Genomic DNA, 113,343 nt, shown 5'->3' with positions numbered 1-113,343 from the left:
CCCGCTCGCTCTGACCTCTCCGCATCGAGCTTCAGCCCGCTCGATGCGGCTCCCAGAGTGCGTCTCCGACTGGTGCTGCCGCAGGATCTTGACGGAGGATTCCACAGGGTGCGTGTCTCACGGAGTGACAACGCCAGCGAAGAAGCGCGGACGTCAGCGGGCCATCGGCGCAGCTGAACAGCGCACCAGCTCAAAGCCGGACGCCCACCCAAGTCACTTCGGGACGAAGAGGTCCTCACGCAGGGTCTCACCGCCACACGTCCGCCGACGCGGCTTGCCCTGGTTGACGCCATGGCAGCGTGGCAGACGCGTGCGTGATTCGGTCGGCTCGCCTGCCGTCGTGGCAGGCTGTCGTCGGCTGAGGTACGAGCACCGACGGAACCCCGGAGTCGGTCAGTTCGAAGGTGTGAAGCCGGCGGACTGGTCGAGGTGGAACGCGGAGCCCGGAGCCGTCGGAGTCCAACCCTCACGCAGAGCAAGCCGGACAGCCGCAGCAACACCGGACGGCAGTACAGGCTCAGCCTCTCGATCGAACCAGTTGCTCGCATGCGGCTGGTCCGTGGTGACCACGAGCGTCATGCCCGGGGTGTCCGCATGCTCGACCGCGAACGTGCCCGGCGACCAGGCCATGCCCTGAAAATACGTCGGTCTGCCTCGCAGCCGCCAGCGGTAGGCCATGCCGTCGACAACGATCCGTCGTGATCCCTTGCGGACCAGTGCCATGGCATCTCCCTCTGACAGCGAGGATGCTAGCGAGCCCCGCCCCGCCGTCCGACTCGTTTTCCGTCTCATCCAGCACGGCTGGAAAGCGTGTCGTGCTCGGCAGGGGGGTCGGTCACTCCGGCTGTGCGGTGGCGGCTCGTAGTTCGGTCTGGCGGCGGCGTGTGTATGCCGGTAGGTCGTTCTTGATGGTCATGACCTCCTCCACCGGTATCCGGACCGGTGCGCAGTGCTGGGCGTCGCACGAGCGTGGGAAGGTGCCGTCGATCAGGGAGATGCCGCTCAGGACGACCCAGCCGTCGTCGTCGATTTCGGTGCACAGGACCGGGTGGAAGGAACAGTCCTCGTAGATGTCTCCCACGCGGATGCCCGCGGGGTTGCGGGGGTCGGTGGCGTCGTTCATGCGGTCCAACATGCCATGCGCGCTGTTCAGTCGTGGTGGGTGATGTCCGTCCAGTGCCAGGAGCGTAAGGACGGGTCCCTGAAGATGTGGTCCAGGGTGTGGGTCAGGTCGGGGGCCGGGGTCGTTCCGGCGGGGGGAGCCAGGCGGACGGTGAAGTGGTCGTCGCCGAGATCCGGTTCGTAGTGCCAGTCCTCCGGGAGCAGGGCCAGGAACCGTACCGCCGCCGGTGCGGGGGCGCCGGCGCTCGCGGTGGGGCGGGGGGCGATCAGGACCACGTGGTCGCCCCTCATGACGGGCGGTGGGGGGTCGGAAGGAACGGCAGGCCCCTGCCCGTGCCGAGGACCTCGTCCAGGGCGAGCAGGACGCCCGCCGTGCCGGTGGCGAGGTCCGTCGACAGGCGCAGTGTCTGGTCGCCGAGGAAGGCGGGGTGGCCGCCGTGCGGGACGGCGTGCCAGCCGAACGCCGCCAGGTGGCGGGGCAGGGTCGGCTCCGGGTGCGTGTGCAGGTGGCGCAGGGCCAGGGTGGCTCCCGCGCGGCCCTGGAACAGGCCCGCCTGGGCCTGGTAGAGCGAGGCCAGCGAGGTGCGGAGGAGGGTGAGGGAGCCGGTCAGGTCCGGTGCGGGGGAGGTCAGGTGCGGGAGCAGGTCGCTGAGGACCATCGCCGTTCCCGCCCCGCCCACCGCCAGGTACGGCATCCGGCCGATGCCCGGCCCGTTCGCCAGCTCGGTGAGGTCGTGGCGCAGCCCCTCCACCGCCACGTGCAGCGGTTTCGGGTCGCCCGTCCTCTCGTACAGCCGCAGCAGGAACAGGGCCGCGCCCGTCGCGCCGTGGAGCAGGCCCGGGCGGGGGCGGGCCGCGTAGCCGCCCGGGGTGCGGTCCGCGACCAGGTCCGCCAGGCGTTCGGCCGCGTCGAGGTGGCCGAAGTGGAGCAGGGAGAGGCCGATGCCGGGGAGGCCGGCGAAGAGGGAGCCGTCGACGTCGTCCAGCGGCAGGGCGAGGGCCCGGTCCAGGACTTCGCGCGCCTCGGCGGTCCGGCCCAGGGCGTCGAGGGCGTACGCGATGCCGTGCAGGCCGTCGTAGAAGCCGGGGCGGGGGTCGGTCCAGCGGCGTACGCGCTCGGTCAGCCAGTCCACGTGCGCCGACGGGATCTCCGTGCCCGCGCCGGCGAGTGCCCACAGGACACCGGCGGCGCCGTGGGCGAGCGCGAGGCCGCCGCCCGGGGCGGTGAACTGGGCGATGTCGCCGGGGAAGAGCCGGTCGTCGCGGTCCGGGGTCGCGGTGGCCAGGATTCCGGCCGCGAGCGTGTCGCGCAGGGAGGGCCAGTCGGTGGGGGTGAGGTTCTCGGTCCCGGGCCAGACCGGGGCCGTCGCCGCCGCTTCTTCGCCGGCGGGGGGCTCGCCGCCTGCGGCGGCCCCGGTGCCCATGGCGGCCCCGGTGCCCATGGCGGGCTCCGCGGCCGTCAGATCCGCTTCCACCCGCTCCGCGAAGTCCGCCGGTACCGGGAAGTTCTCCGTCACCAGGGTGATCAGTTGCCGTGTCTTGTCCGGGCCCCAGCCCAGCACCACCGTCAGCGGCAGGAACACCGCCAGGCGCAGGCAGCCGAGGGCGTACCGGTCGACCGCCGGGCCCGTGCAGCCCGCCGGGGCGCGGAAGCCGGGCGCACCGATCGCCTGGGAGGCCGCGGCCTCGACCGGGGTCGCCGTCTCCAGGTCGATGAAGGCGACCGAGTCGTCCGGGCGGACCATGACGTTGTTGGGGTGCAGGTCGCCGAAGACCACACCCCGGGCATGCAGGTCCCGCACGCCCGCGTCGATCCGGTCGAGGACGGACAGGGCCCAGGAGGTGTACGCCGCGAACGACTCGGGGGAGCTGTCGGCGTCCGGGTTCAGCAGCGGGTTGGCCTCGTGGATGCGGGCGTGCAGCGAGGACCCGGGCACGAACTCCCGGGCCAGGAAGTAGTGTTCGCGGCCCTTGCGGTAGTCGATCAGCGGCGGTACGCAGTCCAGGCCCGCCAGCCGCTCCAGCGCCCAGCGCTCCCGCTCCAGCCGGGCCACCGCGTCCTCGCCCTCCTCGTCGAGGCCGGCCAGCGGGCGGGCCTCCTTGAGGAGCACCGTGGCGTCGCCTCCGGCACCCTGGCGCAGGTCGCGGGCCTCGTAGACGCCGCCTCCGTTGGAGAAGTGCAGCGCCCTGACCGCGCGGAACGGGAAGTCGCCCATCGTGCTCGCGTTACGGGCCGCGAGGGACTCGGCGAGGCAGTCCGGAAGGGTGACCCACGCGGGGGGACGGAAGCCGGGGCCGCGTACGTCGGGGACGAGACGGCCCTCGGGGTCCTCGATGCAGTGCACCGGATCGCCCTTCGCGTCGCGGCCGAGCCGGGCGACGAACCCGCCGTAGCGCACGTAGAGCGGGCCGGAGCGCCAGCGCAGGTCGCTGAGGATGTACGGGCCGGGCTCGCCGCCGATCTCGTCGTCCAGTGCGACGAGCACCCGCTCCAACTGCGCCTCGTCCAGCGGGTAGAGGGTGATGAACTTGCCGCTCGCGCCGCGGTCGCCGTACTTGCTGTTGCGCCGGTTCAGGACCTCGGCGCTGCGGATGTACTTGAAGGTGAGCCTCTCGCGCACGCAGTAGGCGCGTACGGCGTCGAGGACGCGGTCGGCGTTGTCCTGGGTCGCCGAGACGTGGATCTTCCAGCCCTGGCCGGGGAGTTCGGTGTCCGGCGGGGTCAGCACCACCCAGTCGCCGTTGACGGTCCGGGTCCAGCCGGCGGGCGGTTCCGCCACGGCGTCGGCGGGCTCGGTGGCCGTGGCGGCGACGGCCGGGTCCTCGTAGAACGCGGTGCCCGCCTGGCAGTAGGTCACGTACCGGAGATCCATGGTGGTCGGTCTCCCTCTCCCTCTTCGACTCGCTGCTCGGATTCGTCTCGGCTGCTCGAATGCGTCTCGGCTGCTCGAACGGCCGGCTTCCCGGCCGGCGGTCACCAGCGCCAGGCCGGTGCGACGTACTTGGTGTAGAGCCACTCCCAGCCCGGCCGGCTGCCGGCGTCCAGCTGGGCCGCGCCCGAGCGGTCGGCGGGGGTCCGGTCCCGCCCGTCGCGGATCTCCAGCGGAAGGCCGAGTGCCGGGGTCGGCAGGGCCTCGCTGCGGACCGGGATCAGCGCCGACAGCGGGGCCATGGCGTCCGTGCCGTCGGCCCCGTCGACGGCGACCGTCGCGGTGCCGGTCTGCGCGCGGGTCGCGATGCCCGCGCGGTAGAGGCGTACCGGGGCGCCGGAGGTGATCAGCGCGCGGTCGGTGGACAGGGGCAGGAGCAGCGTGATGCGGCCGTCCTCGGCCGTCGTGTAGCCGCCGTTGACGGTGTACGGGACCTGGACCAGCTGCCCGAGGACGGCGACGGCGGCCGCGGCGAGGGTGAGCACCGCGCCGAGGCGCAGGGGGCGGCCGCCCGCCGTGCGGGCCTCGCGGGCGAAGCGGCGTACGCCGCGCGCCAGGTGGTGCAGGAAGTAGCCGATGCCGCACAGGACGAGGAGCGCGCCCAGGGCGCCGAGGCGCTGGAGGCTGTCCGACCAGAGGGTGATCGCGCCCGCCACGATGTAGAGCGGGAACGTCATGCAGAGCAGGCCGAACGGGACCGCCCAGCGCACACCGGGCAGTTCGCGGCGGTAGCCGGTGCCGCCGGCCAGCAGACGGGCCAGCCACCGGCGGGCGTCGGTCATCGCCCGGTCGCGCAGGTGCGGGATGTCGAGGTGGCTCATCAGCGCGATGTAGCCGTCCAGCTTCACGAACGGCAGGAGGTTAAGGACACCGGAGAGATAGGTGACGACGGCGTACACGAGGATCCCGTCGCGCGCCGCCGAGTCCCCCAGGAAGAGGGTGGCGAGGGCGGCGGCCCCGGCGATGACGGTCTGGGTGGCGATGCCGGCGAGGGCAACCCCCACCCGCTGCTCCTTGCGGGGCAGCCGCCAGCCGTCGGACACGTCGCAGAAGAAGGCCGGCGACATGTAGAAGAGCATCATGCCCATCCGGGTCGGCCGTCCGCCGTGGTACGTGAGGACCGCGCCGTGGCCGATCTCGTGGACGGCGGTGGTGGCGAGCACCGCGCCGATCACGCACAGGTAGAGCAGGGGCTCGAAGGGCCGCCCCAGCGCGCTCTGGAGACCGTCCGCCCGGAACGCGAGGGCGAGCAGTCCGCCGATCGCGACGGCCGAGGCGGCCACGGCGGCCCCGCGGTGTGCGGCGGCCGCCACCAGCGGGGCGAGGCGGGCCAGCATCCGGTCCGGCTTGAGAAGGGTGAACTGCAGGGTGAGCGGCGGGACGAACCGGAACCAGGACCCGCGGTTCTTCTTCGGTACGCCGTCGTCCAGCACCTTCGCCCCGGCGAGCGTCCGTACGGCCGAGCCGACGTCGGCCCGGGTCCAGGGCGCGCCCAGGGCCTCGGCCAGGTCGTCGTGGCCGCGTACGCCGTCGACGGCCCGGACCAGGCGGGCCAGGTCCTCCTGGAGGCGGAAGTACTGGTGGCTGCCGCGCTGCACCACCCAGGGCGCGCCCGGCTCGGCCGGCTCGTGGACCACCACGTCGGGGGCGAGGCGGGGACGGGCCAGCCGCTCGGGGGCCAGTAGTACGGCACCGGCGGGTGAGCTGGACATGCCTGGTTCTCTCCTCGGGACGGCGGGACGGCGGGGTGGTGGACGGCGGGGTGGGGCGCGGGACGGCATGCCGCAGGGCGACGTCGCGGTGGTGTCTGACGCGACGTCGGACGGCGGGCGAAGGTGTGGTCAGGTGGGAGTGGGGGTGGGGGTGCAGGCCGTCGGGGGCCGACGGCCGGCGGGTCGTCAGACGACGTCGCGGGAGGTGAACAGCTTCCGGGCGAGCAGCGCGGCGACGGTCAGCCAGCCCGTGATCACCAGCAGCGCGAGCGGCGTGGACAGCAGGTCGGGCTTCTGGTCCCGGTAGACGGAGCTCTGGGCGATCGTCATCAGGTACTTGCCGACCTCCGGCACCAGCCGCTGGAGCGCCGGGTCGACGACCAGGGTCAGCGCGACGACGGTCACGACGGCACCCACCTGGTGCCTCACGATCCAGCCGACGAGCGCGCCCCAGGGAGCGGCGAGCGTGTTGACGGCGAAGACGCCCAGCATGATCAGCCGGGTCTCGCCGTGCCACGCGGGCCCGGTCCCGTTCGCCGCGAGCGTCCCCCAGGCGGAGGCGAGCGACAGCCCGGCGGTGAGCAGCGCGGCGAGGGCGCCCACGGCGGTGGCGGTCAGCACCTTGGCGGCGAGCAGGCGGGTACGGCCGCCGCTCATCAGGACGGAGCGGCCGATGGCACCCGAGGTGTATTCGCGGGACACGAAGACCGCGCCGAAGAGGGAGGTGAAGAGCGACATCATGAACCAGGAGCGGACGATGTCGTCGGTCACGGCGGCCCGGTCCAGGGCGCCCTTCTCGATGGCCGCGGCCCCCTCGGAGGCGTACCCGAGCGAACCGAGGACGGACATCAGGACGCCGCACCCGGCCAGGATCAGCCAGCCGCGGCCGGTCCACGCCTTGGTCCATTCGCCGGCGAGCAGGTTACGCATGGTTCTGTCCTCCTCCGACAGCGGATGAGACGGCCGAGGTGGCCGAGGGGACCGAAGGGGCCTGCGGGGCCGTCGCCGGGTCCACCAGGGCGAAGAACCGGTCCTCCAGGCGTTCCCCCTCGCCCGGGCCGACCAGTTCGTCGAGCGGACCGGCGTACCGCAGCGAGCTCTGGATGATCACCACGTCGTCCACGGTCTGCTCCACCTCGGCGAGCAGATGGCTGGAGACCAGGACGGTCCGGCCCTCGTCGGCCAGACCGCGCAGCAGGCCGCGCAGCCAGCGGATGCCGTCCGGGTCGAGGCCGTTGGCGGGCTCGTCCAGGACGAGGAGTTCGGGGTCGGGGAGCAGGGCCGTGGCCAGCGCGAGGCGCTGCTTCATGCCGGTCGAGTAGCCCTTGACCGGGCGGGAGGCCGTGGTGCCGTCGGCCAGGCCGACCAGGTCGAGGACCTCCTCGACGCGCCGCCCGGGCAGGCCCAGGGTCCGGGCCCAGATGGTGAGTTCGCGCCGGGCGCTCGCTCCGGGCAGGGGCCCCACGGCGTCCATGCTGACGCCCACCCGGCGGGCGGCGTGGGGCAGTTCGGCGTACGGACGGCCGAAGACGGTCGCCTCGCCGGAGGTCGGCCGGCACAGGCCGAGGAGCATCCGCAGCGAGGTGGTCTTGCCGGCTCCGTTGCGGCCGAGAAGGCCGACGATCCGGCCGGGCCGCACCTCGAACGTCAGGTCGTCGACCGCCGTGACCTCGCCGAAGCGCTTGGTCAGGCCGCGCAGGGCGACGACGGGGGCGCCGGCGGTGCTCGACGCGTTCGCGGTGCTCAACGGCGTTCCTTACGGAGGTTGGCGCCGATCCGGACCAGGCAGCTCAGCATGACGGCACCGAGGCCGGCCATGACGAAGATCTCCAGGCCGCCCGTCAGTTGCGTGGTGGCGACCGCCATGCCGAGCGGGATGAGAGCGCAGGCGAAGGCGAGGTTCTTGTTCTCGGCCGCTGCCTTGTCTCGGCTGTTGGCCATGCTGGACTCCTTGGTCGGACGGGGTGGGTCTGGGGTGGGGGGAGGGGACGGGAAGCGAAGCGCGGATTCCGCGGTGGCGGCCCGGGGCCCTGTGCGGGCCCGGGACGCCGCCGCGGAAATCCGTATGCGGTTCGCTACCGCTGCCGGCCGATCGGCCGGATCAGGCGAGGTGCCGGATCAGGTGGCGATGACCGCGCTGGCGACGGTGCTGATCACGACACCGGTCTTGAAGCCGCTCCAGAAGCCCGGGGCCTCCATGGCCTCCAGCTCCTGCATGCCCAGCTCCAGCGACGCGTCGAAGCCGGTGGGCTCCTGCGTGACGTTGTCCTTCATATCTGTTTCCCTCCCGTTGAGTTGATACTGGATCAGGTCGAGTGGCAGTCGAGCGTGGCCCGAATGCCGTCGAGTGAATGTCGGGTGATCTCGGGTGATCTCGGGTGATCTCGAGTGGATCAGGTGATGATCGAGACCGCGACGCCCGTCGAGACACCGACGGCCGACACGACCGTCGCGCCGACGACGACGCCACCGGCGGTCCACCAGCCCGGGGCCTCCATCGCCTCGAGCTCCTGCATGCCGAGCTCCAGGGCGGAGGTGAAGTTGTCGTGTCCGAAGTTCTCCTGCATGGGAACTCCCCCTTTTCTCATGGGTGTCGAGAGCTGTGGCTCTCTTGTTCGCCCGCTCCCGGGACCGGGAGCGGAAGTCTCAGACGCGCGCGGTGAGCGCGCCGGGCACGGTCTGCGCGGTGGTCGCGCTCCGTGTGGTGGCCGGGCCGAGCGCCGCGTCCAGCAGGCGGCGTACGTCCTCCGCCCGGAGCCCGCCGAGCATCGGCAGCCCGGCGCCCCAGGCCCGTACCGTCCGCTCGGCCAGGGCCTCGATCCGTCCCGGGCCGTCGGCGGTGAGCCGCCGGCCCACCCGCCAGTCGTCCATCAGGGCGGCGATCCCGTCGGCCGGGTCCTCCGGCAGGGCCCGTGCCCGGTCCGGCGGCGCGGCGTCGCGCAGTCCGGCCCACATCCGGCGCAGCCGGGGCGCGGAGCCCAGCCGGGGCTCCCCGTCGAGCACGGCCCGCCACAGGTGCGGCAGCAGCGCGGCGACGGCGGTCATCTTCCGTACACCGAGGGCCGACGACATCTCGTTGGCGATGAGCCAGCCCTTGACCGCGTACGGGTCGCGGCCCTGGTGCAGCCATTCGCCGTGCGTGAGCCCGCTGAGCTTCGCGATGTCGAGGCGGAGCGCGTCGCCGGGCTCCTCCTCCCGCGCCGCCTCGTAGCCCAGCTGGACGAGCCGCCGGGCGACCGTCTCGGTGAGCCGGTCCTCGGTGCGGTGGTCCTCCCGGTGGTCACCGGCGTACGGACTGACCGCCCGGAACAGCGCCTCCAGGACGCCCTCCACGACCAGTTCGCGGGGCAGCGTGGCGGTGGCCGACGGGTCGAGCAGGGCCGCCTCCGGCCGCAGCACGCCGCCGAGGATCAGCCGCTTGCCCTGCGGGTACGCCATGCAGGCGACCGCGCTCAGCTCGCTGCCGGTGCCGAGGGTGGTGGGTACGGCGAGCAGCGGGACGGTCCGGGTGACCTCGCCCGGCAGGCCCATCAGGCCGCCGCGCTGGGGCACCGTGAGGCGGGTGTACGCGACCGGGTTGGCCCGCAGCAGAGCCGCGATCTTCGCCAGGTCGAGCACCGATCCGCCGCCGACGGCGACCACCAGTCCGACACCGGCCGACTCGTCGGCCAGTCCTTCGGCGAGGGCGGCGGCCGTGGCGAGATCACCGGGGCCGGCGGTCAGGGCGGTCTGTGCCGTCCGCCAGTGGGCGCGGCCGAGGCGGTCGCGTACCAGGGCCGTGATCCCCGCCGTCGCGACAGCGGTGTCCACGAGGAGGGCGGCCGTGCGGCCCGCCCCGTCGGGGAGCCATGCCGTGAGGGCGTCGGGACCGATCAGCGCCCGGGTCGGTCCGCCGCGGCCGTGGCTCATACCGCCGCCTCCGCCGGTATCGGCCCGCGGGTGAAGAGGGCGAGTCCGGCGCGGATGCGGTCCATCAGCTCGGTCAGTTCGGCGTCGGTGCAGGTCAGTGCGGGGAAGAGCTGGATGCCGTGCACGCCGGGGTGCACGAGGGCGCCCGCCGTACGGATCGCGGCGACCAGCTCGGGCACGCGGGCCTGCGGCAGCGGTTCCCCGTCCGGGGTGGTCAGCCGCAGCGACCGGAAACAGCCCACGCCGGTGGTGCCCGTCACCCAGGGGTGCTCGTCGACCAGCCGGGACAGCTCCGTGTCCAGCCGTTCGCCGAGGGCCCGGCCGAGGGCGACCGCGTCCAGCCGGCGCATCTCGGCGATCGTGGCCAGGACGGCGGCGCAGGTGACGGGCGTGCCGGCCTGCGTCTCGCCGTGGGTCAGCATGGCGCCCGCCGCGTCGAAGGCGTCCGCGACCGTGTGCGCGGCGACGACGGCGGCGGCCGCGCTCGTCCCGTTGGTGAGCCCCTTGGAGGTCACCAGCAGGTCGGGCCGGGCGGACCAGCGCTGGGAGGCGAAGAAGTCCCCGGTCCGGCCGAAGCCGGTGGCCACTTCGTCGGCGACCAGCAGGAAGCCGTACTCCTCGCGCAGCCGCAGCAGTTCGTCGACGTACTCCTCCGTGAGCGGCACCGCCCCCGAGCCGAGCACCGGCTCGACGACGACGGCCGCGACCATCGCGCCCTGACGTTCCATCAGGGCGCGGATGCCGACCGGGTCGTTGGGGTCGACATGGCGGATGAGGCGCTGGTCGACGCCGTACACCTGCTGGCCGAGGTCCTCGCCGGTCAGCGCGAAACTGCCGTACGTCAGACCGTGGTAGCTGCCGCGCAGCCCGACCACGAGTTTGCGGCGGTCCTCGCCGCGCAGGGCGTGGTAGTGGCGGGCGAGCTTCATGACGAGGTCGTTGGCGGCGCCGCCGGAGGTCGAGAAGAGGACCCGGCCGTAGGTGTCGGTGCCGCACAGCTCGACGAGGGCGGCGGCAGCGGCCCGGGCGTAGGTGTTCTCGTAGCGGAAGACGCTCAGGTAGGAGGCGTCGCGCAGTGCGTCGGCGGCGGCCCGGGCGATGGCCTCGTTGCCGTAGCCGAGGTTGGTGTTCCACAACCCGCTGGAGGCGTCGAGGAGTTCGCTGCCGTCGGCGTACCGGACCCGTACCCCGTGCGCGGAGACCGCGCAGAGCGCGTCCGAGCCGTGCAGGGCCGGGGCCAGCAGGGACGGCCACAGCGCGTTCTTCGTGGTGCCGGGACTCATGGGGTGACCTCCGTTTCGAGCAGTACGTCGTGGTGGCGGGAGCCGACGGCCGGCAGCGGGTGCCGGGCGCGGACGGTGAATCCGGCGGCGCCCAGCTCGGCTTCGAGGAGAGCGGCGGGCAGGACGCCGACGCTGGTCGTGGTGACCTGGACGGGGCTGTCGTCGTCCGGGATCCGGGCGGGGAAGACGGTGACCGTGCGGGCGCTGTCGCCGACCGCCCAGTGCTCGTACATCCGGTAGGCGCGGCCGCCTTCGGCCTCCACCACCAGCTCGGCCTCGGCGGGTTCGCCGGAGTCCGTGTCCATGCCGACGGTCGACAGCAGGAACCGTCCGCCGGGCGCCAGGTGCCGGCGCACGGCCCGGTAGAGACCGGTCCGGCCGCGCTCGTCGAGGAGCGAGACGGAGGTGGTGCCGAGGACGATCACCGGGAAGGTGCGGTGCAGCGCGAAGTCGCTCATGTCGGCCTCGACGACCGTGCAGCGCTCGCGCAGGGCGGCGGGCGCGGCGGCCAGCCGGTCCTCCAGGAGCCGCAGCATGTACGGCGAGAGGTCGAGGGCGGTGACCCGGCGGCCCAGCGCGAGCAGCGGCATGGTCAGCCGCCCGGAGCCGGCCGCGAGGTCGAGGACGTCGCCGGGCAGGGTCCGTACGAGACCGGTCAGTTCGCGTACCTCGTGGGTGCTGCGGCCGGCCACGTCGTGGTAGACCTGCGCGCCCGCTTCGGCGTAGAGGTCGCCGGTGACCGCGCGGGAGCCGAGCCGGGCGAGCAGTTCCCCGGCCCTTCCGGGGACGGCCGCGGGTGCGGACGGGGATGGTGATGTCACGGTGGTCGCAGCGGTGGTGCTGGTCATGGTGGTGGTGCTGGTCATGGTGGTGGTGCTGGTCATGGTGGTGGTCACGCTCCGGCCCGGGCGAGGAACCGCTCGATGCGGACGGTGTGGTCAGGGTCGGCGTACTCCGCCGCCGCTTCGGCCGAACCGCAGGCCAGCAGCGCCTCGACCGGCGTGGCCGCCGCCCGTTCCACGCTGAAGGTGCGGCCGGGGGCAGGGGCGTGCACGAACACGTCCTGGTCGGTCCAGAGCAGGAGCGGCGCGTCCGCGTCCCTCAGGTCGGCGTCGGCCCCGGCGGCCAGCGTCTCGGTGATCCGCCCGCCGAAGCCGGAGACCCGGATGTCGCCGTCCACGCCCCGGGCCCGCAGGGAGCGGATCGCGCCGAGGGCGGCCAGGTAGCGCCCGAGCCAGGGCCGGGCGGCCAGGGCGGTCTCCCGCAGGCCGGGGTCCACGACCGCGCCCAGGCACACCCCGCAGGTCGTGCCCGTGCCGCCGTTGAGCCGCTGCCACTGCGCGTCGAGGAGGTCGGGGCCGTCGCCCGCCGTGCCGAGACGGGTCCCGCCCGGCGCGGTGGAGACCGCGCCGTCCGCGTCGACGTACAGCCGGTGCCGGGGTCCGGCGGCCGGGGTGCGGCCGGCGCCGAGGCCCGGGAGGTCGGCGAGCTGGATGGCGGGGTGGGTGAGGAAGTCGGGGAAGGTGCCGTCGAGCAGGGCCCGGTCGGCGTCGGCGAGGAAGACGTCGAAGTCCGTGTCGTCGGCGATCCGGACGAGCGTCGGTCCGGCGACGGACATGTACTCGCTGATGCCGTAGCCCTGGATCTGGAGGTAGAAGCCCGCGCCCGGGGAGAACTCCCCGCCGGCGCCGGCCAGCGACCCCTCGTACCCGACGACGCGGTGGCCGTCCGCCGCCGGCTCCTCGCCGGGCGCACCCGGCACGAGGACCAGCGTGTCCGCTCCGACGACTCCGGAACGCAGCACCGCGGCGAGATGGTCCCGGTTCTCCAGCACGACGGTTTTCGCGCCGTCGTACGTGAATTCGGGCGCACTTTCTGCGGCGGTGCCGGACTCACCGGTCCCCCAGTGAATGAGCCGCTCTTTCAGATCAGCCATTGTTTCGTCTTCCCCCACGGTCAGGCGGCCAGGGCGGCCAGAATTCGCTTCGTTTCGTCCAGGGCCGCTTGTGGGCCGTACAGATTGCAGACGCCGGTCAGATTCAGGACGACCTCGTCCACTCCCGCGTCCCGGAACGCGCCCAGTTTCGCGACGAGTTCGTCCGGGTCCCCGCTGAGGAACGCGCCGCCGTCGACGAGCGCCTTGGCGTTCGCCGCCGGATCGTCTCCGGCGACATCCGTGCCGGACCGGCGCAGCATGTCGATGTAGTGGGCGCCCTGGAGATGCGCGGCGTTGCTCGCGAGTGCCAGTTCGGCGGGTTCGCGGTCGGGCCGGGCGAGGGTGAGCGGCACGATGGCGGTGAGCCTCGGGGTTCCGCGCCCGTTGTCTCCCGCGCCCTCGCGCATCGCCGGGAGGACGGTGTCCCGCAGGTAGTGCGCCGGAGTCAGCCAGGTCACGGCCACGTCGGCGACCTCACCCGCGAGCCGCGCCATGCCGGGCCGCAGCACCCCGAGCCCGATCTCCACGTTCGGCGCCGGGTAGCGCGGCATCTCGGCCCGGCAGCTGAAGTACTCGCCCCGGACATCGACGCCGTCCCCCGCCAGCAGGCCGCGGACGATCGAGAGGTACTCGCGCGCCGCCGTGAGCGGACTGCGGTACGGCTCGCCCAGCAGCGACCGCTGCAACGGCCGGCCGCCGGGCCCGAATCCGGCGGTCACCGGCTGCCCGGTGGCCATCGCCAGCGAGCGGGCCTGGAGAGCGGCCTCGTAGGGGTGGCGGAGCGGCATGAGCGTGACGCCGAGTCCGGTCGGTACGCGGAACCCCGCTCCCGCCGCCGCGACGAAGCCCTGGTGCGGTTCGATCATCACGGACTGCCCCTGCCAGAGGCGGCTCGCGTTGCTCCAGTGCACCAGTCCGGCGTACGGAAGGATCTGCTCCGGCCGACGCGGAAGAAAAGGCAGGAGTACGGAATAAGAAGTCATGCCCGTGTCCCCCGTTTCTCGTCTCTCGTCGCCATTTCGTCGATGCCGCTCGACATCGGGTGTGCAGCTTTTCTTTTTCATCTGCTGCTCTGTTTTTGCTTCTGCTTCTGCTTCTTCTTCTGCTGCTTCTGTCGGCGTTCGTTCGTTCCGACACAGAGAACAATGCCAAACCGGAGCACCCCATCGGGCAGTTCAGTAGCGCTACTTGCTGCCAGTGACCGTGCAGCTTGTTGCAGGTACTCTCATCGGTGATCAAACGGAGGCACCATGGGGGAATTGTCCGTACTCGGACTCACCGATACGGAAGAGGGCATCTACCGGCACTTTCTGCGGAACCCCGGCACGACGGCCGAGGACATCCAGTTGCTGCTGCACGTCCCGTTGGACGAGATCGCGGGAGCACTGGAGCGTCTGACCGAACTCGGCCTGCTGCACGGCGCGGAAGGCACCGGAACCGGAGCGGACGGCGGGCCCGAGGTGATCTCCGCCGCCGATCCCGAGACCGCCGTGGACCGGCTCACCGACCTGCGGCTGCGCGAACTCCACCAGCAGCTCCAGCAGGTCACCCAGTCCCGGCACCTGATAGCCGGCCTGCGCGCCGAGCAGAGTGTGAAGGAGCGGCCCGACTCCGGGCCGATCGAGCGCCTGGAGGATCTCGGCCAGATCCGGGGGCGGATCGACGACCTGGCGTTCTTCGCCCGCGAGGAGATCCTTTCGGTCGAGCCGTACACCGAGCTGACCCCGGCGAACATCGCGCACGCCCGGCCGCTCGACACCCGCTGTCTGCGGCGCGGGGTACGGATACGCAACGTCGTCCTGCGCGAGGCCCTGGACCACGCGCCGACCGTCGGCTACCTGCGCGACCTCACCTCGCTCGGGGCCCAGATCCGGGTCGCGGACACCATCGCCGAACGGCTCCTGGTCTACGACCGCCGCACGGCGCTCGTCCCGGTCGACCCCGCCGACACCCGGCGCGGCGCCCTGCTCGCCCGGGAGGCGGGGCTGGTCGCGAACATCCTGGCGCTGTTCGAGAAGATCTGGGACCAGGCCACCGATCTCACCGTGCTCATCGACGCGGGGGCGGGCGCGGAGGACGGCGGGCTCACGGAGATGGAGCAGCAGGTCCTGGAAGCGATGTGCCACGTCGGCAAGGACGAGTCGGGGGCGCGCTCGCTGGGTGTGTCGGTACGGACGTACCGCCGCCATGTCGCCGACGTCCTGCGCATCCTGGGCGCAAGCAGCAGGGCGCACGCGGCGCTCCTCGCGCGGGAGCGCGGCTGGGTGTGAGGCCCGGGGCCGCCGGGGGAGGCCGCCGGACGGAAGCAGCGGAAAAGGGGGTGCCCCCGGCGACTGATCGCCGGGGGCACCCCCTGTCCGCTGCCATGCTGTCGCGCTGTCGCGCTGCCGTACTTCTGTACTCGCGCGGTACGGCCGGCCGTACGGTTACTGCTTCGGCTTCTCGACCTGCCAGCCGTTGACGGGCTTGTCGGTGCCGGCGCCCGGCTCGCCGCAGAGCGGCAGCCGGATGGGCAGCGGGGTCGCGCACACCCGCTCGACGATCGGATCGACGACGGGTCCGAACACGTTCGCCCTCTGCACCTGCGTCAGAATCCGTACCTGGGTCTGCGCCTGGGCCTGAGCGGGCGCCTGCGCCTGCGCCGAGCCCTGTCCCCCCACCACGGCGAGCGCGAGCGCCGCACCCGCCACCACCGCCGCCTTCTTGAACCCGGCGAACCCGGCGAGACCGCCGGCCCCGGTGAACTCGGCGAACCCGGTGCATCCCTTGAACCCCACGACGTACCCCCGTTTGTTGTCCCCCGCGCGTTCCGGGCCGGTCGTGCCCCCGCGGTGACTCCCACTCTGCCAACGGAAAACCGCAGGCAGGACGGCGATTCGTGTCAGCTTGCTGCACGCGTTCGCTCAGCTTCATGCCACGACCGGTCAGCGGGCCGGGGGCCGGTCCCAGAAGTCGGGCACGGGCGGGGGCGGCTGGGCCGTGGTGAGGCGGCGGTAGGCGGCGCGGGCCTGGAGGAGGCGGGCGAGGGCGGTGCCGGTGAGGGCCGCGGTGAGCAGACAGACCAGCCAGAAGGTGTCGCGCGGGTTCGTCCAGGTCAGAACGCCTGCGGGCGGGATGGCGAACCCGTTGAGGAACAGCCAGCACAGGGCGGCGGTGCCGGGGGCCGCCGTGAAGCGGGCGTATCCGCCGAGGAGCGCGGAGAGCAGCGACAGCCCGGCCAGGGCCAGGCCGGGCTGGTCCGTGCCGACCAGCGCGTTCAGGAGCGCCACCAGCGCCATCGCGCCCGCGAAGGCCGTGGCCCACACGAGCGGGGTCGCCACGGGCTGGGGGACGGGACGGGGGCCGGTCCCCAGGGACACCCACTGAATCACGGGCACGCTCCGGAGGTCCTGGTGGCGCGTGCTCCGGCAGCGCCCAGAATCCCCACGGCCCCGAAGTCTCTGAAGCCCCCGGAGGCGATGGGTATCCCCTCGGCGTAGGGCGGGAGCAGGCCCGCGCCGTGTGTCGTGGGGCCGCCGGCGATCGGTCCGGCGGTCACCGGGGCGCCATACGCGCGGGGCCGGCGGGCGGCCGCCGCGGGGGTTGTGGGGGCACCCGTGACGATCATGGCGGGGGTTCCTTTCGGTCAGCCCCCGAAGCCGCGCCGGGGGCGGTCCGGGGTTGAAGGGGGATTGTTCCACCGGGGAGCCGGCCCCGGAGTCGGCCGCCGGTTTTCCGGGTCTCGTTAGGGTGGCACCGACGGTTGTCCGATGACATATCCGAATCAGACAGGGGGCCGGCCGTGGGTGCTCCGCGACTCAGCAGTACGCCGTTGCCGGGGATCGGGGTCCGCTACGACCTCACGACCAGGGAGCGGCGGCGGATCTCGGTGGTCGCCCACAGGGACGGGGCCCGGACGCTGAGCGCGTACCGGCAGGACGATCCGGACGCGTGCGCGCTGTCGCTGCGGCTGTCGCCGGGGGAGGCGACCGCCCTCGTCGACGCGCTGATGCCGGACCACCACAGCCCCAGCCTGCTGTCCACCACGGAGCTGGGGCTGGTCGCGGAACGGATCGAGGTGGCCTCGACGTCCCACTGGAACGGGCGCGTGCTGGGCGACACCCGGATGCGGACCGAGACGGGCGCGTCCGTCGTGGCCGTCCTGCGCCGGGCCGAGGCGATCCCGTCGCCGGCACCGGACTTCCGGCTGGCCGGCGGGGACACGCTCATCGTGATCGGCACCCGCGAGGGCGTGGAGACGGCCGCCACCATCCTCGGGCGGGAGTGACCCTCCGGCAGGCCCCTACGGCCCTGGGCTAGTCGTTCTTCCCTGCCCCCTCGGCCTCCCCTTCCCCAACGCCACCCCCACCCCCATCCCTATTCCCTTCTCCCTCGCCGAAGCTGGCGAAGTACGCGGCCGCCATGTCCTCATCGGCGTGGCCCTGGGCCGCGGCGCGGGTGAGGCGGGCGGCGCCGGCGGCGGCGATGTCGAGGCGTACGCCGTGTCGCCGGCCGGCCTCGACGATCAGACGGGCGTCCTTCGCGGCGGTCGAGACGGCGAAGGAGGCCGGGGAGAGGCGGTCGTCGAGGATGAGCGCGGACTTGGCGTGCAGATAGCCCATGTCGAGCGGGCCGCCCTCGATGATCTCGAAGAAGGACCGCGGGTCGACGCCGAGGGCCTGGGACAGGGCCAGCACCTCCCCGGCCGCGTTGGTCGCGGCGAGCACCCAGCTGTTGGCCACCAGCTTCAGCCGGGTCGCGGTGCCCGCCGCACCGTCCTCGCCGGTCCAGACGGTACGGGCGCCCACGGCGTCGAAGACGGGGGTCACCGCCGCCCGCCCCTCGACCGGCCCCGCGGCCAGCACCGTCAGCTGCCCCGCCTCCGCGGGCTGCCGGGTGCCGAGGACCGGGGCGTCGTAGAAGACCAGCCCCAGCTCACCGGCGAGCGCGGCCAGTTCGGCGACGCCCTCCACCCCGGCGGTCGTGGACTGGACCCAGGCGGTTCCGGGGCTCAGCGCGGGCGCCGCCTCGCGCATCACGGCCAGGGCGGCGGGCCCGTCGTACAGGATCGTGAGGACCACGTCGGCCCCGCGCACGGCCTCGGCCGGGCTGTCGACGACCCGCGCTCCGTCGGCGGTGAGCGGCTCGGCCTTCTCCCGGGTGCGGTTCCACGCCCGTACGGTGTGCCCCGCACGGAGGAGGCTGCGGGCCATCGCGGCGCCCATGATGCCGGTACCCAGGACGCTTACGGTGAGCTTGTCGGTCATGACGTCAACTTCCTGCCGCGTACAGTGCGTTGGCAGTTTCGCAGTCCGGGGCGGCGCCGGGAGCGGTACGACACCGGCCGCGAACCCACTTGGCGGTCGCGTTCGTCGCGTGGCTCGGCGGCCGTCCGATCAGGACACTTTCCCGGCCGCACCGCATGCACGGGCGCCCCCGGGGGAAGACCGGGCCTACGACCTGCGTCGAAGGGCGAGCGAGCGATGAGCACCGACACGACCACGTCCTCCGGGGGACCGGAGGACACCCTCGACGTGCGCCCCGCCTCCGGGCACATCGGCGCCGACATCCACGGCGTGGACCTCGCCGGCCCGCTCGACGACACCACCGTCGCCGGGATCCGGGCCGCGCTGCTGCGCTGGAAGGTGGTGTTCTTCCGGGGGCAGCGGCTGGACCACGCCGGCCAGATCGCGTTCGCGCACCGACTCGGCGAACCGGTCAGGCTGCGCGCGAGGGGCTCGGTGTCACCGGCCGCGTACCCCGAGATCGAGACGACGGCCGACCGTCAGGAGCTGGGCCGCAAGCACGGGATGGACCAGGCCGAGTGGCTGGAGCGCCGCCGCCACTCCACCCTCCGCGGCTGGCACGCCGACCACACCGCCCGCATCGACCCGCCCGCCCTGACCCTGCTCCGCGCCGAGCGCGTACCCCCGTACGGCGGCGACACCACCTGGGCCAACCTCGCCACCGCCTACGCGGGACTGTCGGAGCCGGTGCGCCGGTTCGCCGACGGGCTGCGCGCCGAACACCGGCTGGGCGTCGGCTATCTCGCCCGCTCGGGCCCCGACCCGTACCTCCGCCACCTCCAGGACCACCAGGTCGCGTCCGTCCACCCGGTCGTCCGCGTCCACCCCGAGACCGGCGAACGGATCCTGTACGTCAACCCGTACTACGTCGAGCACATCGTCGACGTCAGCCGGGCCGAGAGCCGGCTCCTCCTGGAGATGTTCGTCGAGCAGATCACGCGTCCCGAGTACACGGTCCGCTTCCGCTGGGAGCCCGGTTCCGTGGCCCTCTGGGACAACCGGGCCACCGTCCATCTGGCCCCGAGCGATGCCGCCCACCTGGACTTCCCGCGCATCATGCACCGCGTGATGATCGCCGGGGACCGGCCCGTCGGCGTCGACGGCACGCCCTCGAAGTCGCTCTGCGGCGGGCCGCTGCACGAGCGGAGCGAGTAGCGGCCCCGGCGAAGGCGGGCACCGGCGACCCGAAGCGGGTGGCCGGGTCGTCGATTGCGGGTAACCGGCACCCCATGGGTGACGTACTCGTCGGGACCTGCTCGTGGACGGACCGGGCGCTGCTGGCCAGCGGCTGGTACCCGCGCGGACACCGCGACGCCGGGCCCCGACTCCGTTACTACGCCGAGCGGTTCCCGGTCGTCGAGGTGGACTCCAGCTACTACGCGCTGCCCAGCCGCCGCAACAGCCTCCTGTGGGCCGAGCGGACACCCCCCGCATTCCGCTTCGACGTCAAGGCGTTCTCCCTCCTCACCGGCCACCCCACCCGCCCGGCGGCCCTCCCCGAGGACCTCCGGGAGTTGTTCGGGCCGGAGCCGCGCCGGGGCACAGCCGCCCTGCGGGACCGGGTGTGGGAGCGGTTCGCCGACGCCGTCGAGCCGTTGCGGGCGGCCGGGCGGCTGGGCGCGGTGCTGTTCCAGTTCCCGCCGTGGTTCGCGCCGGGGCGGCGGGCGCAGGAGCTGCTGGAGGAGTGCGCGGGGCGTACGGCCGGCCGGCCCGTCTCGGTCGAGTTCCGGCACCCCGCGTGGTGGCGGGGCGACCGGGCCGGCCGCACGGCGGAGTCGCTGTCCCGGCTCGGTCTGGTCGCCGTGGGAGTCGACATGGCCCAGGGCCTGGACACCTCCCAGCCGCCGCTCGTCCCCGTCACCTCGCCCGAGCTGGCCGTCGTACGGTTCCACGGCCGCAGCCCCGCCTGGGGCACCGGCAGCAAGGAGGACCGGTTCCGGTACACCTACTCCGCGGCCGAACTCGCCGCCTGGGCACCCCGGTTGCGGTCCGCGGCCGCACAGGTCGACGAGCTGCACGTCCTGTTCAACAACTGCTGCGCCGACGCGGCCGTACGCGCGGCGGAGACGATGCGGCGGATACTCGACACCGGATGAGCCCCGCGTCAAGAGGCATCGCGGGCGTTCGAGAGAAATCGGATGCAGCCGCGTGGTGGGGCTGCGAGCATGCGTCGCTGTGGAGATCAACGATCTAGAGGATCCAGAGGTCCGACGCGCGGTCGCCGCGGACGCTGCCGCGGTGGCTGATGTGTGGCTGCGTTCCTTCGCCGCGGCGCTCCCGGGTGTGCGCCGGGCGCACACGGACGACGAGGTACGGGCCTGGTTCCGCGAGGTGGTCGTGCCCGGCGAGGAGACGTGGGTGGCCACGGCCGACGGGTCGGTGGTCGGCATGATGGTGCTGGACGACGAAGACCTGGATCAGCTCTATCTCGATCCCGCCTGGCAGGGCCGGGGCATCGGCGGCCGCCTCGTGAACCTGGCGAAGCAGCGCCGCCCGGCCGGGTTGGCGCTGTGGACGTTCCAGGTCAACGAGCCGGCTCGGCGCTTCTACGAGCGGCACGGCTTCGTCGCCGCCGAGACCACCGACGGGCACCGCAACGAGGAACGCGAGCCGGATGTCCGGTACGTGTGGCGCCCTGCGGAGCGATAGAGGCGTTGCCCTCGGTGGTCGAGGCGGCCGAGGTGGTCGAGGTGGTCGCGCTAGCTCACCCGGACCGACTTCTCCACGGTGACCTGGTCGATCTCCGTCGTACGGACCGTGAGCCTCATCGTCCACTTGCCCGGCAGGGGGAGCTGCAGCTCGTCGGTGACCCAGTAGCCGCCCCGGTCGGTGATCTTCGCGTCGATCGGGCCGATCTTCTGGGCCTTGAGGGTGAAGGTGAGCCGTAGTTCGGGGACGGTGGCGATACCGCCGTCGGGGCCGAAGACGACGGCCTGCACGGAGTTCTTGCCGACGCGCCCCGGGCCGAGGTCGATCTGGACCTTGCCGTGCCCGTTCGGGGTGCCGACGTCGAAGGGGATCGTCGTCGAGGAGGCCGTGACCCCGCCGGCCGCCTCGTTCGCGCTCTCCTGCGCGATCTCCGCCGCCGCCCGGCCCGGGAGGGTGCCCGTCAGCACGGTCGTGATCACCAGCACCACGACCGCGACGGTGAACTCCGCGAGCACGGACTGCCGAAGACGCCGGCGCGGCGCGTCCTCCGCCGGGGATTCCTCGGCCGACGGGCCTGCGCGGTCGAGGGAGGGTGTGCCGACGTCGGCTCCGCCCGTGGGCACATCGGCGTCACCGTCCGGAACCTCGCCGCCGTCCGAAACCGCGTCACCGTCCGGAACCTCGCCGCTGGAGCCGCCGGCCACTCCGACGCGCTCGGACACACGCGTCGCCACCGCCACGGCCGCCCGCTCGGTGACCTGGGCCCGCTCGTCGGCGTTCACCGGCTCGGGAACCTCCGCCGGAGCCTCCCCCAGCCGCCCCGTCCAGCGTCGTGAGAACGCCGCCGCCACCAGCAGGAGCAGCACGGCCACCAGCTTGGCGACCAGGACCTCCCCGTACGCCGTGGAAGTGAGGGCCGACCAGGAGCCCAGGCCGCGCCAGGACTGGTAGACGCCGGTGACGACGAGGACGACCACCGAGGCGAAGGCGAGCCTGGAGAAACGATTGACCACAGCGGCCGACAGTGTCTCGGGCGCCCGGTACAGCACCGTGAGCAGCGCGGTGAGCCCGCCCAGCCAGACGGCCATGGCGAGCAGGTGCAGCACCGAGGAGGTCATCGCGACCGGCACCTGGATACCGGCGGAGGCGTGCTCGGCGGCCGCCCAGGTCCCGGCGAGTCCCACGGACAGCAGCGCACCTCCGGCCAGCGCGCCCCTGCCCCAGACGTTCCCCTGCCGGCGTACGCGCACGAGCAGAAGGGCCCCCGCCGCGAGCAGCGCCAGCCGGGCCAGCAGGGCGAGTCCCGGCCGGCTCACCAGGGTCTCGCGCAGCACGGAGAGGTCGAGGGCGGCCCCGACCCCGGTACCCCGCTCGTACGGCCCGCGGAGCAGCAGCAGGACCGCCGAGGCGAGCAGCAGGGCCAGCCAGCCGGCCGGAAGCAGCCTGCGCAGCGCCTCGCTCGGGCCCCCGAGCACGACCGCGAGGAAGAAGGCCACGCCGATGAGCAGGGCGAGGGCGCCGTACGCGAAGTAGCGGGTGATGTCGTAGAGGGAGGAGGTGAGCGGGTCCTCGGTGAGGTCGGCGGGGAGGACCGCGGTGGTCGCGGAGGGCTCGCCGACCGAGAAGAGCAGGGCACCCGAGATGGGGTGGCTGTCGGCCGAGACCACCCGCCACGCGATCGTGTACGTGCCGTCGTCGAGGCCGGTGGGCAGGGTGACGCTCGCCGTGTCCGACCGGCCGCCCGCGCGCCCCGGCTTGCCCGTGTCGACCGCCCGGTTCTCCGGGTCGACGACGCGGATGGAGTCCTGCAGCAGGCTCACGGACTCGGTGAAGCGGAGGGTGATGTCCTTGGGGGCGACGTCGAGGACGCTGCCGTCGGCGGGATCGCTCCCCTTGAGGGCGGCATGCGCGGACGCGTTGCCCGCGCCCGCGAGGAGGAACAGGATCAGCGCGGTGCCCAGCAGCACGAGGCGTCGCACCCCGCCGCCCGGGCGGCCTCTTCGTTCCACGGACCGGGCTGTGCGCCTGCCGCTCCTGCCGACCCCGTCCTCGACGGGGTCGCTGTACCTGCGTCGGTCCACGTAGTGCTCCGGATCCACGGTCGCCGGCTGTCGGACTCCTCGAACAGGTACGGACGCCACGAACGCCGCGTTCAACGCGATCCGCACCGGCCCGGCCCGTCCCCGGGCCGCCGGCCGCCCTCAACCTACGCCCGCCCCAGCTCCCCGATCTCGGCGGCCCGGTCCGGGTACAGCAGCGCCAGCTCCGCCGTGTCGCCGTGCTCGTACCCCTCGAAGGTGAAGCCCGGCGCCATGGTGCACCCGAACAACGTCCAGCCGTCGCCGCCCCCGCCCCCGCCCCCGTCGCCGTCGCCGTCGCCGCCCCCGCCCCCGTCGCCGTCGCCGTCGCCGTCGCCGTCGAGGACCCTCGCCCCCATCCAGGTCCCCGCGGGCACGACGTACTGCACGTGCTGCCCGTCGAGCACCCGCGGCCCGAGGACGACGACCCGGGAGGAGCCGTCCGGGGCGAGGAGCAGCATCCGGAGCGGGTCGCCGAGGTGGTAGTGCCAGATCTCGTCGCCGGGCAGCCGGTGCAGCGCGGAGTAGTCGCCGGGTTCGGTGGTGAGCAGGGCGACGATCGCGGTTCCCTCCGGCCGCCCGTCGTCCCGCTCGGGCCCCGCCCACGTCTGCCGGAAACGGCCGCCCTCACGGGGGATGGGCTGCAACGCGTAGTGCGCGATGAGGTCTTCGGGAGTCATCCGACCGAGGCTACGCCGCCGGGCCTCCCTACCGGCCTCACCCGGCCACCTCTGCCTTCTCCTGTCCACCTCGGCCTTCTCGCTGCCTTCCCTCGGCCTTCTCTCGGCCTTCTCGCTGCCTTCCCTCGGCCCTCCCTCGGCCGAGAACACACCGCTCGGAGCGCCCCCTCGCGCCTACCGGCCGAACACGCTCTCCCTCCGCAGGAACGCCAGCCGGGCCCGCTTCTCGGGCAGATACACCTCCGGCAGATCGACCTCCGGCAGGACGACGACCGGCCCGCGCTCGAACCCCTGCCGGGCGAACCGCGCGATCGCCCGCTCGTTCCGCTCGTCCGGATCGACGACGACCCGTGGCCGGTCCAGCCCGACCAGCACGTACGACGCGAAGACCGCCAGCACCGAGGACGACCACCCCGGCCGCCCTCCGCCGTCCCCGGCGGGCGCCAGCAGCACATGGACGCCGATGTCCCCGGGCTCGACCTCGTAGCACTCGCCGACCCGGTCGGCCTCCGGCTCGTACGTCTGCAGCAGCCCGACCGGCTCGCCGTCGTGCACGGCGAGGTAGGCGTGGTGTGTGTCGAACGCCTCCAACCCCTCGTACACCTCCCGGACCTGCTGCTCCGTGAGCCCGTTCATGCCCCAGAACTCGGCCCTCGGCTCACTCACCCAGCCATGGACCACCCCGGCATCGGCCTTCGCGTCCAGCGGCAGGAGCCGCACGGTCCCGAAGCCGTCGACCACCTGTTCGTGCACGGCCACCCGGTCGCCGTACGCCTCACCGCTCATCGTGTCTCTCCTCGCTGTCCCGTTTCCTGCCTGGTGTCGTCCGGTGCCGAGCCGTCCCCGTCCTCCCGGATGAGGCGGCCCCAGTCGGTGACGACCGGGACCAGTTCTCCCGTGAGCCACAGCGGGAACTGGTCACGGTGGTGGGCCGACCCGCTCACCCCGGACGCCCCGAACGGCACCACCCAGAGGCTGTCCTCACGCCGGGCCAGGTCCCAGACGTAGCGGGCGGCGGGGCCGCGCGCGCTGAGGTCGGTGATGCCGGGGACGGCGCTGGTGCACAGGACGCAGTCGTGGTCCCCGGCGAGCCCCGGCCCGCCGGGAGCGTCCGGGCCGTCGCTCGGGCCGCCGTCAGGTCCGCCGTCAGGTCCGTCGTCCGGGCCGTCGTCAGGGAGCGCGCGCCAGGGCACGAGCCGGTGGCTGTCGCCCCAGCGCCCGGCCGTCCCGCCCGCGACCTCCTCCAGCGCCTGCCGCACCACCGCGTCCCGGTCGATCCCGTACAACTCCTCCGACCTGAGCAGATGTTCGAGCGCGAACCCGATCCTGACGGTGAGCGACAGCCACGGCCGGAAGACCTCGGGGTACGCCGGCGGTACCGCCAGCGCCGCGAACGCGGGCTCCGCCGCGAGCCGCCGTACGACCGCTCCGCGCAACGCCGCGTACGCCGCCGCGTCGACGCTGTCGGCCTCCATCCGCCGGTCCCAGCGCAGGAGCCGGTCACGGAGCGCGGCCGCTGCCGGGGAGAGCCCCACGGCGGTGTTCCCCGTGGCCGGCGAGCCGTGGGCGGCCCCGTCGAGGGCGGCCAGACGGTCCACCAGGGGCCCGGCGGAGGACAGATGGGTGTCCATGTGGAGCGCGGGCATCTCCGCGGCGGACCACACCCGCTTCCGGTCCAGCAGCGCGCGGATGCGGTCGGCTCGGTGCGGCGGCGCGAACTCCACGCCCAACGGGGTCGCCGGCCCCCGCTGGTTGGCCATCACCGCCACGCCGTCCTCGACCGTGCCGTACGGCATCTCGTGCCACCCCCGCCACTCGTGCCCCGGCTCCCAGGCCGCGACCAGGCGAGTCCGGTTGTCCCGGCCCCGCAGCGGCACCCGCCCCGCCACCCGGTGCAGCACCCCGCCCCGCGTGTCCGCCGCCAGCACGACGTTCACCGGCTCGGCCCACGCGTCGAACGCCCGGTCCACATCGGCGACCACCCGCGCCCGGAGAAGGGGCAGCAGCGCGCTCAGCCCTAGGTCCCCGGTGACCCGCGGCGGACAGCGCAGAGCGAGGGGACCGACCGTGTCGAGGGCACCGGAATCCGGGCCGCCGGCGACGACCGGCCCCCGGGCGGTCTCGATCACCTCCACCTCCACGGGCTCCCCGCCCGCGACCTCGACGACCTCCACGTGCCGGTGCGCGGGCCGCCACACCCCGTCGGGATCGAGAGCCTCCACGCCACCCTCGCCGCCGCCTTCGTTCCCGCCTTCGTTCCCGCCCTCGTCCCCGCTCCCGTTCGCGCGCCGGAGCCGCTCCCGGTACAGGTCCTGGTAGTCGGCCATGGCGTTGGTGATGGCCCAGGCCACGTCGCCGGTGTGGCCGAAGTGGGCGATGCCGGGCAGGCCGGGGACGGCGAGGCCGACCACGTCGAACTCCGGGCAGGAGAGGTGGATCTGCTGGTAGACGCCGGGTTCCTCGATGAACCGGTGCGGATCCCCGGCGATGACGGCCCGCCCGGTGGCCGTACGGGAGCCGTCGACGAGCCACCCGTTGCTGCCGGAGGTGGCGGGCCCGTCGGTGGCGAAGAGCCCGACGGCATCGGCACCGAGATGCCGTACGGCCTCCTCCCGCCACAGCTTGGCGGGGAACCCGGCGAACAGGATGTGCGTGGCGAGCCACACGCCGAGCGGATGCCAGACGTCCCAGCGCCCGGGCGCGAGCCCGGCGCGCCCGAACTCGGGCGCGCGCCGCCCGCCCTCGGCGAGCCCGTCGTTCACGCCCTCGACGTACGCCCGGACCCAGTCGGCGGTCTCCGGGTCCGTTCTCTCCAGCCGGTCGAAGCATCTTCGGGCCGTGTCGGCGAGCCGGGCCCGTCTCGCGAACAGGTCCCAGCCGAGGGAGCCGGCGCCGAGGAAGGCGGCCGAGGTGCCCTGGACGCGGTGGCGTTCGACCTCCAGCTGCCAGGCACGGTCGAGAGCGGTGACCCGGCCCTGGGCGTGGGCGAGGGCGCGGACGCCGGCGGCGCGGAGATGCGGGATGCCCCAGGCGTCGCGGTACGTCCCGTGGGGCTCGCCGGCCGATTCCTGGGATTCCGGGGATCCCTGGCTCACCACGTTCTCCCGGACATGCTCCTGTCCGCCGCCGTCCCGCATTTTCCTCACCCTCCCGATCCCCCACCCTGTTCGCGTTTAGGTTAGCCTCACCTAATCATCAGTGATCAAAGCGTACGCGAAGGGTGCAGAAGCCATGGGGCAGGGGCACGGTTGGGAGGGGGCGGTCCTCAAGCTGCTCCGCGGGAAGGACTTCGTCCTCACGGTCACCGGTGCGGAACAGGTCACCGAGCACTACCGCCGGGTCCACCTCACCGACGGCGGCATGCTCGCGGCGACCGGGGTCCACCCCACGATGTGGGTACGCCTGTGGTTCGAGGCCGGCGGCAAGCCGCACCAGCGGGCGTACACCCTGGTCGACCCCGACCCGGCCGCCGGCACCTTCAGCCTGGAGTTCGCCCTCCACGACGGCCGTGCCGCCGACTGGGCCCGCACGGCCGAGCCCGGCGACACCGTCGAGGCCACGGTCCAGGGCACCGCCTTCACCGATCCCGACCCCGCCCCCTCCCGCATCCTCGCCATCGGCGACCCGGCCTCCCTCCCGGCCGTCAACTCCCTTCTCCACGCGCTCCCGTCGACCCCGGCGACGATCTGGTTCGAGATGGCGAAGGAGTTCGGGGAGCCCGGCCCCGACGCGGGCGGGCTCCCGGTCCGCCTCGATCCCGGCCGCCACGACTTCCGCCCGGTCCCCCGCGAGGACGCCGGCGCCCGTCTCCTCGCCCAGGTCCGGGCCGAGGCCCCCGCCCTGCTGGCGGACACCCCCGCGCCGTACGTCTGGATCGCCTGCGACACCACGACGACCCGCTCCCTGACGGCGTACTTCCGCAAGGAGCTGGGCGTACCGAAGCAGCGGATCCACGCCCTGGGCTACTGGCGCCCGTAGGGGGAACGGCGCTCTCGTCCGCCCGGGGCCGGGCTGCGGCGGGCCGTCCGGCGCGCGATCATCGGGGCATGAACGTGACCCTGCACCTCGCCCAGGACCCCGAGGCGGACGAGCTCCTCGGGCGCAGTCCGCTCGCCGCGCTGGTCGGCATGCTGCTGGACCAGCAGGTGCCGATGGAGTGGGCGTTCAAGGGCCCGTGGACCATCGCCCGGCGGCTCGACGCGGACGACCTGGACGCTCATGAGATCGCGGCGGCCGACCCGGAGTCGTTCGTCGCGCTGCTGTCGGCCAAACCGGCGGTCCACCGTTACCCCGGCTCCATGGCCAAGCGGATCCAGCAGCTGTGCCAGTACCTCGTCGACCACTACGACGGCGACGCGAGCGCGGTCTGGCGGGACGCGGCGACCGGCGGGGAACTCCTCTCCCGCCTCGAATCCCTCCCCGGCTTCGGCCGGCAGAAGGCCCAGATCTTCCTGGCCCTCCTCGGCAAACAACTCGGCGTCCACCCCGCCGGCTGGCGCGAAGCCGCCGGCTCCTACGGCGAGGCCGACTCCTTCCGCTCCGTGGCCGACATCAAAGGACCCGACTCGCTGGCCAAGGTCCGTGCCCACAAGCAGGAGATGAAGGCGGCGGCCAAGGCGGCGAAGTCGTCCGGCACGTAACCGCACCGGCACCGGGCCGCTCCGTGCACGGCCGGGTCCCCCTCACGCACCCGTCCAGTCGCACGCCCGCGCATCCGTGCGGGCATGCACGTGGGGCGCCCCGCAGGCGCAAGCCCACACACCAGACGCTCCGCAGGCGCCTGCCCGCACGCCGGAGGCCGCACACCCCTGTCGGCACGCTGGCCCCCCGCACGCACCAGGCCACAGTCGCACGCCCGCGCATCCGTGCGGCCATGCACATGGGGCGCCCCGCAGGCGCAAGCCCACACACCAGACGCTCCGCAGGCGCCTGCCCGCACGCCGGAGGCCGCACACCCCTGTCGGCACGCCGGCCCCCCGCACGCACCAGGCCACAGTCGCACGCCCGCGCATCCGTGCGGGCATGCACGTGGGGCGCCCCGCAGGCGCAAGCCCACACACCAGACGCTCCGCAGGCGCCTGCCCGCACTCCCGGCCCCCCACACGCGTACGCCCGGACGCCCTCCCCTGCCCGTACGCCGATCGAGCGGATCCCCCGCCCCACCCGGCGCGCCCGCCCCTCGCCCGGGAATCCCTCCCCCGTGCACCCCACCCTCACGGAAGCCCTCCGTGCCCGAGCGAGGAAGAGAGCCCGGCGCGGAGCCTGGCTGCGGGTGCTCGCCCTGACCGTCGCCCTTCTCCTCCCCACCACCCCGGCCGCCGGCGTCCCCTCGCTCGCGCCCGCCCTGGCGAGCGAACTCCCGGCCGCCGAGCACGACCCCCTCGAAAGCGCCGCCCGCCCCATCTCTCGTCCCGCGCCCCCGCTCCGCCCGGCGCCGGCCGTCCCCGGACGCCACCACGGCCCCCGGCCCGCCCTCGCCTCACCGTCGCCCCACCCCGCGTACGCACCGCACCCCCTGCGCTCCGTTGTCCTGCGCTGCTGAGAGAGCCCCGCTCACTCGCCCACCACCTCAGCACCGCCGAACCAGCCACAGCACAGGACAGGACGGACACCCCCATGCCCGCTGACCCCTACACGGTCCTCCGCGCCCTCCTCCGGGCCGAGGCCCTGCGCAGCACCCCCGAGCCGACCCCCCGACCCCTCGAACGGACCGGCGAGCGGAGGGGAGAGCGGACGGGAGAGCACTCCGCCGCGGACCGTCAGACCCCCGTCACGGACAAGCACCCCTCACACCGCCGGCCCGCCGGCTGACCCCGTCGCACCCCCACCGCGAACGCCCCGGAGCCGCCGGCCCCGGGGCGTTCGCCGTCCCCCGTGCCGGACCCACGCCTTCCGCGAAAGGCCCACGCCGGGCACCGACGACCGCCACCGCCCCCACGGAATCACCGCTTTGCCCCACTTCGCTCACCCTTTTCCGCGCTCACACTCCGCCGCCATGGCTGCGCCCGGAACGTCTCGACCGGTAGGCTTTCCGTGTGATCTTCAAGCGCATCGGAAACGGCCGGCCGTACCCCGACCACGGCCGGGAAAGCACCCGGCAGTGGGCGGACGTCGCACCGCGCCCGGTCCGCCTCGATCAGCTCGTGACGACCAAGGGGCAGCTGGACCTGGAGACCCTCCTCGCCGAGGACTCCACGTTCTACGGCGACCTCTTCGCGCACGTGGTGAAGTGGCAGGGCGATCTGTACCTGGAGGACGGCCTCCACCGCGCCGTCCGCGCGGCCCTCCAGCAACGCCAGGTGCTCCACGCCCGCGTCCTCGAACTGGACTAGCCCGCACCGCCCCCTGCCCTCAGCCCCCTGCCCCTGCCTCCGAACAGGTGGCCGGTTGGCCCTTTCGGGTTGGACTGCAGCGCGGTGAATGATCATCTAGTAGGCATCGCCGTCCAACGGCACTACGCTGCGCCCATGAGCATGCTGACGCCTCCCGGCATGGGCGGCCAGTACCGGATCACGGGGGACAAGTACCCGAAGCTGCGCCGGCCCAGGAGGCGTCGCAGGCTGGTCCTCGCGGTCGTCGCGTCCGTGACCGCCCTGGGCCTCGCCGGCTGGGGAACCCTGCAGCTCATCGACGTCTTCACCGGCGACGGGGACCAGGCCGCCGCGGCCGGCCCCAAGGCCGACTGCGCGTCCCGGGTGAGCCCGTCCCCGAAGAAGAGCGGGCCGGCCGGGAAGCCGGCGGCACCCTCTAAGGGCTATCCCGCACCCGGCAGGATCACCGTCAACGTCCTCAACGCCACGCCCCGTGCCGGTCTCGCCAAGGAGACCGCCGCCGCCCTGAAGAAGCGCGGCTTCCGCATCGGAAACGTGGGCAACGCGACCGAGGAGTACGACAAGAAGGTCAAGGGGACCGCGATACTGCTCGGCGCGAAGGCCGCCGAGAGCGCGGCGCTCCCCGTACTCAACACCCAGCTCGGCGGCGCGCAGCTGAAGACCGACGCCCGGAAGAAGGCCACCGAGGTGGACCTCGTCATCGGTACCGGCTTCAAGGCCCTCAGCAAGCAGAAGGACGCCGACAAGGCCCTGGCCGATCTGACCAGGCCCGAGCCGACGCCCTCCGCCGCGAAACCCTGCTGACGTACGAGTCCGAGGAGCTACTCGGCGGCGCCGTAGAGGCGGTCGCCCGCGTCTCCCAGGCCCGGCACGATGTAGCCGTGCTCGTTCAGGCGCTCGTCGACGGCGGCGGTCACGACCGTGACCGGTGAGCCGGCCAGCTCCCGCTCCATGACCTCGACACCCTCGGGGGCGGCGAGGAGCACCACGGCGGTCACGTCGTCGGCGCCGCGCGCGATGAGCTCGCGGATCGCGGCGACCAGGGTGCCGCCGGTGGCGAGCATGGGGTCGAGGACGTACACCTGACGCCCGGAGAGGTCCTCCGGCATGCGGGTGGCGTACGTGGACGCCTCGAGCGTCTCCTCGTTGCGGATCATGCCCAGGAAACCCACCTCGGCGGTCGGCAGCAGCCGGACCATGCCGTCGAGCATGCCGAGGCCCGCCCGGAGGATGGGCACGACGAGCGGGCGCGGGTGGGAGAGCTTGACGCCCGTGGTCGAGGCGACCGGCGTCGTGATGTCGACCAGCTCGGTGCGCACGTCCCGCGTGGCCTCGTAGGCGAGCAGGGTGACCAGTTCGTCGGCGAGGCGACGGAAGGTCGGGGAGTCGGTGCGCCGGTCGCGCAGCGTGGTGAGCTTGTGGGCGACCAGAGGGTGGTCGACGACGTGGAGACGCATGTCCACAACAGTAACCGGGGCAACACCTCCGAGCGCCCCCTCACCCTCCACCACCCACCGCTCCCTCCGATGGCATCAAACCCGCCATCGGAGGGAAAGTGGGATGAACGGAGCGGCGACGGAACGACCGACGCCTGACGGTGGTGAGCCCATGCCAGACCCGAACAACGTTTCCCCACGTCCGCCGGGGCGGACGACCCGCGGCGCGACCGGTACCGCCGACGGAGCGGAACGACAGAGCCGTCGAGCGCCCCGGACATCCGCCGGGACGGCCGAGCGCGGGACGCGGCGGGGAGCACCGCCTCGATCGCCCGCCGGAACGGCGCGCAGGGCCGGTGCGCCGGCGCGAGCGGACGACCGGGCGGAACGCACCGGCGGCGGACCGGCGCGAAGCGCCGGGCGGACGAGACCCCCGACGGCCGGGACGGCGCGCGGAACCGGAGGCGCGGCGCGGGTGACCGAGGACGAAGCCGTGGACAGGACCGTGGACGAAGCCGTGGACGGAACCGTGGAAGGGGTGCGGGTGGCGGTGCGACGGGCCGAAGAGGTGGCAGGCATGGCTGACGGGGCGGCGCAGGCAAGCGGGCGGGAGAACGAGGCCGCGCGCCGACGGCGGCGGGCGCAGTTCCTGCGGGAGCTGACCGAGGCCCGGGAGCTGCGCGACCGGGTCCAGCCGCGCCGCGCCAAGGCCGCCCGGCTCCGCCACGCCATGCGCATGCGCACCTTCCGCTGGTGACCTGACACCGACCCTCCCGCGCCTCTCCCCGCCCGTCCCTCTCCCCCTCGTCCCCTCTCCGTGAGGGCCATGTGCCGGGTTCATGGGGTATGTGGGGGCGTTCACGGGGTGGCCGCGCATATGCTGCCGGGAACTCCGCGTACGATCCGCTGGTGGCGGCAGCAGGTGCGCAGGTGAACGGCGGACCCACCGGCGATCAAAAGAGCCGGACACAGGGAGCCGAAGACGTCCCCTGAGCGCTCTGTTTCTGCCACGATTCCGAGTGGGTGGGGCTCGGACCGCAAGCCTCCCCACCCACAGCCTCCGCCGGGGGGACCCCCAACCGGCACACCTATGACAGTGGGAGAGTCACGGTGTACTTCGCCGCACTGCTCGCGCGCACCGAAGACGGGTGGGAAGCGAGCGACACAGAGCTCGACGATGTGGAAACCCTGTCGGATCTGGCCGACCTGGCCCGTGAAGCCTCGCCCGGCGACGACACGGTGCTGGTGCTCATCGAGCAGGAGGACGCCTGGTTCGGCGTCGTCCGCATCGATGGCGAGGACGACCCTCGTATCTACGTGTCGGACGCCGCCGCCGCTGCCCGCAGCAGCTACGGCGAGATCCTGCTCACCGACGAACTGCTCGGAAGGGAGCCCGGCGACGACGCCGCCGACCTGGAGTCCCTCGACCTCGACGGCACCGAGGACGGCGAGTCCGACGACGACGATGACGACACGTCCGCCGAGGCCGTGCCGCACAGCCCCGTCGGCGACACCGAGATCCTCGACGACCTGGGGGTGGGCGAGAAGGAGCTGCGCGCCCTCGACGCCGACGACGCCCTCGGTTCGATCGCCGAGGCCCTCGGGGCGTCGGAGGTCCTGGAGACGGTCCGCTGAGTCCCTCGGCTGAGGTCCCCCGGTGACCGACGCGACCGACGCGCCGGCACCGGGCGGACCCGATCCCGTACGTGATCCCTGGCGGGCCGCGATGCGACTCGCCCTGGCCGAGGCCGGGAGGGCCGCCGAGGGCGGTGACGTCCCCGTGGGCGCGGTCGTCCTGTCCCCGGACGGCACGACCGTGCTGGCCACCGGGCACAACGAGCGCGAGGCCACCGGCGACCCCACCGCCCACGCCGAGGTACTGGCCCTGCGCCGGGCGGCCGCCGCACTGCGGGCCACCGGGGCTCGCGGCTCCTCCGCCGAGGAAGGCGGGCGGCGGACGGGCGAGTGGCGGCTGACCGACTGCACGCTGGTCGTGACCCTGGAACCCTGCACGATGTGCGCGGGCGCCCTCGTGCAGTCCCGGATCGACCGGGTCGTCTACGGCGCCCGCGACGAGAAGGCCGGCGCCACCGGCTCCCTCTGGGACGTCGTCCGCGACCGGCGCCTCAACCACCGTCCCGAGGTCGTCGAAGGCGTCCTCGCCGACGACTGCGCCAGGCTCCTCACGGAGTTCTTCCGCACCCGCTGAGCCCCCGGCGATACCAATTTCAAAGCACGCCCCACCTTGCTGTAAGGTCTCCCTCGGTAGCGTGTCCGAGCGGCCGAAGGAGCTCGCCTCGAAAGCGAGTGTGGCGCAAGTCACCGAGGGTTCAAATCCCTCCGCTACCGCTGTAGAAGGGCCCGGTCCATTGGACCGGGCCCTTCGTGCTGAAGCAGCACCCCGGAGGGTCGGCAGCGTGCGCGGACCGCTAAAGGCCGAGGTCCGGCGTCTCTCCTGCGAACGGATGATCGGGTTACACTCGCCGCCGACAAAGAGGGACCGACAGGGCCCATGGGGCGCAAGAGGCGGGGGAGGCCGCGGTGGCGGTGCAGGGGAAGAAGATCGCGCTGTACGTGCTCGTGGTCTTCGTGCTCTACGTGATCATCACGGACCCGGCCAAGGCCGCCGACTACGTCCAGATAGGGTTCGAGGGCGTCTCCAACGCCGCCCAGTCCATCGGCGACTTCTTCACCTGGCTCGCCGACGGGGCCCAGTAGCCTCCGGCCCCGCACCCCGCCCCGTACGACCTTCTCGGAGCACCCATGATCCGCCACCTGGTCCTCTTCAAGCTCAACGAGGGTGTCGAGCGCGACGACCCGCGGGTCGTGCGAGGCGAGAGCGCCTTCCGCGCCCTGGACGGCACCATCGCGGAGATCCGCTCCTGGGAACTGGGGTGGAACCTCAGCGACCGCCCCATCGCCTACGACTTCGCGATCAACTCCGCGTTCGACGACCTGGACGGCCTGCGCGCCTACGCCGAACACCCGGACCACCAGGCGGGCGTGGCGCTGTGGCGCGAGTTCGCCACCTGGGTCGTCGCCGACTACGAGTTCTGAGCCGCAGCGACCCGCAGCAGCCTCAGCCGTCACAGTCGTAGCGGCCGCGGCAGTCGTCCGTACGCCCCGGCCCTTCCGCCCCGCACTCGAACAGTGCGGGGTTTTTTACACCCACTTGCTCCTCTCGCTCTCCAGTCTTGTTCAACACGGCGCTATGCGGTGCTTGATCACAGTGCACATGTCTTGTGATGCTATGACCGCTTTTGACGGTTGAGTTGATGGATGAAGAGGTGGCGTTGACCGTGTCGGCCAGTACTGCGCCTCCCCAGGAAGAAGTCCCGGCTCCCGAGCCGACGTCGGCCCAGGTCACCGCCCAGGCCACCGCGCCCGCCCCGGAGAAGCGCCGCGGCGCCGACACCCGGGCCCTCACCCAGGTGCTGTTCGGCGAGCTGAAGCATCTGGCGCCGGGCACCCCGGAGCACAACCGCGTGCGGGGGGCGCTCATCGAGGCGAACCTCCCGCTCGTGCGCTACGCGGCCGCCCGCTTCCGCTCCCGCAACGAGCCCATGGAGGACGTCGTCCAGGTCGGGACCATCGGGCTGATCAACGCCATCGACCGGTTCGACCCGGACCGCGGCGTGCAGTTCCCGACCTTCGCGATGCCGACCGTCATCGGGGAGATCAAGCGGTACTTCCGCGACAACGTCCGCACGGTCCACGTCCCCCGCCGGCTGCACGAGTTGTGGGTCCAGGTGAACAGCGCGACCGAGGACCTCACCACCGCGTTCGGGCGCACCCCCTCCACCGCCGAGATCGCCGAACGGCTGCGCATCACCGAGGAGGAGGTCCTGTCCTGCATCGAGGCGGGCCGCTCCTACCACGCGACCTCGCTGGAGGCCGCCCAGGAGGGCGACGGAATGCCGGGACTGCTCGACCGCCTCGGCTACGAGGACCCGGAGCTGGACGGGGTCGAACACCGCGACCTCGTACGGCATCTCCTCGTCCAGCTGCCCGAGCGCGAGCAGCGGATCCTGCTGCTGCGCTACTACAGCAATCTGACGCAGTCGCAGATCAGCGCCGAGCTGGGAGTCTCCCAGATGCATGTGTCCCGGCTGCTGGCCCGGAGCTTCGCACGGCTGCGCTCGGCCAACCGGATCGAGGCGTAGGCGCTCCGCTTCGACGCCGGGCGCCTGAGCGTCCGGCGGGCACCCGGGTGCCCGGGTGCCCGCCGGGTGCGTGCGGGTCGACGGAGAGGGCGCCGCCCGGTGAGCGAACCGGGCGGGCGGGCCGGGTGACCGTCGGTAACCAGAAAGCCTCCATGGATTCCCGGATGGACCGTGGGGCACGCGGGGCGCACGAGGGCAGGCGGGGCGCACAGAATCGGCCAGCGATGCGCGTGCGCAGGCCATGGGCGTGACCGAATGCGCTGTCGAAGGATCACCGGAGAGAGCGAATCGCTCATCGCGTCTCCTTCTGCCCGAACTGCTCTGAAATCCCGTCAGACCGCCCTTTTCCAGGGCTTATTCACCCTCTCCATGTCGACATGTCACTACATCGCGTTGCCGACGTGTGACATTCTCTCCCCAGCGCGTTTGCCGTGGCCTCGCCGCCGGTATTCAGGTGGAGGCTGCGTTCCTTACGACGGAGCGTCCGCCGCGACCGTCCGCGACCCAAAGGGGGTGGCATGTCCGCAGACCAGGGCAGCTCGAAGGTGCTCACGCTCGACAAGAGCGAAACCGCGCCCGACGCTATCCAGGCCCCTCAGGACCTTCAGGCGCTTGAGGACCTTCCCGGTCCCCAGGCTCCGCCGGTGACTGACCTTCCGGCCGTGTCGGCCTCGGCGAACATCGACACCCGCACCCTGTCCCGCTCCCTGTTCCTGCGGCTGGCCGCACTGGACGAGAACAGCCCCGAGCGTGCCTATGTCCGGGACACCCTCATCGAGCTCAACCTCCCGCTGGTGCGTTACGCCGCCGCCCGTTTCCGGTCGCGCAACGAGCCGATGGAGGACATCGTCCAGGTCGGCACAATCGGCCTGATCAAGGCGATCGACCGCTTCGACTGCGAACGGGGCGTGGAGTTCCCGACGTTCGCGATGCCGACGGTCGTGGGCGAGATCAAGCGGTTCTTCCGCGACACCTCGTGGTCGGTGCGGGTTCCGCGCCGGCTGCAGGAGCTGCGCCTGGCCCTCACCAAGGCCAGCGACGAGCTGTCGCAGAAGCTCGACCGCTCCCCGACGGTCACCGAACTCGCCGCCGTACTGGGCGTGTCGGAGGAGGACGTCGTCGACGGCCTCGCGGTCGGCAACGCCTACACGGCGTCGTCACTGGACTCGCCGGCCCCCGAGGACGACGGCGGCGAGGGCTCCCTCGCGGACCGTCTCGGCTACGAGGACACGGCGCTGGAGGGCGTGGAGTACCGCGAGTCCCTCAAGCCGCTGCTGGCCAAGCTGCCGCCGCGCGAGCGCCGGATCATCATGCTCCGGTTCTTCGCGAACATGACGCAGTCCCAGATCGGCGAGGAGGTCGGCATCTCCCAGATGCACGTCTCCCGCCTCCTCACCCGGACCCTGGCCCAGCTCCGCGAGGGCCTGATCTCCGACTGAGCCGGCGTCAGCCACGCGTTGACACGTGACCCGCCGGGGGGCCGATTGCAGCATGGCACCCCGGCGGTAGGCGTGTGCGCGGGACGTGTGCGGGTGCGGGTGCGTTGTCGGGTGCGGGTGAGTGGGGCTTCTCGCACAGTTCCCCGCGCCCCTCACAGCATCAGGCCCCTGCGGGCCTGAAAAGCCAACGGTCCTGCGGGCCTGAAAAGCAGCGGGCGCAGCCCGGCTTTTCAGGGGCGCGGGGAACTGCGCGAGCAACCACGACGCACCCGGGCCCGCCCGATCACAGGCGGCGGCACATGAGTAGGCGCGCCCCGCACCCCGGGGGGCTACAGCGCCAGCCACACCACCGCGGCGACCACGGCCACCGCCGCGAGAACACCGACGATCACACCGACCCGCGGCCCGGCGGAGCCCCTCGCGGCGGGCTGACGGCCCCCCGAAGGCGTCTCGTCGACGAAGGCGCGGAACATCTGCGTGCTCCCCGCGGGGTCGTAGTTGCCCTGGGTGTGGGGGTTCTGGTTGTCGGCCATGGCCCGAGACCTTAGCGAATCCCGGAGGACGCCCCCAAGCGGGGTCGTCCGCCACCCGACCGCGCACTGTTCTCCTTTGCCAAGACTTGGGCCGCACGGACCTCATTTCATTTGCCTGCAGCAACCATCCAGTCTTATGGTTGCCCTAAGCAACAAACACGGGAGGGACTCCATGGCCGGGCAGGCGCACTACGAGGAGCTGGTCCGCCAGCTCAGTGCCATCGGGGCCGTGAAGCGGGAGCTCACCAGGATGCTGCCGCACGAGTGCCCCGGCGGATCGGCGGGCGTCCTGACCCTGCTCGGCCGGCACGGCGAGATGCGGATGAGCAGGCTCGCCGAGCTGCTCTCGGTGGACATGTCGGTGACCAGCCGCCATGTCGCCCACGTCGCCGAGCGGGGGTGGATCGAACGCCTCCCCGACCCGGTGGACAGGCGCTCACGCATCCTGCGCCTGACCCCCGCGGGCCGGGCCGTGCTCGCGGAGCTGGACCGGCGCAGCACCCGGCTGATGGCCGACCGGCTCAGCGACTGGTCCGACGACGAGATCGTCGAACTCGCCCGGCTGCTGGCCCGGCTCCGCGAGAGCTTCGACGCCACCACGACCCGTACCCCCGCCTGACGGCCGACGCGACGACGCGCGGGCCCCGCCCGGCGGCCCACACCGCGGCCCCACGATCCGTACCCCGTTCCGTACGCCCGTACAGCGGCGTTCCCCCCGACCCGTACACCCGCAAAGACCCGTAGGAAAAGGAAGCCCCATGGCAACGACCACACCAGCCGGTGTGCGGGCTCACGCCAAGCACGGAGGAGGCACCGCCAAGGGTGCTCCCCACAGCGGTGGCGACCACGCCCCGATGACGCACCGGCAGATCATGGAAGCGCTGACCGGACTGCTGCTCGGCATGTTCGTGGCGATCCTGTCGTCGACGATCGTGTCGAACGCGCTGCCGGACATCATCAAGGACCTGGGCGGCGGACAGAGCGCCTACACCTGGGTGGTGACCGCGTCGCTCCTCGCGATGACCGCGTCCACCCCGCTGTGGGGCAAGCTCGCCGACCTGTTCTCCAAGAAGCTGCTGATCCAGCTCGCGCTCGTGATCTTCGTGCTCGGGTCGGCCGCCGCCGGTCTGTCGCAGAACGCCGGGATGCTCATCACCTTCCGGGCGGTCCAGGGCGTCGGCATGGGCGGGCTCTCCGCCCTGGCCCAGATCATCCTCGCGGCGATGATCTCCCCGCGCGAACGCGGCCGGTACAACGGCTACCTCGGCGCCACCTTCGCGACCGCCATGGTCGGCGGCCCGCTGGTCGGCGGTGTCATCACCGACACCAGCTGGCTCGGCTGGCGCTGGTGCTTCTACGTCGGCGTGCCCTTCGCCGTCATCGCCCTGGTCGTGCTGCAGCGGACCCTGCACCTGCCGGTCGTCAAGCGCAAGGTGAAGGTCGACTGGGCCGGCGCGCTCCTCATCACCGCCGCGGTCTGCCTGCTGCTGATCTGGGTCACCTTCGCCGGTGACAAGTACGACTGGGTGTCGTGGCAGACGTACACGATGGTCGGCGGCACGGTGGCGCTGCTCGCGCTGTTCCTGCTGGTCGAGTCGAAGGCGAGCGAGCCGATCATGCCGTTGCGGCTGTTCCGCAACCGGACGATCGCGCTGGCGTCGCTGGCCTCGCTCTTCGTCGGTGTCGCGATGTTCGCGGGCACGATCTTCTTCAGCCAGTACTTCCAGCTGGCCCGCGACAAGTCGCCGACCATGTCCGGCGTCATGACGATTCCGATGATCGCCGGTCTGTTCGTCTCCTCGACCGTCTCCGGCCAGGTCATCACCCGTACCGGCCGCTGGAAGGCCTGGCTGCTCGCCGGCGGTGTGCTGGTGACCTCGGGGCTCGCCCTGCTGGGCACGCTCCGGTACGACACCGCGTACTGGCACGTGGCGATCTTCATGGCGCTGCTCGGGCTCGGCGTCGGCATGATGATGCAGAACCTGGTGCTGTGCACCCAGAACCAGGTGGCCCCCGGCGACCTCGGTGCCGCCAGCTCGGTCGTCACCTTCTTCCGCTCCCTCGGCGGCGCGATCGGCGTCTCGGCGCTGGGTGCGGTCCTGAGCCACCGGATCTCGCACTACGCCCAGGAGGGCCTCGCCAAGCTGGGCGTGTCCGGTTCGGCCACGGGCCACGGCGAGATCCCCGACCTGGACGCCCTGCCCACGCCGATCCGCTCGGTCATCGAGAGCGCCTACGGCCACGGCATCGGCGACGTCTTCCTCTACGCGGCCCCCTTCGCCGTCCTCGCGCTCGTCTTCTCCCTCTTCATCAAGGAGGTCCCGCTGCGGACCACCGGGGCGCTCGCCCAGGCGGCCCAGTCGACCGAGACCCTCCCGGCCGCGACACCGGCCGCGACACCGGCCACGGTGTCCGAGGAGACCACCGCGTCCGCCGACTCCGCCGCGACCGCCGAGCACCGGGCGGCGGTCACGGCTCCGGCTCAGGTGCCGGGCGGCGGCGGGACTCCCGTACGGGGTCACGTCCGCGGGGCCGAGGGCGTGCCCGTGCCGCGGGCCGTCGTCACCCTGATCTCGCTCGGCGGACGGCAGCTCGGCCGTTCGGTCGCGGGGGCCGACGGAATTTACACGGTCGACGCGCCCGCCCCCGGGTCGTACGTCCTGATCGCGGCCGCCGACGGCTTCCAGCCGCAGGCGTCCACGGTGGTCGTGGGCGGCGAGCCGGTCGCGTACGACATCCTGCTCAGCGGCACGAGCGGGCTCAGCGGTGTGGTGCGGGCCGCCGGGGCCGGGTCGGCCGTCCAGGACGCCATGGTCGTGGTGACCGATGTGCGCGGCGACGTGCTGGCCAGTGGAGTCACCGGCGAGCAGGGCGAGTTCGGCTTCGGCGAACTGGTGCCGGGCGGGGTGACCGTCGCGGTGAACGCCGCCGGGTTCCGGCCGCGCGCGCTGCCCGTCGAGGTCGGTGGCACCGGGGTCACCCGGATCGAGATCGACCTGGAGGCCGGGGCACGGCTCCAGGGGGTCGTCCGGGCGCCGGGCGGAGCGCTGGCCGACGCCCGGGTGACCCTCGTCGACGCGGCGGGCAACGTGGTCGGCACGGCCACCACCGGCACGGACGGGGCGTACGCCTTCACCGATCTGGACAGCGGCGAGTACACGGTCATCGCGACCGGCTACCCGCCCGTGGCCACGGCCCTGACGGTCGCCGGACCCGGCGTCGACGGCCACGACATCGAACTCGCCCACCCCGGCGAGTAGTTCAGAAGTCGAACCACCGGCCGGTGGAGCCACCCCGCTCCACCGGCCGGCCGCATCGCTGAGGAGTGGGACGGACATGGAACCGACCGGACCGACCGGACCGACCGGACTGACCGGACTGACCGCGAGGATCCAGACCCGGGACGGCTGGGCCGTGTCGCACGCGGTCGTCACGGTGACCGACATGACCGGTACGCAGGTGCTGCGGGCCGGGGCGGACGCCGAAGGGCGCGTGCACGACCCGACGGCTCTCGCGCCGGGCGCGTACACGGTGATCGTCACGGCGGTCGGCTACAGTCCCGTCGCCGCCGGAGCCCTGGTGACGGCGAGCGGCCGCGCGGAGGTCGGCACGGTCACCCTCGCCCGGCTCGGCGGCGCGGAACTGCCGCCGCCCGGCCCCTGGAGCGTCGACCCCGCCCACTCCTCCGTCGCCGCCCTGGCCCAGCATCTCGGCATCTCCAGCGTCCACGGCCGCTTCACCGACTTCTCGGCCTCGATCGAGATCGCCCCGGCACCGGACGAGGGCACCAAGTCCCGGGTGGAGGCGGTGATCCGGGCCGCCTCGATCGACACCGGGAACGCGACGCGGGACCGGCATCTGCGGTCGCCGGACTTCCTGGACGCCGAACGGTACCCGGAGATCACCTACGTCTCGACGGGCCTGGCCCCGGCCGGCCCGGACCGCTGGACGGTCCACGGCGAGCTGGGCATGCGCGGGGTCGTACGGCCCGTGGACCTGGACCTGACGTACCTGGGCACCGGCGCGGACCCCTGGGGCGGCACCCGCGCCGCCTTCCGCGCCACCACCGAACTCCACCGTGCGGACTTCGCCATGAACTACAACCAGGTGGTGCAGGCGGGGATCGCGGCGATCGGTACGACGCTCAAGGTCGAGCTGGACATCCAGGCCGTGCAGGGCGAGGCCCCTCCGCGGGGATGAGGGACGCGAGTATGAGGGACGGGGGCACTGGGCCGGGCACGTGGGTACGCACGCCAGGGACAGGCTCGTGAGGCGGGCGCGGCCTACGCTGGGCGCCATGGCAAGGAACATCGCGACCAACACCTCGGTCTCCCGCGAAGAGCTGCTCGACTTCGTCCGCCCCCGGCACCGGGCGCTCCTGCTCACCCGGCGGGCCGACGGCAGCCCCCAGGCATCCCCGCTGACCTGCGGCGTCGACGACGCGGGCCGGATCGTGGTCTCCACGTATCCCGAGCGGGCCAAGACGCGCAACGCCAAGCGGGACGAGCGCGTGAGCGTCGTCGTGCTGAGCGACGACTGGGACGGCCCCTGGGTCCAGATCGACGGCACGGCGGAGGTCCTCGACTCGCCGGACTCGGTCGAGCCCCTGGTGGAGTACTTCCGCAACATCTCGGGCGAGCACCCGGACTGGGACGAGTACCGGGAGGCGATGGTCAAGCAGGGCAAGTCGATCATCCGGGTCACCCCGGTGAAGTGGGGGCCGGTGGCCACCGGGGGCTTCCCGGCACGGCTGGCGCAGTAGGGCTGAGGGGCCGGGGCCTGTCGTTCGGATCACGCCGGGGCCCGCGGGCGGGTGGTTCAGCCCCTCGTCGCCATCACCTCGATGCCGGCGACGAGGGTCTCCAGGGCGTAGACGAAGTCCCGTTCGCGCATCTCCTCGACGGTGTCACCGCCGCGGGCCTCCATGAGGTCCGCGGAGTGCCGGATGACCTCGTGCGGGGCGAGGGAGTCGGACACCGCGCTCATGGCCTGGCGGAAGTACTCCTCCTGGGTCACCCCCGCGGCGGCGCAGCGCTGCACGAAGTGGCCCTCGATGGTGCCGAAGCCGTAGACGAACTGGAAGACCGCGGCGATCGCGCCGGCCTGGCCGCGCGGGGGCAGCCCGGTCAGGCCGATCACGCGCTGCACGGCGAGCGAGAAGTCGAGCGAGCGCGGGCCGATGTTGAGGAAGGTACCGGCCAGGGGTGACACCCAGGGGTGGCGGACCAGGACCGCCCGGTACTCCCCGGCCAGCGTGCGCAGTTGGCTCCGCCAGTCCTCGTCGGAGACCTCCGGGGGCAGCCGCATCTCGGCGAACGCCTGGTCGAGCGCCAGTTCCAGCAGTTCGTCCTTGGTGTCCACGTACCAGTAGACCGACATCGCCGTCACGTTCAGCTCGGCGGCCAGCCGGCGCATCGAGAACCCGCCCAGCCCCTCGGCGTCGAGCAGCCGTACGGACGCCGCGGTGATCCGCTCACGGTCCAGCCCCGACGGCTGCCCGCCCCGGCGTGCCCTGGCCGTCCCCTCCAGCCAGACACTGGCCCGCGCGGCACCTTCGGGCCGACCGGCTCCCTTCACCATGACGCACCTTCCAAGACGTTCCTCCAGTGGTGACGATGCTAGGGCCCCAAGGAACGGGGCTGTCGCGATGCGCGGCTCCGCCCCGGGGGCGCGTACGACCACGCCGGGCGCGGCGGCCGCCAGACGACGTGACTCCCCGGGCTATGCGGCGCCCACCGATCCCACCGCCCCCTTCTCCGCCCGGCGCAGCAACCCCGCCGCCACCAGCCCTCCGAGCAGCACGGCCACCGCCCCCACCAGCAGACTCGTCTCCAGCCCGGAGGAGAACGCGGCCATCACCCGGGCCCGTTCCGCGGCCGTGTCGGCCGCCCCGAGCGCGGCCGGCAGCGACACCGCGGCCACCGGGATCAGCGCCACGAAGCGGGAGTTGAGCACCGCCCCCAGTACCGCCACCCCCAGCCCGGTGCCGAACTCCGCCAGCGTGCCGTTGATCCCGGCCCCGACCCCCGCCTTGGCCGGCGGGATCGCGCTCATGATCGCGTGCGCCATCGCGGGGTTGGCCATCGCGCAGCCCACCCCGATCAGCACCAGCCCGAGCAGTGTCCAGGCGTAGCCGCCGGAGGCCGTCGTCGCGATGGAGACCAGTCCGCCGGACATCAGCACCATGCCGAGCAGGATCGACACCGGCATCCCCAGTCGGGCCGTCCACTTCGCGGACAGTCCGGAGAAGTTGAGCACGACGACGACCAGGGCGAGGGGCGCGGTCCGCAGCCCCGCCTCCCACGCGTCGTAGCCGAGCACGAACTGCAGATGCTGGGTGAGGAGGAAGAGCGCGCCGCCCATGCCGAACGTGATCAGGACCGCCCCGGCGACGGCACCCGTGAAGCGCCGGTCGCGGAAGAAGTGCGGGTCGAGCATGGGGAACGGGATGCGGCTCTCCCAGTACGCGAAGGCCGCGAGGACGAGGACGGCCACGGCGGCCGTGGCGAGCACGAGACCCGACGTCCAGCCGTGCTCGGGGCCCGAGATGATCGCGTAGACGAGAGCGGTCATCCCGATCGTCGAGAGCACCGCCCCCAGCAGGTCCGGCCGGTCCCCCAGCGGGTTCTTCGACTCCGGGACCAGGGCGATCACGGCCACCACGCCCAGCGCGGCGACCGGCAGGTTGATCAGGAAGATGGCGCCCCACCAGAAGTGGGCGAGCACGAAGCCGCCGAGGAGGGGTCCGGCGGCGAAGCCGAGGGCGTTGACCGCGGCCCAGACGCCGATCGCCCGGGGCTGCTCCTCCGGGGCGAAGATCTGCATCGCGACGGCGAGGGTCGTGGTGAGCAGCAGCGCGCCGCCGACGCCCATCCCGGCCCGCGCGGCGATCAACTGCCCGGCGGACTGGGCGAGTCCGGCCACCAGCGAACCGATACCGAACAGCACCAGCCCGGTGACCAGCATCTTCTTGCGGCCGTAGCGGTCGGCCATGCTGCCCGCGGTGAGCAGCAGTCCCGACTGCACCAGCGAGTACGCGTTGATCATCCACTGGATGTCCGAGGTGGCCGCGCCCAGTTCCTCGGTGAGGGAGGGGACCGCCACGTTCAGCACGGTGTTGTCCAGCAGCACGGTGAGCTGGGCGAGACAGATGACCCCGAGGATCAGCCAGCGCCGGGGGTGGCCTCGGGTGCCGGAGGCGGGGGCAGGGACGGTGGTGGCGGTCGGCATGCGGTACACCGTAGATCAGCTCTTATACAGCGTACAACGCGGTGTACGACGCACGCGCGCATGCGGCGGGTGGTGCTTGTTGCGGTTGCGCGGGAAGGGGCGGTGGCCCGGGGGTTCGTCCGCGCCCCCGGGCCACCGCCACGCTCACGTCACTTCTGTCTACGCCACCTCTCTACGCCACCTCTCTCCTCCGTCGCTGTCCTCACTTCACCTGCGTCAGGTCGTAGAACGTCGTGCCGTCGACCGTCACCGCCTCGAAGTTCTCCTGGACCCAGGAGCTGATCTGCGAGGAGGTGCCGTCGCCGCCGCCCATGCCGCCGCCGGAGCCGCCGCCGATGAAGTAGTGGATCCTGCCGTCCTCCACGTACTGCTTGAACTCCGCGAGGGTCGGGGACGGGTCGCTGCCGTTGAAGCCGCCGATCGCCATGACCGGGTCGCCGGTGGCGAGCTGGTAACTCGCCGCGTTCTGGGCCCCGATGGCCGCGGCGGCCCAGGTGTAGTCACCCACGTTCTTCTCCAGCAGTTCCTTGGCCTCGTCGCTGACGGAGGCGCCGTTGAGCAGGCCGCCCATGCCGCCACCGCCGCCACCGCCCGCACGGCCGCCGTCGCCGTTCCGGGTCTGGCCGTTGCCCTGGCCCTGCTGCCCGCCGCCGAAGCCGCCGGTCGGGGGTTGGCCCATCTGACCGTTGCCGTTCTGACCGCCTTGCTGGTTCTGGTTGCCCTGCTGGTTCTGGTTGCCCTGCTGGTTCTGGTTGTTCTGGCCCGGCATGCCGCCACCGCCGCCGGGACCGCCGCCCATGCCACCGCCGGGGCCGCCGCCCCGTCCGCCCTGGACGGACGGCCCGGCCGTGACGATCGACCCGGTGTGCCCCTCGCCCAGCGTGGTGAGCGTGTACGCCGTCGGCCCCGCGAGCGCGGTGACGAGGCTCAGCCCCACGACCGCCGACGCCAGCCGCCGGCCGAGCCGGCCCGCGAAGACCAGGCCGAGCGCGGCGGTCAGGCCGCCGACGAGCACGACCCACTTGAGCCAGGGCAGGTAGTCGGGGGAGCGGTTGAGCAGGACGTAACCCCAGGCCGCGGTGGCCGTCATGGCCGCCGCCATCGTGAGCGACGCCCACAGGGCGGTCCGCCGCTCCCAGAGGAGAGCCGCGCCCATACCGGTCAGCGGCGCGATGTAGGGGGCGAGGGCCACGGTGTAGTACTCGTGGAAGATGCCCTGCATGAAGCTGAAGACCACCATGGTGATCAGCAGCGCGCCGCCCCAGAGAAGGAAGGCCGCGCGCGTGGTGTCGGTGCGCTTCAGCTTCCGGGTGGCCCAGATCGCGGCGCAGAACAGGATCAGCGCGGCCGGGATCAGCCAGGAGATCTGGCCGCCGATGGAGGAGCTGAACATCCGGTCCCAGCCGGTCTCGCCCCAGTTGCCGCCACCGCCTCCGCCACCACCGCCGCCGACGCTGCCGGTCTCCTCGCCGTTGAGACGGCCGAGACCGTTGTAGCCGAAGGTGAGTTCGAGGAAGGAGTTGTTCTGCGAGCCACCGACGTACGGGCGGGAGGACGCGGGCCACAGCTCCACGATCGCGACCCACCAGCCGCCGGCGACGACCATCGCGAGCCCGGCGAGCAGCACCTGGCCGATCCGCTTCCTCAGCGGGGCGGGCGCGAGAGCGACGTACACGATCGCCAGCGGCGGCAGGATCAGGAACGCCTGCAGCGTCTTGACCAGGAAGGCGAGGCCGATGGCCACGCCCGCCCAGACCAGCCACTTCGTCCGGGCCTTCTCCAGGGCGCGCTGGGTGCAGTGGACCGCGGCGGCCATCAGCAGGGCGAGGGCCGCGTCCGGGTTGTTGAAGCGGAACATCAGCGCGGCGACCGGCGTGAGCGCGAACACCGCCATGGTGAGGAAGCCGGCCGTGGCGCCGAAGCGGCGGCGTACGGCCGCCCACAGCACTCCGGCGGTGGCGACGGCCATCAGGACCTGCGGGAACAGGATCGCGAAGGAGTTGAGGCCGAACAGCCGCACCGACAGCGCCATCGGCCAGAGCGAGGCCGGGGGCTTGTCGACGGTGATGGCGTTGCCGGAGTCCAGCGAGCCGAAGAAGAACGCCTTCCAGGACTGGCTGCCCGCCTGCACGGCCGCCGAGTAGAAGGAGTTGGCGTAGCCGGAGGCCGTGAGGTTCCAGGTGTAGAGGCCGCCGATCAGCAGCAGCGCGAGCAGGAAACCGGGGCGTGTCCAGCGGTTGTCCTCCGGCCGTCCCCGCCACAGCCGCCGGGCGAAGGGCGGCGCGGGCTCACCGGCCCCGGGGGCCGAGGGCTCACCGGCCCCGGGGGCCGAGGGCTCGGCGGGCGCCTGCGCCGCCACCGGTCCCTGCGGGGCCGTGGCCGAGGGCTCCCCGTCGGCGCCGGGATCCCCCGGCCGGCTCGTGGTCTCGAACTCCGTGGTCATCGTGCGTTCCTCGAATCCTGATCGTGCGGGCGCACCGGCCGCATCGGCATGGTCGGCTCCCCCCAGGTGGGGTCCGCGGCTTCTCCGGCGCGGAACGGGGTGGTGGTGTACGTCGGCCGGAACCGGTCCTGGCGGCCGTACGGCCCCGGCTGTCCCGGCCGTACCGTCGCCGCGGCCGCGGGGACCGGCGGGGAGGTGGGGTGAGGGACGGAGAGGGAGTGCTGTGCGGGACGGTGCGCGGCGACGACGGCCGAACCCTCCGTGGGGGCGCCGTCGCGCCGGTCCGGGAACACCCACGCCCGGAACAGCAGGAACCGCAGCACCGTCGCCGCGAGGTTCGCGGCGACCAGGACCGCCAGCTCCGTGGAGTGCGCGGGGTCGGAGGTGGCCGCGTTCAGCGCGGCGAGCGAGCCGCTGGTGAGGGCCAGTCCGATGCCGAACACCACCAGCCCCTGCGCCTGGTGCCTGATGACCCCGCCGCGGCCGCGGACGCCGAAGGTCAGCCGTCGGTTGGCGGCCGTGTTGGCGACCGCCGAGACCAGCAGGGCCAGCGCGTTGGCGGTCTGCGACCCCGAGAAGGTCCGGAAGCCGCTGTAGAGGAGCAGATAGAAGAGGGTGGAGAGGCCGCCGACGACACAGAAGCCGAGGAGCTGGCGGGCCAGGCCGCGCGGTACGTCCTGGATCTCACGGTCTCGGGGGTCGTCCCCGAAGGGCCGGGCGAGCCGGTCCAGGGCGAGGGACCCGGTGGCCAGCGCCTTCCCGACCCGCCACACCCCCAAGAGATCGTCGGTGGCGGTCCGCACGATGTGGACGGTCGAGTCCGGGTCGTCCACCCAGTCCACCGGCACCTCGTGGATCCTGAGACCGGCCCGCTCCGCGAGCACCAGCATCTCGGTGTCGAAGAACCACCCGGTGTCCTCGATCAGCGGCAGCAGCACCTGGGCGACATCCCGGCGTATCGCCTTGAACCCGCACTGCGCGTCCGAGAAGCGGGCCTGCAGCGAGCCGCGCAGGATCAGGTTGTAGGCCCGGCTGATGAACTCGCGCTTGGTGCCGCGCACCACCCGCGAGGAGCGGGCGAGCCGGGAGCCGATGGCCAGGTCGGAGTGACCGGAGATCAGCGGGGCCACCAGCGGCAGCAGCGCGTTCAGGTCGGTGGACAGATCCACGTCCATGTAGGCGAGGACCGGCGCGTCGGACGCGGACCACACCGTCCGCAGGGCCCTCCCGCGCCCCTTCTGCTCCAGCCGGAAGGACCGGACCTCCGCGAGTTCCGCCTCCAGCCGCCGCGCCACCCGCGGGGTGCCGTCCGTGGAGGCGTTGTCCGCGATCGTGATGCGGAACGCGTAGGGGAACGTGCGCGCGAGGTGCTCGTGCAGTCTGAGCACACACGGCCGGAGGTCCTTCTCCTCGTTGTAGACGGGGATCACTACGTCCAGGACAGGCGTACCGGCGTTTCCGGCCGGGAGGTGCTCCCGCGCCGGCAGGGTGCCGGGAGAAGAGTCGGTTCGCATGACCACCACATTCGCGAGCCGCTCTGTTATGCCCGTGTGCTCACACTGTGGTGCGCCTGTGAGTCCGGCTCCCGGCGTGCGGCACCGGTCAGCAGGTCGTCTCCGTCGGACTCCCCGTCGTAGCGGGCCTCGTCGAGCTGCCAGTTCGCGGCGTCGTCGAGGAGCGGCACGTCCCGGCCGAGGGCCGGCAGATGCACCGTGAACACGGTCCTGCCGGGCACGCTGTCGACGGTCACCGCGCCGCCGTGCGCGTCGGCGACGGCCTGCACGATGGCGAGGCCGAGCCCGGTGGACCCGGAGGCCCGGGACCGCGACGAGTCGCCGCGCGCGAACCGCTCGAACACGTGGGGCAGCAACTCCTCCGGAATGCCCTGTCCGTCGTCCTCGACGTCGACGCACATCCACGGCCCACGCCGCTGCACGCGCGCGGTGACGGTGGTGCCGGGGGGCGTGTGCGTACGGGCGTTCGCCAGCAGGTTGACGAGCACCTGCTGCAACCGCGCGGCGTCCGCCGACACGAGGGCGGGCACGTCCGGCAGGTCGAGCCGCCAGCTGTGGCTCCGTCCGGCGACGCGCGCGTCGCTGACGGTGTCCACGACGAGGGGGATGAGGTCGGTCTGCTCGAACTGCAGCGGCCGGCCGGCGTCGAGCCGTGCGAGCAGCAGCAGATCCTCGACCAGCATGGTCATCCGCCCGGACTCGGACTCGATCCGCCCGAGCGCGTGCCGGGTGTCGGGCCCGATCTCCTCCCGGCCGCGCCGGGTCAGCTCGGCGTAGCCGCGGATCGACGCGAGGGGCGTCCGCAGCTCGTGACTGGCGTCGGCGACGAACTGCCGTACGCGCGTCTCGCTCTCCTGGCGTGAGTGCAGGGCACCGTGGATGTGGTCGAGCATGCGGTTGAGCGCGGCGCCGACCTGGCCGACCTCGGTGTGCGGGTCGGTCTCGGAGGCGGGGACGCGTTCGTTGAGGGTGACCTCGCCGGTGTGCAGCGGCAGTTCGGAGACCCGGGTCGCGGTGGCCGCCACCTTGCGCAGCGGCCGCAGGGCGACCCCGACGAGCACGGACCCGGCGATCCCGGCGGCGACGAGCCCGGCGCCGGTGACGCTGAGTTCGACGGCGATGAGGGTGTTGAGGGTGTTGGTGACGGACTCGGTGGGCAGGCCCACGTAGAACGCGTCACCGTCGCGGTTGGTCTCGTACCGGACCAGGTAGTCGCCCCGGTCCGGGAGGCTCACGCGGTGGGCCCTGCGGTCCGTCGGGACTCCGGCGAGTGCGGCGAGGTCGGCCTTGCTCAACGTGACGGCCGTCATTTCCTGCTGGCCGGTGGTGCTGGAGCTGGCCAGCTTGCCGACGACGCCCTTGACCACGGTCCCGTCCTCCACGACGGCACCGATCGTGTACTGCGGCGAACCGCCCTTCGTGACGAACTGGAGTTTCTCGTCCGTCGTCAGGGTGAGGGTGTCGGAGTCGCCCAGCGCCCCGCCCCGCAGGGAAGCGCCCGGCCCCGGCCCCCGGGGCCCGTCGGTGCGCTTGGCGATGTCCTGGACGTTGGCCGCCAGCTGGTCGTACAGATGCTCACTCAGCGCGAACGTCGTCACCGTCCCGATGACCGAGGCCACCACCGCGATCAACGCCACCGCGGAGACGACGAGCCGCGTACGCAGCGTGCGCGGCTGCCGTCCCCGCCCTCGCCGCAGCCGCAGCCTCGGCCACGACCGCGTACGCGTCCGCCGTCGCCCGCTCACGACACCGCGGGCTTGATCAGATAGCCGGCCCCACGCCGGGTGTGGATCATCGGCTCCCGCCCGGCGTCGATCTTCCGCCGCAGGTACGAGATGTACAGCTCGACCACGTTGGCCTGGCCGCCGAAGTCGTACGACCACACCCGGTCGAGGATCTGCGCCTTGCTGAGCACACGCCGCGGATTCCGCATCAGGAACCGCAGCAGCTCGAACTCGGTGGCGGTGAGGTGGATGTTCGCCCCGGCCCTCGACACCTCGTGGCTGTCCTCGTCGAGCATGAGGTCACCGACCACGAGCACGGAGTCGGAGCGGCGGTCGGCGGCACCGGAGCGGCGGATGAGCCCGCGCAGCCGGGCGACGACCTCTTCCAGGCTGAACGGCTTGGTGACGTAGTCGTCGCCGCCGGCGGTCAGCCCGGCGATCCGGTCCTCGACCGCGTCCTTCGCCGTCAGGAAGAGCACCGGCACATCGGGCAGCTCGCGCCGCAGCCGCCCGAGAACGGTCAGCCCGTCCATGTCGGGCAGCATCATGTCGAGGACGACGGCGTCGGGCCGGAAGTCCCGGGCGGTCTGCAGGGCGCCCGTGCCGTCCCCGGCACTCCGGATCTGCCAGCCCTCGTAGCGCAGGGCCATGGACAGCAGTTCGGTGATCGACAGCTCGTCGTCCACCACAAGCACGCGGACGGGGCTCCCGTCCGGCCTCAGCAGTTCGGTGCGCCCCTGGGGCGAGGTCGTGGTCATGCTGGACACCTTGTCGGTGCCCCCTGAGAACGCCCTTTCCGGAACCTGTGATTTTTCTGAGAAACGCACAGGTACCTCTCAGGCAACCCCTGGGAAGATCCCCGGCCTCTCGGACACCGCCCCCGCCGACCAGCGCTTTCGCGATCGTCCCCACGGCGTTCTCCCGGCCGCCGCACCGCGGGCCCACAGCTCCGCGAGCGCGGGGACGCGCCCCCGCGCCCCCGCCTTGACCCCGCTCCTACGCAAGCGCCGTCATGCTTCGCGCCCCTCCGCGCCGCTGCCCCTGCCTTCGCCCCCGCGCCTGCCCTCGCCCCGGTCGGCCCCTCGCACGAAGCTGTGACTCCGCTCGACCTTGGCGACGTGCAGGGTGTAGTTCTCGTACCACTCGGCCCTCCCCCGTTCCTGCGCCGCCAGGTGCTCGACGTCGGTCCGCCACCGCTCGATGGCTTCGGCGTCCCGGAAGTACCCCACCGTGATCGCCGGCCCGCCGGGCCGCCACGCCTGGTCCATCCCGAGGAACCCGGGCACCCCCTTCACCAGCTCCTCCATCCGCTCGGCGGTCTCCGCGTACCCGCTCTGGTCCCGGGTCCGTGTGGAGGTGAAGACAACCGCGTAGTAGGGGGGTTCATGGGCAGGGACCGGCGCGACGACGGACGGGTCGCGGAGCGCGTCGCCAGGTACGTCGTCGAGTGTGTTCTCGGCCGTGCCGGCAGGTGTGCCGGCCGAGGCGTCGGCAGGTACATCGGCAGGTACGTCGGCAGGTGCTGTCCGCTGATCATCCATGGCCTCACTGTCGGGCCGGGCCACGAGCGACGTCCACTCACTTTCCGAACGGGATCCAAAGGGGATCACACTCTTTGCCCTCACCGCCGCGAGCCGAGCCGCCGCGTTCAGAACAGCCCGTCCTGAACGCCGCCCCCGTCCCTCCCGCTGCCCGACTCCCTCACGGGCACGGTGACGGCGTCACGGGCCTCGTGGCCGCCCGGCGCGGTCAGTTCCCACCCCGTCATGAGCCGGGTGTCGAGGACGACGACGCCCCGGCCGGTGGCCAGATGCAGATCGGGCCCGGCGACGGCGAGCACCCCGCCGCCCACGACCCCGCCCGCGACCAGCTCCCTCACCACACCGTCCGCGGCCGGCAGCCCGTCGAGCCCGAACACCCCGAAGTGATCGACCGCCCGGAACGGCACGGGCTCCAGCGACTCGGGCCACCCCGCGAGCCCCAGCGCGCGCCCGTGCAGCACGGCCAACTCGCGGACGCGCTCCCCGGCGCCCGGCAGACGTGCCCGTACGACCCTCTTCTCGGCGTACGGAATCCGGTCCGGCACCCCGAGCGCGGCCCGCAGCACCTCCTCCGCCCGCCGCGCGGCCATCAGCGGCCCCCGCCCGAGCCATGCGAAGGAGACCGCGCCCTGCTCCAGCAGCCGGGCCGAGCCCCGCTCGACGGCGGTGATCCCGACCTTCACCCTGCCGGGCCCGAACCACGCGAGGTACACGTGATACGGCCGCGGATCATCGGCGATCGTGTCGGCGGCCACGGAATGCGCCCGGTCGAGCCGCGCGCACTCCTCGCACCGGGCCCCGGTACTGCGCCCGGAGACCCCGGCCCGCAGCGGACACGGGTTTCCCCTGGCCCCGACGCACGTCCGCCGCCCCTCGGCCACGACGGCGAAGGCCATCGCCTTCCCTTGCGGCAGGGGACTCACGCGCCCGCCGGTCCACGCCAGCAGCGGCCCGTCCGCGCCCCACCGCAGACCCGTACATCTCCACACGCGTGCCATCCCTCACGACCCTAGAGGGCACCACTGACAGCGCCTCCGCCCGGCCGGGCGGGACGGGGACGGACAGCGTGGTGAGGCAGAACGGCACGGCGGGACGCGCTCCCCACGGAGCGCAACCTGCCGCCGCTTCAGAGCCCGGCCCCGACCCGGGCCCGGCCCTGGTTTCCGTCTGTGTCTCGGACTACAGCTTGCTCATCTTGGTGTACGGGCTGAGGATCCGCTGTCGCGCGGACCCGAAATCGACGAGTGCGGCGATGCCGTCCTCGATGCCGATCACCCGGCCGAGGCCGTACATGTCGTGTGTGACCTGGTCGCCCACCGCGAAGTGCTTGGGCGGCGGGGCGACCGGGGCCTTGAAGGGACTGGTGGGCAAATAGCGCTTCGGTGCACCTGGCTTTGTCATCTCGACCAGTATGCGCCCACGCGTATCCGCCAGTCCGCTCTCTTCCGCCTCCGGCCCCTCTCCCGACACGCTCCACCAGTGGTCTCGTGGTGATCGCCGCCGCACGAACCCGGTGGTCAGGGCCTGGTGGCCAGAACCCGGTGGTCAGAATCACGCGGTCGGAACCCGGCGGTCAGAACTTCAGCACCTCACGGTCGAGCGGATACCGCGCACGGTGCGGGCCGTCGTACGGCGAGGGCGTGATCGGCAGGACGCCGGTCGGCTGCAGACCGAGGTTGTCGTCCCAGATCCGGGGCTCGACCTGCCCGACGACGCGGAACTGCCGGAACGTGAACGGCGGGCTGTCGGTCGGGAAGAACTCGGGGGTGGTCATCACCTGGAAGTGCAGGTGCGGGGTGGTCGAGTTGCCGCTGTTGCCGATCAGCCCGAGGACCTGGCCGGATGTGACCCGGTCGCCCTCCCGGACCCGGAGCGAGCCGGGTGTCAGGTGGGCGTAGAGCAGATAGCGGCCCGGCGCGACCTCCACGGTGACGTGGTTGCCGACCGTGTCCCCGATCGGCGGGATGGGCGGTGTCTCGGGCGGCGTGTTGTCCGGGATTCCGTCCTGGACCTCCACCACGGTGCCGCCGAGCGAGGCCACGACCGGCTGACGGTAGCTCAGGTAACTGGAGAGCCGCGCGGGGTCGCCCTCCCAGGTCTGCCCCTGCCTGCCGACCCGGTACCAGTCGATCGCGAAGCGCTGCGGCACGTAGAAGCGGCCGTTGATCGGAGCGAGGCCGCGCCGGTGGTGGGTGTTGCCGCAGCAGGACTCGCTGGAGTACCAGGTGCCGGGGCGGACCGGCGGTCCCAGGTTCAACGGCGGTCTGTGGGCGGTCCGGGTGAGCTGCACCGTCTCCTCGAAGGCGAAGGTGCCGGAGGGCGCCAGGACGGCACCCTCAAGATGGTGTTCGAGGACCTTGGGCACCCGCTCACCGCGGTCGAGGACCAGGTCGAGCCAGATGATCCACTGCTGGGAGCCCTGGATGACGGTCGGCGTCGGCCCCGGAGGCGCCGGGGTGTACGCGTCGGCACCCGGCAGCGGGTCGCCCACCGGGTTGGCGGCGTCGGCCAGCGCCTGACCGCTCAGCGAGCCGACGACCCGGTGCGTGCGGGCGTCGCGGACCTCGACGCGGTCGAGCCGCAGCGGCGTGCTGCTGGGCAGGGAACTCGTGGTGAGCAGTTCGTACGAGAGGTGCGTCCTGTCGTCCGTGGCGACGAACGGCGCCGGTTCGGTCAGCACCGCCGCCGTCAACGGCGTGAACTGTGCGCCGGGCGCCGCGGTGGCCGCAGCGCTTCCGTGCCCCTGTCCCGTCGAGGCCACCAGCAGGCCGGCCGTGAGCACGGCGGCGGCGAGCCCGCGCAGAAGCGGGCGGCGGCCGGTGCGGTTGCGAGGGTCGCGCTCTGACATCGCGCTCTCTCATTCGTCGGACCCGGGGCCGCGAACGACACCGGCACGCCCCACGCCGAGGCACGGGCCCATGTAATCCGCCGCTGCGCCGCTCCGGGCGGAGGCCGCCGGGGTCAGGCGCCGAACTGCACCCGTCCAGCCGCATCGCCCACCGCGTACGCGCATCCCGGCAGCTTCGTGAGGTCCGCTGCTGCCGCACGTCCGGACAACGCAAGAGGCCCCGGATCTCTCCGGGGCCTCTCACCTGTGTGCACTCGGCAGGATTCGAACCTGCAACCTTCTGATCCGTAGTCAGATGCTCTATCCGTTAAGCTACGAGTGCTTGTTCTGTTTTCTGCCGTTCCTGGTCCTTTCGGCCCGCTCGCGGCGACAGGAAGAACATTACATGACTGCCGTCGCCATGTGAAATCCGTTTCCCCTACCCCTTGCGACCTGGGAAAACGACCTGTTCGGCGGTCTTGGGCCGAGGGCGGGAACGACGAAGCCCCGGTCCGATGGACCGGGGCTTCGTGATCAAGCGCGGAGGCGGAGGGATTTGAACCCTCGATGGGATTGAAGTCCCAAACCGCATTAGCAGTGCGGCGCCATAGACCGGACTAGGCGACGCCTCCAGCACAACCGCCCGCGCGAGCGCGAATGGTGCGTGCAGATGATGACACAGCCTGGTGGGCTGTCACCAATCGCCTCCCACGGTACTAGGCGGAGAGGCCGCAGGGCAAAGCAGTAGGGCACGTCGGGAGTGGTGCGGAGGGCCGGCCGCGACGGGTGGGGACGAGGGGTGGCACCGCACGCAACCGTGGGGCGGGCGTGGCGTTAGTCAGGTCATGTCGCAGAGTCCTCCCGCCGTCGCCCGCCCGCTCCCTCCCACCGCGTCGCCCAGCCGCCCCGCCCGCCCCGCCACACTGGGCCGACTGCTCCTCGGCGCCGCCGCCTCGCTGGCCGCGGCGGCCGCCGGCACCCTCGCGCCGGTGGCGCCGGACGCGTACGCCGCCGAGTCGGTGTCGCGAACGCCGCTGCCCCTGCCCTCGCTCACCGGCGCCCTCGACTCCGCGGACCGGTTGACCGTCACCGTCCGGGAGGCCGGCGGCAGGGCGGACGGAACGTTCGTCCTGCGGTGTCATCCGCAGGGCGGCAGTCACCCGGACGCGAGCGGGGCGTGCGGACGACTCGACCGGCGCACGGTGTGGGGGACGGATCCCTTCGCGCCGGCGGGGTCCCAGGGCATGTGCACGATGCAGTACGGCGGGCCAGCCACCGCCCATGTCACCGGGACCTGGGCCGGACGCCGCGTCGACGCGACGTTCGACCGCAGGAACGGCTGCGAGATCGCCCGCTGGGACGCGCTCGTGCCCGTACTGCCGGACCTCCGCGCCTAGGGAGACGCGAGGAAGACGGAGAAGGAAGAGAGAGGAGAGGGCGGAGAGAAGGGGAGAAGGGGAGAAGGGAATCGGCCACCCGGTGGGCGGGGGCGGCGGGCCGTTCGACAGCCGCGCGCAGCCCGTACATATGTGCCGCCGACAAGGTCCCCCGGCAAAACACACGGTCACGGCATCCCCGTCCGCACAGTCACCGCATCTCCAGATGTTCGGTGTGCGACCTCCCTCTCATCCGGCGTCGCGAGCGCAACCTCTGCCCGTAGACTCCCTCGCGTGACACGTTGCGGGCCGGTTGGCAAGATGGCCACGGGCCCAGCGGTCGGCAAGATGCGGTAACAGGGAGGAAGCGTCTCGTGAGCAGCAGGCCATCCCGAGGCGCTGCTCGCCTCGCAGCCATACTGGACGCGCTGCCCGACGCGTTGGTGCTGGTCAACGCCAATGGGACCGTCGTCAACGCCAACACGATCGCGCTCGAGGCCTTCGAGACCCCCGGGACCGCGTTGGTCGGACGCGGTCTGCTGGACCTGCTCCCCGAGTTCGACTCCCGGCTCATCCCGGGCTCCATGCGGCGCCCCGACACCATGGACCCGACCGGGCGGACCAAGCCGACCCGGATGACCGCCCGCCGGACCGACGGCAGCGAGTTCCCGGTCGAGGTCACATCCGCGAATCTGGAGAACGGCCAGCAGGCGTACGACGGTTACGGCTACACCAACGACGAGCTGCTCATGCTGGTCGTACGGGATCTTTCGGGCACCGTCGACACCGAGGCCGAACTCGCGCGTTCGCAACGGCAGACCGAGATGATCCTGCGGGCCGCGTCCGAGGGCGTGGTCGGGACGGACACGGACGGGCGGATCGTTCTCGTCAATCCGGCCGCCGCGCAGATACTGGGTTACCGGGCCAGTGACCTCGGCGGACGCGAGCTGCACACGCTCGTGCTGCACTCCCGCGAGGACGGCGCCCCCTTCCCGTACGGCGAGTCGCCGCTCGCGGACACCCTGCGGTCCGGGCGCAAGCACCGGGTGCGCGGGCAGGTGCTGTGGTCGAAGAACGGCGAGAAGGTGTCGGTCGACCTGACGACCGCGCCGGTGCGTGACGGGGACCAGCTCGTCGGCGCGGTGATGACGTTCACCGACCGGCGGCCGTACGACAAGCTCGCCGAGGAGAAGGACTCCGAGGCCGAGACGCACGCGGAGGAGCTGGAGCGGCTCGCCAAGGAGCACGCCGAGGAACTGGCGGGCGTCCGGGAGGAGCACGCCGCCGAACTGGCCGAGCTGAGCGAGCAGCACGCCGAGGAACTCGCCGCCGGCGACGAGCGGTACGCGGCGCTCGGCGAGCGTGAGAAGGACCGCTACGAGGCGCTGGCCGCGCGGCACGAGCAGCTGCTCGCCGTGCTGGGCACCTCGCTGCGCGGTCCGCTGGACCAGCTCCGCAGCGAGCTGGGCACACTCGCCGCCGACGACGCCGGGCAGCTGTGGCCCGAGGCCAACCAGGTGCTGCACCACCTGACCGCCGGGTACTCGCGGATCACGACCCTCATCGACAACGTGCTCGGCTACCAGCGGATCGACGCGGGCGAGGACGGCCTCGTCCGTACGGCCGTGATGCTGGACGCGGTCGTCGCGGCCGGTGTCGACGGGGCCGTGGAGCTGATCGGGCCGGGGCGGGTGCAGTTCGCCGTGCACGCGCCGCCCATCGAGGCCGAGGTGGACCAGGTGCGGCTCGCGACCGCGCTCGCGCACCTCGTCGCCGATGTGGCCGGTGTGGACGCGACGGGCAACACGCCCGTGTCCGCCGGCGGGTACATGGACAACACCGTGGTGGTCGCGGCCGCGCAGCGCGGTGAGGTCGTCCGTATCGAGGTGCGCGGGCCGTACGCCGGGGGAGACCCGGTGCACCAGCCGATCGTCCGGGGAATCGTCCGGGCGCACGGCGGTGTGCTGCAGACGGTCGAGGTGCCGGGGATGAGCGGCAGCGCGTATGTGCTGGAGGTGCCGCTCGGGGGCGGCGCCGGGGCCGTGCCCGCCGCCCCGTTGCCCGCGGTGGTGGGCGCCGAGGTCGCTTCCGGTGCCCCCGCGGGCGGCGCCGAGGTCGCCCTGCCCGAGCAGGCCGCCGCCGGTGGCGGGCGCAGGCGGGCGCGGCGGTCGTCGGTGGACGCCTTCCTGGAGAGCGAGGACGCCCCCGAGGCCGGAGGGCCCGAGGCCGCCGTCGCCCCCACCGGGCGGCGCAGGCGCAGGGCCGAGGACGCGGCGGTCGCGATCGCCGCGGCCGGTGCGGCTGACGGGGGCGCTGAGGGGCTCGGTGTCACCGCACAACCCGTGGCCGCCGAGGGCGCGGTCGTCACGGCGGCCGAGCACGCGGCGGGAGCCGCTGCCGCCGCCAGCGGACTGGGGGGAACGGTGCCGCCGCAGGGTGTGCCCGCGCCCGGCGGGCGGCGCGCGCGCCGGGAGCCCGCCGCCGCGCAGAACGCCCTGCCGCCGGCCGCGCTGCCCGCGGGGCAGAGCACCGGCAGTGAGGTGAGCGTCGCCGACGCGGGTTCCCGTCCCGGTACCGCCGGCTCCGATGCCGCTGACGCGGGGGGCGCTCAGCAGCCCACCGGGCGCCGGCGTCGGGCTCTGGCCAGTGCGGAGGAGCGTGCCGCCGCGCCCGAGCCGGGCGCGCGTGCCGTCTTCGCGCTGCCGCCGGCCGAGGCCGACCGGGGACCCGAGTACGCGCAGGCGGCCGGGCTCGGTCCGGTACCTCTGCCCGCCGGGGCGGGTGCGCCCGGCGCGCCGATGCCCATGCCGATGCCGCTGCCGCTGCCCGCCGGCACCACCGCGCCCGTGCAGGGCGAGGGTGCTCCGGGCGTGGGCGTCGCGGGCGGCCAGGCGACCCCGGCCGCTGCGGGGCAGCCTGCGCCCGGTGGACAGCCGGTTCCCGCCGCCGGACTCGTACCGGCGGGCGTGCCCGTACAGGCCGGGGGAGTCGCGGGGCCGGGTGTGGGTCAGGTCCCGGGTATGGGTCAGGTCCCGGGTACGCCCGGCGTGGCGCAGGTACCCGGCGTGGCACAGGGCCCCGTCGCGGGTCAGGGCGCGGGCGTGCCCGCCGGTGGTGTCGACGACGGCCGTCATGACGCCGCCCCGCACCAGGCGGCCGACGACCACACCCCGCCGCAACCGCACCCGATCCCCACACCGACCGGCCGTCGCCGAGCGGTCCGGCAGGCCGCTCCCCAGCAGGGTGACGGCGTGGCCATGACGGCTCCCGCACCCGGGGTGCCGGTCCAGGGTGCCCCGGCGCAGGGGATTCCTCCGCAGAGCGGCCCGGCGCAGCAGGTGCCCGCCCAGGGCGTGGCGCCGGTCGTCGCGCAGCCTGTCGCCGCGCAGCCCGCCCTCGCCCAGAACATCCCGAACGTCCCGAACATCCAGGGCGCCCCGCAGCCCGTACCCCTGCAGGGCGTGCAGGCCGTCCCGCAGCAGGTGCCCGGTCAGGGCGTCGCCGCTGCTCCCGGACAGCCCGTCGCTCCGCAGGGCGTACCGGGGAGCGCGGCCCAGGCGGCCGTGGGACAGGCTCTCGCCGCCCGGGCGGTCGGCGGTCAGGCCCCTGCCGGCCAGGCCGCCCCCGGACAACCGGGCGTCGGACAGCCCGCCCCCGCGCAGGGCACCGTCCCGCCGCGGCAAGAGGTCCCCGGGGCGCAGCCGGCTCAGGGCGTCGCCCAGCCCGTGCCCGCGGCAGGCGTGCCCGGCGCCCAGCAGGCCGTCCCCGCTCAGGGCGCGGCTCCCGGCACGCCCCAGCCGCAGTCCTGGCCCGACGCCCGCCACGAGACCTCCGGCGTCGGCATCCCCGTCGCCGCTCCGCAGGCGCCGCTGCCCCCGCAGTCCACCCCCTCCTCGGGCACCCCGCTGCCGCCGGAGGTGGCCGTACAACAGCCGCGCGCCGCACAGCCGTTGCCCGCCGAAGCCATGGCCCCGGCTCCGGCTCCGGCTCCGGCTCCGACTCCAGCTCAGGCGCAGCGACAGGCACAGGCCCAAGCCCCGGCCCCGGCCACTCCGGCGGCACCGGCACCGGCCCCTGCCGCCGCTCCCCTCGACTCCAACTCCACCCATGGACGGGCGATCAGCGTACGGACGCTCGGCCAAGGCGTCCCGTTCTCCCGCCAGGGCGGCCCGCAGGCACAGGCGCAGGCGCAGGGCGGAGCCACGCCCACTCCCCACCAGCCCGGTGGGTCGGGCCGTCGCCGCAAGCTGGGGACCCCACCGCAGCCGACCGGCGACCGCCCCGAGACCGCCGCGCGCCCGCACCCGCAGTCCAGCCCGACGAACGGCACCGGTTTCCGCATCGGCACCGGCCAGGCGCCGCCCCCGGCCCAGCCGCAGCAGGCCGCCGCACAGGTGTCCCAGCCGTCGCTCGCCGGGCAGGTCCCGCTGCCCCCGCAGCCCTCCCTCGCCGGCCAGGTCCCGCTGCCGCAGCAGCCGTCCCTCGCCGGGCAGTCCCGGCTGACGGGCCGTACGGAGGGTGCCGGACGGTCGTACGCCATAGGGGCGCCCGACGAGAACGCGGACGAAGGTCCCGAGCCGCTCGACGGGCCCGGCGGTGCGGTGGAGGTCCCCGACCGTCCGCATCCGCAGCCGATGGACGACGAGTTGCCGCCGGAGCCGCTGGACAACCCACGGCGGCTGCTGGTGTGGCCCGCGCCGGACGCGGCGACCCACCAGGCACTGAGCGACCGCGGCTACCGGCCCGTGATCGTGAACTCCCGCGAGGACGTGGACGCCCAGATCGCCGCCTACCCGGCCGCCCTGTTCGTCGACCCGCTGACCGGGCCCATCACGCGCACGGCACTGCAGTCCCTGCGCCAGGCCGCCGTGGCCGCCGAGGTCCCCGTACTCGTGACGGCGGGGCTCGGCCAGGCGACACGGGAGGCGGCGTACGGTGCCGACCCGGCCGTACTGCTGAAGGCGCTGGCGCCACGCGACTCCGAGCAGCATCCGCCGCGCGTCCTGCTCATCGAGGAGCACGCGGAGATCGCGCTCGCCCTCACCGCGACGCTGGAGCGGCGTGGCATGCAGGTCGCGCGGGCCGCGTCCGACGCGGATGCCGTCACGCTGGCCGCGCAGATGCGACCCAACCTGGTGGTGATGGACCTGCTGCAGGTGCACCGCCGCCAGGCCGGAATCATCGACTGGCTGCGGACGAACGGCCAGCTGAACCGCACGCCGCTCGTCGTCTACACCGCCGCCGTCGACCCGTCCGAACTCCCGCGCCTGGCCTCGGGGGAGACGGTCCTGTTCCTCGCGGAACGCTCGACGAGCACGGACGTGCAGACCCGGATCGTGGACCTGCTGGCACGAGTCGGCACGAACTGAGCCCGTGTACGGCGGTGGGGCGGTGTTTCACGTGAAACACCGCCCCACCGCCGTTTAGGTCCCTCAGATCCGTCGAGGTCTAGATCTGGGTCACGTCCAGCGAGCCCTCCGCGTACTGCCTGCGCAGCACCTTCTTGTCGAACTTGCCGACGCTCGTCTTCGGCACCGACTCGATGATCGTCCAGCGCTCCGGCAGCTGCCACTTGGCGATGTGGCCCTCGTCGGCGAGGAAGGCGCGGAGGGCGGCGAAGTCGGTGGTGGAGCCTTCCTTCAGCACGACCGTGGCGAGGGGGCGTTCACCCCACTTGTCGTCCGGTACGGCGACGACGGCGGCCTCGGCGACGTCCGGGTGGGCCATGAGGGCGTTCTCCAGCTCGACGGAGGAGATCCACTCGCCGCCGGACTTGATGACGTCCTTGGCCCGGTCGGTGAGGGTGAGGAAGCCGTCGGGGCTGATCGTGCCGACGTCACCCGTCTTCAGCCAGCCGTCCTCGCTGAACTTGTCGTCGGGACGGACGGGCTCGGCGCCCTGGCCGCCGTAGTACGCGCCCGCGATCCAGGGGCCGCGCACCTCCAGCTCACCGGCGGACTCCCCGTCCCAGGGCAGGCGTTCGCCGTCGGGGCCGGTGAGACGGGCCTCGACGGAGGCGGGGAAGCGGCCCTGGGTGAGGCGGTACGCGAGCTCCTCCTCCGAGTCGGCCTCGACGTGGGCCGGCGGCCGGGCGATCGTGCCGAGCGGCGAGGTCTCCGTCATGCCCCAGGCGTGGCAGACGCGCATGCCCAGCTTGTCGAAGGCTTCCATGAGGGCGGGCGGGCAGGCCGAGCCGCCGATGGTGACCTGGTTGAGCGAGGAGACCTCGCGCGGGCGGGCGGTCAGCTCCGCGAGCAGGCCCTGCCAGATGGTGGGGACGGCGGCGGCGTGCGACGGCTTCAGCGTCTCGATCATCTCGGCGAGCGGACCGGGCTGCAGGAACCGGTCCGGCATCAGCAGGTTGACGCCCGTCATGAAGGTCGCGTGCGGCAGGCCCCAGGCGTTCACATGGAACTGCGGGACGACGACGAGCGAGAGGTCCGCGTCCGTGAGCCCCATGGACTGGGCCATGTTGACCTGCATGGAGTGCAGGTAGATCGAACGGTGGGAGTAGACGACGCCCTTGGGGTCGCCGGTGGTGCCGGAGGTGTAGCACATGGCGGCGGCCGAGCGCTCGTCCAGCTCGGGCCAGTCGTACGTGGTCGGCTTGCCGGCGATCAGGTCCTCGTACTCGTGGACCTGGACGCTCGCTCCGGCGAGCAGCGACCGGTCGCCGGGACCGGCGACGACGACGTGCTCCACCGGCTTGAGGTGCGGGAGGAGCGGCGCGAGCAGGGGCAGCAGCGAACCGTTGGCGATGATCACGCGGTCGGCGGCGTGGTTGACGATCCAGGCGAGCTGCTCGGGGGGCAGCCGCAGGTTGAGGGTGTGGAGCACCGCGCCCATGGAGGGGATCGCGAAGTACGCCTCCACGTGTTCCGAGTTGTTCCACATCAGGGTCGCGACCCGCTCGTCGCCCTCGACTCCGAGGTCCTCGCGCAGGGCGTGGGCCAACTGCGCGGTGCGGGCGCCGATCTCGGCGTAGGAGCGGCGTTCCGGCTCCCCCTCACCGGTCCATGTGATCACCTGCGACGTCCCGTGGATGACCTGCCCGTGGGTCAGGATCCTGGAGATCAACAGCGGTACGTCCTGCATGGTGCTCAGCACGGCGTCCTCCCGGGGCGGCTCTGCCTACGCGGTGGTAACGGTTGCGCTGATTCTGCTCACATACCGAGCGGTATGTCACTAGGGGGCAAGATGATCGATCAGACGGAGTGACCCGTCGAGCCCGAGTTCGAGCCCGGTGCGGGACCGGGTCGGGCCCGGATGCGCGTCGAGCCGTCCAGGTCCACAGCCATAGCCATAGCCACCGCCACCGCCACCAGGCGTCCGGCTTCGGGCCGGTACCCGACAGGACCAACGAACGACTCAGCGCACGGGTTCCAGTTCGGGATCCTCACGCAGCTTGCCCAGCGCGCGCGAGACCGCCGACTTCACCGTACCGACCGAGACACCGAGGACCTCGGCCGTCTGTACCTCGCTCAGGTCCTCGTAGTACCTGAGGACGACCATGGCCCGCTGCCGCACCGGCAGCTTCATGATCGCCCGCCACATCGCGTCGTGCAGGGCCTGCTGCTCGGCCGGGTCGGCGGCCTGGGTCCCCTCCGGCTCCGGCAGTTCGTCGCACGCGAACTCGTCCACTTTCCGCTTGCGCCACTGGGAGGTGCGCGTGTTCAGCAGCGCCCGGCGCACATAGCCGTCGAGGGCCCGGTGGTCCTCGATGCGCTCCCAGGCGACGTACGTCTTGGCCAGCGCGGTCTGCAGCAGGTCCTCGGCGTCGCACGGGTTCGCGGTGAGCGAGCGTGCGGTCCGCAGGAGCACCGGCTGGCGGGCCTTCACGTACGCCGAGAACGACGGGTAGGACGCGTACGACGGCGAGTGCGGCAGGTTCGTCAGGCCAGGCAGGGCCGACCGCGCCGACGCCGACCGGACGGCCCCGGCGGACCGGCCCGCGGCCGGACGGGCCGCCGTCGCCGGGCGGGGGGCCGCTGACGAGCGGGGGGCCGCCGTCGGCCGGGCTGCCGCAGTCGATCGGGCCGGGGTCGACAGGGTCCGCGGCCCTGGTACGGCGGCCGTCGAAGCGCTGGTGCAGACGGGTATGGTCATGGCTCCACGCTAGGAGCGGGCCACGCCCGGCGGATCGGCCGCAGGTCCCGAAGCCGAATCCCTCTCAGGTTGTAGAAGTGGGGCAGACCTCACCTACTGGAGGTGGATGAGCAGCCCCCAGGTACTGAGGGTGTACCCCCGAGAACCGCCTGCCGGGGGTGTACTGCACCGGCCCCAGGGCACCCGAAAGCCGCCTCATCCGTCACATCCCTCCCCCTCACCCGTCCGTCCCCAGGACCAACCCCGAGGTCGGCACCCCGGTCCCGGCGGTGACGAGGACCCGCTCGGCGCCGGGAACCTGGTTCACGGCGGTGCCCCGCACCTGCCGTACCGCCTCCGCGATGCCGTTCATCCCGTGCAGATACGCCTCGCCGAGCTGCCCCCCATGGGTGTTGATCGGCAGCCGCTCCTCCGCGACGAAGTCCCCCGCCTCCCCCGGCCCGCAGAATCCGAACTCCTCCAGCTGCATCAGCACGAACGGCGTGAAGTGGTCGTACAGGATGCCCACGTCGATGTCGTCCGGACCGAGCCCCGAGGTCCGCAGAAGCCGACGGGCGACCACGCCCATCTCCGGCAGCCCGGTGAGATCCCCGTCGTAGAAGCCGGTCATCTGCTGCTGCGCCCGGCCCGCGCCCTGCGCCGCCGCCACGACCACGGCGGGCGGCTTCGGCAGGTCCCGCGCGCGCTCCACCGAGGTCACGACGAGCGCCTGACCGCCGTCCGTCTCCTGGCAGCAGTCCAGCAGCCGCAGCGGCTCGACGATCCAGCGCGAGGCCGCGTGCTCGTCCAGCGTGATGGGGCGGCCGTGGAAGTACGCCGCCGGGTTCGTCGCCGCGTACTTCCGGTCGACCACGGCCACGTGCCCGAACACCTCGGGGGTCAGCCCGTACGCGTACAGGTAGCGCTGCGCCGCCATCGCGACCCAGGAGGCGGGCGTGAGCAGCCCGAACGGGAGCGTCCAGCCCAGCGCCACGCCCTCCGCCGACGGCTCGCGGTGCCGTACGCCCGATCCGAACCGCCGGCCCGAGCGCTCGTTGAACGCCCGGTAGCAGACCACGACCTCCGCCACACCCGTCGCCACCGCGAGCGCCGCCTGCAGCACGGTCGCGCACGCGGCACCGCCGCCGTAGTGGACGCGTGAGAAGAAGGACAGCTCACCGATGCCGGCCGCCTGCGCGACCGTGATCTCCGGGCTGGTGTCCATCGTGAACGTCACCATCCCGTCCACGTCCGCCGGCGTCAGCCCCGCGTCGTCGAGCGCCGCCCGCACCGCCTCCACGGCCAGGCGCAGTTCACTGCGTCCCGAGTCCTTGGAGAACTCGGTCGCCCCGATGCCGACGATCGCGGCGCGCCCTCCGAGCCGGTCGCTGGTTCGTACGCTCATGCCCGGCCCCCTGCGTCGGTGCCGGAGGGGGAACCGAGGTCGTCCGCGCGGGCCTCCGGCAGGGGCAGCGTGACGGTGACCGTGCCGGTGACGTGTCTGCCGATGCCGTTCTCGCCGATGATCCTGACCGTGGCGGTGCGACCGTCGGTCGTCTCGACCCTGCCGGTCAACACCATGGTGTCCCCGGGGTAGTTGGGCGCACCGAGCCGGATGGCCACCTTGCGGAGCGCCGCGTCCGCACCGAAGTGATCGGTGACATAGCGGCCCACCAGCCCGTTCGTCGTCAGGATGTTCATGAAGACGTCCGGTGATCCGCGCCGCCGCGCCAACTCGGGGTCGTGGTGCACGTCCTGGTAGTCGCGCGAGGCGATCGCCCCCGCGACGACGAGCGTGCGGGTGATCTCGATCTCCAGCGGCGGCAGCGCGTCGCCGACCCGGACCCTCATATCCGCTCCACCTCCTCCCCCGCCTCGTCCGACCCGACCGTCCCGTCCGACCCGACCGTCCCGTCCGGCCTGGCCGCGCCGTCCGACCTGCTCGTCCCGTCCGACCCGCTCGTCCCGTCCGCGTGGAACACCGGCAGCTCCAACTCCTCGTCGTAGCGCACGAATGCGAGCCGTACGGGCATCCCGATCCGCACCCTGTCGTACGGCACCCCGATGACGTTGCTGACGATCCGGACCCCTTCCGCCAGCTCGATCAGCCCGACGGCGTACGGCGGGTCGAAGGCCGGAAACGGCGGATGATGCATGACGACGTACGAGTACACCGTGCCCTCGCCGCTCGCCTCGACCGTGTCCCACCCCGGGGAGCCGCACGCGTTGCAGCCCGGGAGCCAGGGGAGGCGGAGCGTGCCGCAGTCGGCGCAGCGCTGGATGAGCAGGCGATGGCGGGCGACGCCTTCCCAGAACCCGGCGTTGTCGCGATTGACGACGGGGCGGGGGCGCCGCGGGCGCGGTTCCGGCGGTCGCTGCTTCCGGTCCTGCCCGTCTTGCTGGTCCTGCTCGTCCTGCCGGTCCTGCCCGTCCTGGCGGGCCTGCCCGTCCTGCCGGTCCTGGCGGGCCTGGCGGTCCTGCCGGTCCTGGCGGGCCTGGCGGTCGCGCTGTCGCCCGTCGTCCGGGGCGGGCGTCCCGGACGTCCTCGCCGGTGCGTACTTGAGGATCCGGAAGCGGTGGGTGCCGACGAGTTCGCCGCCTCCCTCACCGGCCCGGACGTCCATGCGGGTCGTGACGAAGTGCCCCGTGCCGAGCCGGGTCGTCTTCCGCTCGGACACCGACTCGACGACCGAGTCGAACGTGATCTCGTCCCCCGGGCGCAGCGCCCGCAGATACTCCTGCTCGCAGTCGGTGGCGACGACGGAGGTGTACCCGGCGTCGTCGAGCAGCGCGAGGAGTTCGTCGTACGCCGCCGAGCGGGTCTCGTGCCCGCTCAGTCCGCCCATCGTCCACACCTGGAGCATGGTGGGCGGGGCGATGGCATCGGGGCCGGCGTACGCCGGGTTGGAGTCCCCCAGAGCCTCGCACCAGTGCCTGATCATGGGCGCGTTGACGGGATCCTTGCCCCGGCCGCCGCGGACGGCCGCGCGCCCCTCGTATGCCTTGAGCCGTACGGACAGGTCCTCGGGCACCGCCACGGCCCCACCGCCCCTTCCGCGGACAACCGATTCTGACTACCCGTCAGATTGAAGGAACTGGCGCCGGAACTGTCAAGGTCGCCGGGGCATCCCCGGCTCACGGGCCACCCCGGCGGGAACCCGGAAAACGTCTGTGCGGCGGCGCTTCGGCGCCGCCGCACAGACGAGTCACACCCCACGAGCATGTCCCACACGCTCTCCACGTCCGGTGCATTCGCACCCGAGGGCCGGAACGGGACCTCAGGGCCGGGGCGACCTCATCCACCTGCCCCCGGGACCCCGGTCCGCCCTCGACGGGCTCACCAGAGGTCGGCGAAGTTGACGACGGCGTTCTTCTGGTCGATGGCGGTGAGACCGAAGCCGTTGACCTGGGCGGTGTTGTTCTGGTTCGAGGCGCCCGAGCCGATCGCCTGCTGCTGCGAGGTCGACGAGTTGCCGCTGTTGTCGCGGCCGACCCCGCTGCCGACGAGGTTCGCCACGCCGGCGTTCGATCCGTTGTCCGCGAACGAGCCGTTGTCGGCCGCTGCCACACCGGCGAAGAGGGCGGCGGCGAGCGGAATTGCCGAGACGGCGGCGAGTACGCGGGCGGTACGGATGCTTGCCATGTGCATTTCCTCCAGGGCCTTTCACACAAGTACGGGTTGCCCCGGGGCAGTTGGCCGACCGCCTCGGTGCTGGTCTTCGACGTCGCACCTCCAGAGTTGCCCACCGAACCCAGGCGAACCACCCCGGAAGCCCTCATTCCCCCTGAAGCGTGAGGACAAGTCGATAAACCCCCTTGGATCAAGGAACTCCCAGCTCAGTCGCAGTCACCCCGCCGCATTCCGCCAGGACGGGCCGGGACAAGGGGCGAAGCGTTCCGCCACACACCCGACCGCCCCGCGAACAGCCCACGAACAGCCCACACAGCCCCACAGCGACCGAAAGGGGCCCGCCGAACCCTCTTCCCATTATCGAACGTGCGTACGAAAATAGAAGCATGGCCATCACAGACCGGCACACCGGAACCCTGGCCCTGGCACACGCCCTCTCCGCCGCCGAACGCGGACTGGCGGTCATCCCGCTCTCCCGCTCGAAACTCCCGGCCCTGCGCTCCCCGCACCGCGACGACCCCCACCCCCGCCCCTGCCACGGCGAGTGCGGCCGCTTCGGCCACGGCGTCCACGACGCCTCCACCGACCCCCGCCGCGTCCGCGAACTCTTCTCCGCCGCCCCCTGGGCCACCGGTTACGGCATCGCCTGCGGCCTCCACCCCCACCACCTGATCGGCGTCGACCTCGACACGAAGTCCGGTACGGACTCCTCGGCGGCCCTGCGCGAACTGGCCCTGCGGCACCTCTTCACGATCCCCGAGACGGTCGTCGTGCTGACCCCCAGCGGCGGCCGCCACATCTGGCTCACCGGCCCGCCCGACGTCGTCGTCCCCAACTCCGCGAGCCGGCTGGCCCCGGGCATCGACATCCGCGGCGCCGGCGGCTACCTCGTCGGCCCCGGCTCCCGTACGGACCACGGTGTCTACGGCACCGCCCCCGGAACCTCCCACCTCTCCCCGGCCCCCTGCCCACCGGCCCTGCTCCGCCTGCTGTCCCCACCGCCGCGCACGAACCCCGCCGGCCCCGCCGGCCCCGTCGGCGCCCACGGTCACGGCCTGATCCACTTCGTCCTGACCGCCCAGGAGGGCCAGCGCAACACCCGGCTCTTCTGGGCCGCCTGCCGCGCCTACGAGAACGGCCTCGGCCCGGACCTCACGAACGCCCTGGTCGAGGCGGCCGTACGCACGGGCCTCACGGAACGGGAGGCCCGCTCGACGGTGGCGTCGGCGGCGCGGATGTCGGGCCGGAGGCCGTAGACCAACGCGGCCGACGAGAGCCGGTCGGACAGGGGTGAGCCCAGGTCCCGACCGGTTCTCGCTCCCGTCGGCCGCCCGGCGCTCCTACCGGGGCGGTTCCTCGCGACCGGTGTCGCCCTGCCCCGTCTGCTCCGAACCCAGCTGCTGCCGGAGCCGCTCCTGCGCGGAGTCGACCTGCCCGCTGTACTTCCCCTGCGTCCTGCCGTCGACGTAGTCACCGGCCTTGTCGATGCCCTGCCCGGCCTGCTCCTCGTGCCCCTTGAGCATCTGCTTGAGCTTGTCCATCACAGACATGGCGTCTCCTTCCACCGCGTACACGGTCCCCACCAGCATCAGCGCCCCGCCCACAGCCCGCATCTCGTGCCCACGGCGGCCGGGCGGCCCCGGCCAAGGCTGCTGGGGAGTGAGAGCCGTCCGTCGGACGGGCCGGATGGAGAAGCCCCGGCTCAGCGTCAGGCCCCGCCCCGCCCCTCATCCAGATCCCGCGCCTCATCCAGATCCCGCGCCTCATCCAGATCCTGCCCCTGACCGGTCGGCACGGGTGCGACCGGGCGGACCGCGGTGAAGTCCTGACTCTCGCAGCGGGTGGCGGAGAGCAGCAGCACCCACTCGTCGCAGCCCTGCCACGGAAAGAGGTCGCCGCCGCCCCCGCGCGCCACCCGCGGTCCGTCACCGGTACGGGGTCGCGCGTCCACCGGCGCATCCGTGAAGTGCGGGATCCACACATCGGCACAGATCTCGTTCGACGACCCCATCGCCGCCAGCCCGAAGGCGTTCTCGGCCGCGGCGGTACGTTCTTCGTCGCCGAAGTCGTCGAGCACGTGGTCCTCGTCCGGCCTCCCGTCCCCGCGGAAGGTCAGCGTGGTCGTACCGGCACGGGCCGCGTACTCCCACTCCGCCTCGCTGGGCAGCCGGAAGGGCAGCGTCCCGAGCAGGTCGTCCAGGTCGTCCTCGAAGCGGGCCGTGCACGCATCCGATGCGGCGAAGCCGTCCTCGTACTCGGGCAGCCAGTGCCGCGCCTGCGCCACCGTCAGCGGATGCCGGGCGATCAGGAACGGCTCGACCCGCACCTCCCGCACCGGCCGGGCCTGGCCGGCCTCGGCGAAGAACGGTTCGAGGTCCTCATCGGCGCCGCCGGCCCGCTCTATCGCACGCAGCGCGTCCAGTTCCCCGTCGGACAGCCCCATCAGGAACGTCCCCCCGGGAACGGCCCGGAAGACCACACCGGAAGAAACATGCCGCCAAGCCGGTCGACCGGCCACGATCTCTTGAGCCCACATGGCGCCGGACGCTAGCAGCCGGGTATTCCCGGAGGACGCCCGAGTAGGGACTGCGTCCGCACCGGACCGAGCGGGGAGATCACGAGGGACCTCAGGCCAGGCCGGCACGGCCCAGCGAACGGCGAACGACCCCTGACCGTATGACCTGATCAGGGGCCGTTCACGCACGCGGTGGGTGTGGGATTTGAACCCACGGTGACTTGCGCCACGACGATGTTTCAAGACCGGTGGGTCTGCGCCGCCCAATGCGGCTCACCTGCGCATACGTCTACTGGCTGAGCGCCACCTACGCCTCGTTGACCGGACGTTGGCCGCGCCGCAGACCCGTGCTGGCGCAGCCAGACAATCAGGCGAGTGGCGCCATGCCCCGGTGGGAAAGCTCCGCGGTGACGTCGGCCAATTCGAGGTCATGGTTGCCGAGCCCCACGGCCACCGAGCACAGGCACGGCTCCTGCCCGTCTGCTGAAGGTCCGAGAGTTGCTGAGCGTCCGCCCATGCCTGAGCCAAAATCAGCTGCTCTCGCCCTCCGTTGCTGCCGAGGCGGTGACCTGAAGTCGTACGACCACGCGAAGCTCGTCGCCGCGTGGAAGTGCCCTACTTCCTGCGCCACGCGGACGTTTCCCTCTAGCAACTCCGGCAGCCTGATCGCCCGCGTGCTCGATGAGGTTTGAACGTTCGGCGCTCGACCGCAGCGCCGCCGGCGCACTTGCCCGCTACGCCGAGCAGCCCTGGACTTGAGCACGACGAAGGGGCATTGAAATACGTCGTCTTCGCTCTCTGATCCCGCTGCACCACCGGGGTCCGCTACGCGGGTTCCGACTCTCGGGATGCCCGCTCAGTGTGCGGGGACGATCCGTCAGGAGGAGAATGGCACGGAGGGAGCTGAGGCATCATGACGTTCCCCATAGTCTCCGATTACCAGTCATATCTCGGTACCTCAAAAGCAAGGCACCCGAACGAACGAGCAAGGCTCGTAGTTGCCGTTGGATTCGTGTGGATCGTGTTCGGCATCTTCGCGGTCGGCGCCATCTCGACGGGAGGCAGCGGCCTTCTGTACATCTTCTTGGCCATCCTCTTCGTCGTGGTGGTCGAGTGGCTCTACCACAGGCTGCGGAAAGCCCACCTTCTCGGCCGCGCCGTCAAGGTGACGCCTGACAGCTTTCCGGAGATCTACGCGGAGATTTCCGAACTCCAACGAAAACTCGATTACCACCGGCCGGTCGACGTCTACGTACTCGACGAGGTCGACGGGAAGGTGACAGTGACCAGCCTGCTCGGAACTCGGGTACTCCTCATCCAGGGTGGATTCGCAGCGGACCTGCAGGAGGACGGACCTGCGGCTCTGCGCTTCATGCTGGGCAACTTCATCTGCTGGCTCAAGGCCCGGCACGGGCGGCTGACCCTCTCCGTGATCATTCTCGATCACCTGAAGATTCTGGCGTACGTTGCCCCTTGGATGCTTCCTTACTGGCGTTGCACTGCATACACGTGCGACCAGTACGGGTATCTGTGCGCAGAAGACCTTCACGCGTCCCTCGGCGTCATAGCCCGGCTCGCCGTGGGGAAGGAATTGGGTCCCAATGTTTCCCCCACGGGCGTTCTGGAACAGGCCTACCAGGTATCCCGGCGTCCTCTTTCGCGCTACGCCGAATTGGTCCAGTCGGAGCCGCACCTGGTGAACCGCTACGTTAACCTCGTCGCCTTCGCGGGGTCCCTGATGCCCGCCGACTACGAGAGGTTCCGTGCCGGCTTGGACGAAAAGGGCCGCCGCCTCCTCAGGGACCTCATGGTACAAACCCCTCACCACCAGTCGTCCGGCCCGATCCCCGCGTCGGCATCCGGACCCAGGTGAGCGGTAAAGGTGGCACAGGCCTCGGGCGGGACCCGGGGGAGCCGTCCGATACTGGTGGTATCACCAGAACGGGCCCATCCGTGACGCGCCCGTACACATGCAAGTCAGGGTGGGACAAGGTGCACGCAGAAGGGGTGCCGCTCCGGAGAGTGGCACCCCTTCTGACCTGCACAGCGTCTGACCTGCAAGCGGTGGGTGTGGGATTTGAACCCACGGTGACATCGCTGCCACGACGGTTTTCAAGACCTTTCGGCGATCATGGACGCCTGCCCCTCCGCCGCAGGTCAGACGGGTACGAGTACCCCGGCGGAACCGTTCTCGTGTCCGCCGTGCCCTCTACGTGCCCCAGGCGCTCGGTCGTGCCCGCTCAGCCGCCAGTCACGGCGGGAACGATCACGGCGGCGACAGCCGACAGCAGCCCTCCCACAGCGAGAGCGCCATTGAACTTCTCCTTGGCCGTGGGAAACACGGAGCGACTCACGTTCCCGATCTTGCTGCGCAGAACGATCATCTTGATCTTCTGCCACCTGTGCTGACGTTTCGAGCACCCCATCAACACGCCATAAGCGTTGTTGCGGCAGTAGGTCTGCCCGTCCCGGTTAACCGCTCCACACCAGACCGGCACCTGGAAGGCGGCATAGGTCGAGACGCCGAGCGACAGAGCCACGATCACAGGCAAGGACCATTGCTGGCTCCAGGCCACGACCAAGGCAGCAGCCACCATGTATCCCCAGTACAGACGCACCACTTTCCCCATGAGCACGCAGAGTATCGGCGCATATGCGCAGCGCATAGACGTGAATTGGACACTGCGGCATAGCACAACGCCCCTGACCGTGGTTCTGGCCAGGGGCGTCACAGGTGCAGGGTGTCTCAGAGGCGTTCTTGAACTTCGGGAGAGCCGATTCCTTCTTGCCCTCCAAACCACGCATCGGCCGCTTCGGCGACCTGGTCGTCACGACCGGCGACAGGCCGAGCGTAGTGCCGAGTCGTGACGCTCGCGTTCGAGTGGCCGAGCCGGTGAGCGGCGGTCATGACGCCGTAGCGGTCGGCGACCCACGTCCCATGTGAGGCCCGAAGGTCGTGCGGGGTCACGTCGGTGAGCCCGGCCGCCGAGACGGCGGGGTCGAAGTACGCCTTGCGCCACTGGTTGTAGCGCAGCGGCTTCCCGCCGGGTGTCGTGAACAGGAGTGCGTCATCCCCGCCGGACAGGGTCTCCAGGTGCCGGCCGAGTCGTTTCGCGAGGGCCGGGCCGACGCGGAGGAGCCGCTTCTGATGCGACTTCGGTGTGTCGAAGACCAAGGCCCCGTTGGCTTCGGCAAGGTTCTCGTCGACCAGGACGAAGCCGCCGGACACGTCGATGTCAACGCGCCGGAGGGCGAACGCCTCCCCCACCCGCAGACCCGCGTAGGCGAGGAGAGCGATCAGCACGTCATGAGGCTTGGCGGCACTCCTGACGATCCGGGAGGCTTCGAGCGGGGTCAGGATGTGCGGCTCGGTCTGCGGCATGCGCGGCAACTTCACGCCCCTGCACGGCGTCTGCGGGATCATGTCGTTGTCGACAGCGGCCCGCATGATCTGCGACAGGACCCGATACGCCTGCCGTATGCGCGAGGCGCTGAGCCCCCGCGTGTTCATGCTGGCCACCCACTCAGTGACCGTGATCGGCCGGAGGCCCGACAGCTCACGATCGCCGAGCGTCGGATTGATCAACGAGTTGATCAACGACCGGTACGACGCTTGGGTCTTGTGCTTGAGCTGAGGAGAAACGGCAGCGAGCCAGCGAGCCGCCCAGTCACGCACGGTCGTCTGCCCCTCGGCAGGGTCGAGCCAACGCCCGTCCTCGATCTCGATGCGCTTCTTGGCCAGCCACCGGTCAGCGTCCGTCGACGTGGCGAACGTACGATCCGCAGGCCGCAGTACGCCGTCAGGCCCCGGGTATCGGGCTTGGAAGCGGCCTGAGGGGAGCTTGCGGACACGGCCGAAGTTCCGGCGGGACTTGCGCTTGCCAGCCATCAGGCAGCCCTCCGGAGGCCCGCAGGCCGCAGAACGATCGGCTCCACGGTGTTGGCGGCGATGAACTCCCGAACGGCGCTCTCCGGGATACGAACGTGCCGACCGACCTTCACGAACCGGATGCGCCGCTCCTCGACCAGACGCCGAGGAAAGCGAATGGTCGTCCCCAGCAGCTCGGCGACCTGATCCACGGACATGTAGCGGTCGTTCATGCGGTCGGCTCTCCTTCCGTTCCGGGGGCGGGTTCGAGGGATGCGGCAAGCCAGGCTTCGGTGTCGGAGAGTCCGGTTCCGGCGAAGACCCAGTGCGCGAGGACGTACGTCGTGTCGGTCGCTCGCTCAGGTGCTGCGGCCGCGGCTTGGGTTCGGCGCCATTCGGCGCGGGCGTCGCGGAGGGCGCCGAGGGTGGTGGAGTAGCGGCGGGACTTGGTGGAGAAGTGGCCGCGGAAGCCGAGCATGTGGGCCCAGGCGCGTAGGCGAAGGTGTTCGAGGTCCTTGCGTGCGCCGAGGAACCAGGCGGTTCGGATGAGACGGCGGGCGTGGTCGCTGATGTCGAGCTGGGCCAGCTCGGCGGCGAACTTCAACGGCCGGTCGAGAGCTCCCGTGGCAGTCTCGGCGCCCTTGGTGGCGTACTTGGCGATGTACGCGGCGACGGCGCGTTCGGTCAGTTCCTGGCCGTCGTTGAAGTCGGCGGATCGGATGGTGCGGACGTCGAGTTGGCGGCCGAAGGTGAAGGTGTGGGTGCGTCCGTCGATGGCCGGGCCGTCGACACGGACCTTGGTTGCTGCTGTCTTGATGGCGTCGGTGAGGAGTTCGGCGGTGGCCCAGGCCGGGGGTGGGGTGTCGCCGCCGGTGGGGCCGTCGATGCGGATGACGGCGTGGAAGTGGACGGCGCCGCGCTTTTGGTACTCGGCGACCTTGGCGAAGGAGACGCGGGCGTGGTCGCGGAACCGGCGTTGTGACAGGCCCGCGCGCTTGGCGACTTCCCGGCGCAGGTAGGTGGAGAAGCGTTGCCAGAGCGGTCCGGCGTGGGCGTTCCAGAGGACGGCCGCTTCGTAGTCGTAGGTGTCCGGGTCGAGGGCGGTGCCGAGTTCGGCGTCGTCCTGGTCGTGTCGGGTGCCGCAGCGGCAGGGGCGTCCGCTGGAGGGGCGGTTGTGGACCGGGCCGAAGCTCGGGGCGGTGAAGGTGGCGAAGACGCGGGGGTGGGTGGCGACGTGTTCGGGGGTGCCCTTGCCGCCGCGCAGGCCGGAGGTGATCAGGTGGAAGGTGTCGCGGCGGTAGACCTCGGAGCAGGCCGCGCAGCGGGTCGTACGGCGGTTGTTGCAGCGGACGAGGAGGTTGCCGGCCGGGAGGTCGGTGGAGTCGAGGTGGTGAAGGACGCGGCCGATCTCGCCGGTCGTGGTGTCGACGTCGTGCTCGGTGCGGTGGCCGTCGAGGCGGATCGGGTTGGTGCAGCCGCCGAGGCCGGAGAGTTGGCGGAGGATACCGGGCAGGGTGCCGTGCTCCGCGAGCTTCGCGAGTTCCGGGAGCGGGGGCGGTGTGGTGCGGGTGAAGATGGCGGTTCTCCTTCTGACTGGCTCGGTCAGGAGTGATGGCCCCGGGGCGGCGGATGCTTGGTCGTGTGCGCCGCCCCGGGTGTTGTGCGCGTTCAGCGCCGGTTCTGCTCGCGGATCAGGGAGCTCAGGACCACGGCCGTGATGGCGACGGAGATGGCCGAGACGGCGACGGCGGCCAGAAGCGCGGTGAGGACGACACCGCCGACGACCACGGCCGCCACGACTCCGGGGCTGATGGCGACCGCCGGAAGCGAGGGCCGTACGGGCGCCGGATCGGCCGGGGTGTGGGTGTGTGCGGGCGGCGGGGTGGGGCTGTCGGGGTACTTGGGCAGGAACACGGAAGGACTCCCCTTACCTACTCGTCTAGGTGTGTGAGCCGTTTATGACGTCCACGCCGGAGCGCGTACCGGATTCGATGGCGGGGGCGAGGAAGGTCTGCGAGAGGTAGAAGCCGAAGAGGGCGATCAGTACGACGACCCAGGTGCGGACGCCGAGGAACTTGACCGCACCCCAGGCGAAGAAGCCGAGGACGACGACGAGCGGCAGACTGACGGTCACGGTGTACGGGGTCCCTTCGGAGGATCAGCGGACGGGGCAGCGGTGGGTGCGGGCGGCCAGCTCGGCGGCGGCGCGGCTGTCGTAGTCGGCGGAGAAGCCGCAGCGCGGGGCCGTGCAGGCGGCGGTGTGCTTCTCGCGGCCCCGGCCGTCGTAGGAGGTGGCGACCTGGACGGGGCCGATGCGGGTGACGTTGCGGAAGCGGCGGGACATCAGAGGTCGTCCTCTCCTGTGAAGTCGTGGGCGTGGTCGGTGAGCCACTGCTCGATCTCTCGGTGTTCGTTGGGGGTGGCCCGCTTGATTGCGGCTTCGGCGAGGGCCACGGCGTCGACGAGCCGGTTGTCGCGGGTCAGCTCGGCGGAGCGCTCCAGGGCCGACTGGATAAAGGGGCGCATGGTGTTGGTCTCCTCGTCTGTCAGGTGAGGTGGGCGGCGATGGCTTCGGCCATGGGCGCGGGGACGCCGAGGCGGGCGCGGAGGGTGGGGGTGTCGATCGGGGCGCCGGTGCGGTTGTGGTGTTCGGCGGCGACCTTGCGGGCGTGTTCGACGAGGGCGGCCGGGACGGGGACAGCGGGCCGCTCGGGTGGCGATGGCTCGATGGCCGATGGTGTCGGCGGCGGTTCCTCGGGGGCGAGTTCGGGCGCGTGCTCCTGGTCCACGGTGTCGTCCGTGTCCTCGGGGCCCTTGTGGTCTTGGTCGGTTGTGGCGGGGGTGGTGTGGGCGAGGAGGGTTCCGCCGAGGAAGGCGACGGCGGGCCAGCCCGCGACGAGGATGCGTAGCCAGGCCGGGACGTTGTTGAGGTCGAGGAGGCCGGCGGTGGCGACGTTCGCTCCGAGGGAGGCGGCGAGGGCGATGACGAACCAGCACCACCCGGCCGCTTTCGCCTCACCCGAGCGCAGTCGGCGCCAGGCGGCGACGAGCAGCAGGTCGACCGAGACCGGGTAGGCCCACGCCTTCCAGCCGTCCTGTCCGGCCGCCGAGGCGATGTCGTGCAGGTGGGCGAAGGACAGCGCGGCGGCGATGAGTGCCTGGACGAGCACCGCGTCGACACGGGCCAGTTGGGCGCGCATGAGCGGCTCCTCTTCGGATTCAGGCATGGCAGGGGTAGGGAGTTGGCGCGAGGCGGTCACGCCGACCGGGGTAAGGGGTGGGCGAAGGTCAGTCGGTCACCGGATGCGGCTGCACCGCCGGGGCCGAGGACTCCACGGGCCGTACGGGGGTGTCGGGCCGGAAGGGCTTGAGCGCGGGCAGGTCGGGCACCAGGTGGGACGTGTCCCGGCAGATCTCGGCGGCGGCGCCGAGGGACAGGTACGGGGTGCGGATGCGGGACCAGCCGCCGGAGGTGTCACCGGCCACGGCTAGGCCGGGCAGTTCGGGAGCGATGGCGCAGGCGGCGGATACGGCTTCGGGGGCGATGTCGCCGAGGGCCATCTTTGCGGAGGCTTCGTCGTTGACGCGGTGGCAGACCCGGCCGGTGAGCTGGGCCCGGAGCATGGTGGCGCCCTTGCCCAGCTCGGCGCCGAAGCGCTGCCCGCACACCTCCAGATAGATGCCGGCGGCGCGGCCGAGCTGGGCGAGCCGGATGAGCTGGGTGACCATCTCGTCCCGGCGTTCCTCGTCCTTCTTCGTGGCGACGAGGAAGAGTTCGGCCACCTCATCGACGAACAGCACGATCGGCACCGGGCGTTCGCTGTCGGGCAGGCCCCAGATGTCGGAGGTGATCTCCTCGTCGGGGGTGCCGGGGGCGATGCCCTGCCGGGCCTTGATCAGGTCGTAGCGGTCCTCCATTTCCTTGATGAGCACGGGCAGCAGCTCGGCGGCTTCGTCGGGGTCGGTGGCGAGGGCGGAGAGCCGGGAGGCGAACGGCGCCAGCTCCACACCGCGCTTGCAGTCGATGCCGACCAGGGCGACGGGTTGCCAGGCGAGTCCGGTGATGAGGTGGCGCAGGTACATGGACTTGCCAGACAGCGTGGCGCCGAGGGTGAGCTGATGCGGAATGGTGCGGTAGTCGCGTACGAAGGGGGTCGCGTCCTCCCTCAGTGCCACAGGCACCTTGAGGAGTTCGGCGGTGGCCTTTCGCGGCATCCGCACGTTCCGCAGCACGTCGAAGCCGACGAGCCGCAGTTCGACCACGCCCGGCTTGACCGTCGTCACGTACACGGCGTGGACGCCCCAGGCGTGCCGCAGCCGTTCGGCCGAGGCGGCGACGTCGGCCGGTTCCTGGCCCGGAGCGAGCCGGAGGCGGAGCCGCAGCCCGGTCGAGGTGGGCCGGATGATGCCCCGCCGAGGCGGTACCGGCCGGACCTCCCGCCGAGTGGTGGCCTTGACGGCGAGGACCCGCAGCCGGGACGGCGCCACGGTCAGCCCGCACGCCTCCATGACCGAGCCGTAGGAGCCAAGGAGTCGGGCGGTGGATATCGGCAGGCCGACCGTGGGCCAGTACACGCGGGGGTGCTTGGCCCGGGTGTAGGCGGCCCCGCCACCGAGTGCGGCGAGGGGACCACCCACCTCCAGAAGTGTCACCAGATCGGACATCAGGCGGTGGCCCCCATGGCGGCCGGGAAGGCGGCCGGAGTCACGGCGGCGGCGCGGAAGGCGATGCCGTGCCGCTGCTGGCCGTTGAACACCGACTCCCACGGCCGTGCCACAAGCCCCGGCAGCGAGACCGGCGCCCCCAGCGTCAGCCCCTCGGCCACACCGCCCTCCGGCACGGTGACCTTGAACAGCGACGACTCCCCGTCCTCGATGTAGACGACGCCGATCGTCATCAGCGCTTCCCCGCTGACGGCGTCCTTGGCGATCTCGCCCGTCTGCCGGTCCCGGACCTTGGGCTCAGGAGCCTCGGTCAGCAGGATCGTGGCGGCCGAGGTCTCAACACGAATGGTGCGCAAGGCAGTTCACACATCTACTCGTCTATACATGATGCGGTCTACGAACCCGATCTCCGGGCTCATGCGGACCACCCTGCCACACCACTTGCCCACTCGTCTATACGAGTATGCCTGTTGGGGTGTACGAGTCGGAGAAGCGTCCCCCGCGCACCACCGCAAATCACCTCATCACGTCGCCGGAAGCTGATACGACAGCACGTAAGCGTCCGCCGCCATGACCGTGTCACAGACCTCCACGGCCCGCCCTTCGGCATCGAAGGCGGTACGGATCAGGTGGATCACCGGCACACCGGAGGCCAGCCGAAGCGTCTTCACCTCGGCGGGCGAAGGCATCCGCGCACGAATCTCCTCCTCGAAGTGGTCGAGACGATGCCCCAGCTCCTCAAGCCGGGCGTAGATCCCGCCGGGCCCGGGGTTCGGCTCAGCGATCGGCGTACCGCGCGCGATGTCGAGCGGCAGATACGAGGTGGCGAACTCGACCGGCCGCCCGTCGAGGAGATACCGGCGCCGACGAGCCAGCACCCGCCGCACGGACCCGAGCCGTGTCGAGACGTCCTGACTGGCCTTTTCTTCCTTCACCTCAAGACTGTCGACCTGGGGGTGACCGCCGGCGGCGTTGGCTTCGACGATGAAGGCCGCCTTGCCCTGCTCGCGGTGGCGCCGGGCGAACCGGTCGGAGGCGAGTCGCCGAACGGGCGGCCGGGGCCGGACGAAGACGCCCTTGCCGTGCTCGGCGTGCACGAGCCCTTCGCCCTGGAGGACGGAGAAGGAGTTGCGGACCGTCATCCGGGATACCCCGTAGTGGTCAACAAGCTCGGCTTCCGAGGGCAGTTTTTCACCCTCCTTGAACCGCCCGCGGTCGATGGCCTCGCGCAACTGGTCGGCGATCTGCCGAAAGACCGCACGATCACTCGTGGGGTCGAGATCACCGAGGAAGCCGGAAGGAAGAGAGGGCACGTGTACTCCTTTAGATATCTAGACGAGTGGGCGATTGTTGTTGCTACGGTGGAGAGCCTAGCCAGCCGAGAGGGCCGAGGAACGTGAGCACTGACCGTCCGCACTCCGTGAGCGTCGCCGGAGTAATCGTCGACGACCAGGGCCGGGCCCTCTTGATCAAACGCCGTGACAACGGCAAGTGGGAACCCCCGGGCGGAGTCCTCGAACGCGAGGAAACCCTCCCCGAAGCCCTCCAGCGCGAAGTACTCGAAGAGACCGGAATCAAGATCGCACTTCCCGCGACCCTGACCGGCGTCTACAAGAACATGACAGGCCTGATCGTCTCGCTGGTCTTCCGCTGCGAGGCGGCCGACGGCACGCCCACCACCGGCGACGAGACCCGCGCACTGCGCTGGGCCACCCGCGAAGAAGTCACCGAGCTTGCCGACGAGGCATACGCGATCCGCGTCCTGGACGCACTCGACGCGACATCCCCGCCGGCCATCCGCGCCCACGACGGCGTGAAACTCGTCTAGCCCGAACCCGCTGCACATGGCGGCCTACCAGCACGAAGGAACTTGTATGCACGAGTATACGAGCACCGCCCGGGTCTGGGGAATCACTTGCCCAGGATTTCCGGAAGAGGTGAGCCGGGCCCGCCGCTGGACCCGCGACATCCTGCGCGGATCACCCCTGGCCGACGACGCCGAACTGATCGTGAGCGAGCTGAGCGCGAACGCGATCCTCCACACGGCCAGCGGCACGGAATCCGGCAGCTTCCACCTGGCCCTCGCGGTCACCCGGCAGGTGATCGCCCTGTCGGTGACGGACAGCGGAGGAACCGGCACGGCCCCCAAGGCCGAGCACCAGGACGACCAGGCCGAACATGGCCGCGGCCTGGGCATGGTCACCGCACTCGCCCACCGGGTCGTCGTCCACGGCAGCGAGGGCGGCTACACAGTCACCGCGGAACTGTTCACCGGCACCCGACCGGGAGACCCCCTGTGCTGAAGGACGGAGCCCGCCGGGGCTACTGGTGCGAGTGCTGGACCGAAGACCTCACCGACAAGGGCCCGTTGACACTCCGAGCATCCTTCGACGCCTACACCGCACCCCAGGCCGACCGATGGGTTGCCGTCGCACTCCGCACCATCTCACCGGCATTCGACCCGGAAGCATCCGAACAGGCATGGCAATGGCTGTACGACGGCCGCATAGACACACGCCGAGCCCTCCTGCGCTCCGAACCCTGCACCGTGTCGGTCACCATCGACTCGACCCGCATCACCTGGACGATCCGGCCAGTGATCTTCCTGCCCCTCGCACACCGCCAAGTCACCGAACTGCCTTCCTGCGCATACGACTTCAAGCCGCGCCACGACAGCCATCAGCGGTGACGCCCTCCATTAGCGTGACCCCATGACAGACACGGGGAAGCCCACACGGAGGCCCAGACAGCTGCACGAGCTGACAGATCTGTACGACTTCCTGGACGAAGTCAGGTTGCGTCCTGGCATGTGGGTGCGAGGCCGGTCGCTCCTGCACCTGGAGTCCATACTGATCGGCTACACAGCGGCCCTTGGCGTCCACGGCATCGACGAGGACTGCGACCTTCAGCCGAGGAGTCTGGGGCCGTTCGCTCAGTGGCTTTGGCGTCGCCTGGGAATGACGTACCCCAGCTCACTGGGGTGGGCGGTCGAAATCGAGCGCAAGGCAGAGCAGACCGACGTGCCTGCCATGGAGTTGTTCTTCGAGCTTCTGGATGAGTTCCGCGCCGCAGGCCACGAAGCCCACCAGGTGCAGCCAGCCGGTCAAGCATCGGCCGAGGGCGGACAGTCACAGCAGTCCGTGTCGGATCCCAGCTGATGCCTGACGTTCTGGTCCCAGCTGTTGTTTGACGGTGGGCCTAGACAACTTGGGAAGCCCCGTGGGGCTTGTTCGCTTTCACGTTACGGACCGGGACGTCGGTCGTGCGCCGGATGACCCGGATCTGCCCGTCCAGTTCGACGGTGATCGTTGTGTCCGACACGTGCACGGTCACCGTCCGACCTGCGTAGGGGCGGCCGAGGGAGACGGTCTGGCGGCAGACCATGACCGTGCCCACCGCGCTGACCCGCCGCTGCACGCGGACCGGCTCCACCCGGGGCCGGGGCGGCGGGCCCGCGGGCCGCAGGCCGTGCAACCGCTGCACCTTCTCGCTGGTGAGCGGGTTGGGCCGCACCCGCAGCAGCTCCCGCGACGACGGATCGAAGAACGACAGCGTCTCCTCGTCGATCCGGATGCCGACCTGGCGGCCGCCGAGGATCTCCGCAGCCAGCACCTGGCGCCCGCCCAGGTTCACCAGCCCGCTGTTGTTCACCACCCGGTCCACCTCGAACGCGGCCCCGTCCCCGGCAGGCAGTGGAGACGGACCCGCCGCGCGACCTCCCCGGGCGGCAAGCTGCACGAGATCCGCCACGGACAGGTGCGACCGCACGCTCTTGATCCGCGCCCCCGCGACCAGCAGATGGATCACCGCAGTGTCCGCCCAGAACGTCACCGTCAGCCCCGAACGGGACGGCCCCAGCCAGAACTGCTTGCCCGCGACCTGCAGATTCCCACTCGCAGGCACCACCCGCTCGAACTCCACCGGCCCACCAGGCTCCACCGGCACCACCACCTCGGGAAGGGATGCAGGAGCCGACGCCGTTTCGACCGGATCCGGCACCCCAGAGGAAGTCCGCTGCTGCGGCACCAGCGCCAGCACCCCAGGAACGCGCAGCCCGAGCACATCCCGCTCATCCTGGGGAACCGGCGTGAACCGATCGCCCGGGGACTGCATGTCCAGCGCCTGATGCGGACGCAGGCAGTTGTATTCCTGCACCCACGCGTCCAGCGCCGTCTGAGCTGCCTGGATGCTCTCGAACGCGCCGCAGTCGTCGAGGAGTTCACGCCTCAGCGTCTGATGGAACCGCTCGACCTCGCCCGTCGTGGTCGGGGAGGCCGGCTGGGTGAGGCGGTGCGCGATCCCGTTCTCCCGGCAGATCCGGTCGAACAGCACCTCACCACCGTGACCGAACCGGTCGGTGAACTGCTTGCCGTTGTCGGTCAGCACCTCCTCCGGCACCCCGAACCTCTGCAGAGCCCCGGCGAACGCCGAGCAGACCGCCCGGCCGGTCGCCCGCTCGACCACCGAAGCGATCACACAGAACCGGGAATGGTCATCCACCCCGGTCACGACCTTCGCCTCGGTCAGCTCACCGGTCACCGTGTCGACGAGCATCACGCCGCCGACGATGTCCATCTGCCACAACTGCATCGCACGGTCCCGCTGCCAGCGCTTGTAATCCGACCGCTTCCGGCGCCGCGCCCCCGGCTCCACCAGACCGTGACGGACCAGGATCCGATACACGGTCATCCGGGACGGCACCGGCGCCACCGCCCCGGACCGCTCCAGCGCATGAGCGATCCGCCGCGGACCCCAGCGAGGGTGCTTGCGCCGCAGCTCGCACACCGCCGTCTCCACCTCGGCGGATGCCTGATGCGGACACGAGGCCGGCCTGCGTGACCGGTCCGCCAGCCCCGCCAGCCCCTCGGCTTCATACCGGGACTTCCACCCGCTGACCGTCTGCCGCGACACCCCCAGCGACGCGGCGACCTCGGTCACCGTCGCACCCGCCAGCACTGCCAGCACAGCCCGGTATCTCTGCTCGACAACCGACAACTCCACCAGAGCCAATCCCGGCCTCCCGCCACACGCCGCAACGACGTGCACAGAAAAGCCGATCACGGCCACCGTCAACCATCAGCTGGGATCGAACGGTCAAGCATCTACCGGGACCGGACACACCCCACCAGACCGACTGAGTTACAACTTTCTCTACTGGTTTTCAAGGCGGCTCGCTCCGCTCCCCGCGCGCGGCCCGGCCCCCGGCCGGGCCTGCGCTCCTGTCTCCGCCCCGCTCCAGCCCGGCCAGCGCCCGTGCCGCGCTCAAAGTATGCAGCCGTCTGATGCCAGAGAAGGGGTACATCGTGGCTGGGGCGGTCGGCTCCACGGCTTTACGGAGGCCACTTTGGCGCGAGCCTCGAAGATCATGGCCCCAACGTCGTGCTTTACCGGGCAGGTCCACAGACTGCCCGACGCGCCGGAAGCTTACGGGGCCATGATCACTCGCGCCAAAGCAGCGCCACCCCAAAGCCGCTCCACCGACCTACACAGTGAGCGCATCCGCCATATATCGGGCTGCCGTAGACAGGTCAAGTTCATCAACCTCATAACCAGACCGAAAAAGCACCGGCCTTTTCTCCATGGGCCGGAGAACGATCTCGTCCGGGAAAGTCCCACCCGCTTGAAACGGCCTGTACGGATGAATACTAGTGGGATCATCGTCTCGAATAGATGTAAAAATCGACGGATAGCGGAGGTCATCGCCACTCAAGTCTTGCATTCTTTGACTCGTAAATCCGTACCAGAGTAGCCAACGCGGAGCCCTATCTCGATCGAGAACCTTCGCAAACCAGGAATTCCCCTCCGAATCTTTTTCCTCTAGGAGCGCAAAGGATTCTAGATCCGGGTACCCCTGAAGAAGTAGGGACCATCCACGCCCCTTCAGCTCACTAGAAAGTGCACCGAAGTACCTTTCCGGGAGAGCTTTCCACAACCCGTACCTATTCTGAGACGTCGTAAGAAGTCTGTCCTTGATAATGTCCCGAACATAGTCAGGCTTAGACATGATGCGAACGGTTCTATTCAAGACGCTAACAAAGAGGTCATAGAGCGGCAGAAGATCCCCTTCGTCACTTTCTGCAAGCACGTCATAGTATTGACCTCGGTCAACTCTGGATTGCACGAGCAACGGCGGGAATCCATTACGAGCTAGCGCCAGATTGGCAAGAATTCGAGCCATCCTGCCATTGCCATCCTCAAAGGGGTGGATATGCGTGAGCCAGGCATGAATGATGGTGGCCTCAAGTGCCGGATTAACCGAGCAATCCTGCCACCAGTCGGACAACTCGCGCATCTTTAGTCCGACGTCCCAAGGGGCGGCGGTACGAAGAGATGTCCCCCCAATTTCATTCCCCTGAGCCTTGTATTTCCCCGCATAAGGCTCTCCGCTTGCGATCAGAGCATGCAGAGATCGAATCTCATACTCGTGAGGACGAGCCGACGCTCTTGCCCATTCATCGGCGACCTCATGCGCCTTGTAAAGACCCAATGCTTGATATACGCGCGGATCCTGTCGCACGGCTTGCATGAGAGAGCCAATAGGCGCTTGGAGGAGTTCTTTATACATTAGCGCCACTTCAGTAACTTGAGAGTGCGACCATTCATATCCCTCAATGCGGTTGCTTTCCGCAACGAGGCGACTCCGGATGGCCCGCTGATAAGGCTCGAATAGCTCTTGACCCTCGGTGGCAATTCTCGATTGAACGGCGATGGACTTTTCTCTCGACCGGACCGCTTTCTCCTGTACGGTCGAAAACCGCGTCAGGGAGTAAGTGTCCGACGCGATTAGATACGGCGTGCCCGCGAACTCTTCTTCAACGTGCCTCATACCAAGGCACGATATAGACAGAAGCAGCTTTCTGCAGGCACATCGGCGAAACGGTAGTACTGAGTGCTACCGTCAATGAAAGATCATGCGACTTATCGAGCGTCGCCGCCGCTCCACAGCAGGTCAGGAACGTTCTCACCGTTGAAGCACCCACGCTGCCCAACCTGATGTTCGCAGCACCGGAGGAGAGGCAGACGGCCTCGGCGGCAGGCAGTTACTTGGGCGGGGAACAGCGGGGAATCACGGTGAAGGCAGCCGGGCCCGCGGAGCTCTTGCCTCGACCGTTCGCCCAGGCCAGCGACCGAATCGCCCGCGAATGCCCGCAGCTTCCCAAGCTGAGGGCCCCCCTCGGCCAAAGACGTGCCTCCGGCGGGGGCGCTCAGGCTCCGAGATGGCAGGGGGCCCGGTGCGCGGGTGCTGGCCGTGCGTGGCTGGTGCGGGGGCTCCCATCCCGTCTGCCGTCGACCCAGGCAGAGCCGAGCAGACGCGGCCCAGGGCGTCAAGGTCGTTCGTACAGTGGCGCGCTCCACCTTGACGCCCTGAACCACGCCCGCTCCACGGTGTGTGGGTCGACGGCAGACGGGATGGGAGCTCGGGCAGGTGGTGGGTGAGGATAGGGACGACGCTTCCTCAGCCAAGCTTGCCGAAGCTACCCAAAACAGCGAGGCAGAAGATCAAGAGAGCGCCGATAGAGACCAACCCGCGCTTGATGTAGAGACGGCGTTCCTCAGCTCTACGATCCTCCCGGTACTGATGCAGGCCCTGCGTCAGTGCTCGCGCCATCTCATCTTCGTTCATTCTGCCCCTCACTCTCGTGCCCCTTACGTGCCCGATCTGGCGGGAACCCACGGGGAATCAAAGTGTTCTGCGGTACCTGAACGTGAACGAGCCCCCGACCTCAGTCCCAGGTCAGGGGCCGTTCAACCGCGGTGGGTGTGGGATTTGAACCCACGGTGACTTGCGCCACGACGGTTTTCAAGACCGTTCCCTTAGGCCGCTCGGGCAACCCACCTCGCCCGGCCCACCTGGGGCGGAGCGGGTACAGCGTACCCGGCGTGGGCGGTGCTCGGGGGTTTGGTCCATGGGAGGGGTGGTGGTGCGGGGGATCGTGGGGTTCGGCCGGTTCTCGGTTGTCGCGTGGGACGCGTCGGACCGGTACAACCATGGGGGGAGGGCCATGAAACCGGAGATCGTCATCTCGGTGTCGGCGACCGTCATAGCGCTGGCGTCGCTGTGGGTGAGTTTCACCGAGTCCAGGAGCACTCGCGCCCACAACCGTCAGTCGGTGCGGCCGCTCCTGCAGATCAGGCGGGTGAAGAATGCCGAAGGCGGGCGCACCGGCATCCAGGTGCTCAACGCAGGTCTGGGCCCTGCCCTGGTCACCGGGACCACGGTGTGGCTGGACGGTGCCGAGATCGGTGGCTGGGGCCACGAGAGCCACCGGCTGATCACCGCCGGGCTGTCGGTGGAGCCCAGGCATTCCACGCTGCCCCGAGGACTGCCGCTGCTCACCGGCAAGGAGCTGCCGCTGCTGGTCCTGGACGACTTCGATCCGGTCGCGCACGAGCCGTTCTGGCGCCTCGTCACCGAACGGCTCCGGATCGAGATCCGCTACGAGTCGCTGTACGGCGGCGAGGAGTTCAGGGCTGTGAAGGGCCCCCGGCAGCAGTAGGGGGCGGGGAGGTCACGGTGCCGGGGGCGCCGCACACGCCCGCGCGCCCCGGGGCCGAACCACCCCGCCGATCAAGGGTGTTCCGGCGCCGGGGCGCGCGGGTGTCGCGGTCGGGGTGTGGGTCAGCTGTCGCCCTCGCGTTCGCCGAGGGTGACGTCCGCCGTGCGGGTCTTGCCGTCGCGGGTGTACGTGAGGGTGACCTTGTCGCCGGGGCGGTGGGTCCAGATCTCGCCGATGAGGGTGGGGCCGCTGTCGATGACGTGGTCGTCGAGCTTGGTGATGACGTCACCGGGCTTGAGGCCGGCCTTGTCGGCGGGACCGTTCGCGGTGATGGACTCGGAGCCCCCTCCACCGGAGTTGGTGATCTTCGCTCCGCCCGTGCCCTCCTCCAGGGAGACCGAGGCGCCGATCACCGGGTACACCGGCTTGCCCGTCCTGATCAGCTGCTGGGCCACGTTCTTGGCCTGGTTGATCGGGATGGCGAAGCCGAGGCCGATGGAGCCCGCCTGGCCGGAGCCGAAGCTGCCGCCGCTGCTGGCGGACTGGATGGCCGAGTTGATGCCGATGACGTTGCCGCGGGCGTCGAGGAGAGGGCCGCCGGAGTTGCCGGGGTTGATGGACGCGTCGGTCTGCAGGGCGCTCATGTAGGAGGCCTTGCTGCCGGAGGAACCGTCGCTGGAGGCCACCGGACGGTTCTTGGCGCTGATGATGCCCGTCGTGACCGTGTTGGAGAGGCCGAAGGGCGCGCCGATCGCGATCGTCGAGTCGCCCACCGCGACCTTGTCGGAGTCGCCGAGCGTCAGGGGCTGCAGGTTCGACGGGGCGTTCTTGAGCTTGATGACCGCCACGTCGTAGCCCTGCGCGTGGCCGACGACCTCCGCGGCGTACTTCTTGCCGTCCGGGAAAGTGGCCGACACCTTGCCGCCGTCGACGGCCTCCGCCACCACGTGGTTGTTGGTGACGATGTGGCCTTCCCTGTCGAACACGAAGCCGGTGCCCGTGCCGCCGTCGCCGTCGCTGTTCGACGCCTCGATGGTCACCGTGCTCGGCAGCGCGGAGGAGGCCACGGCGGCGACCGTACCGGCGGCGCGCTTGACGTCCCCGCCGTTCTGGGAGGCCGAAACGGTCGTGGAACCCGTGGAGTTGTCGTTGCGGTCGGCCAGGGTGTAGCCGATGCCGCCGCCGACACCGCCCGCGACCAGCGCGGCCACGAGAACCGCGGCGATCAGACCGCCCCGCTTCCTGCCCGCCGGCTTGGGGGCCGGCTGCTGCGTGTGCTGCCACGAGGAGCCCCAGCCGCCGTCACCGGGCCCGCCGGTGCCACCGGCTCCCCCGGCCGCGCCCGTGTCCGCGTACGCGCCACCGCCGTTGTCCGCGTACGACGGGACCGCGGGCGGTACCGGAGGGGGCCAGGAGGCGTCGGGCGCGGAGGACCCGGTTCCCCCGGGAGCGTGTCCGTAACCACCGCCGGACGCCTGGCCCATGCCGTGTCCCTGACCGGGGGCCGCGGCGTACGCCGGTGCCCCGGCGGACACCAGCTCCGGGTGCGGCTGATGCGCCATCGGCTGCTGATCAGTCGGGTACTGAGCGGTCGGGTACTGCGCCGTCGGATGCTGTCCGGTCGGGTGCTGCATCACCGGCTGCTCGGCCGTCGGGTGCGGCGCCACCGGCCGCTCCGCCTGCGGCACGTGCGGCACCTGTGGCTGCACCGCGGTCGCAGCCGGCTCCGGGGCCGTTGGCGGGACCGGCGGGAGCTGGGTCGTCGGCGCGTTGTCGGCGCTCGTTCCGCCCGCGGGCTCGGCGGGGGACTCCGCCGGGGCCTCGCTCGGCTCGTGCGCCGGGGTCTGCGCGGAGGCAGCGGCAGTGTCCACCGGCACGGGAGGTGCGGACGGGGCCGGGGGTACCGGGGTGCCCTCGTTCTCGGTGCTCACAGCTTTTCTCCTCGATCCACGGCTTCACCTTGTCGGCGGTCGACTGTTCGTTGGTCGCGCACCGGACTGTGCGCATTTTTGTATGGGGTCAGCTTTTCCCACGAGCCGTCAGGGCACCATAAGCGGTGCCTGTGGGTCCGGGACCATCCTTTATATAGGATCTATCGGACTATTGACGTGTACTGTGCGTACGAACCCGGTCGTCCACCGTCACCGCCCCCACGCGTACCCCGTCCCGGTGGCACCATGACGCGGTGACCCACGTACGACAGCTCCCGATTCAGGTCGTCGCCCACCGGGGGGCGTCCGAGGCGGCCCCCGAGCACACCCTGGCCGCGTACAAGAAAGCGATCGAGGACGGTGCCGACGCCCTCGAATGCGATGTGCGGCTGACGGCGGACGGCCACCTCGTCTGCGTCCACGACCGGCGCGTCAACCGTACGTCGAACGGCCGGGGCGCGGTCTCCGCACTGGAGCTGGCCGATCTGGCGGCCCTGGACTTCGGCTCCTGGAAGAACGGGGACGAGGCCCCCGACTGGGAGGTCACCCCCGAGGACCGGGCCGACACCTCCGTCCTCACTCTCGAACGCCTGCTCGAACTCGTGGCCGACGCGGGACGCCGGGTGGAACTGGCCATCGAGACCAAGCACCCCACCCGCTGGGCGGGCCAGGTCGAGGAACGGCTACTGGTCCTGCTGAAGCGGTTCGGGCTGGACGCACCGGAGGCGGCCGCCGAGTCGCCGGTACGGATCATGAGCTTCTCGGCGCGCTCGCTGCAGCGCGTCCGCGTCGCGTCCCCGACCCTGCCGACGGTCTACCTGATGCAGTTCGTCTCCCCCCGGCTGCGCGACGGACGGCTGCCGCACGGTGTCCGGATCGCGGGCCCCTCCATCCGGATCGTGCGCAACCACCCCGCCTACATCGAGCGCCTGAAGAGCGCCGGCCACCAGGTGCACGTGTGGACCGTGAACGAGCCCGAGGACGTCGACCTCTGCGTCGGACTGGGTGTCGACGCCATCATCACCAACCGCCCCCGCGCGGTGCTCCACCAGCTCAGCCGCTGACCGCGCGTCGCCCGCCCGAGCCCGTCGGCCGCCCTCCCGGACGCCGGGCCCCTCGCCTCCACCGGGACGCGTCCGGATCCGCCGACCGCACGGCCTCCCACAACCTCGAACACACGATTCCGACAGCTTCCGACACCACGGCGGGGAACCGTTCCGAACACGCCGCTGTTCACAGCCGCGACCACCGCCCCGACCCCTTCACCACCCCCTGCGCGGCACTTGACGGAGGTAAGAATTCCGCCAAGGCGTCCGGTCGACGACCGGGGACAAGTCGGCATATCGGGGACGAAATTCAGCCAGTCGGCTACCAGGAGTGCTCCGGCGCGTTCGGTGCGTGTTCGACCGTCGCGAGTGCGCCAGAGCACGTCTTCCGGCCGGTTTCCGGTCCAGCCCCATGGGGCATTCACACCGTGGCGTGGGGCGAAGGAGGTCTCGGGGGTGGCGTTGGTGGTGGCACAGGAGGTGCCCACGTCGTCGAGCATGGCCGTACCCCATGGCCCTGCGGGCGTGGGGCAGGCGAGGCACCGCATGCGCGATCAGTTGCGCGACGGCGGTGTGGCGGACACGGTCATCGACGATGCCCTGCTGATCCTTTCCGAACTGCTCAGCAATGCGTGCAAACACGGCAGGCCGCTGGGCGACGCCCTGGCCGGGGACGGTGACGTGCGCTGCGCCTGGCGCATGGATCCCACCGGACGCCTCACGGTCGAGGTGACGGACGGCGGTGGTCCGACCCGTCCGGTTCCGTCCACGCCCTCGGTCACCGCGCACGGCGGCCGCGGGCTGAACATCGTCACGGCACTGGCGGACGACTGGGGCGTGCGCGACGACGACCGCGGCGAGGTCACCGTGTGGGTCGTCGTCCAGGACGACATCTACCGTGCCCACCGCAGGGAGGACTTCGCGAGCCGCGTCGTCGCCCCGTCGGTCTCGACCGTCCCCGACCTGGACTTCGCGGACGCGTTCGACGACCTGGACTGACCGGGCGACCTGCGGCCGGGCGTACGCAACCCGGCCCGAACCACCGCTTCCGGGACGACTCGGTGCGTTGTCCACAGGGTCCCGTCGGTCGTCGGACGAACGGCTAGGCTCGCGCCAGTACGAGACGAGCCGTGATCGGGAGACACCCACGATGGCCAAGAAGCGACCCCACACGAAGGCCAAGCGCCCGCAGGACACCGGCGGAGTCGGCGCCGGAGCCGCCGATGGGCAGGTCCCGGTGGTCGGCGCGCGCGAGCAATGCCCCTGCGGCAGCGGCCGCCGCTACAAGGCCTGCCACGGCCGGGCCGCCGCCCAGGCGGTGACCGAGCTGGTGCAGCGCCCCTTCGAGGGCCTGCCGGGTGAGTGCGACTGGATCGCGCTGCGCGAGCTGGTGCCCGCAGCCACCGTCGAGCTGAAGCTGAAGGACGCGCTCCCGGAGGGCGTCCCGTCGGTGACGCTCGCCACCGTCCTGCCCATGGCGTGGCCCGCGCTGCGCCGCGACGACGGCTCGGTGCTGCTCGGTCTGCAGAACGACACGTCGTCCGGCGACATCAGCCGCGACCTCGCCGACACCCTCCGGCGCGCCCTCGAGGCCGCCCCGGGCACCCCGGTCCAGGGCCGGCGGGCCCCCGCCGACGGACCACGTCTGCAGGATCTGCTGGACCCCGAAGGAAAGTTCGAGCCAGTTGTGCACACCGGCTTCGAGTTCTGGGTCCCGGACACGGAGAACACGACCCCGGAGGTGACCGCCTCCCTGGAGCGCGCCAACTCCGCGGCGATCCCGACTGTGAAGCTCGCGGGCGTGGACGCGGCGTACTGGTGCGAGACCCCCGAGAAGAACCATTTGCGATGGGTCATGCCGCACGCCGAGGAGCGGCTTCTGGACGCCCTCGCCCGGCTGCACGCGGCGGGGCGCTCCAGCCTCGGCGAGGGCACCCGTCTGGTCGGTTCCTTCCGTGCTCACGGCCTCACCGTGCCGGTCTGGGACCTCCCCAGCGGGGTCGGCGCGGACGACGTCGAGAAGCCGGCGGCCGAGTTCGCCGAGCGGCTCGCCGCGGCCCTGGCCGACGAGTCCCCGCTCACCCCGGACGAGCGCCGTGCGCGCGGCGGGCTCACCAACCGCCAGGTGACGCTGAGTTGACGGTGCGCGCCGGTACCGACCGTACGGGCGGCCGGCCACGTGCGTTCGGGATGTGGTGACTCCTGTCACAACTCCCCTACGTGACAAGCGCATTCGTGTCCGAATAGCCAAGACCGAATTTGCGAAGCGCCGATCTCTTGTTACGGTTTCATTAGCCCGGTTGCTGGTGCATCCCCCGTCGCCAGCAACCGGGTCTTCTCATGCCCGGGGTCCTGGACGCTTCCGCCGCGTCGGCCCCGCTCGGCCTCAACGCCCTTACGAACGCCCTGAGTTGCTCCCTGAGCGCAGCAACAGCGGTCCCTCGCCGTCCGGGGCCGCGAACTCCGCCACGGCCGTGTACGCCCCCAACACGCCCCGCGTGCGCTCCCTGGGCGTCTCGCACGCCCCCGGCTCGTCGTGCGCGCCCACGGCGCAGTGCATCCGTACGGTGTGACCGCCGGGCGCCATCATGCTGAGGACCGAACTCAGCTCACGCCCGGTGGCGTTGCGGTAGTACGTGCGGGCCCAGGTCTGCTCGCCCTGTGTGAGGACACAGGTCTGCGCCTCGATGCCGTCGGGGGAGGTGAGTTCGGGACCGCAGCGGGTGGCCGTGGCGATGCCGATGCCCAGCAGGCGCCGCGAGGACCCCGCGGCGTCGTCCGCGGCCTCGTCGCCGCCGCCTGTCGCCGGCCCGTCCGGTCCGCCCGCCTTCGGATCGACGTGCCCGGAGGACTTCTCGGCGGACCGTGGCAGCGCGTCGCCGGCCCGGGCCGGGCCGGCGGCCGGGGCCCGCTCGGGAGCGAGGGCACGGTCGGAGGTGCGGGCGGGCTCGGACACGGGCACCTCGTCGAGGGGGCCCGCGGAGGCGGCGAGGGGCAGACCGAGCGCGACCGCCACGGCGGCGGTCAGGCCCGCCAGGCGGAGCCGGCGTGGATCGGGCCCGCCGCGCGCCGGCTCGGGGGCTCTACGGCTCCAGGGCGGGGGAGCGCTGTGGCGACCGCGCGGAGGGGCCCCGCGGCCCCCGGGAAGACGCTGCATGTGCGGAAGATAACGACCGACCGGGGGCGCCCGGCCCCGTGCGCGCCGGGCGCGCTCAGAACTCGGGCGCGCTCACACCCGTACGAGTGAGGGCGTCGACCACCGCGTCCACGACCGCCTCCACATCGGGCACCCAGGGCGCGGCCGAACCGGGCAGCGGGGCCCGCTCCCAGCGGATCAGTCCGTGGCCGGTCTCGGAGGGAGGAAGGGCCAGATAGCCGCCCTCGCTGTGGAAGCGGAGCGAGCCGGGCACGAAGTCCTTGGCGTAGAGCAGTTCGCCCAACTGCTCCATGGAGTACGGCGCGACGAGGATCGCCCAGCGGTGCGGGGCCGCGACCACGGGGCCGAGGCGCATGCCGGTGCGGTCCAGCGCCGCCAGGGCGCGGGAGGCGGCCAGGGCGGGCAGGCTCACCGCGCAGGGGGCGGTGCCACCGGTGGCCAGCACGATCGGCGCGGTCGGGCGGTTGCCCCACCACCAGCGGACCATGCGCTCGTCGGTGGTGGCGGCCAGCAGGCCGGGATCGAAGGGGTGAGCGCCGGGCACCACGCACTCCGGGTCCGGGCAGCCGCAGCGGGCACGCCCCTGCGGGTCCGGCGCCACACCCGGGAGTACGGGCCACTGCCATTCCGTCGCGAACGTCAGGGCCTGCTCAAGAAGCTCGGGCCTCCCGCCGCTGCGCCTGGACAGGAGCCTGCGTCGCTTTCCGGGGATCTCGCGCATGAGCGCTCGTCCTTTCCGTTGCACGCATGGCAACACCGTGGGTCACATCACAACATGTGTCGTTCACTGCACTGTGCGTACCTGCTGGCGCATCACACCCCTGTCGCGGACAAGGGGAACCCCTGCGGGCCGGGCTCGGTTACGTCCGCGTCCATCGCTTGCGTCGACGTGCGTCTGTCAAAAGCATGGGCATGGCGTAGGGGTGGCGGCGCCTGGCGTTTTGCCGTCTCGCATGTGCTCGCCGCCTCCGCCACGGGAGGATGGGGCTCGGTCGTCGGTGGATAGGACGCCCGGGTCCGCCGCCAGGTTCCGGGCGACCTCCGCCACCCCTGGCCTTCACCGAGTACGTACCCATCACGACCGCTGTGACGCTCTGTTGAACAAGGCCAGTCGACCTCAATACACCGTTCACCACAACACTTTTCGGCCAACTTTCCTTTACCCGTAGGAATGGACAAGGGGTTGACAGGTGTCCAACAGCGCCTCACGGACACCAGATGTCCCAGCAGGACAATGCTGGACATCCCCTCACGAGTGCGTGTACATGTGGAGAGACTGCTAGCGGCGCAGAATGACATGGGGGTTTGCGATGCTTTTGAGCAATACGCACCGGTCGGAAAGCCGGACACCATGAACGCCCCTCACCCTCCGAAAGTGGCTGGAATCGATTCAACGGTTCCCTCCCCCGCACACACTGTCGCGCCCGCGCCCGCCGCCCCTGATTCCCCACCGGCCCCTTCCGCCACAGGACCGGCCACCGCTCCCGGGGCCGTTCTGCAGGACAGACTCGCGGGCTGGGTCTCGGATCTCACGACGCTGCACGAACTCACCGAACGCCTGACCCGCACGGACTCACTCGACAGCGCGCTGGAGGAGACCCTGCGCGCCGGAGCCGCCCTGGTCGGCGCCCGGCGCGGCCTCCTCGTCCTGGAACCGGCCGGCGGACTCGGTCCGGACACCACCGTCGGGCTCGGTCTCGGCCGCGCCGACCTCGGGCACATCGAGACCGTGCCGCGCAGTTCCCTGGCGTACGGCCGCATCCTCGACGGACTGCCGGGCGGTGACGGCGAGATCGCCCAGCCCGACCTGTTCGCCGAGGACGGACTCGACCCCCGCCACCGCGAGGTCGCCGCCCGGCTCGGCTACGCGGCGAGCTACGCGCTCCCCCTGTCCGCCGAACGCGCCGGCCGGCTCGGCGCCGCCGTCTGGCTGTACGACGAGCCCGCGGAGCCGGTCGAGCGGCAGCGGCACCTCGTCGGGCTCTACACGCGCTACGCCGCCGAGCACCTGGCCCGGCTCGCCGAGGTCGAACGCACCCGCGCAACCATGGCGACCATCGCCGAGGAACTGCTGCCCTCCCGGCTGCCCCGGGTCGCCGGCGTCCAGCTCGCCGCCCGGCACCGCACCGGACCGCGCGGCGGCGGCGACTGGTACGACGCGCTGCCGCTGCCCGACGCCGCGCTCGGCCTCGCGGTCGGCTCGGTCACGGGGTCGGGGCCCAGCGCGATCGCCGCGATGGGGCGGCTGCGGGCCTCGTTGCGGGCGTACGCCGTGATGGAGGGCGAGGATCCCGTCGCCGTCCTGTCCGACCTGGAGCTGCTGCTGCGTCTGACGGAGCCCGCCCGCTCCGCCACCGCGCTCTTCGCCTACGTGGAGCCCGCGCTGCGCAAGATCACGCTCGCCGGGGCGGGGCACAGCCCGCCGCTGGTGATCGGCGAACGGCGCACCGAGTTCGTGGAGACCTCCCTGTCGGCACCGCTCGGCATGCTCGCCTGCTGGGAGGCGCCGAGCGTGGAGCTGACCGCTCATTCAGGAGAAACCGTCCTGCTGTACACCGACGGACTGCTCCAGCGGACCGGCGAACCCGTCGACCGCGCCTTCGCCCGGCTGCACGCGGCTGCGGCCGGCGTCCCCCGGGCCCTGCGCACCGACCCGGGCGCCATCGCCGACCACGTCCTGCGCACCGTGCTGCCGGAGCGGCTCGACGCGGCCGACGGCACCGAGGACGTGGTGCTGCTGGCGGCACGGTTCGAGTAGACCCGGCGGCCCCCTTTCGGTGCGGCTCACCGGCCCCTCCCGGCTGCTTGCCGTGAGGGGCCGGTGACCCCTGGTGAGAGGTGTCCCGACCGCCCCGGGTCCCCGGCGGTGCGACCGTACGATGGACGCGGTCCAGTGCCGTACCTAGGAGGATGACCGTGGCGGACGAGCTCGAGCCGGCGACCCCGGAGACCGAGGCGACCGAAGCCGAGGAGCCCATCAAGCAGCGCAAGAACGGCCTGTACCCGGGCGTGTCCGACGAGCTGGCCGAGAACATGAAGTCGGGCTGGGCCGACACCGAGCTGCACGGCCTGGAGCCGATCGCCCAGGCCGCGGAGACTGCCGCCCGCCGCGCCGCGCTCTCCGCGCGCTTCCCCGGCGACCGTCTGGTGATCCCGTCGGGCAACCTCAAGACCCGCTCGAACGACACCGAGTACCCCTTCCGGGCATCGGTCGAGTACGCCTACCTCACCGGCAACCAGACGGAGGACGGCGTCCTCGTGCTGGAGCCCACGGGCGCCGAGGGCCATGAGGCGACGATCTACCTCCTGCCCCGCTCCGACCGGGAGAACGGCGAGTTCTGGCTCTCCGGCCAGGGCGAGCTGTGGGTCGGGCGGCGGCACTCGCTGACCGAGTCGGCCGAGCTGTACGGCATCCCCGCGGGCGACGTGCGTGAACTCGCCGGCACGCTGCGCGAGGCCACCGGCCCGGTGCGGGTCGTCCGCGGGTACGACGCCGGCATCGAGGCGGCGCTCCACGACAAGGTCACCGCCGAGCGCGACGACGAGCTGCGGGTCTTCCTCTCCGAGGCCCGGCTGGTCAAGGACGCGTTCGAGATCGGCGAGCTGCAGAAGGCGGTCGACTCGACCGTGCGCGGCTTCGAGGACGTCGTCCGGGTGCTGGACAAGGCCGAGGCCACCTCGGAGCGGTACATCGAGGGCACCTTCTTCCTGCGCGCCCGCGTCGAGGGCAACGATGTCGGCTACGGCTCCATCTGCGCCGCCGGGCCGCACGCCACGACGCTGCACTGGGTCCGCAACGACGGCCCGGTGCGCTCCGGCGACCTGCTCCTCCTGGACGCGGGCGTCGAGACGCACACGTACTACACGGCCGACGTGACCCGGACCCTGCCGGTCAGCGGCACGTTCAGCGAGATCCAGAAGAAGATCTACGACGCCGTGTACGACGCACAGGAGGCCGGTATCGCCGCCGTGCGGCCGGGCGGCAAGTACCGCGACTTCCATGACGCCGCGCAGCACGTGCTGGCCGAGCGGCTGGTCGCGTGGGGGCTCGTCGAGGGGCCCGTGGAGCGGGTCCTGGAGCTGGGTCTCCAGCGCCGCTGGACCCTGCACGGCACGGGTCACATGCTCGGCATGGACGTCCACGACTGTGCCGCCGCGCGCGTCGAGTCCTATGTCGACGGGACGCTGGAGCCGGGGATGGTGCTCACGGTCGAGCCCGGCCTGTACTTCCAGGCGGACGACCTCACCGTGCCCGAGGAGTACCGGGGCATCGGCGTCCGGATCGAGGACGACATCCTGGTGACGGAGGAGGGCAACCGCAACCTCAGCGCCGGTCTGCCTCGCCGCTCCGCTGAGGTCGAACAGTGGATGGCCTCGCTGCGGGGTGCGCGGGACTGAACTGAGGGGGCGGGTGGTCGTCTCGTTTCGTCCGCGGGTGAGTGTGGGCTGCTCGCGCAGTTCCCCGCGCCCCTGAAAGGCCCAGGCCCCGCGGGCCCGGAAGACCAGCCCCCCGTGGCCCTGAAAGCCGGCCGGTGTCGGGCCTGAAAAGCAGTGGGCGCAGCCCCTGCTTTTCAGGGGCGCGGGGAACTGCGCGGCCCGCCCCCACCGACCCGCGGACAGAGGCGGGGACGAGGACCCTACGCGGTCACCCTCGCGGCAGCGACGGGCAGCGCGTCCACGAACAGTGCGCCCGCCAGCAGGGAGGCGCTGCCACGAGGGCTCCACCCCTGCTCCCGGAGGTCCGTGTCGAGCGTGGTGAGCGCATCCCGCCCCGCGGCCGTCGCCGTACCCCCCGCCTCGATCACCGCCCGCGCCCCGGCCTGCACCCGCCGCAGCCCGTGCGGCCCGGCGGTGTACAGCAGTTCGGTGTCCTGGAGCGTGGACATCACCGTGAGGAGCGCGTCGAGGCGGGCGTCCCCCTCCGGCGTTCCCGCGCGGCGGGCCGCGGCCAGGACGTCCGACGCCCGCCGCACATGGGGGAATCCGGCGCGGGCCTCGCCCCGGGCGCCGGGCGCGCCGTACTGGGCGGAGACCGAGGAGCCACGGGAGGGGCGCCGGGGCGCGCGCCGGTCGGGGTGCGCGGCGATCTGCTGGGCGGCGGCGGTGAGTTCACGCCCGCGCGCGCCCGGCTCCATGGCCGCCGCGGCGACCAGCAGCCCCAGCACCCAGGTGGCGCCGCGGTGCCCGCCGCCGGCGAGGCGTGTCGAGTGTTCGGTACCGCGTCCGATCGCACCGAGTTCGGCCCGGAGCCCCGGGGTCGGGGCACCGTTGCGGCGGGCACAGGCCGCCATTGCGGTGAGACCGGGCAGCAGCGCCTTCGCCGACCAGCGCAGGGCGCGATGGTCCTGGCGGGTCACGCGGACACCGAGGTCGCGCGCGTCGGGCAGACCGGGCTTGGGTGTCAGTTCCAGCTGCCGGGTGAGGGCGGCCACCGCGGCCCGGGCCAGCGTCTCGTCCTCGCGGCTGCTCACGCGCGTCCCTACGAGGCCGGCTCGGAGCCGGTGGCCCCGTCCGCCGGGGGCTCGCCGGACGGAGGCGCGCCCCCTTCGCCGCCCCCGGCACCGCCGCCGGCGCCGGTGTTCTCGGCGTCGGGGTCGATGCCGAGGGTGAGGAAGCCCTTGTAACCGCGGGCGGGGTTCGCCTTCTTCACCGCTTCGAGGGTGAGCAGGCCGCCGGCGGCGCCGCTTCCGTCGTAGACCATGTCGTCGTCGAGGGTGGTGTAGCTGCCGCTGTGCCGGGAGTACGGCTCCAGGGTGAAGACCTGCCGGGCGATCTCGTCGTCGAAGAAGAACTGGCCCGTGTGGTTGACCTTGCCGCCCTCGTAGGTGCCGTCCTCCTTCTCGCCGCCGGTGTGCACCTTCACATGGATGTGGCAGGTGCGCGGGGTGTACCAACCGGGGAAGATCGTCTCGAACTTGACGACCCCGTTCGCGTTGGCGATCTGATAGCCGCGCAGATACGTGGCGTCGTCGGCGGTCGAACCGTCCTCGCTCTCGGCCGGTGCCGAGCCTCCGGGATTCGCGGTGGTGTAGCCGGAGTAGTAGCCCCAGGCGTCGCAGTGCCAGATCTCCACGGCCGCGCCGGGGACCGGGGTGCAGCCGTCGGTGGCGTCCACCACCGTGAGGCGCAGCGTCAGGGGAACACCGCTCTTGCCTTCGGTGATGTCCTTGCGGACGAGGGCGCCGTCCAGGTAGTAGGGGCCCTCGGTGACGCTGGACATCAGCGTCATGCACGTACTGTCTGCGGCGGTCGTGGACGCCGTGGCGGTCGCTCCGGTGCCGCTCGTGTTCTCGTCCGCGAACGCCGAGCGGTAGCCGGTCGCCACCAGCCCTCCGGCGGCGACCGTGCCTCCGGTGACCGCGAGGGCGCGGCGCCGGGTGATCGTCCTGCGTGTGTGGTTTCCCGTCATGGCGGTGACGTTAGGGACGCGCCCCGTCAACGGGCTGAGGTCCGGCTGTGCGCGGGCTGAGAGTGCTCGGAGGCCCGTGGCGCGCCCCGGAACGAGACCGTCCGGCCGCCCCGCCCGCGCCGGATCCGGCGGATGAGACGGTTCTCACGTTTGCCGTCCCTCATACGGACGAGGCTTGTGTTGCCGTTCGAAGCACTCCTCGGCGTCGGCTATGTTCTGGTCGCGACCAGCAGCCGACCGGATATTCGGCGCCGCCGGTCCGACCGGACGCCAACTTCTTCTGCTGCCGACGTTCGAGTGAGAAATTCCTGTCGGCAACCGCTTCATCGAGCCGCAAGACCGCAACCCGTCGGTTTCCACGCACAGATTGATGAGGTCTTCATGAACGCATCCCTCGACCCCACGGCCGAAGAGTCGGGATCCACGGCCGCCGTCGGTCCGGAGCGGGTGTCCTTGGTGCAGTTGGCGGCGCGGAGCAAGGGCGCGCAGTCGCCCGCTCTGACCCGTGCCGTGTCGAACGGCGTCGAACGGACAGGTCCGGGACGGGTCGCGGTGGCGGCCTTCCAGTCCTCCGTCTGACACCGCCCGTACCGGCCGCACCCCTGTGACCGTCATGGACCGACCGCCCCTGCCTCTGCGCCAGTTCGTGCTGAAGATGCACAGTCGCTGCGATCTCGCGTGCGACCACTGCTACGTCTACGAGCACGCGGACCAGAGCTGGCGCGGTCGGCCCCGGGTGACGTCGGGCCGCGTCCTGCGCGCCACGGCGGAACGCGTCGCCGAGCACGCGAAGACCCATGGGCTCACCGCCGTCCACGTCGTACTGCACGGCGGCGAACCCCTCCTCGCGGGGCGCGCCCGGCTGCGCGCGGCCGCCACGGAACTGCGCGCCGCGCTCGACGGTGTGTGCGCACTGGATCTGCGGATCCACACCAACGCCGTCACGCTCGACGAGCGGTTCCTGGAGCTGTTCGACGAGTTCGGCATCAAGGTCGGCGTCTCGCTGGACGGCGACCGGGCCGCGAACGACCTGCACCGGCGCTACGCCGACGGCCGCAGCAGCCACGACCGGGTCCTCCGGGCCGTCGAACTCCTCGGCCGGCCCCGCCACCGGCACCTCTTCGCCGGCATCCTCTGCACCGTCGACCTGCGCAACGACCCGGTCGCCGTCCACGACGCGCTCGCCGAACTCGCCCCGCCCCGCGTCGACTTCCTGCTCCCGCACGCCACCTGGGAGGACCCTCCGCCGCGGCCCGCGGACGACGTCGACGGAACCGCGTACGCGCGCTGGCTGCTGGCCGTCCACGACCGCTGGACCGCGACCGGACGGACCATGGAGGTCCGGGTCTTCGACTCGGTCCTGCGGACCCTGCGCGGCGGGAGCAGCCTCACCGAGTCGCTGGGCCTGGACCCGGCCGACCTCGCCGTGATCGAGACCGACGGGACCTTCGAACAGGCCGACTCCCTGAAGACCGCCCACGACGGGGCCCCCGCGACCGGCCTGGACGTGTTCTCCCACACCCTGGACGAGGTCGCCGCGCATCCCGGGATCGTGGCCCGGCAGCAGGGCCTCGACGGGCTGGCGGAGCAATGCCGTTCCTGCCCGGTGGTGCGCTCGTGCGGCGGCGGCCTCTACGCCCATCGCTACCGGGCCGACGGCAGCGGGTTCCGCAACCCCTCCGTGTACTGCTCCGACCTGCTGTCCCTCATCACCGACCTCCGGGACCGTCACATGAGCGACCAGTGCGCACCACCCGTGCTCGGCGAGGCCGTCCTGGACGAGCTGGCCGCGGGCGGCGGCACGGACACGACCGTGGACCTGCTGGCCCGTCACCAGCTGGCCCTGGGCCGCGAACTGCTGGGCCGCGTACGGCACGCGTCGGCACACGCACCGGCGGCCGAGGACACCGAGGGCGCGGAGGAGGCGTGGGACACCCTGGCCGCCCTCGACGGCGAAGCACCCGAGGCCGTGGACACGGTCCTCGCCCACCCCTACGTACGGCCCTGGGCGCTCGGCTCCCTCGGCGCCGGTCCGGAGCCGGCCGCGACGGCCGTCCGCGGCATCGCGGAGATCGCCGCCGCCGCGGCGGTGCGCGCCGGGCGTCCGGCGGCGGTCGTCGTCCCGGTCCGCGACGGGCTGCTGCGGCTGCCCTCGCTCGGGACGCTGACGGTGGAACCGGGCGCCGGGAGTGCCGTGGTGCGCACGGACGCCGACGGCTTCACGGTCCACGCGGCCGGGCGGACGTACACCGTGGCCGGCAACGGGCCGGAGGAACCGGCCTGGCAGGGGAGCCGGCGGTTCGAGCTGGACGGCTGGTCGGTGGCCCTGGAGGACACCGACCCCTGGCGGGCCTGCCACGGGCATCCGGCGCACCCCCGGCTCGGCGAGGGGGAGGCCGAGGCGTGGCGGGACGGCCTGGCCCGGGCCTGGGCCTGGATCCGCCGCGAACTGCCCCTCTACGCACCGGGGATCGCCGCCGGGCTCCGAGTGGTCACCCCGCTGATGCCCTCCTCCGGGGGCGCCGACCTCAGCTCGGCGGCCCGCGACGCCTTCGGGGCCGTGGCCATCGCGCGGCCCGCCGCGCCGGAGACCCTGGCGCTGCTCCTCGTCCACGAGTTCCAGCATGTGAAGCTGGGCGCGGTCCTGGACCTGACGGATCTGTACGACCCGGCGTGCGAGGAGTTGTTCTACGCGCCCTGGCGCCCCGACCCGCGCCCCTTGGAGGGGCTGCTGCAGGGGACGTACGCCCATCTCGCCGTGGTCGACTTCTGGCTGGCCCGGTGGCGGAGCGGAGCCGGGCGCCCGGCCGAGACCCGGTTCTCCCGGTGGCGGGACCAGACGGCGGAGGCGGTGGACACCCTCGCGGCGTCGGGGGCGCTGACGAGGACCGGGGAACGGTTCGTCGCGGGGCTGGGTCGGGCGCTGGCGGAGGACGAGGTGAGCGCGGACGCGCGGCGTGCGGCCCGGCGGGTGGCGCAGGAGCACCGGCGGACCGTTCTGCCGTAGGGGGGTGGAGTGTCTCCTGCTCCGACCGCGTGTTCGAGCATCCGTCAATTCCCGTCCAAGGTGGGGGCATTGGGCCCGTTCGGCATATTCCACGTGCCCCTGCCCGCTTCCTACACTGAGGAAAGTCACCGGGCATCGGGGGTCACGGGTGCGAGGAGATGTGGCAGGCGGCGGGGGAAGCCCGTATTTCTTCCTGAGTTACGCGCACACCCCGCGCAACGACGCCGGTGACACCGATCCGAACGTCTGGGTGAAGAAGCTGTACGACGGACTGTGCGCGCACATCATGCAGATGACCGATCTGCCGCGCGGCGCACGGGCCGGGTTCCTCGACCAGGGCATGGCGGTCGGCACCCGCTGGACGGACGAACTGTCGGAGAACCTCGCGCGCTGCAAGGTGTTCGTGCCGCTGTACTCGCCGCGCTACTTCATCAGCGAACAGTGCGGGCGGGAGTGGTGGGCCTTCTCCCAGCGCCAGATCAGTCACCGGGCACGCGGCGGGGCCGCCCGGGAGCACGCGATCATCCCCGCGTTATGGGTGCCCGTGGAACCCGTGCAACTGCCGTACGCGGCCAGGGACCTGCAGTTCAACCACGTGTCCTTCGGCCAGGACTACGCGGAGGAGGGGTTCTACGGGCTGACCAAACTCCGGTACCTGCGGGACGAGTACGAGCGGGCCCTGTACCGGCTGGCCAAGCAGATCGTGCACGTGGCCCGGGTGACCGAGCTGGACGAGGGGCGGACGTACGACGAGTACGAGTCGCTGCCCAGCGCCTTCGGCGCCTTGGGCCACCCCCCGGAGTTCGACATCACGGTCCTGGCGTGCACCCGCTCCGACCTGCCCCCGGGCCGTGAACCCGACTGCTACGGCCCGCTGCCGCGCGACTGGAACCCGTACCACCCGGCATCGGCCAGGCCGCTCGGCGAACACGCCGCCGACCTGGTGCGCACCATGGACTACAAGGTCAACATCGGGGACTTCGAGAAGGACGCCGACCGGCTGCTCGGACCCGGCCCGCCCCGGGCCCCCGGACTGCTGCTGCTCGACCGGTGGGCGCTGGGCTCCGCCAGGGGCCGGGAGTTGCTGGAACGGCTGTGCGAGGAACAGCGGCCGTGGATCAGCGTGATGATCCCCAGGTGCGAGGACGACGCCGGTCCGGCCCGGGAGAAGAGACTGACGGCGCTCACCGAGCGGGCCCTGGCCGCCCGTATGACGGAGGGCAGCGGGCACCGCACCCTCAACGGCGGCATCCGCACCCTGGACGCCTTCGGCAACGAACTGCAGACGGCCGTGAAGCAGGCCGTCGCCTCCTACGAGGCGCACGCGCGGACCTATCCGCCGGCGGGACCCCGCATGGCACCCCCGCGGCTGCGGGGCCCGGGGGACCTGTGCGGCTAGCGCGGCCGGTGTCACGGGGACGCACGGAAACACGGGAGCACGGGAGCACGGGAGCACGGCAAAAGGCGGGTCGGACAGGGCGGGTCGGACAGGGCGGAGGACGGCGGCCATGACGGAGAACCGCAACGGCACGGTGATCACGTTCTACTCGTACAAGGGCGGCACCGGGCGGACGATGACGCTCGCGAACGTGGCGTGGATCCTGGCCGCCGGCGGACACCGCGTCCTGGCCGTCGACTGGGACCTGGAGGCCCCCGGCCTGCACAAGTTCTTCCACCCCTTCCTGAACCCCGCGATGCTCCGGGCGACCCCCGGGCTGAGCAATCTCATCGGCGACTACCGCCGCGAGGCGCTGCGCGACCTGCCCGGCCGCGCCCCGGACTGGCACCGTCGGTACGCCCGCGTCCGCCCGCACGCCCTGACCCTCGACTGGTCGTTCCCCGACGGCGGCAGCCTGGACTTCCTGTCCGCCGGCCGCCGCCACGACGACTACCCGATGATCGGCAACATGGACTGGGACCTCTTCTACGCCAGTTACGGCGGGGGCCGGTTCTTCGAGGCGATGCGCGCGGACATGCGGCGCCACTACGACTACACGCTGATCGACAGCCGTACCGGTCTCAGCGACCTCGCCGACGTCTGCACCGTGCAGATGCCCAACACCCTGGTCGTCTGCTACACCCTCAGCGGCCAGAGCATCGAGGGCGCCGCGGCCGTCGCGCAGAGCGTCAGGGAGCGGTTCGGCCACAAGGGCATCCGCATCATGCCCCTCGCCATGCGCATCGACCTCGGCGAGAAGGACAAGCTCGACGCGGGACGCGCCCTGGCCCGGGAGCGCTTCGCCGGACTGCCGGCCGGCCTGGACGGCGAGCGGCTCACCGACTACTGGTCGTCGATGGAGGTCCTCTACCAGCCGTACTACGCCTACGAGGAGATCCTCGCGGCCTTCGGCGACCCGCCGAAGACGGCCAACTCCATGCTGAGCGCCTGCGAACGGGTCACCGCCGTCGTCTCCGAGGGCAGGGTCACCCGGCTGCCCGTGATCGGCGAGGAGAAACGGGCCCGGTACAAGGCCGCGTACACCCGCAGGCGGCCGCTGCCCGTCTCCCGGCTGGTGCTATACCACGTCTCCGAGGACCGGATGTGGGTGGACTGGCTGGAGTCGGTGCTGCGCGGCGCGGGCTTCGAGGTGGTGCCGACGGACGTCCGGGAGCTGACGCAGCACGCCGACGGGCTGCCCGGCGGCGACGGCCGCCCCGGCAACGGCTCCGGCGCCGAGGAGACGGACACCGACGACGACTCCGAACGGCTGCTCGCCGTGGTCTCCCCCGCGTTCCTCAACTCCCGGCGGGCCCGCCGGGCCTGGGACGGCGCCGTGCGCGCCGGGGGGCGCAAACCCCGGAACCGGCCGGTGGCGGTGCGCGTCGACGACGTCCGGCTCAGCCTGCCGCACTCCGGCCGGGGCGCCATCGACCTGACCCGGCTGGACGAGGAGCGGGCGTACACCACGCTGCTGGCCGGCCTCGACCACCCGGACATCCGGCCCGCGCCGCCCGGCGGCACCGCGCGCTTCCCCCGCACCGGCACCCGGATCTCCAACGTCCAGCCCCGCTACCCGTGGTTCACCGGCCGCTCGCCGATCCTGGACCGGCTGCGGGAGCGCCTGGTCAGCGGCCGCTCCGGACAGCGGCTGCCGCAGGTGCTGCACGGCCTGGGCGGGGTGGGCAAGTCACAGCTGGCCCGGGAGTACGCGCACCGGTTCAAGGCGGACTACGACCTCGTGTGGTGGATCGACGCCGAGCAGCCGGACCTGGTCCTGCCGAAGGTGGCCGCGCTCGCCCAGGAGCTGGACCTGCCCGTCGGCGACGACGTCGCCGAGGCGGCCGAGGCGGCCATGGCGGCGCTGCGGCAGGGGGACCCGTGCGAGCGCTGGCTGCTGATCTTCGACAACGTCCCCGACCTGGACAAGGCGCTGCACCTCTTCCCGGAACGCTCCGCGCCGCTGCCCGGCCATGTCTACGGCCACGTCCTGGTCACCACCCGCGCCCGGCCCGCCTCGACCGCGGTCCAGTCCCTGGAGATGGAGGTCTTCACCCGCGAGGAGAGCGTGGAGCACCTGTGCCGCCGGGTGCCGGGACTGCGTGAGGGCGACGCGGACCGGGTCGCGGACGCGCTGGGCGACCTGCCGCTCGCGGTGGAGGTCGCGGCGGCCTGGCTGGAGACGACGGCCACCCCGGTGGAGGAGTACATCGAGCAGCTGAGGGAGCAGTCGACGCGGGTGCTGTCCGTGCAGGAGGCCGTGGACGCGGTCGAGTACCCGTCCTCCGTGGGCGCCACCTGGAACATCTCCATCGCCCGGCTGCGCGAGGAGTCACCGGCCGCCGCCCGGCTCCTCGAACTGTGCGCCTTCTTCGCCGCCGAGCCCATCTCGATGTCCCTGATCAGCAGCGACGCGATGATCGACGCGCTTCTCCCGTACGACCGTGACCTGCGGGCGCGTTACATGCTCGGCCGGGTCACCCAGGCCCTGAACCGCCTCGCGCTCGCCAAGGTCGACTCGGCCGACAACTCGATCCAGGTGCACCGGCTGGTGCAGGCGGCGGTGCGCGACAGCCTGGACGAGCAGCGGCACCTGGAGACCATGCACCAGGTGCACCGCATCCTCGCCGCCGCGCGGCCCAGCGAGGGCGCCGTGGACGATCCGGCGCAGTGGCCCGGTCTGGAGGTGATCTGGCCCCACCTGACCCCGTCGAACATCCGTTCCTGCACCCAGGACGAACCCCGCCAGCTGATGGTGGACCGCGTCCGCTACCTGAACAGGCGGGGAGAACTGCAGGCCGCGCGGACCCAGGCCATCCAGCTGCACGAGCTGTGGACCGACGCGTTCGGGGACCGGGACGACGAGCAGATCCTCAACCTGCGGTTCCAGCTCGCGAACGTGCTGCGGGCCCAGGGCGACTACCAGGCCGCCGTCGCCATGGACGAGAGCACCAGGGACGGCAGGCGGAGGCTGTTCGGCGAGGCCCATCCGACCGTCCTCATCGCCTCCGGCAGCGTCGCCGCCGACTACCGGGCGCTGGGCCGCTTCAAGGAGGCCCTGGAGCTGGACACCCGGATCCACCAGGGCTTCGCGGCCGTCTTCGGCGAGGACCATCCGCGGACCCTGTCCGCCGCCAACAACCTCGCCATCGACTTCCGGCTGGCCGGCGACAGCGAGGCCGCCCGCCGGCTCGACGAGGACACGGTCCGCCGCCGCACCGCGCTGCTGGGCCCCACGCACCCGTACACCCTCGCCACCAAGGGGCTCCACGCACGCGATCTGCGCGACCTCGGCGACTACCGGACCTCAGCCGAGTTCCTGCGCGAGGTCCGCGAGGGGTTCGAACAAGTGTTCAATCCGGGGGTGCCGGAGGTCCTCCAGGCCGACAAGAGCCTCGCCGTCTCCCTGCGCAAGGCGGGCCGCACCGCCGAGGCGCTGCGGATCACGGAGGAGACCTGGAAGACGTACGCCCGCTACCACGACCGCTACGGCAGCACGATCCCCGAGGTCCTCGCCTGCGGGCTCAACCTCGCCGCGGACTACTACGCCACGGACGCCGAGGACGGTCCCGCGCGGGCGGTCCGGCAGGTCGAGGAGGTGCTCGGCGGATACCGGGACTCGTTCGGCGCCGAGCACCCGTTCACCATGTACTGCTTCAACAACCTCGCCATGTACCACCGGGCCCTCGGCAACACGGAGACGGCCGAGGAGCTGAGCCGCCACGCCCGCGACTGTCTGGCCGCCACCCTCGGGGACGACCACCCGTCCGTCCTGTCCGCCGGCCTCAACCTGGCCAACACCTACGGGGACCGCGGGCTGCACGACCGGGCCGAGCACTGGGAGCGCCGGGCCGTGGACGGACTGCGCCGACGGTTCGGCCCGGACCATCCCGATGTGCTGGTCGGCATGGGCAACCTGGCGGTCACCCTCCGGGAGACCGGCAGCGAGGAGGCCGTACAGCTTCAGGAGAGGGCGGTGGCCCGGCTGACCCATCTGCTGGGCCGAGCCCATCCGGTCACCACGCTGGTCCGGTCCTGGCAGCGCGTCGGACGGGACCTGGAGCCGCACCAGATCTGACGGCCGCGGGGAGTGCGTGTGCGCTACACCGCCACCAGCGGGGCGTCCTCGCGCCACTTCAGGATCTTGTCGAAGCTGACGACCGCGCCGCCGTGATCCGGTTTGTTGCCGATGTGGACGTGGTCGGCCAGTTCGCGGATGAGACACAGTCCGCGGCCGTTCTCGGCGTCGGCGTGCGCCTGGACCGGGCGGACCGGCGGGCGGTGCGGGAAGCCGGGGCCGGAGTCCGCGACCTCGATACGGCACTTCTCGCCGTCGAGGTAGGCGGTGACCCGGTACGCCTCGGTGGAGGCGCCGGCCGAGAGCCCGCCGCCGTGCTCGACGGCGTTGGCGCAGGCCTCGCTGAGGGCGACGGAGAGGTCGTAGGAGACGTCCGGGTCGACACCCGCCGTCTCCATCGTGCCGATCAGCAGCCGCCGGGCGAGCGGCACGCTCGCAGCCTCACGCCGCAGATGGAGTGACCACCAGATGCTCATGCTCCAGCCTCCCGGCCGCGGCTCGACATACCGTTACGTATTGCCGCCGAGAGCACCGCGCAATCGCCCGGACGCGGTCTGTCCGCCCATACGGCGGATGCGCACCTCGCACATCCGGTGTATGCGGACGAATCCCTTCCGAATCACCTGCCACTCCGCACACACCAGGCCATGGCTCGGCGTGTACGGAGTGCTTGGTGCTCTGGTGCCGGGAGCCCTTGGATCTCTGGTGCCGGGAGCCCTTGGTGCTCTGGTGGCGGGAGCCCTTGGTGCTCTGGTGGCGGGAGCCCTTGGATCTCCGGCGCCGGGAAGATCGGCTCTCTGGTGCCGGGAGGCTTGGATCGCGGCCGCCAAGGAGGCTCGGTTCTCCGGGGCCGGGCCGGGGCACTTGGCGCCGACGCGGGAAGGCTTGGTGCTCGGGCGCCGGGAGACTTGGTACTCCGGCGCCGGGAGGCTTGAATTGCGGCCGCCAAGGAGGCTTGGTTCTCCGGGGCCGGGCCGGGAGCTTGGCGCTCGGGCGCCGGGAGCTTGGTACTCCGGCGCCGGAGACTTGGCACGTGGACGCCGGGAGGCTGGGCACTCCGGTGCCGAAAGGTTGAGCGCCGGAGGCTTGGTGCTGGTGCCGGGGAGCTTGGCCCTCGGACGCCGGAGGCTAAGAGGTCCTAACAGAAGTTGTTGATCAAGTGACTTTCGGCTTGGGTGGTCGTTGGTCTGGCCGTGGGGAAACGTCAGTCGCGGCCGTGGATCGTGTCGGACGAACTGTGGTCGCTCATCGAGCCGTTACTGCCCGAGCCGGGGCCGAAGCTGGTGGCGGGCCGGCCGCGGGTGCCGGACCGACAGGCCCTGTGCGGGATCCTGTTTGTGCTGCACACGGGCATCCAGTGGGAGTACCTGCCCCAGGAGCTGGGCTTCGGCTCGGGCATGACCTGCTGGCGGCGCCTGGCCGCCTGGAACGAGGCCGGTGTGTGGGAGAAGCTGCACGTGGTGCTGCTGAAGAAGCTGCGGTCGGCGAAGCAGCTGGACTGGTCGAGGGCGGTGATCGACTCCTCCCACGTGCGGGCGGCCCGACGGGGCCCAAAAGCGGTCCCAGCCCGGTCGACCGCGCACGGCCGGGCAGCAAGCACCACGTCCTTGTCGACGGGCAGGGCATCCCGCTCGCGGTGTCGCTGACCGGCGGCAATCGCAATGACGTCACTCAGCTGATCCCGCTGCTGGACAAGATTCCACCCGTGGCCGGCACGGTCGGGCGGCCGCGGAGACGGCCGGACATGCTCTTCGCGGACCGCGGCTACGACCATGACAAGTACCGGCGACTGTTGCGGAAACGCGGCATCCGGCCCGCGATCGCCGAACGGGGCCAGCCACACGGCTCCGGCCTGGGCATCTTCCGCTGGGTCGTCGAGCGCACCCTCTCCTGGCTCCACGGCTTCCGCCGCCTGCGCATCCGCTGGGAACGACGCGACGACATCCATGAAGCCTTCCTCGGCCTCGCCACCTGTCTCATCACCCACCGACACGTCCAACGCCTTTGTTAGGACCTCTAAGTGCTCTGGTGCCGGGAGGCTGGGCACTCCGATGCCGGGAGCTTGGTACTCGGACGCCGGAGGCTTGGCGCTCGGGCGCCGGGAGGCCTTGGCTCTCCGGCGCGGGGACCGTGGCGCTCGGGCGCCGGGAGGCCTTGGCTCTCCGCTGCCGGAAGGCTTGGCATGTCAGGGGCACGGAGGCGGCACTGTCCCAGGGACGCGAGCCCTGCCGTGGCCGCCGGGCACCTTCCAAGGCCACCGGACAACCCAACCCCCCAGGGGCGCGGGGAACTGCGCGACCAGCCCCACCCGACCCGCACCCGCCGACCACCCGCCCGCCGCCCCCCTCACGCAGCGCGCCCGACCACCGACCAACCGAGCCCGCCCGACCGCCGAGCAACCCCCACACACCAGCCCGCCCGACCGCCGACCAACCCCACACCCAACCCGCCCCACCACCGACCACGCCCCCACATGAACACCGCCCCCCTCACCCCCGTACCTCCCGCCATGAACCCGCCGAACCCAGCGGAGCGCCCCGGTGCGATGATGGGCCCGCCATGACTGCCCCCCGCCCCCAGCGGCCGACCACGCCGCGCCCCGCGCGCGCCGGAGGTGACCTCCGGGTCCTTCGGGCCGCGGTGTTCGCCGCGGTCTGTGTCGCGCTGGCCGCGGCCGGCCACGCGCTCGCCTCGTGCGCGGCGATCCCGCTGTGGACCCTGGGCGTGGGTTTCGTCGGCGTCTTCTCCGTCGCGGCCGCCCTGGCCGGACGGGAACGCTCCCTGCCGGGCATCGCGGCGACGCTGGCGGTGGGCCAGACCCTGCTGCACAGTCTGTTCGGACTGGGCCAGCACGGCCCGGCCGCCGCCTCACGCACCGCGGAGGCCATGGACGCTGCCCTCGTGGAGCGCGCCGCCCGCTTCGTGTGCGGCACGACCGCGGCGGCCCTGAGCCCCGCCCAGGCACAGCGGATCCTGGTCGACGCCGGAGTCGGCGGCGCGCACGCGGGGCACATGCCCGCGGACACCATGACGACCGCGACCGGCTCCTCCGCCACCCTGCTGCCGTCGCTGCCCATGATGCTCGGCCACGCGCTCGCGGCGGTCGCCGCCGGCTGGCTGCTCCGCCACGGCGACCTGGCGCTGCTGCGCCTGGCCCGCCTGTCGGCCCAGGAGCCGCTCGTACGGTCCCTGCGCGGCGCGCTCGCGCTGGCGCGGGTCCTGCGGGCCGGGCTGCCGAGTGCCCCCGAGGCCGCTCCCCGCGCCCCGCGCGCCGGGTTCGTGGCGCCCGCGACCCTGCGGACGACCGCCCTCCAGCACACGCTCGTCCGGCGCGGCCCCCCGCCCGCTGCACCCTCCTGCGCCCTCGCCGCCTGACCCGACGCCCGCTCACTCCACACCGGAGAGGGAGTCCGTCGTACGGCGTCGACGCACGCGCGCATCCGCCACGGCCCCGGGCTCGGTCCCGGCCGCCGTCCACGGCACGCGCACCCCTCGTCCTCTCCTCTTCCTCACTCACTGTGGAGTGTCACCAGTCATGAAGGCTTCTCGTGTCGCCGCCGTCGGCGCCCTCGCCGGTTCCGCCGTCCTGCTCCTGTCCGGCCCCGCGTTCGCGCACGTCAGCGTCGCGGCGGAAGGCACCGCGGCCAAGGGCGGATACGCGACCGTCAACTTCAAGGTCCCCAACGAGCGCGACGACGCCACGACCACCAAGCTCGAGGTGAACTTCCCGACCGACCACCCGCTCGCCTCGGCCCAGCCGGAGGCCATCCCGGGCTGGAAGATCAAGGTCACCAAGGCCAAGCTCGACAAGCCCCTCGAACTGCACGGCGAACAGATCGACGAGGCCGTCTCCAAGATCACGTGGACCGCCGACGGAGCCGGCATCAAGGCCGGCTTCTTCCAGAAGTTCCCGGTCTCCATCGGCCAGCTCCCCGAGAACACCGACGAACTGGTCTTCAAGGCGATCCAGACGTACTCCAACAAGGAGGTCGTCCGCTGGATCGAGGTGCCCAAGGACGGCGAGGAGGAGCCCGACAACCCGGCGCCCGTGCTCGCGCTGTCGGCCGCCACCGGAGACCACCACGGCTCGTCCGCCTCCACCGCCTCCGACGAGTCCGAGGACGCCGACGACGCCAAGGCCGCGTCCAAGGAGACCGCCGCCGAGCCCGCCGCCACGAACGACACCACTGCCCGTGTCCTCGGCGTCGTCGGCATCGTCGTCGGCGCCGCGGGTGTCGCCTACGGCGTCCTGGCCGGCCGCCGGCGCACGAACGCCTGAGTCTCCGGCTCCCCGGCCCTTCCCCCCCGGCGCGCACGGGCACGTCCCCGTGCGCGCCGGGGCTCGAACCGACTGGACATCCTCCATGCGCACGAACACGAAGAAGAAGGGGTTCGCGGCCGGCGCCCTCCTGGTCGCGGCCGTCCTCGGCCTCTCGGCCTGCGGCACGGGCGGCGCCTCCACGACCTCGGTCGCCGAGGTCTCCGACACCGGCCCCCAGAGGCACTCCACGGTCCTCGACCAGCCGTTCACCAAGCCGGACCTGCTCCTCACCGACACCCACGGCAAGCCGTACGACCTCCGTAAGGAGACCGCGGGCAAGCCGACACTGATCTACTTCGGGTACACCAACTGCCCCGACGTCTGCCCGCTGACCATGAACAACCTGGCGGTCGCGAAGAAGGAGGTGGCGAAGAAGGTCTCGAAGTCCGAGCTGGCGAACCTCCGGCTGGTCTTCGTCACCACCGACCCCGAACGGGACACCCCGGCGGAACTCGGCAAGTGGCTCAAGGGCATCGACCCCGAGATCGTCGGCCTGACCGGCGACTTCGACGACATCCAGCAGGGCGCCCTCCGCCTCGGCATCTCGATCAA

107 protein-coding genes, 4 tRNA genes and 1 pseudogene (2 of these 112 cut by a window edge) are annotated in these 113,343 nt (G+C 71.9%); 46 read left to right on the top strand and 66 right to left on the bottom strand.

Translation table 11 applies throughout. The features are described from left to right. Positions 1–14 carry the end of a hypothetical protein gene (locus SCAB_RS22690; protein WP_049875770.1) on the top strand. Its footprint begins 280 nt before the window's first position, so the window shows 14 of its 294 coding nt (coding positions 281–294); its start codon lies off the left edge, out of view; it ends in the stop codon at positions 12–14. A gap of 379 nt (positions 15–393) precedes the next feature. Here the strand turns inward: SCAB_RS22690 and SCAB_RS45170 are convergent, their stop codons facing one another. The 15 genes from SCAB_RS45170 to SCAB_RS22630 all read right to left on the bottom strand — a co-directional run bounded on the left by SCAB_RS45170 (position 394) and on the right by SCAB_RS22630 (position 13,875). Further along, positions 394–723: a hypothetical protein gene (locus SCAB_RS45170; protein ID WP_013002411.1), complete on the bottom strand. Its 330-nt coding sequence runs from the start codon at positions 721–723 to the stop codon at positions 394–396. Positions 724–835: 112 nt separating this feature from the next. After that, complete coding sequence (locus tag SCAB_RS22685; RefSeq protein WP_041670861.1) at positions 836–1,123, bottom strand: hypothetical protein; 288 nt, start codon at positions 1,121–1,123, stop codon at positions 836–838. Positions 1,124–1,149: 26 nt separating this feature from the next. Beyond that, positions 1,150–1,413, bottom strand: a complete 264-nt coding sequence (locus SCAB_RS22680) for a hypothetical protein (protein WP_041669495.1) — start codon at positions 1,411–1,413, stop codon at positions 1,150–1,152. Beyond that, a complete protein-coding gene (gene lanKC, locus SCAB_RS22675; RefSeq protein ID WP_041669492.1) occupies positions 1,410–3,995 on the bottom strand; it encodes a class III lanthionine synthetase LanKC in 2,586 nt (861 codons plus the stop codon). Before lanKC ends, SCAB_RS22680 begins: the two co-directional genes overlap by 4 nt. A 101-nt stretch (positions 3,996–4,096) precedes the next feature. Then, positions 4,097–5,764: a daptide biosynthesis intramembrane metalloprotease gene (gene mpaP, locus SCAB_RS22670; RefSeq protein ID WP_013002407.1), complete on the bottom strand. Its 1,668-nt coding sequence runs from the start codon at positions 5,762–5,764 to the stop codon at positions 4,097–4,099. 186 nt (positions 5,765–5,950) lie between these two features. Continuing rightward, positions 5,951–6,694, bottom strand: coding sequence for an ABC transporter permease (locus SCAB_RS22665; protein ID WP_013002406.1), 744 nt, complete (start codon positions 6,692–6,694; stop codon positions 5,951–5,953). Next, complete coding sequence (locus tag SCAB_RS22660; RefSeq protein ID WP_013002405.1) at positions 6,687–7,511, bottom strand: ABC transporter ATP-binding protein; 825 nt, start codon at positions 7,509–7,511, stop codon at positions 6,687–6,689. Before SCAB_RS22660 ends, SCAB_RS22665 begins: the two co-directional genes overlap by 8 nt. Further along, on the bottom strand, positions 7,508–7,705 hold the full coding sequence (locus SCAB_RS22655) for a hypothetical protein (RefSeq protein ID WP_013002404.1): 198 nt from the start codon (positions 7,703–7,705) through the stop codon (positions 7,508–7,510). The genes SCAB_RS22660 and SCAB_RS22655 overlap by 4 nt, the downstream gene beginning before the upstream one ends. Before the next feature lie 177 nt (positions 7,706–7,882). Further along, positions 7,883–8,038, bottom strand: coding sequence for a daptide-type RiPP (locus SCAB_RS47790; RefSeq protein ID WP_005482722.1), 156 nt, complete (start codon positions 8,036–8,038; stop codon positions 7,883–7,885). Positions 8,039–8,157: 119 nt separating this feature from the next. After that, the gene (locus SCAB_RS47785; protein ID WP_013002403.1) at positions 8,158–8,331 is read right to left on the bottom strand and encodes a daptide-type RiPP; all 174 of its coding nucleotides are present in this window, start codon (positions 8,329–8,331) and stop codon (positions 8,158–8,160) included. A gap of 79 nt (positions 8,332–8,410) precedes the next feature. After that, a complete protein-coding gene (gene mpaC, locus SCAB_RS22650) occupies positions 8,411–9,673 on the bottom strand; it encodes a daptide-type RiPP biosynthesis dehydogenase (protein WP_013002402.1) in 1,263 nt (420 codons plus the stop codon). Continuing rightward, positions 9,670–10,956: a daptide-type RiPP biosynthesis aminotransferase gene (gene mpaD, locus SCAB_RS22645; protein WP_013002401.1), complete on the bottom strand. Its 1,287-nt coding sequence runs from the start codon at positions 10,954–10,956 to the stop codon at positions 9,670–9,672. Before mpaD ends, mpaC begins: the two co-directional genes overlap by 4 nt. Next, positions 10,953–11,840, bottom strand: coding sequence for a daptide-type RiPP biosynthesis methyltransferase (gene mpaM / locus SCAB_RS22640; RefSeq protein WP_037726262.1), 888 nt, complete (start codon positions 11,838–11,840; stop codon positions 10,953–10,955). The genes mpaD and mpaM overlap by 4 nt, the downstream gene beginning before the upstream one ends. Before the next feature lie 8 nt (positions 11,841–11,848). Further along, positions 11,849–12,892: a daptide biosynthesis RiPP recognition protein gene (mpaB, locus tag SCAB_RS22635; protein WP_013002399.1), complete on the bottom strand. Its 1,044-nt coding sequence runs from the start codon at positions 12,890–12,892 to the stop codon at positions 11,849–11,851. A gap of 20 nt (positions 12,893–12,912) precedes the next feature. After that, positions 12,913–13,875, bottom strand: coding sequence for an LLM class flavin-dependent oxidoreductase (locus SCAB_RS22630; protein ID WP_013002398.1), 963 nt, complete (start codon positions 13,873–13,875; stop codon positions 12,913–12,915). A 267-nt stretch (positions 13,876–14,142) separates the two neighbouring features. On the opposite strand from SCAB_RS22630, the gene SCAB_RS22625 reads away from it, so the two are divergent. Then, complete coding sequence (locus SCAB_RS22625) at positions 14,143–15,162, top strand: helix-turn-helix transcriptional regulator (RefSeq protein ID WP_013002397.1); 1,020 nt, start codon at positions 14,143–14,145, stop codon at positions 15,160–15,162. Between the two features lie 156 nt (positions 15,163–15,318). Here the strand turns inward: SCAB_RS22625 and SCAB_RS22620 are convergent, their stop codons facing one another. Continuing rightward, on the bottom strand, positions 15,319–15,669 hold the full coding sequence (locus SCAB_RS22620) for a hypothetical protein (RefSeq protein WP_013002396.1): 351 nt from the start codon (positions 15,667–15,669) through the stop codon (positions 15,319–15,321). 147 nt (positions 15,670–15,816) lie between these two features. Then, positions 15,817–16,263: a hypothetical protein gene (locus SCAB_RS22615; protein ID WP_037726263.1), complete on the bottom strand. Its 447-nt coding sequence runs from the start codon at positions 16,261–16,263 to the stop codon at positions 15,817–15,819. A 410-nt stretch (positions 16,264–16,673) separates the two neighbouring features. Between SCAB_RS22615 and SCAB_RS22605 the strand changes: the two genes are divergently transcribed. Then, positions 16,674–17,159 carry a cation:proton antiporter regulatory subunit gene (locus SCAB_RS22605; protein WP_173402897.1) on the top strand — a complete coding sequence of 162 codons (486 nt, stop codon included), beginning with the start codon at positions 16,674–16,676 and terminating at the stop codon, positions 17,157–17,159. A 28-nt stretch (positions 17,160–17,187) separates the two neighbouring features. Here the strand turns inward: SCAB_RS22605 and SCAB_RS22600 are convergent, their stop codons facing one another. Then, positions 17,188–18,138, bottom strand: a complete 951-nt coding sequence (locus SCAB_RS22600; protein ID WP_013002393.1) for an NAD(P)-dependent oxidoreductase — start codon at positions 18,136–18,138, stop codon at positions 17,188–17,190. Between the two features lie 216 nt (positions 18,139–18,354). Here SCAB_RS22600 and SCAB_RS22595 point away from each other — a divergent pair, with 216 nt between their 5' ends. The 3 genes from SCAB_RS22595 (at position 18,355) to SCAB_RS22585 (ending at position 20,826) form a co-directional block, all read left to right on the top strand. Continuing rightward, positions 18,355–19,332, top strand: a complete 978-nt coding sequence (locus SCAB_RS22595; protein WP_013002392.1) for a TauD/TfdA dioxygenase family protein — start codon at positions 18,355–18,357, stop codon at positions 19,330–19,332. A gap of 74 nt (positions 19,333–19,406) precedes the next feature. Then, positions 19,407–20,273, top strand: a complete 867-nt coding sequence (locus SCAB_RS22590) for a DUF72 domain-containing protein (RefSeq protein ID WP_013002391.1) — start codon at positions 19,407–19,409, stop codon at positions 20,271–20,273. 79 nt (positions 20,274–20,352) lie between these two features. Beyond that, positions 20,353–20,826, top strand: coding sequence for a GNAT family N-acetyltransferase (locus tag SCAB_RS22585; protein ID WP_013002390.1), 474 nt, complete (start codon positions 20,353–20,355; stop codon positions 20,824–20,826). 50 nt (positions 20,827–20,876) lie between these two features. Here SCAB_RS22585 and SCAB_RS22580 read toward each other — a convergent pair whose 3' ends face one another. The 4 genes from SCAB_RS22580 to SCAB_RS22565 form a co-directional block, all read right to left on the bottom strand. Continuing rightward, positions 20,877–22,907 (bottom strand): copper resistance CopC/CopD family protein, encoded by a 2,031-nt coding sequence (locus tag SCAB_RS22580; RefSeq protein WP_013002389.1) that lies wholly within the window; start codon positions 22,905–22,907, stop codon positions 20,877–20,879. Positions 22,908–23,032: 125 nt separating this feature from the next. Continuing rightward, entirely contained in the window at positions 23,033–23,584 is a 552-nt protein-coding gene (locus SCAB_RS22575) for a cupin domain-containing protein (RefSeq protein WP_013002388.1), read from the bottom strand. A gap of 174 nt (positions 23,585–23,758) precedes the next feature. Then, on the bottom strand, positions 23,759–24,370 hold the full coding sequence (locus SCAB_RS22570) for a GNAT family N-acetyltransferase (RefSeq protein WP_013002387.1): 612 nt from the start codon (positions 24,368–24,370) through the stop codon (positions 23,759–23,761). Then, complete coding sequence (locus tag SCAB_RS22565) at positions 24,367–26,721, bottom strand: penicillin acylase family protein (RefSeq protein ID WP_013002386.1); 2,355 nt, start codon at positions 26,719–26,721, stop codon at positions 24,367–24,369. The genes SCAB_RS22570 and SCAB_RS22565 overlap by 4 nt, the downstream gene beginning before the upstream one ends. A gap of 94 nt (positions 26,722–26,815) precedes the next feature. Here SCAB_RS22565 and SCAB_RS22560 point away from each other — a divergent pair, with 94 nt between their 5' ends. The 6 genes from SCAB_RS22560 (at position 26,816) to SCAB_RS22535 (ending at position 30,720) form a co-directional block, all read left to right on the top strand. Next, positions 26,816–27,562, top strand: coding sequence for a siderophore-interacting protein (locus tag SCAB_RS22560; RefSeq protein ID WP_013002385.1), 747 nt, complete (start codon positions 26,816–26,818; stop codon positions 27,560–27,562). Between the two features lie 68 nt (positions 27,563–27,630). Further along, complete coding sequence (locus SCAB_RS22555; RefSeq protein WP_013002384.1) at positions 27,631–28,224, top strand: HhH-GPD-type base excision DNA repair protein; 594 nt, start codon at positions 27,631–27,633, stop codon at positions 28,222–28,224. A gap of 560 nt (positions 28,225–28,784) precedes the next feature. Then, entirely contained in the window at positions 28,785–29,126 is a 342-nt protein-coding gene (locus SCAB_RS22550) for a hypothetical protein (RefSeq protein ID WP_148274220.1), read from the top strand. A 74-nt stretch (positions 29,127–29,200) separates the two neighbouring features. Next, positions 29,201–29,395, top strand: a complete 195-nt coding sequence (locus SCAB_RS22545) for a hypothetical protein (RefSeq protein WP_013002382.1) — start codon at positions 29,201–29,203, stop codon at positions 29,393–29,395. 224 nt (positions 29,396–29,619) lie between these two features. Further along, positions 29,620–29,916 (top strand): type II toxin-antitoxin system VapB family antitoxin, encoded by a 297-nt coding sequence (locus tag SCAB_RS22540; protein ID WP_003999914.1) that lies wholly within the window; start codon positions 29,620–29,622, stop codon positions 29,914–29,916. Between the two features lie 159 nt (positions 29,917–30,075). Continuing rightward, entirely contained in the window at positions 30,076–30,720 is a 645-nt protein-coding gene (locus SCAB_RS22535) for a LytR C-terminal domain-containing protein (RefSeq protein ID WP_013002381.1), read from the top strand. A 17-nt stretch (positions 30,721–30,737) separates the two neighbouring features. Here SCAB_RS22535 and upp read toward each other — a convergent pair whose 3' ends face one another. After that, positions 30,738–31,373: a uracil phosphoribosyltransferase gene (upp, locus tag SCAB_RS22530; RefSeq protein ID WP_013002380.1), complete on the bottom strand. Its 636-nt coding sequence runs from the start codon at positions 31,371–31,373 to the stop codon at positions 30,738–30,740. Between the two features lie 556 nt (positions 31,374–31,929). On the opposite strand from upp, the gene SCAB_RS46475 reads away from it, so the two are divergent. The 8 genes from SCAB_RS46475 (at position 31,930) to SCAB_RS22490 (ending at position 36,954) form a co-directional block, all read left to right on the top strand. Continuing rightward, on the top strand, positions 31,930–32,109 hold the full coding sequence (locus SCAB_RS46475) for a hypothetical protein (protein ID WP_037726266.1): 180 nt from the start codon (positions 31,930–31,932) through the stop codon (positions 32,107–32,109). Positions 32,110–32,462: 353 nt separating this feature from the next. Continuing rightward, complete coding sequence (locus tag SCAB_RS22520; protein WP_013002378.1) at positions 32,463–32,987, top strand: tRNA adenosine deaminase-associated protein; 525 nt, start codon at positions 32,463–32,465, stop codon at positions 32,985–32,987. 22 nt (positions 32,988–33,009) lie between these two features. Further along, on the top strand, positions 33,010–33,561 hold the full coding sequence (locus SCAB_RS22515) for a nucleoside deaminase (RefSeq protein WP_013002377.1): 552 nt from the start codon (positions 33,010–33,012) through the stop codon (positions 33,559–33,561). A gap of 55 nt (positions 33,562–33,616) precedes the next feature. Then, positions 33,617–33,701 (top strand) — tRNA-Ser (locus SCAB_RS22510). Positions 33,702–33,893: 192 nt separating this feature from the next. Continuing rightward, positions 33,894–34,070, top strand: a complete 177-nt coding sequence (locus tag SCAB_RS47780) for a hypothetical protein (RefSeq protein WP_013002376.1) — start codon at positions 33,894–33,896, stop codon at positions 34,068–34,070. A 45-nt stretch (positions 34,071–34,115) separates the two neighbouring features. After that, positions 34,116–34,409, top strand: a complete 294-nt coding sequence (locus SCAB_RS22500; protein ID WP_013002375.1) for a Dabb family protein — start codon at positions 34,116–34,118, stop codon at positions 34,407–34,409. A gap of 218 nt (positions 34,410–34,627) precedes the next feature. After that, positions 34,628–35,515 (top strand): RNA polymerase sigma factor SigF, encoded by an 888-nt coding sequence (locus SCAB_RS22495; protein WP_037725961.1) that lies wholly within the window; start codon positions 34,628–34,630, stop codon positions 35,513–35,515. 518 nt (positions 35,516–36,033) lie between these two features. After that, positions 36,034–36,954, top strand: coding sequence for an RNA polymerase sigma factor SigF (locus SCAB_RS22490; RefSeq protein ID WP_013002373.1), 921 nt, complete (start codon positions 36,034–36,036; stop codon positions 36,952–36,954). Positions 36,955–37,283: 329 nt separating this feature from the next. Here the strand turns inward: SCAB_RS22490 and SCAB_RS22485 are convergent, their stop codons facing one another. Then, positions 37,284–37,487, bottom strand: a complete 204-nt coding sequence (locus tag SCAB_RS22485; RefSeq protein WP_013002372.1) for a hypothetical protein — start codon at positions 37,485–37,487, stop codon at positions 37,284–37,286. 172 nt (positions 37,488–37,659) lie between these two features. Between SCAB_RS22485 and SCAB_RS22480 the strand changes: the two genes are divergently transcribed. The 4 genes from SCAB_RS22480 to SCAB_RS22465 all read left to right on the top strand — a co-directional run bounded on the left by SCAB_RS22480 (position 37,660) and on the right by SCAB_RS22465 (position 42,249). Beyond that, positions 37,660–38,106 (top strand): MarR family winged helix-turn-helix transcriptional regulator, encoded by a 447-nt coding sequence (locus SCAB_RS22480; protein WP_013002371.1) that lies wholly within the window; start codon positions 37,660–37,662, stop codon positions 38,104–38,106. Between the two features lie 139 nt (positions 38,107–38,245). Beyond that, positions 38,246–40,747 carry an MFS transporter gene (locus tag SCAB_RS22475; RefSeq protein ID WP_086022881.1) on the top strand — a complete coding sequence of 834 codons (2,502 nt, stop codon included), beginning with the start codon at positions 38,246–38,248 and terminating at the stop codon, positions 40,745–40,747. A 76-nt stretch (positions 40,748–40,823) separates the two neighbouring features. Beyond that, a complete protein-coding gene (locus tag SCAB_RS22470) occupies positions 40,824–41,687 on the top strand; it encodes a YceI family protein (RefSeq protein ID WP_013002369.1) in 864 nt (287 codons plus the stop codon). Between the two features lie 97 nt (positions 41,688–41,784). After that, positions 41,785–42,249, top strand: coding sequence for a PPOX class F420-dependent oxidoreductase (locus SCAB_RS22465; protein ID WP_013002368.1), 465 nt, complete (start codon positions 41,785–41,787; stop codon positions 42,247–42,249). A gap of 56 nt (positions 42,250–42,305) precedes the next feature. Here SCAB_RS22465 and SCAB_RS22460 read toward each other — a convergent pair whose 3' ends face one another. The 12 genes from SCAB_RS22460 to SCAB_RS22405 all read right to left on the bottom strand — a co-directional run bounded on the left by SCAB_RS22460 (position 42,306) and on the right by SCAB_RS22405 (position 55,398). Further along, positions 42,306–43,067, bottom strand: coding sequence for a TetR/AcrR family transcriptional regulator (locus tag SCAB_RS22460; RefSeq protein ID WP_013002367.1), 762 nt, complete (start codon positions 43,065–43,067; stop codon positions 42,306–42,308). Between the two features lie 141 nt (positions 43,068–43,208). Continuing rightward, complete coding sequence (locus SCAB_RS22455; RefSeq protein WP_041669483.1) at positions 43,209–44,717, bottom strand: MFS transporter; 1,509 nt, start codon at positions 44,715–44,717, stop codon at positions 43,209–43,211. 202 nt (positions 44,718–44,919) lie between these two features. Further along, a complete protein-coding gene (locus SCAB_RS22450) occupies positions 44,920–47,160 on the bottom strand; it encodes a mannosyltransferase YkcB-related protein (RefSeq protein WP_013002365.1) in 2,241 nt (746 codons plus the stop codon). Continuing rightward, on the bottom strand, positions 47,157–48,674 hold the full coding sequence (locus SCAB_RS22445; RefSeq protein ID WP_037726270.1) for a bifunctional glycosyltransferase family 2/GtrA family protein: 1,518 nt from the start codon (positions 48,672–48,674) through the stop codon (positions 47,157–47,159). Before SCAB_RS22445 ends, SCAB_RS22450 begins: the two co-directional genes overlap by 4 nt. Positions 48,675–48,700: 26 nt before the next feature. Next, positions 48,701–50,419 (bottom strand): sensor histidine kinase, encoded by a 1,719-nt coding sequence (locus SCAB_RS22440; protein ID WP_013002363.1) that lies wholly within the window; start codon positions 50,417–50,419, stop codon positions 48,701–48,703. Continuing rightward, entirely contained in the window at positions 50,416–51,156 is a 741-nt protein-coding gene (locus SCAB_RS22435; protein ID WP_037725966.1) for a response regulator transcription factor, read from the bottom strand. The genes SCAB_RS22440 and SCAB_RS22435 overlap by 4 nt, the downstream gene beginning before the upstream one ends. Positions 51,157–51,408: 252 nt before the next feature. Further along, the gene (locus SCAB_RS22430) at positions 51,409–51,939 is read right to left on the bottom strand and encodes an antibiotic biosynthesis monooxygenase family protein (protein ID WP_106437429.1); all 531 of its coding nucleotides are present in this window, start codon (positions 51,937–51,939) and stop codon (positions 51,409–51,411) included. 107 nt (positions 51,940–52,046) lie between these two features. After that, entirely contained in the window at positions 52,047–52,937 is an 891-nt protein-coding gene (locus tag SCAB_RS22425) for a DUF2797 domain-containing protein (protein WP_013002360.1), read from the bottom strand. A 181-nt stretch (positions 52,938–53,118) separates the two neighbouring features. After that, positions 53,119–53,340, bottom strand: coding sequence for a hypothetical protein (locus tag SCAB_RS22420; protein WP_013002359.1), 222 nt, complete (start codon positions 53,338–53,340; stop codon positions 53,119–53,121). 172 nt (positions 53,341–53,512) lie between these two features. Next, on the bottom strand, positions 53,513–54,787 hold the full coding sequence (locus SCAB_RS22415; RefSeq protein ID WP_013002358.1) for a M23 family metallopeptidase: 1,275 nt from the start codon (positions 54,785–54,787) through the stop codon (positions 53,513–53,515). A 249-nt stretch (positions 54,788–55,036) separates the two neighbouring features. Then, positions 55,037–55,109, bottom strand: a tRNA-Arg gene (locus tag SCAB_RS22410). A gap of 198 nt (positions 55,110–55,307) precedes the next feature. Continuing rightward, a tRNA-Ser gene (locus SCAB_RS22405) sits at positions 55,308–55,398 on the bottom strand. Between the two features lie 213 nt (positions 55,399–55,611). Between SCAB_RS22405 and SCAB_RS22400 the strand changes: the two genes are divergently transcribed. Then, on the top strand, positions 55,612–56,163 hold the full coding sequence (locus SCAB_RS22400) for an SSI family serine proteinase inhibitor (RefSeq protein ID WP_013002357.1): 552 nt from the start codon (positions 55,612–55,614) through the stop codon (positions 56,161–56,163). Between the two features lie 353 nt (positions 56,164–56,516). Next, complete coding sequence (locus tag SCAB_RS22395; RefSeq protein WP_013002356.1) at positions 56,517–61,511, top strand: hybrid sensor histidine kinase/response regulator; 4,995 nt, start codon at positions 56,517–56,519, stop codon at positions 61,509–61,511. A gap of 79 nt (positions 61,512–61,590) precedes the next feature. Here SCAB_RS22395 and SCAB_RS22390 read toward each other — a convergent pair whose 3' ends face one another. From SCAB_RS22390 to SCAB_RS22365, 6 genes are all read right to left on the bottom strand, one after another. Continuing rightward, on the bottom strand, positions 61,591–63,249 hold the full coding sequence (locus tag SCAB_RS22390) for a long-chain fatty acid--CoA ligase (RefSeq protein WP_013002355.1): 1,659 nt from the start codon (positions 63,247–63,249) through the stop codon (positions 61,591–61,593). A gap of 261 nt (positions 63,250–63,510) precedes the next feature. Beyond that, positions 63,511–64,248 (bottom strand): SigE family RNA polymerase sigma factor, encoded by a 738-nt coding sequence (locus SCAB_RS22385; protein WP_374194908.1) that lies wholly within the window; start codon positions 64,246–64,248, stop codon positions 63,511–63,513. A 217-nt stretch (positions 64,249–64,465) separates the two neighbouring features. Continuing rightward, a complete protein-coding gene (locus SCAB_RS22380) occupies positions 64,466–65,632 on the bottom strand; it encodes a lipid-transfer protein (protein WP_013002353.1) in 1,167 nt (388 codons plus the stop codon). Then, positions 65,629–66,078, bottom strand: a complete 450-nt coding sequence (locus SCAB_RS22375; RefSeq protein WP_013002352.1) for a MaoC family dehydratase — start codon at positions 66,076–66,078, stop codon at positions 65,629–65,631. Before SCAB_RS22375 ends, SCAB_RS22380 begins: the two co-directional genes overlap by 4 nt. Further along, on the bottom strand, positions 66,075–67,265 hold the full coding sequence (locus tag SCAB_RS22370) for a bifunctional MaoC family dehydratase N-terminal/OB-fold nucleic acid binding domain-containing protein (protein ID WP_013002351.1): 1,191 nt from the start codon (positions 67,263–67,265) through the stop codon (positions 66,075–66,077). The genes SCAB_RS22375 and SCAB_RS22370 overlap by 4 nt, the downstream gene beginning before the upstream one ends. Positions 67,266–67,564: 299 nt before the next feature. Further along, a complete protein-coding gene (locus tag SCAB_RS22365) occupies positions 67,565–67,870 on the bottom strand; it encodes a hypothetical protein (RefSeq protein WP_037725997.1) in 306 nt (101 codons plus the stop codon). A 374-nt stretch (positions 67,871–68,244) separates the two neighbouring features. On the opposite strand from SCAB_RS22365, the gene SCAB_RS22360 reads away from it, so the two are divergent. Then, a complete protein-coding gene (locus SCAB_RS22360) occupies positions 68,245–69,114 on the top strand; it encodes a bifunctional DNA primase/polymerase (protein WP_013002349.1) in 870 nt (289 codons plus the stop codon). 84 nt (positions 69,115–69,198) lie between these two features. Here the strand turns inward: SCAB_RS22360 and SCAB_RS22355 are convergent, their stop codons facing one another. Together SCAB_RS22355 and SCAB_RS22350 are read right to left on the bottom strand one after the other, a co-directional pair. Beyond that, positions 69,199–69,408, bottom strand: coding sequence for an antitoxin (locus tag SCAB_RS22355; protein WP_037726275.1), 210 nt, complete (start codon positions 69,406–69,408; stop codon positions 69,199–69,201). Between the two features lie 158 nt (positions 69,409–69,566). Then, a complete protein-coding gene (locus SCAB_RS22350; protein ID WP_197696211.1) occupies positions 69,567–70,301 on the bottom strand; it encodes a formylglycine-generating enzyme family protein in 735 nt (244 codons plus the stop codon). 985 nt (positions 70,302–71,286) lie between these two features. On the opposite strand from SCAB_RS22350, the gene SCAB_RS22345 reads away from it, so the two are divergent. Next, positions 71,287–72,246, top strand: a complete 960-nt coding sequence (locus tag SCAB_RS22345) for a M48 family metalloprotease (RefSeq protein ID WP_148274219.1) — start codon at positions 71,287–71,289, stop codon at positions 72,244–72,246. Between the two features lie 367 nt (positions 72,247–72,613). Here the strand turns inward: SCAB_RS22345 and SCAB_RS47400 are convergent, their stop codons facing one another. The 12 genes from SCAB_RS47400 to SCAB_RS22285 all read right to left on the bottom strand — a co-directional run bounded on the left by SCAB_RS47400 (position 72,614) and on the right by SCAB_RS22285 (position 80,219). Continuing rightward, positions 72,614–73,003, bottom strand: a complete 390-nt coding sequence (locus tag SCAB_RS47400) for a hypothetical protein (protein ID WP_041670841.1) — start codon at positions 73,001–73,003, stop codon at positions 72,614–72,616. A 116-nt stretch (positions 73,004–73,119) separates the two neighbouring features. Next, the gene (locus SCAB_RS22335; protein WP_013002344.1) at positions 73,120–74,262 is read right to left on the bottom strand and encodes a tyrosine-type recombinase/integrase; all 1,143 of its coding nucleotides are present in this window, start codon (positions 74,260–74,262) and stop codon (positions 73,120–73,122) included. Further along, a complete protein-coding gene (locus SCAB_RS22330; protein WP_013002343.1) occupies positions 74,262–74,474 on the bottom strand; it encodes a helix-turn-helix domain-containing protein in 213 nt (70 codons plus the stop codon). The genes SCAB_RS22335 and SCAB_RS22330 overlap by 1 nt, the downstream gene beginning before the upstream one ends. After that, complete coding sequence (locus SCAB_RS22325; RefSeq protein ID WP_041669478.1) at positions 74,471–75,754, bottom strand: replication initiator; 1,284 nt, start codon at positions 75,752–75,754, stop codon at positions 74,471–74,473. The genes SCAB_RS22330 and SCAB_RS22325 overlap by 4 nt, the downstream gene beginning before the upstream one ends. A gap of 155 nt (positions 75,755–75,909) precedes the next feature. Further along, positions 75,910–76,155 carry a hypothetical protein gene (locus SCAB_RS22320; protein ID WP_013002342.1) on the bottom strand — a complete coding sequence of 82 codons (246 nt, stop codon included), beginning with the start codon at positions 76,153–76,155 and terminating at the stop codon, positions 75,910–75,912. Positions 76,156–76,180: 25 nt separating this feature from the next. Continuing rightward, positions 76,181–76,375, bottom strand: a complete 195-nt coding sequence (locus SCAB_RS22315; protein ID WP_013002341.1) for a hypothetical protein — start codon at positions 76,373–76,375, stop codon at positions 76,181–76,183. A 24-nt stretch (positions 76,376–76,399) separates the two neighbouring features. Next, a complete protein-coding gene (locus SCAB_RS22310) occupies positions 76,400–76,585 on the bottom strand; it encodes a mobile element transfer protein (RefSeq protein ID WP_013002340.1) in 186 nt (61 codons plus the stop codon). Beyond that, the gene (locus SCAB_RS22305) at positions 76,585–76,767 is read right to left on the bottom strand and encodes a hypothetical protein (RefSeq protein ID WP_013002339.1); all 183 of its coding nucleotides are present in this window, start codon (positions 76,765–76,767) and stop codon (positions 76,585–76,587) included. The genes SCAB_RS22310 and SCAB_RS22305 overlap by 1 nt, the downstream gene beginning before the upstream one ends. 20 nt (positions 76,768–76,787) lie before the next feature. Continuing rightward, the gene (locus SCAB_RS22300; RefSeq protein ID WP_013002338.1) at positions 76,788–77,441 is read right to left on the bottom strand and encodes a DUF2637 domain-containing protein; all 654 of its coding nucleotides are present in this window, start codon (positions 77,439–77,441) and stop codon (positions 76,788–76,790) included. An 88-nt stretch (positions 77,442–77,529) separates the two neighbouring features. Continuing rightward, positions 77,530–78,906, bottom strand: a complete 1,377-nt coding sequence (locus SCAB_RS22295; RefSeq protein ID WP_013002337.1) for an FtsK/SpoIIIE domain-containing protein — start codon at positions 78,904–78,906, stop codon at positions 77,530–77,532. Continuing rightward, positions 78,906–79,262 (bottom strand): SCO3933 family regulatory protein, encoded by a 357-nt coding sequence (locus SCAB_RS22290; RefSeq protein WP_013002336.1) that lies wholly within the window; start codon positions 79,260–79,262, stop codon positions 78,906–78,908. The genes SCAB_RS22295 and SCAB_RS22290 overlap by 1 nt, the downstream gene beginning before the upstream one ends. Before the next feature lie 168 nt (positions 79,263–79,430). Then, positions 79,431–80,219 carry a GntR family transcriptional regulator gene (locus SCAB_RS22285; protein ID WP_013002335.1) on the bottom strand — a complete coding sequence of 263 codons (789 nt, stop codon included), beginning with the start codon at positions 80,217–80,219 and terminating at the stop codon, positions 79,431–79,433. A 107-nt stretch (positions 80,220–80,326) separates the two neighbouring features. Here SCAB_RS22285 and SCAB_RS22280 point away from each other — a divergent pair, with 107 nt between their 5' ends. The 4 genes from SCAB_RS22280 to SCAB_RS22265 are packed head-to-tail and all read left to right on the top strand — an operon-like array spanning position 80,327 to position 82,064. After that, a complete protein-coding gene (locus tag SCAB_RS22280) occupies positions 80,327–80,734 on the top strand; it encodes an NUDIX hydrolase (protein WP_013002334.1) in 408 nt (135 codons plus the stop codon). A 46-nt stretch (positions 80,735–80,780) separates the two neighbouring features. Continuing rightward, entirely contained in the window at positions 80,781–81,209 is a 429-nt protein-coding gene (locus SCAB_RS22275) for an ATP-binding protein (protein WP_013002333.1), read from the top strand. Then, positions 81,203–81,595, top strand: a complete 393-nt coding sequence (locus tag SCAB_RS22270; RefSeq protein ID WP_013002332.1) for a hypothetical protein — start codon at positions 81,203–81,205, stop codon at positions 81,593–81,595. Before SCAB_RS22275 ends, SCAB_RS22270 begins: the two co-directional genes overlap by 7 nt. A gap of 22 nt (positions 81,596–81,617) precedes the next feature. Further along, complete coding sequence (locus SCAB_RS22265) at positions 81,618–82,064, top strand: hypothetical protein (RefSeq protein WP_013002331.1); 447 nt, start codon at positions 81,618–81,620, stop codon at positions 82,062–82,064. Between the two features lie 40 nt (positions 82,065–82,104). On the opposite strand, the gene SCAB_RS22260 is transcribed toward SCAB_RS22265, so the two are convergent. The 4 genes from SCAB_RS22260 to SCAB_RS22255 all read right to left on the bottom strand — a co-directional run bounded on the left by SCAB_RS22260 (position 82,105) and on the right by SCAB_RS22255 (position 86,744). Further along, a complete protein-coding gene (locus tag SCAB_RS22260) occupies positions 82,105–83,901 on the bottom strand; it encodes an IS481 family transposase (protein WP_408054983.1) in 1,797 nt (598 codons plus the stop codon). 487 nt (positions 83,902–84,388) lie between these two features. Continuing rightward, entirely contained in the window at positions 84,389–85,732 is a 1,344-nt protein-coding gene (locus tag SCAB_RS45165; protein ID WP_078580169.1) for a Fic family protein, read from the bottom strand. A gap of 630 nt (positions 85,733–86,362) precedes the next feature. Next, entirely contained in the window at positions 86,363–86,530 is a 168-nt protein-coding gene (locus SCAB_RS47395; RefSeq protein WP_158512254.1) for a hypothetical protein, read from the bottom strand. 129 nt (positions 86,531–86,659) lie between these two features. After that, positions 86,660–86,744: transfer RNA gene (locus SCAB_RS22255), tRNA-Ser, on the bottom strand. A gap of 165 nt (positions 86,745–86,909) precedes the next feature. Between SCAB_RS22255 and SCAB_RS22250 the strand changes: the two genes are divergently transcribed. After that, a complete protein-coding gene (locus tag SCAB_RS22250; protein WP_060878736.1) occupies positions 86,910–87,404 on the top strand; it encodes a hypothetical protein in 495 nt (164 codons plus the stop codon). Between the two features lie 122 nt (positions 87,405–87,526). Here SCAB_RS22250 and SCAB_RS22245 read toward each other — a convergent pair whose 3' ends face one another. After that, positions 87,527–89,335, bottom strand: coding sequence for a S1C family serine protease (locus SCAB_RS22245; protein WP_013002328.1), 1,809 nt, complete (start codon positions 89,333–89,335; stop codon positions 87,527–87,529). 254 nt (positions 89,336–89,589) lie between these two features. Here SCAB_RS22245 and SCAB_RS22240 point away from each other — a divergent pair, with 254 nt between their 5' ends. From SCAB_RS22240 to SCAB_RS22230, 3 genes are all read left to right on the top strand, one after another. Continuing rightward, positions 89,590–90,399 (top strand): glycerophosphodiester phosphodiesterase, encoded by an 810-nt coding sequence (locus SCAB_RS22240; protein ID WP_013002327.1) that lies wholly within the window; start codon positions 89,590–89,592, stop codon positions 90,397–90,399. Positions 90,400–90,750: 351 nt separating this feature from the next. After that, the gene (locus SCAB_RS22235) at positions 90,751–91,380 is read left to right on the top strand and encodes an ATP-binding protein (protein WP_078580168.1); all 630 of its coding nucleotides are present in this window, start codon (positions 90,751–90,753) and stop codon (positions 91,378–91,380) included. A gap of 151 nt (positions 91,381–91,531) precedes the next feature. Then, a complete protein-coding gene (locus SCAB_RS22230) occupies positions 91,532–92,521 on the top strand; it encodes a DUF5926 family protein (RefSeq protein ID WP_013002325.1) in 990 nt (329 codons plus the stop codon). A 255-nt stretch (positions 92,522–92,776) separates the two neighbouring features. On the opposite strand, the gene SCAB_RS22225 is transcribed toward SCAB_RS22230, so the two are convergent. Continuing rightward, positions 92,777–93,538: a hypothetical protein gene (locus SCAB_RS22225; RefSeq protein ID WP_231885109.1), complete on the bottom strand. Its 762-nt coding sequence runs from the start codon at positions 93,536–93,538 to the stop codon at positions 92,777–92,779. Positions 93,539–93,593: 55 nt separating this feature from the next. Next, complete coding sequence (locus SCAB_RS22220) at positions 93,594–94,259, bottom strand: bifunctional DNA primase/polymerase (protein WP_013002323.1); 666 nt, start codon at positions 94,257–94,259, stop codon at positions 93,594–93,596. Between the two features lie 513 nt (positions 94,260–94,772). On the opposite strand from SCAB_RS22220, the gene SCAB_RS22215 reads away from it, so the two are divergent. Continuing rightward, entirely contained in the window at positions 94,773–96,296 is a 1,524-nt protein-coding gene (locus SCAB_RS22215; RefSeq protein ID WP_078580167.1) for a PP2C family protein-serine/threonine phosphatase, read from the top strand. Positions 96,297–96,454: 158 nt separating this feature from the next. Further along, entirely contained in the window at positions 96,455–97,936 is a 1,482-nt protein-coding gene (locus SCAB_RS22210) for an aminopeptidase P family protein (protein WP_086022960.1), read from the top strand. 239 nt (positions 97,937–98,175) lie between these two features. On the opposite strand, the gene SCAB_RS22205 is transcribed toward SCAB_RS22210, so the two are convergent. Together SCAB_RS22205 and SCAB_RS22200 are read right to left on the bottom strand one after the other, a co-directional pair. Then, a complete protein-coding gene (locus SCAB_RS22205; RefSeq protein WP_013002320.1) occupies positions 98,176–99,009 on the bottom strand; it encodes a triphosphoribosyl-dephospho-CoA synthase in 834 nt (277 codons plus the stop codon). A gap of 8 nt (positions 99,010–99,017) precedes the next feature. After that, the gene (locus SCAB_RS22200) at positions 99,018–99,947 is read right to left on the bottom strand and encodes an intradiol ring-cleavage dioxygenase (protein ID WP_046773580.1); all 930 of its coding nucleotides are present in this window, start codon (positions 99,945–99,947) and stop codon (positions 99,018–99,020) included. Between the two features lie 381 nt (positions 99,948–100,328). On the opposite strand from SCAB_RS22200, the gene fxsA reads away from it, so the two are divergent. From fxsA to fxsT, 4 genes are all read left to right on the top strand, one after another. Continuing rightward, complete coding sequence (fxsA, locus tag SCAB_RS22195; protein ID WP_013002318.1) at positions 100,329–100,526, top strand: FxSxx-COOH cyclophane-containing RiPP peptide; 198 nt, start codon at positions 100,329–100,331, stop codon at positions 100,524–100,526. A 34-nt stretch (positions 100,527–100,560) separates the two neighbouring features. Further along, positions 100,561–102,954, top strand: a complete 2,394-nt coding sequence (locus tag SCAB_RS22190) for an FxsB family cyclophane-forming radical SAM/SPASM peptide maturase (RefSeq protein WP_173402896.1) — start codon at positions 100,561–100,563, stop codon at positions 102,952–102,954. A 160-nt stretch (positions 102,955–103,114) separates the two neighbouring features. Then, positions 103,115–104,353, top strand: a complete 1,239-nt coding sequence (fsxC, locus tag SCAB_RS22185; protein WP_013002316.1) for an FxsC protein — start codon at positions 103,115–103,117, stop codon at positions 104,351–104,353. Positions 104,354–104,462: 109 nt separating this feature from the next. Further along, positions 104,463–108,470, top strand: coding sequence for an FxSxx-COOH system tetratricopeptide repeat protein (gene fxsT, locus SCAB_RS22180; protein WP_013002315.1), 4,008 nt, complete (start codon positions 104,463–104,465; stop codon positions 108,468–108,470). Between the two features lie 23 nt (positions 108,471–108,493). Here fxsT and SCAB_RS22175 read toward each other — a convergent pair whose 3' ends face one another. Beyond that, positions 108,494–108,946 (bottom strand): ATP-binding protein, encoded by a 453-nt coding sequence (locus tag SCAB_RS22175; RefSeq protein WP_013002314.1) that lies wholly within the window; start codon positions 108,944–108,946, stop codon positions 108,494–108,496. 699 nt (positions 108,947–109,645) lie between these two features. Between SCAB_RS22175 and SCAB_RS45155 the strand changes: the two are divergent. From SCAB_RS45155 to SCAB_RS22150, 4 genes and pseudogenes are all read left to right on the top strand, one after another. Beyond that, positions 109,646–110,481 (top strand): annotated as a pseudogene (locus tag SCAB_RS45155) (IS5 family transposase). Between the two features lie 548 nt (positions 110,482–111,029). Continuing rightward, a complete protein-coding gene (locus tag SCAB_RS22160) occupies positions 111,030–111,845 on the top strand; it encodes a hypothetical protein (RefSeq protein ID WP_231885108.1) in 816 nt (271 codons plus the stop codon). Between the two features lie 160 nt (positions 111,846–112,005). Beyond that, positions 112,006–112,749: a YcnI family copper-binding membrane protein gene (locus SCAB_RS22155; RefSeq protein WP_013002312.1), complete on the top strand. Its 744-nt coding sequence runs from the start codon at positions 112,006–112,008 to the stop codon at positions 112,747–112,749. An 85-nt stretch (positions 112,750–112,834) separates the two neighbouring features. Then, positions 112,835–113,343, top strand: partial view of an SCO family protein gene (locus tag SCAB_RS22150; RefSeq protein ID WP_013002311.1) — the 5' portion only. Its footprint extends 163 nt past the window's final position; the window shows 509 of its 672 coding nt (coding positions 1–509); it begins with the start codon at positions 112,835–112,837; the stop codon falls past the right edge of the window.

Origin of the sequence: Streptomyces scabiei 87.22, assembly GCF_000091305.1 — a bacterium.
GTDB lineage: Bacteria > Actinomycetota > Actinomycetes > Streptomycetales > Streptomycetaceae > Streptomyces > Streptomyces scabiei.
The sequence above is the reverse complement of the archived record's forward strand: the minus strand, read 5'-3'. Positions and strand labels throughout refer to the sequence as shown.

Bases quoted from the DNA above. Each gene is read 5' to 3' on its own strand.
- SCAB_RS45170 (WP_013002411.1), bottom strand. From the start codon at position 723: ATGGCACTGGTCCGCAAGGGATCACGACGGATCGTTGTCGACGGCATG.
- SCAB_RS22685 (WP_041670861.1), bottom strand. From the start codon at position 1,123: ATGAACGACGCCACCGACCCCCGCAACCCCGCGGGCATCCGCGTGGGA.
- SCAB_RS22680 (WP_041669495.1), bottom strand. From the start codon at position 1,413: ATGAGGGGCGACCACGTGGTCCTGATCGCCCCCCGCCCCACCGCGAGC.
- lanKC (WP_041669492.1), bottom strand. From the start codon at position 3,995: ATGGATCTCCGGTACGTGACCTACTGCCAGGCGGGCACCGCGTTCTAC.
- mpaP (WP_013002407.1), bottom strand. From the start codon at position 5,764: ATGTCCAGCTCACCCGCCGGTGCCGTACTACTGGCCCCCGAGCGGCTG.
- SCAB_RS22665 (WP_013002406.1), bottom strand. From the start codon at position 6,694: ATGCGTAACCTGCTCGCCGGCGAATGGACCAAGGCGTGGACCGGCCGC.
- SCAB_RS22655 (WP_013002404.1), bottom strand. From the start codon at position 7,705: ATGGCCAACAGCCGAGACAAGGCAGCGGCCGAGAACAAGAACCTCGCC.
- SCAB_RS47790 (WP_005482722.1), bottom strand. From the start codon at position 8,038: ATGAAGGACAACGTCACGCAGGAGCCCACCGGCTTCGACGCGTCGCTG.
- SCAB_RS47785 (WP_013002403.1), bottom strand. From the start codon at position 8,331: ATGCAGGAGAACTTCGGACACGACAACTTCACCTCCGCCCTGGAGCTC.
- mpaC (WP_013002402.1), bottom strand. From the start codon at position 9,673: ATGAGCCACGGCCGCGGCGGACCGACCCGGGCGCTGATCGGTCCCGAC.
- mpaD (WP_013002401.1), bottom strand. From the start codon at position 10,956: ATGAGTCCCGGCACCACGAAGAACGCGCTGTGGCCGTCCCTGCTGGCC.
- mpaM (WP_037726262.1), bottom strand. From the start codon at position 11,840: ATGACCAGCACCACCACCATGACCAGCACCACCACCATGACCAGCACC.
- mpaB (WP_013002399.1), bottom strand. From the start codon at position 12,892: ATGGCTGATCTGAAAGAGCGGCTCATTCACTGGGGGACCGGTGAGTCC.
- SCAB_RS22630 (WP_013002398.1), bottom strand. From the start codon at position 13,875: ATGACTTCTTATTCCGTACTCCTGCCTTTTCTTCCGCGTCGGCCGGAG.
- SCAB_RS22625 (WP_013002397.1), top strand. From the start codon at position 14,143: ATGGGGGAATTGTCCGTACTCGGACTCACCGATACGGAAGAGGGCATC.
- SCAB_RS22600 (WP_013002393.1), bottom strand. From the start codon at position 18,138: ATGACCGACAAGCTCACCGTAAGCGTCCTGGGTACCGGCATCATGGGC.
- SCAB_RS22595 (WP_013002392.1), top strand. From the start codon at position 18,355: ATGAGCACCGACACGACCACGTCCTCCGGGGGACCGGAGGACACCCTC.
- SCAB_RS22590 (WP_013002391.1), top strand. From the start codon at position 19,407: ATGGGTGACGTACTCGTCGGGACCTGCTCGTGGACGGACCGGGCGCTG.
- SCAB_RS22575 (WP_013002388.1), bottom strand. From the start codon at position 23,584: ATGACTCCCGAAGACCTCATCGCGCACTACGCGTTGCAGCCCATCCCC.
- SCAB_RS22570 (WP_013002387.1), bottom strand. From the start codon at position 24,370: ATGAGCGGTGAGGCGTACGGCGACCGGGTGGCCGTGCACGAACAGGTG.
- SCAB_RS22565 (WP_013002386.1), bottom strand. From the start codon at position 26,721: ATGCGGGACGGCGGCGGACAGGAGCATGTCCGGGAGAACGTGGTGAGC.
- SCAB_RS22560 (WP_013002385.1), top strand. From the start codon at position 26,816: ATGGGGCAGGGGCACGGTTGGGAGGGGGCGGTCCTCAAGCTGCTCCGC.
- SCAB_RS22555 (WP_013002384.1), top strand. From the start codon at position 27,631: ATGAACGTGACCCTGCACCTCGCCCAGGACCCCGAGGCGGACGAGCTC.
- SCAB_RS22545 (WP_013002382.1), top strand. From the start codon at position 29,201: ATGCCCGCTGACCCCTACACGGTCCTCCGCGCCCTCCTCCGGGCCGAG.
- SCAB_RS22535 (WP_013002381.1), top strand. From the start codon at position 30,076: ATGGGCGGCCAGTACCGGATCACGGGGGACAAGTACCCGAAGCTGCGC.
- upp (WP_013002380.1), bottom strand. From the start codon at position 31,373: ATGCGTCTCCACGTCGTCGACCACCCTCTGGTCGCCCACAAGCTCACC.
- SCAB_RS46475 (WP_037726266.1), top strand. From the start codon at position 31,930: ATGGCTGACGGGGCGGCGCAGGCAAGCGGGCGGGAGAACGAGGCCGCG.
- SCAB_RS22500 (WP_013002375.1), top strand. From the start codon at position 34,116: ATGATCCGCCACCTGGTCCTCTTCAAGCTCAACGAGGGTGTCGAGCGC.
- SCAB_RS22495 (WP_037725961.1), top strand. From the start codon at position 34,628: ATGGATGAAGAGGTGGCGTTGACCGTGTCGGCCAGTACTGCGCCTCCC.
- SCAB_RS22490 (WP_013002373.1), top strand. From the start codon at position 36,034: ATGTCCGCAGACCAGGGCAGCTCGAAGGTGCTCACGCTCGACAAGAGC.
- SCAB_RS22485 (WP_013002372.1), bottom strand. From the start codon at position 37,487: ATGGCCGACAACCAGAACCCCCACACCCAGGGCAACTACGACCCCGCG.
- SCAB_RS22480 (WP_013002371.1), top strand. From the start codon at position 37,660: ATGGCCGGGCAGGCGCACTACGAGGAGCTGGTCCGCCAGCTCAGTGCC.
- SCAB_RS22475 (WP_086022881.1), top strand. From the start codon at position 38,246: ATGGCAACGACCACACCAGCCGGTGTGCGGGCTCACGCCAAGCACGGA.
- SCAB_RS22470 (WP_013002369.1), top strand. From the start codon at position 40,824: ATGGAACCGACCGGACCGACCGGACCGACCGGACTGACCGGACTGACC.
- SCAB_RS22465 (WP_013002368.1), top strand. From the start codon at position 41,785: ATGGCAAGGAACATCGCGACCAACACCTCGGTCTCCCGCGAAGAGCTG.
- SCAB_RS22460 (WP_013002367.1), bottom strand. From the start codon at position 43,067: ATGGTGAAGGGAGCCGGTCGGCCCGAAGGTGCCGCGCGGGCCAGTGTC.
- SCAB_RS22455 (WP_041669483.1), bottom strand. From the start codon at position 44,717: ATGCCGACCGCCACCACCGTCCCTGCCCCCGCCTCCGGCACCCGAGGC.
- SCAB_RS22450 (WP_013002365.1), bottom strand. From the start codon at position 47,160: ATGACCACGGAGTTCGAGACCACGAGCCGGCCGGGGGATCCCGGCGCC.
- SCAB_RS22445 (WP_037726270.1), bottom strand. From the start codon at position 48,674: ATGCGAACCGACTCTTCTCCCGGCACCCTGCCGGCGCGGGAGCACCTC.
- SCAB_RS22435 (WP_037725966.1), bottom strand. From the start codon at position 51,156: ATGACCACGACCTCGCCCCAGGGGCGCACCGAACTGCTGAGGCCGGAC.
- SCAB_RS22430 (WP_106437429.1), bottom strand. From the start codon at position 51,939: ATGGATGATCAGCGGACAGCACCTGCCGACGTACCTGCCGATGTACCT.
- SCAB_RS22425 (WP_013002360.1), bottom strand. From the start codon at position 52,937: ATGGCACGCGTGTGGAGATGTACGGGTCTGCGGTGGGGCGCGGACGGG.
- SCAB_RS22420 (WP_013002359.1), bottom strand. From the start codon at position 53,340: ATGACAAAGCCAGGTGCACCGAAGCGCTATTTGCCCACCAGTCCCTTC.
- SCAB_RS22415 (WP_013002358.1), bottom strand. From the start codon at position 54,787: ATGTCAGAGCGCGACCCTCGCAACCGCACCGGCCGCCGCCCGCTTCTG.
- SCAB_RS22400 (WP_013002357.1), top strand. From the start codon at position 55,612: ATGTCGCAGAGTCCTCCCGCCGTCGCCCGCCCGCTCCCTCCCACCGCG.
- SCAB_RS22385 (WP_374194908.1), bottom strand. From the start codon at position 64,248: ATGACCATACCCGTCTGCACCAGCGCTTCGACGGCCGCCGTACCAGGG.
- SCAB_RS22380 (WP_013002353.1), bottom strand. From the start codon at position 65,632: ATGAGCGTACGAACCAGCGACCGGCTCGGAGGGCGCGCCGCGATCGTC.
- SCAB_RS22375 (WP_013002352.1), bottom strand. From the start codon at position 66,078: ATGAGGGTCCGGGTCGGCGACGCGCTGCCGCCGCTGGAGATCGAGATC.
- SCAB_RS22365 (WP_037725997.1), bottom strand. From the start codon at position 67,870: ATGGCAAGCATCCGTACCGCCCGCGTACTCGCCGCCGTCTCGGCAATT.
- SCAB_RS22360 (WP_013002349.1), top strand. From the start codon at position 68,245: ATGGCCATCACAGACCGGCACACCGGAACCCTGGCCCTGGCACACGCC.
- SCAB_RS22355 (WP_037726275.1), bottom strand. From the start codon at position 69,408: ATGTCTGTGATGGACAAGCTCAAGCAGATGCTCAAGGGGCACGAGGAG.
- SCAB_RS22350 (WP_197696211.1), bottom strand. From the start codon at position 70,301: ATGGGGCTGTCCGACGGGGAACTGGACGCGCTGCGTGCGATAGAGCGG.
- SCAB_RS22345 (WP_148274219.1), top strand. From the start codon at position 71,287: ATGACGTTCCCCATAGTCTCCGATTACCAGTCATATCTCGGTACCTCA.
- SCAB_RS47400 (WP_041670841.1), bottom strand. From the start codon at position 73,003: ATGGGGAAAGTGGTGCGTCTGTACTGGGGATACATGGTGGCTGCTGCC.
- SCAB_RS22335 (WP_013002344.1), bottom strand. From the start codon at position 74,262: ATGGCTGGCAAGCGCAAGTCCCGCCGGAACTTCGGCCGTGTCCGCAAG.
- SCAB_RS22330 (WP_013002343.1), bottom strand. From the start codon at position 74,474: ATGAACGACCGCTACATGTCCGTGGATCAGGTCGCCGAGCTGCTGGGG.
- SCAB_RS22310 (WP_013002340.1), bottom strand. From the start codon at position 76,585: ATGTCCCGCCGCTTCCGCAACGTCACCCGCATCGGCCCCGTCCAGGTC.
- SCAB_RS22305 (WP_013002339.1), bottom strand. From the start codon at position 76,767: ATGCGCCCCTTTATCCAGTCGGCCCTGGAGCGCTCCGCCGAGCTGACC.
- SCAB_RS22300 (WP_013002338.1), bottom strand. From the start codon at position 77,441: ATGCGCGCCCAACTGGCCCGTGTCGACGCGGTGCTCGTCCAGGCACTC.
- SCAB_RS22295 (WP_013002337.1), bottom strand. From the start codon at position 78,906: ATGTCCGATCTGGTGACACTTCTGGAGGTGGGTGGTCCCCTCGCCGCA.
- SCAB_RS22275 (WP_013002333.1), top strand. From the start codon at position 80,781: ATGCACGAGTATACGAGCACCGCCCGGGTCTGGGGAATCACTTGCCCA.
- SCAB_RS22265 (WP_013002331.1), top strand. From the start codon at position 81,618: ATGACAGACACGGGGAAGCCCACACGGAGGCCCAGACAGCTGCACGAG.
- SCAB_RS45165 (WP_078580169.1), bottom strand. From the start codon at position 85,732: ATGAGGCACGTTGAAGAAGAGTTCGCGGGCACGCCGTATCTAATCGCG.
- SCAB_RS47395 (WP_158512254.1), bottom strand. From the start codon at position 86,530: ATGAACGAAGATGAGATGGCGCGAGCACTGACGCAGGGCCTGCATCAG.
- SCAB_RS22250 (WP_060878736.1), top strand. From the start codon at position 86,910: ATGAAACCGGAGATCGTCATCTCGGTGTCGGCGACCGTCATAGCGCTG.
- SCAB_RS22230 (WP_013002325.1), top strand. From the start codon at position 91,532: ATGGCCAAGAAGCGACCCCACACGAAGGCCAAGCGCCCGCAGGACACC.
- SCAB_RS22225 (WP_231885109.1), bottom strand. From the start codon at position 93,538: ATGCAGCGTCTTCCCGGGGGCCGCGGGGCCCCTCCGCGCGGTCGCCAC.
- SCAB_RS22220 (WP_013002323.1), bottom strand. From the start codon at position 94,259: ATGCGCGAGATCCCCGGAAAGCGACGCAGGCTCCTGTCCAGGCGCAGC.
- SCAB_RS22215 (WP_078580167.1), top strand. From the start codon at position 94,773: ATGCTGGACATCCCCTCACGAGTGCGTGTACATGTGGAGAGACTGCTA.
- SCAB_RS22200 (WP_046773580.1), bottom strand. From the start codon at position 99,947: ATGACGGGAAACCACACACGCAGGACGATCACCCGGCGCCGCGCCCTC.
- fxsA (WP_013002318.1), top strand. From the start codon at position 100,329: ATGAACGCATCCCTCGACCCCACGGCCGAAGAGTCGGGATCCACGGCC.
- SCAB_RS22190 (WP_173402896.1), top strand. From the start codon at position 100,561: ATGGACCGACCGCCCCTGCCTCTGCGCCAGTTCGTGCTGAAGATGCAC.
- fxsT (WP_013002315.1), top strand. From the start codon at position 104,463: ATGACGGAGAACCGCAACGGCACGGTGATCACGTTCTACTCGTACAAG.
- SCAB_RS22175 (WP_013002314.1), bottom strand. From the start codon at position 108,946: ATGAGCATCTGGTGGTCACTCCATCTGCGGCGTGAGGCTGCGAGCGTG.
- SCAB_RS22160 (WP_231885108.1), top strand. From the start codon at position 111,030: ATGACTGCCCCCCGCCCCCAGCGGCCGACCACGCCGCGCCCCGCGCGC.
- SCAB_RS22155 (WP_013002312.1), top strand. From the start codon at position 112,006: ATGAAGGCTTCTCGTGTCGCCGCCGTCGGCGCCCTCGCCGGTTCCGCC.